The sequence below is a fragment of the Acinetobacter sp. YQ_14 genome (genome assembly GCF_043102985.1).
Taxonomy (GTDB): Bacteria; Pseudomonadota; Gammaproteobacteria; order Pseudomonadales; family Moraxellaceae; genus Acinetobacter; species Acinetobacter venetianus.
On record NZ_JBICJJ010000011.1, the window covers coordinates 1 to 115,343 of the forward strand.

Here is a 115,343-nt window from a genome sequence, read left to right on the forward strand (position 1 = left end):
CCTATCATGATGGTTGAGCCATCTTGGATTTGGGAGAGTGCTTCAACGAGTGAAGTTTGGGATTTATCAATCATAATAATTCCATCCTAAAAAATTTGGTCTACTCATCCTGTTTGGGATGAGGACGGCTGAGCAGGAGAGGTTATTTTTTCTGGTTTATTCAGGAGAAGTTGGGCAATTACACCGATGCAAATTCCCCAGAAAACTGAACTCAGTCCGAGAAAATGCATACCTGAAACCGTTGCTAAAAAAGTAATTAATGCAGCGTCGCGTTGTTGTTCATCTTGCATGGCAATCATGACATTTGTACCAATTGCACCAAGCAATGCAAGGCCAGCCAAAGCCGCAATCAGTTCTTTAGGAAGCAAACTAAATAACATGACAATACTGCCTGCAAATAAGCCACCTAAAATATAGAAAATACCGTTGGCAACACCTGCGATATAACGTTTTTCTTTCAGTTCATGGGCATCTTTACCCATACATAAAGCAGCGGTAATTGCTGCTAAAACAATTGTGATGCCACCCACACAAGCAACTGCAAGTGAAGCAATACTTGATACTGTGATAATCGGTTTAGCAGGGGTGTCATAACCACTTAATTTCATAATGGCCATACCCGGTAAAAATTGCCCTGTAAGACTCACAATGATTAAAGGTAAAGCCAAATTAAATGTAGAGAGCCAAGTCCATTCAGGCAGAATGAGCTGTGGAGCAGCAAAACTAAAATGCATTGCTACGGGATTCATTTTTCCCAAAAATAAACTGAGTGAAACACCACATAACAATACCCAAAGCATGGTGTAACGCGGCGAGTATCGTTTTGCTAATAAATAGCAAATCAACATACTAAATACGATCAAAGGCATGGTATCTGTCGCAACAAATAATCCTAAACCAAACTGAAATAGGATTCCTGCCATCATGCCAGCTGCGATTCCTTGAGGAATCCACTTTAATAATTTATCGAAATAACCTGTAGCACCCACGATGAAAATCACGATTGCGGAGGTTATATAAGCCGCAACAACTTCATTCAAAGTAATGTGAGGAAATAACGCGACAAGTAGAGCAGTCCCCGGAGCCGACCATGCTGTGATAACGGGCGTTCTATATCGAATTGAAAGATAAATTCCAGCAACAGCAGCACCTATTGAAATTCCCCAAATCCATGAAATCATCATAGAAGTCGAGACATTGGCTTTCTGCGCAGCCTGAAAAAAAATGATCAATGGACCAGAATAGGAAATCAAAACTGCTAGAAATCCAGCAACTGTTGCCGATATTGACCAATCATCTTTCAGTGTTTTTAACAGGGTCATCATATTGCCTCCGTGCTAGATACCTTGTCTTCATATTTTGGAGATCAACCTTGATCTCCACCGCCTACGGCAATCACACTGCCAGTCATATATGACGACTCATCCGATGCAAGAAATACAATCGCATTGACTTGTTCATCAATCGTGCCATAACGCCCCATCAAACTTCTGTCCTTAGTTTGCTCTACGACTTGTTGCATCCAGATTTTTTCATCATCAGTTAGAGGATTGGCATTTCGAGGAACTTTTCTTGGCGGTGCATCTGTACCACCTGTCGCAATTGCATTAACGCGAATCCCATCTTTAGCATGTTCAAAGGCGAGGGAGGCTGTAAGAGCATTCACACCACCTTTTGCAGCAGAATAAGGAATTCGATTGATACCACGCGTCGCAATAGAAGAAACATTGACGATGACACCGCTTTTTTGTTTCAACATTTCAGGCAAAACAGCACGACAACACCATAAAGTTGGGAACAATGATCGATTGATTTCTTTAATGATTTCATCCTCACTAAAGGCATCATAGGGTTTCATCCAAATTGCACCACCGACATTATTAATCAGCACATCAACACGACCAAAATGTTCAATCGCGGCATTTACAACTGTTTGTGCACCTGCATAACTTTCCAAGTCTGTTTTGACTGTGATTGCTGTACCACCTGCATGAATAATTTCATTGGCAACCTCATCGACCAACTCAGAACGATCAGCCAAGATCACCTGCCCATTTTCAGCGGCAACTCGAAGTGCAACACCACGACCAATCCCTTGTGCTGCACCTGTAACTATGACGATTTTGTCTTTGAATCTATCGTGAAAAATCATGCTCATCTCCAATTCAATTAATTCGCTGAGAATTTTTCAAATAGGAAATTGGCAGGTTTAATACCTTGGTGATCCAACCAACCGCGAACAGCTTCAACCATTGGTACTGGGCCGCATAAGTAAATATCGACATCACCATTATTCAACCAGTCATTTTCAATATGACCTGTCACATAACCTTTACGTTCATGTTGGCTATCTGGGTTTGCAACGACAGTTCGATATTCAAACCAAGAATACTTATTTTGCAATTCTTCTAACTTTTCAATTGCTACCAAATCAAAATCATTGGTTACACCAAAAACCAGACGAATAGGGTATTCAAAAGCTTTTTCTTCAAGGATTTGTAACATCGACATAAATGGCGCAATACCTGTACCACCAGCAAGCATTAAGACTGGACGGGTCACATTACGTAGATAAAAACTACCAAATGGACCAGTAAAACTCATCTTGTCACCTGCTTTCGCATTTTTACTAAGGAACTCGCTCATCTGTCCATTTGGAACATTACGAACGACGAAGCCTGTTAAGCGATTTCCAGGTTTAGAACTAAAAGAATAAGAGCGGGTTTCCGTCGTATTAGGAATACCTACATTGACATACTGGCCTGCCAAAAAGTGAATATCTGGCTGGCCTTCATCAAGTTGAATATCGAAGGTAATGGTTGAGTCCGAAAGGTTTTCTACGCGTGATAGCGTACCTTGGAAGCTATGAATTTCTGTTTTACATACATCAGAAGACGCTTGAATTTGAAATACAGCATCTGAGGTTGGGCGACACTGACAGGCGAGAATATAGCCTTGCTCAGCTTCTTCAGGAGTTAAAGCATCTTCAATATAAGTTTCTTCTGGCATGTCATAGCTACCAGATTCACAGAATGCTCGACATGTACCACATGCACCATCTCGGCAATCCAAAGGAATATTAATCTTCTGGCGGTAAGCGGCATCAGATAAAGTTTCATCTTGTGCGACTGTAATGAATCGCGTTACGCCATCTTCAAATTGAAGTGCTAAATTATGGTTAGACATGGCAATCATCCTATTTAAAAATTTTGATCTGGCTAACCCAACCAAAAGTCCTTTTGGCTGGGCGGCTGGTTAGAGATGATAAATATCAATTACTTGGTTGATATAATCGTTCTTTAACACCACATATTTGCTGAGGATTTTTGGTTGCTCTTTTGAGAAATCAATGACATAACGAGACATCCCAAAATAGCTATAGTTGGTTTTGTAGCGGAAACTCAAAGTGTTCCAATTAAAGCGTACAGTGACCTTTTCACCGTCCTGTTCCACAACCTCGATATTTGCGATGTTGTGGCTCGTCCGTGTATCAGGCATGGTTGCTGATGAACGTTCGGTTTTGATACGAAATACTCGATCTTCCAAGCCTTGACGATCAGGGTAATAAATTAAAGAAATTTCAGACTGAGGATCTTCGGTCAGTCTGTCGTCGTCATCCCAAGCTGGCATCCAAAAAGAAGCCTCTGGCGCATAACAATTTAACCAATCATCCCATTGCTCATCATCTAGGAAACGCGCCTCGCGATAGAGAAATTGAGCAATATTTTCCAAAGTCGCTTTTTCTGTCATGTTATTCATACTGTTTCTTCCTAACCCTGATTGGCTGCCAATTGTTTTTCGGTAGCAATCGCATGTTTCATAGAGGTCAGCCAGTATTGATGCTGAGAAAGATACAAACCTTCATCCTCAGTTTTCACACCACTTAATTTCGGTTTTAAACCAATTTCATTTGCGGCATCATCAGGACCATGAATCCAGTGCTTAGAACCACGACACATATCGTTCCATTCCAGTTCAAGGCCAGCATAACCTGCTTGGCAAGCACGAAATTCTTCTAAGTCGTCTGGGGTTGCCATACCAGAGGCATTGAAGAAATCTTCATATTGACGAATACGACGAGCACGCGCTTCAGCAGATTCGCCAACAGGCGCGATGCAGTAAATCGTGACTTCAGTTCTATTAACACCTAGAGGACGCAATACCCGAATTTGAGAACCAAATTGATCCATCAAATATACGTTTGGATATAAGCAAAGGTTACGTGAGCGCTCGATCATCCATTTAGACATCGCCGCACCGAATTTTTCGGTATATTCTTCTGATTTCGGGAAGTTTGGACGATCTTCAGGATTTGCCCATTGTGTCCAAAGCAGCATGTGACCATGTTCAAAACCATATGAACCGCCACCTTGTTTACCCCATGATCCTGCACTCATCGCACGGATATTATCGCCAGCTTCAGCTTCTTTACGATGTTGAGTGGTCGCAGCATAATTCCAGTGAACCGCTGATACATGGTAGCCATCAGCACCATTTTCAGCTGTGAGTTTCCAATTACCTTCGTATGTATAACTTGATGAACCACGTAGAACTTCTAAGCCTTGTTCTGACTGACCAACGATCATGTCGATGATTTTTGTAGTTTCACCTAAGAATTCTTCCAATGAAGGTACATCTGGATTTAAGCTGCCAAATAAGAAACCTTTATAGTTTTCAAACTTTGCAACTTTCTTTAAATCGTGTGAACCATCTTGGTTAAAACAATCTGAGTATCCGGCATCACTTGGATCTTTTACTTTAAGTAACTTACCTGAATTGTTAAATGTCCAACCATGGAAAGGGCATGTGTACGTTGCTTTATTACCGCGTTTATGACGGCAAAGTTGCGCTCCACGATGTGAACATGCATTAATCATGGCATTTAATTCACCATTACGGTTACGCGCAATAATGATTGGTTGGCGACCGATATAGTTGGTGTAAAAATCATTATTTCTAGGGATTTGGCTTTCGTGTGCCAAATAGACCCAGTTACCTTCAAAGATGTATTTCATCTCTAAATCAAACAATGCTTGATCAGTAAATACAGAGCGATGAAGTTTGTATTCACCTGTATCTTCATTGTCGACTAATAACTCATCGATACGATCAAGATGGCTAGTATTAATTACAGGAATTCGTGGCATGTCCGTTCTCCGACTTTCCAAGGGTGGAAGTCCTGAGCTAACACTTTTCAGGCGCTAACTCAGTTCCAAATAGGCTGAGTTATGCGCTAGCGCGACGACGATCTACTTCAGTAGAAGGTGCTGCATCAACTTCTTTCAAAAGTTCAATATTGAAAGTGATGTGTTTGAATGGTTTATCTAAACCATGACGTTGCATTTCAGCTTGATCAGACACATCTACAGCTGTCGCAACCAAACCATCACGCGTAGCGAAAGCGAAGTCATCCCATAAATATTGATCACCTTCGATGTTGAATTGTGTTGTCAATTTACGGAAGCCAGGTGCAGAAACGAAATAATGAACATGAGATGGGCGATTGCCATGACGACCTAATTTATTGAGTACAAATTGGGTCGTACCCTCTGGTGGGCAGCCATAACCAACAGGCATGGTTGTCAGTGCAACATATTTACCTGCAGCATCAGCTAAAATGGTACGGCGTAAGTTGAAATCAGATTGAGATTTATCAAAGAAAGAGTAGTTACCTAAACTATTGGCATGCCACACTTCAACTTTTGCGCCTTCAATGATATTGCCATCAGTATCAGTGACTTTACCTTCAATAATTAAAGTATCAATTTTGTCTGATTCAGAGCCATCATCCATACGTGCAAAACCTACTGATTCAGGTGCACCAGCAACATAGAGTGGGCCTTCAATCGTACGAGGTGTGCCACCCGTAATACCTGCTTTAGCATCGGCTTCATCAGCACGTAAATCTAAATAATGCTCTAAACCTAAACCTGCTGCGAGTAAGCCTAATTCATTGGCTTGACCAGCATCAGTAAAATATTCAAGACCTTTCCATACTTCTGATGGTTGGATATCCAAGTCTTCAATCGCTTGGAACAAATCACCTAATAAACGAACAACAATACTTTGAACACGTTGATCAACTTCACCAGTCGCAGTATCAACATTCATTTGTTTAACTAGCGCATCGATTTCTTGACGATTCATACTATTTCTCCTTAAGTATGCTTATAGCGTTTGTGGCGGGTAAACGAACTCTTGCTTGCTTTATTGCGTTGCCACATTCCTTGTTTCAGCTAAATTCTGAGAACATTTCACTATGCTTCAGAGTGATTAAATTCATTTGCTCAACTGTCATCTTCACGAATAGATGAGGGATGACGATTCATCGCCATTACTTCAATACTCATGTACGGATACAGTGGTAAACCTTGCAAAATGTTGTGCAGTTCTTCGTTGCTTTCGACATCAAAAATACTGATATTTGAATACTGACCCGTGATACGCCAAATATGACGCCACTTGCCTTGACGCTGTAAATCTTGTGAATACGCCTTTTCTACAGCTTTAATTTCATTAACTTGTTCAACTGGCATATCGAGTGGAATATGTACATCCATGCGAACCTGAAATAACATGTTTTTCTCCTTATGCTTTGCGTCGCAATTGCTCAATTTTGTCTTCATCAATCTCAATACCTAAGCCAGCTGCTTGCGGTACAACCAATTCAAAATTTTCATATTGCAAAGGTGTTTTTAAGATTTCTTCAGTGAGTAGCAAAGGACCAAACAACTCTGTTCCAAACGCAAGGCTTTCAAAAGTGCTAAAAGCATGGGCAGATGCGATCGTTCCGATAGGCCCTTCAAGCATCGTGCCGCCATAGAGGTCAATCCCTGCAAGTTTGGCAATTTTTGCGACTTCACACGCCTCAATCAGACCGCCTGATTGTTCAACTTTTACTGCAAAAACATCAGCTGCATGTTGATGTGCTAGACGATATGCACTATCAGGACCTGTTAATGCTTCATCAGCCATAATTGCAACATCAAAACGTTGTGTTAAACGCGTCAAAACTTCGGTTTGTTCAATCGCACAAGGTTGCTCAATGAGATCAATCCCACCATCTTGCAGTTGTTGAATACCACTAATGCATTCAAGCTCAGACCACGCACGATTTACATCGACACGAATACTAATGTCCGCACCCAATGCTTTTTTAATCGCAATGACGTGATCAACATCATGTTGAAGCGGATTTGAACCGATTTTTAACTTGAAAATATTGTGGCGTTTTAGCTCAATCATTTTCTTAGCTTCAGCAATATCTTTATCTGTATCGCCAGAAGCCAAGGTCCAAAGCACGGGTAAACGATCACGTAAACGACCACCTAAAACTTCACTTAAAGGAAGATTTAATAGCTTTGCTTGAATATCCAAGAGCGCGGTTTGAATGGCACATTTTGCAAATCGGTTACCATTGATACTTTTACGGATCAACTTAAAAGTTTGAGCAAAATTCAACGGTTGTTTGATTGAAAGTAATAATGGAGCGAAATAGGTCTCTATATTCGCCTTAACACTTTCAGGGCTTTCTTCACCATAGTTCAACCCACCAATTGTTGTGGCTTCACCCCAACCCACCACGCCATTTTCAGTAGTAACTTTGACCAAAACTAATGTTTGAGTTTGCATTGTTGTTACTGAAAGCTTGTGTGGACGAATCGTTGGAATATCAACTAATATGGTTTCGACAGATTTATACATTTCACACCATCACTGGTTCTTTATGTCCTTCCTATACCTTAAAAGAATAATTAAACTGTGTCTAAGACTGAATATGTATTTTTTTATACCTATTAGGTATGGAGATAAAGAATGGAACTCAGATATCTACGTTATTTTGTCGCAGTGGTGGAAGAACAAAGCTTTACCAAAGCGGCTGAAAGGCTGTTCATTGCTCAGCCACCATTGAGTAGACAAATTCAAAACCTTGAAAATGAACTCGGTGTGCAACTTTTCGAAAGAGGGAGTCGGCCACTACAAACTACGACAGCAGGGCAGTTTCTCTATCAACATGCCCTCAAACTTTTGTCTAATGCGGAAGAAGTCAAAAGTATGACCAAGCGGATTGGTCTCATTGAACGAACCTTGACGATTGGATTTGTCGGATCATTATTGTTTGGTTTATTGCCTCGGATTATTTATTTATATAGACAGCAAAACCCAAATTTAAATATTCAACTCATTGAGCTGAGTACAACCGAGCAAATCCAAGCTTTAAAAGAAGGGCGGATTGATGTTGGTTTTGGTCGACTCAGAATCAGTGATCCTGCCGTAAAGCGTGTCTTATTACGAAAGGAAAGATTAGTTGTTGCTGCGCATTCTAGTCATCCAATTGCCCAACGTGTTGAAGGTGTTCATTTGGCTGATCTGGTAGATGAAAAATTATTTGTTTATCCGAATACGCCTAAACCAAATTTTTCGAGTCAACTTTTAAATATCTTCGCTGAACATAGTCTATCTCCACAAAATATTCGTGAGCTTAGAGAAATACAGCTTGCTTTAGGTTTAGTTGCAGCAGGTGAAGGGCTTTGCGTGATTCCTGCAAGCGCAGATACAATCCGTTTTCCACATTTGGTCTATATTCCTATCTTAGATAGTGGCGCTGTTAGTCCCATATTCATCACAGCTAGAGCAATGGATAATAGTGAGGATGTACAGGCAATATACGATGCTGTTTTCCAAGTTTATGATTTGGAAGGTATTGAATATAAAAAAGCACCTTTTCAATGGGGGCAAGCAGAAGACTAAAGCTTGAGCATCTAAACATCTATCGCCAAACAATTGATTACTTTTGATTTGTTTGGCGATATAGCTTTCACGCATGAATAAACTTCATAGCCAACAATTACTATAAATCATTTTGTAAATATGAAGCACTTCAGTAAGCTTTTTCAAACAATCAAATTTGCAAGATATAAAATTTGAAAAATGGATTTTTAAATTAAGAGAATAACGATGCAAAGACTCAATTTTCCAATCATTGATCCGCATATTCATCAATGGGATCCTTACCACACGCCACATTCTGCTGCTTTATTAGTAAAAGCGTTTGGTCGTTCTCCGTACCTTATGGATAAGATCGTTAGGATTGTTAAACCTAAAGATTTAATAGATACATTAGGTATCACAAAGTATGCCTTAACACCTTACTTACCTCATGATTTTAAAGCAGATAATGATGTTTATAAGGTTGAAAGTGTCGTTCATATCGAAGCGAGTTGGCATCATCAAAAAGGTTTTGGCGTTGTAGAGGAAACTGATTGGATCAACCAGCTACCTTTTGAAGAACAAGGTATAAAATTAGGTGCAATCATCGGCACTGCTGATCCAAGACACAAAAAATTTAAAGACATATTGAAAGCTCATGTCGATGCTAGTCCAGTATTTCGCGGAATACGAAAAATGGCAGCGTGGCATTCTGATTCAGGTGTGCATCGTTGGACTGATAAAGCAGAGCTTTATCGCTCAAAAAAATTTTTAAAGGGTTTCGAAAGTTTAGCCTCGATGAACTTATCTTTTGATGCTTGGGTTTATTCAAATCAAATTAAAGATGTCGCGCATTTAGCTAAACAATTTCCTGATACCCCGATTATGCTTGATCACTTAGCAACACCAGTTGGCATGTTTGGAAAAGTAGGGAAACGCACTGGGCGAACTGAAGTAGAAAGAAGAAAGATTTTTGAGCAATGGAAATCAGATATTTCTGAATTAGCGCAACAGAAAAATGTGCATACAAAAATTTCAGGTCTTATGATGCCTGTATTAGGGCACTGCTTTTATCAGGCAAATAGAACAGCTTCTGTGAATGAATTAGTGCATTTATTGTCACCACTCATTCATCATGCCGTAGATTGTTTTGGAACAAATAGAATTTTATATGCTTCAAATTTTCCAATGGATAAGCCAAATGCAAAACTAGGCGATCTAATCAGCGCATATACTCAAATGCTTCAGCCTTATGGCATACAGGCACTGCAAGAAATTTTTAGAGACAATGCAAAAATCTTCTATCGTATCGATATATAACTCATCACTTCGACAAAATATAGATTATGAATAAATAATATTAGTCTATTTACAGAACTGTATTTTGTCGGAATTCTCAATAAACCTTATTATAAGATGAGCAGCTTTCATTAAATAAGTGAATATATTTCATCTGAAAAAACTAATTATATGCATATTAAAAAGTTGATTTAAAACCTATTTAAATAGTATTATTCATTACAAATGTTTTACAAAATAAAAACATATATGTAATAAAGCACGCAAAGATTTTCTAATAAAAATGTATGCATTGTTCAGAAAAGTTTAACTTTAATAAGTATTTATGTTTTCCATACATTATCTAGTAATGATAAGTTTATAAAAAAGCACGCGTTATATAATTATTTTAAATTATTTTTATGATTGAAATTTAATTGACACAAAATAAAGCTAAGTTAAAAAAATGGTCAATGACAACTTATTTCAACTGGAATGATAATCCACGCCAATTATTACTTTGTAACTTTTTATTCATATAAAACAAGATGAAAAGTTATGTGAAATAAAAGCCTAAATCTTATTAGGTCAAAACAAAAAACTGTGCATTACAATTAAGCGGAAAAAATATGGATAACGTGGCTCAGCTTGAAACTGATACAGATTTCCAAGGTCGAAAGAAAATAACGTGGGCTGTATTTGCTGCACTGTTATTATTTCTCTTGATTGGTATTTTGTATTATTTCTTCGTATACAGATTTTACCAATCTACTGATAATGCTTATGTTCAGGCTGATGTCACTTGGGTGATGCCTAAGATATCAGGCGAAGTTGTTGATTTAATCATTCAAGACAACCAAGTGGTAAAAAAAGGTCAAGCCTTAGCGATACTTGACCATCGTGATTATCAAGCTCGTTATGATCAAGCACAATCTGTTGTGACCTTAAAAAAAGCAGCGCTTGATGTTCAACAACAAAATGAAAGGTCTGCTAAATCAACAATTAGCGAAGCGAATAGTGGTGTTATTGCTGCACAAGCAGACTTATCTCGCTTAAAGAAAGATTATGCTCGTTACCAAGATTTACTTAAAGATGGTGTGATTACACGACAGAATTTTGACAATATTCAGTCTCAATACTTATCAGCTCAAGCACAACTAACCAAAGCTCAAGCAACTGTAAATTCTGCTGAAGCTCAGTTAGGAAGTTTGCAGGCGGGTAGAGCACAGTTATTAGCAGATATTCAAAGCGCAAATGCCACATTAGATCTTTATCGTATCGATTTAGATTCCTCTAAAGTAATCAGTCCAGTATCTGGAAAAGTAGGCAGCCTTGCAATTCAGAAAGGATCACGAGTTTCACCTCAAACACGTCTAATGGCAATCATTCCTGAGGGGAGTTTGTATGTAGAAGCGAACTTCAAAGAAACCCAGATTGAAAAAATGCATATTGGGCAGAAAGTTAAGTTAAAAATTGATGCTTATCCGAGCCTCACATACACAGGCAAGATTGAGAGTTTTTCACCAGCATCAGGTGCAACGTTTTCAATGATGCCACCTGATAATGCAACAGGAAACTTCAATAAAGTTGTCCAGCGAATCCCTGTCCGAATTGCCATAGATTCAAGTCCACATATCGATCTTATAAAACCTGGAATGTCGGTTAATGCAACCGTCGATTTAAAAACCTAATAATAAAAATTCTAGGTAGAAAATAATGGATAAGCATTTTGACGGTGAGTGGAAGTTTGCACCAAAAACAGCTTGGGTCATCTTCATCGCAATGATCTTTGGCAACTTCATGGCGATTTTAGATATCCAAATTGTTGCCAGTTCTTTAAATGAAGTTCAAGCAGGAATGAGTGCAAGTCGCTATGAAGTGACGTGGGTACAAACGGTCTATTTGGTCGCTGAAATTATTGCTATTCCAATGTCTAGTATTGTATGCCGCGTCTTATCTACACGGGTTTATTACACCTTATGTGCGATCGGATTTACCATCAGCTCATTACTTTGTGCGTTGGCATGGAATTTAGAAAGCTTATTGGTCTTTCGTGCCATTCAAGGTTTTATGGGCGGCGGTATGATTCCAACGTCGATGACCGCGCTTTATATTCTATTTCCTGAAGCTAAACGCTCTTTGCCTTTGGTGTTATTTGGGATGATCAGCACCCTTGGACCTGCGATTGGCCCGACGATTGGTGGATGGCTTACCAATAACTTTTCATGGCACTGGATGTTTTTGATCAACATTGTGCCAGGAATCATCATTGCAACCATCATATATTCAGGGCCAAGTATTGATCGTGCGAATTACTCACTGATTAGAACAATGGACTGGCTGAGCTTAATTGGTATGGCGATGTTCTTAGGCGGTTTAGAGTATTTCCTTGATGAAGGCGCACGACATGATTGGTTTGCTGATTCAGGCGTACGAAATGCGTTCATCATCTGCGTTGTTGGTGGTTTGATCTTCTTTTCTCGAAGTTTTACGCAACCCAAGCCATTACTCGATTTAAGTGTATTTAAAAACAAAAACTTTACCTTGAGTTCTATCACCACTTTTGTGATCGGAATGGCACTCTATGGATTGGGTTATATGATCCCTGTTTTCCTTGGGCAAGTCCGTGAAATGAATAGCAGTCAGATCGGTCACATTATGATGGTGACTGGGGTTGTAATGTTTTGCTTTGCGCCATTTTTGGCTTGGCTTATTCCAAATTTTGATACCCGAAAAACAGTTTTTGTCGGCATGATTCTAGCGGGATTTGGCGTTTGGCTGAACTCACACCTAAGTATTCATAGCGATTATGACTTTATGTTTTGGCCACAAATTTATCGTGGTATTGGACTCATGATCTGTTTGATCGTTGTTTCCCATCTTGCAATGAGCACCTTACCACTGAGTAAAGTAGCGGATGCCAGCGGTATTTATAACCTCATGCGAAATATTGGCGGTGCAGTGGGATTAGCTCTGATTAACTCATCACTCGATTGGTTAACCGCTCTGCACGTGACTCAATTAAATCAATACATGACACCACAGAATTGGCTTTTCATCGAACGTTTAGATCAGCTCACAGCGCAGTATCAAGAAATCGGGGCCAATGCTCAACAGATCGCACTCAGCATTATTTATCGAGATATTCATTATCAAGCATTAACGTCCAGTTTTAATGATTTATTGCGCATGCTCTCAATCATTATGTTCGTTACTGCATTCTTAACATTCTTTATGGATAGGGGGAAAAAGATGGATATGTAGCGTTTAGTTAGAGGGTAATTTTCAAAAAATGAAAAATCAAAAAGGCGTAATTATACAAATACTGCCTTTATAAAAATAACGGTTATATGAGTTTTAAATATTTCATATGAGATAGAGGCTAACTCATGTCTAAAATTAGAGGTTAGAGTCATGATTAATACAACGTACAAGCTAATTTCAATATTCAATAGTAAGGAAACAACTTATGGTCAGTATATTGAAAAGGAGCAAATCGATATTGATCGATTGAAAGCAATGTATTCTATTTATGAGCAATATTATGAGAATACAAAGTTTTCAATTTTTGCGGATGATTTTAAAAAGAAAAGCGGAGCAATTTTAATTTTCAACTCAGAAACAGATGAAATCGTTGGTTTTTCTACTGTTGCTGTACAACATTTTTATTTAAATGGAAAAGACTATACCGTCTTATTTAGTGGTGACACTGTCATTCTAAAAGCATATTGGGGAACGCGTACACTACAAAGCTCAATGCTAAAACTGATGATTAAGCTTCGAGTGAAATATCCATTTAATGAGTTGTATTGGTTACTTATTTCTAAGGGCTATAAAACCTATTTGTTATTGGCAAATAACTACTACGTTTATTACCCAAATATCAAAGATGAAAACCAGCATTTGTCTACAGTGATCGAACATTACTGTGAGAACTTCTTTGGGGAATATTACGACAAAGAAATTGGCTTATTGAACTTTGGTGATGACTACCAGCCATTGAAAGGGGAAGTTGCTCCAATTACAGAGGAAATGCGCGTCAAAAATCCTAATATTCATTTCTTTGAGCAAAAGAATCCAACCTGGGTAACTGGAACAGAACTCCCTTGTATCGGACGATTAGGCTGGAAAGATCTTGCTCGTTTTCCAGTAAAGCTGATGAGAAAACCTGTGAGTAAAGGTAAGTACGAAGCGATCGTGAATCAACAAGCACATCGCCAAGGAGTCTTACAATGAAATATGTCGACTGGCTAACATCTGGATCACATATTATTTTAAAGCAATGGTGTGATAGTTCTGATCGAAAATTTAAAAAGAGTTTTTCTGCTTTGGAAGTAACTCAAAGAGAAATTCTAAGTGCAATTTTAGCAACATCAAGCTTAGCAAACAGTAAAGGTGTTCAAAATTACGAGCAATTTGTACAAGCCTTTCCATCAACGCGTTATGCGGCTTGGAGAGAAGAAATCAATTTGTATAGAGATCAGAAATTAGCACTTTCCAGTAGCAAACTTGTACGCTTTCAGCCAACCAGCGGCTCAAGCGAGCAAATCAAATTTATCCCATACACCAAGCAGTTTTTAGATGAACTTGATCATGCCATCGCACCTTGGCTGGCTAGTCTGTATCGTAAATGTCCTGAGCTACAGTCTGGAACGCATTATTGGTCTGTCTCATGGTTACCTGAGAGTCAAAGGGAAGTACTGAAAGATAAAAATCTAAATGATGATAGTGCGTTATTGGGTATAGGCAAACGTGTTTTATCTAAATTTACACAAGCTGTTCCCAGCAATATCGCCTTTGCAGCAAATGCTGATGATGCGCTATTTGCAACTATTTGTTATTTAGTTGCCAATCGTAATCTAGCCATGATTTCGGTTTGGAGTCCAACCTTCGCTTTGCAATTACTAGATCGTTTAGAAGCGATGCAACAGGAAGTTGCCGAAGTATTACAACGAGGAACATGGGGAATAAGACAGCTTTCTCTTAAGCAAATCGATGCGCCACATTGTCCAAAAAGTGCAGATTGTCTCATCAACAGTTCAAATGGACATGAGATTGATTTCAAAAAGCTTTGGCCAAAATTAAGTTTGGTTTCTAGCTGGGATACGGCTGGATCAAAAGCATGGGCAAATAAATTACAACAACGTTTGCCACATGTTCAGTTTGAAGGTAAGGGCTTATGGGCAACTGAAGGTGTGGTCACAATTCCTTATGATCAATACTATCCACTTGCTTATCAAAGTCATTTCTATGAGTTTGAATATCTCGAAGGTGAAAAACAGGGGCAAATCATTCCTTCATGGAAGCTGAAAAAAGGAGATGTTGTCAGTCCTATCATTACCTCAGGCAATGGTTTACTTCGTTACTGCTTAGATGATTGTCTACGCGTAACAGATTTCTTAGAACAAATTCCGTGTTTTGAGTTCCAAGGTCGTCGTTTTGGTGTAGACCTGGTTGGTGAAAAGTTAGCACCTGAAACTGCGCAACAGCTGTTATCTCAACTTAACCAGATAGAATCTAAAGCAATTTCTTTACTGGCAATTGATACAGAACAACAAGTTAAACCTTTTTATTGTGTGCTATTTGAGGGAGACATTCACCACTCAATTGATAGTTCATATATCGATGAGTTGTTACGGGAAAACTTTCATTATGAACTTGCGCGTAACCTTGGACAGCTTGATCAGCCTCAGATTAGACAAGCAAATAACGGTTGGAATGCTTATAAAAAACTAGTCATGTTTGATGGCATTATTGAAGGGAACATAAAGCCAGAGCCTTTAAAGAAAGTCAGTTTGAATAGTTTGGAACAGCTATGAAAAAAGGGATCAATGTGTTCAGAAAGCTTGTTTTAAAATATCGGTCTTTTCTATGCTTAGGTGCTTTCAGTATTTGCTTTCCCATTCATGCGATGACGCTAGATGATGCTTTATCTGCGAGTTTAAGGCATGAAAGTCAGTTGGAGTTAAGTCGCTTAAATGTTGGTCAGTCTGTGGCAACACTTGAGCAAGCGAAGCAACGTGATGGTCTGAAAGTAAATTTAGTGGGGCAACTAGATTACGAAAAAATAGAGACGCCTTCCGATGTGTTCTTTCCAACAGAGGGTAATCGAAAAGGGAGAAGTCTACAGTTGCAATTAGACTATCCTGTTTATACTTCTGGTCGACATCGTTTAGGAATCGATGTTGCGAAAAACCAGCTTTCTGCACGTTCCCAAGGTCTATCCGATCAGCGATCAGAAACCATTTTAAATACTGTGATGGTATATACCGATGTTTTAAAGAAAAAAGCAATTTTAGAGCTTAGAAAGAAAACCATGTCTAACTTACAGCGTTCGTTGTACGAATCACAACGACGTTTTGACGTAGGCATGATTACACGTGCAGATTTGGCGCAAGTTTTGGCTCAAGTTGCACAAGGGCAGGCTGATGTCACTCAAGCTCAGTCAAATTTGACCATTAGCGAAGCACAATTTTATCAAGTCACAGGACTTAGTGCTGAGCAATTAGTACCTATCTCACATTTACCTCAAATTTCGAATAATTTAGATGAAATCTTGTCGCAAACAAAAACTCATCCCGCGTTAATGCAAGCAAAATATGAAAAACAGGCAGCTGAAAAACAATTTGCCTTAACAAAGCGAGAGTTGTGGCCAACGGTGATGCTTACCAGTCGTGCAGGTAAACAACATGAAGCAAGTTATATCGGTTCAGAAAGTAATAACTATATGGTTGGCGTACAACTGAATGTTCCGCTATATGATGATGGTCTAAATCGGGCAAACATCAAAAAAGCGCGAGCAGATATAGACCTTGCCGAGCAAAAAATTAAAACTCTTGAATTGGATTTAAATCAACGTACACGTACAACTTTCGCTCAACTACAAACAATCCGTCAAAATAAAGACGCACTTCAAAATGCAATTGATGCGGCTTCGATTGCATTTGTATATACCCGCAAAGAATTCGATTTAGGTACAAAAACTACTTTTGATCTATTGAACACGGAACAAAAGCTACTCGATGTTCAAACACAAAAAACAGTCAATGAACAAGATGAAATTGTTTTTGTTTACCAGCTATTAGATCAAATGGGACGATTGAATGATCTCGTACCAAATGCAAACCAACAGGTAAATTAAAAATGAACAATAATAATTCAGTGGAAAAGATTGAGAGTAACCTTGTTACTAGAGAAGCCACACATGCTGATGATGCAGCATTGCGTGCATTAATCGCAGTTCCAATGACCACCAAAGGCGTGCAAATTAGTTTCCAGCGTGAACCCAGTTACTTCAAAGCATCTGACATTTTGTACCGCAATAAATTGCATGTTGTAATTGAAGATACCACCACATCGGAAAAAGTGGCTTGTTATAGCAATGGTTATCGCCCTTGTTTTGTAAATCAAAAAATAAGTAACCTTCGTTATGCCAGTGATTTACGTGTTGATCCTAACTATCGTGGCAAATCACTAGTAAAAAAATTAGGGGCACATGTTAGACAAACAATGTTTGAACCTAATTACAGTCAAATGATTATTTTCGATGATAATCATGCAGCACGCGCTGCCATGCAAACCTCAAAAACAGGTATGCCAGATTATTATGATGAAGGATTAATTGAAACGCTGACATTGACCGATTTAGGCAACACAAAGAATGTCAGTTCATTTTTAAATAAGAACAACCGAGAACAAGCTTCAAATCAACTTCACTCATGCACTGCGCAAGTCGAACATATTCAGCAAATGAATAATTTTATTGCAGAAATGTCAGCTTACTATAATTTTATTCCAGCATACAATTTCAATGAGTTAGCAGAAGATCATACCTATTTTTCAGGAATCAAATTGTCAGATTTTCAACTCTATTTTCAAAATGATAAATTAGTTGGAATGTTTGGTTTATGGGATCAACACTCAGTCAAACAGACCAAGATTTTGCACTACAGTTCACTGATCGGTTTTTTTAGACCGATTTATAACTTGTCTACGCGAATGACCAAGATGATGCCATTACCAAAACTAGGGGATTCTCTGAAATATCATGTTTTACATACTTTGCTATGTAACCCCAACAAACTTCATTTACATCATCAAATGCTGAAAGATGCACATCAAAAATCTAAGGCTTTAGGTGTAGGAGTAATTAGCTTCACGTTATCGCATAAAGATCCACGTCATCAACTGAACAAATTTTATAAAGGTGAACGTTTAACAGGAATGCACGGATTTATTAGTTTTGAAGGAGATCCTCGCCCTAATTTTGATCAAAATTTAATTCCATACTTTGAAGTTGGGCGAATTTAGTTTGAACGTTAAATAAAATTCCTCAAAGCAAACTCAAAAACTCTGAGGAATTTAATCATAACAATTAAATCACATGAATTTTTTAAGTTTTATACGTCGAAAGTAAAATGCTGGTTTCACTATTATAAATCCCTGAAATATTGCGGATGCGTTCAAGAGCCTTGTCGAAATTTTCTAAACTATCAGACTGTAACTCGACCAAAATATCCCACTTACCATTCGTTGTATGAAGTCGCTCAACCGCTGTTTCAAGACGGAGCTGGCGGATTACGGCCTGAGCTTTTGTGCCTTCAACCATGATATTCATCCATGCGCGGATAATATTTTTCTCAGTGTTTGGACGAAAACGTACCGTATAACCCGTGATAGTCCCTGTAGATTCCATATACTCAATTCGCTTTTGGACAGTCGCTCGAGACACTTTAGCTTTTGCTGCCAAGTCTGTTATTGACATCCGTGCATTGTCTTTGAGTAATCCTAATATTATATGATCAACATTGTTCATTTTGATACTTACTATTAGCAAATTGATAAAAATTAATTCATTTTAATCATAATAAAGAATTTTGTGAATCATTTTGATTCTTAATAATAGTGTCCATACAAAGCCCCAAACATTTTAACTCAAGTAAATGATGCGAAATGTACCTATGGATGGCGGGGTAGATAGCAGCCCTGAAAAGGGAATCTATAAGAAACAGGGACAATTGATTAATTAAGGAATAGATGATGTCTTTATCATATGCGGCTCAAAATAATGGTGCTTGGCAAACATATCTCACTCAAATTGATCGAGTGACACCATATTTAGATGCTGATCTAGGCAATTTTGTTAATACTTTAAAAAGTCCAAAGCGTACATTGATCGTCGATGTACCAATTGTTATGGACGACGGAACAATTCGCCACTTTGAAGGATACCGTGTTCAACACAACCTATCACGTGGTCCAGGTAAAGGCGGTATTCGCTATCACCAAGATGTTGAACTCAATGAAGTGATGGCTTTGTCAGCTTGGATGACGATTAAAACTGCTGTTCTGAATCTACCTTTTGGCGGTGCTAAAGGTGGTATTCGCGTAAATCCTAAAGAACTTTCGCCGCGTGAATTAGAACGTTTGACACGTCGTTTCACCAGTGAAATCAGTTCAATCATTGGCCCACAAATTGATATTCCTGCACCTGATGTTGGTACAAATCCAAACATCATGGGCTGGATGATGGACACTTATTCAAGCATCAAAGGTCATACCGTAACTGGTGTTGTAACTGGTAAACCTGTTCATCTCGGTGGTTCACTTGGTCGTGTACGTGCTACGGGTCGCGGTGTATTTGTGACAGGTATGCAAGTTGCAGAACGCATCAAATTACCAGTTGAGGGCAGTAAAGTTGCTGTTCAAGGTTTTGGTAACGTTGGTAATGAAGCTGCATACCTATTTAACCATGCTGGCGCAAAGATCGTAGCTGTGCAAGACCATACGGGCACAATCTTTAATGCTGAAGGTCTTAACGTTAAAGCATTACAAAAATATGTTGCTGAACACGGCGGTGTAATGGGCTTTGAAGATGCAACGGTTATTTCAGACGAAGAGTTCTGGACGATCGACATGGATATCCTCATCCCAGCAGCATTGGAAGGTCAGATTACAGTTGAGCGTGCGAAAAACCTAAAAGCGAAAATCGTACTTGAAGGTGCAAATGGTCCAACTTATCCAGAAGCTGATGATGTTTTCGTAAGCCGTGACATTACGGTTGTACCTGACGTGATCTGTAACGCTGGTGGTGTGACTGTAAGTTATTTTGAATGGGTTCAAGATATGGCGAGCTACTTCTGGAGCGAAGACGAAATCAATGAACGTCTCGATAAGTTGATGATCCAAGCCATTGCGGATGTTTGGAATACCGCAGCACAGAAAGAATGCAGCTTGCGTACAGCAGCCTACATCTTGGCTTGTGAGCGTATTTTAAAAGCACGTAAAGAACGCGGTATTTTCCCAGGTTAATTTTCAAATTTCAAACTATGGCTTGTTGAACATTCAGCAAGCCTGAATATCAAAAACAGGAAGTGAGTAAATAAAATGAGTGATGTAGCAATTACACGTAGCAACTTTAATGATTGGATGGTTCCAGTTTTTGCTCCAGCAAATTTCATTTTAGTTCGTGGCGAAGGTTCTCGTATTTGGGATCAAGACGATAAAGAATATATCGATTTTGCAGGTGGAATTGCAGTTAACGCTTTAGGTCATGCACATCCTGTTGTAGTAAATGCATTAACAGAACAAGCGCAAAAACTTTGGCATATTGGTAATGGTTATACCAATGAACCAGTGTTACGCCTTGCAAAACAATTAGTTGAAAACACGTTCGCGGATAAAGTCTTTTTCTGTAACTCAGGTGCAGAAGCAAACGAAGCAGCATTAAAACTTGCGCGTAAAGTTGGCTTACTCAGCGGCAATCCTCACAAGAATCATATTGTTGCATTTAAAAATGCATTCCACGGTCGTACTTTATTTACAGTAACTGCTGGCGGACAGCCTAAATATTCACAAGATTTTGCACCATTACCAGGTGGCATTGAGCATACAGCATTCAATGATTTAGAAGCTGCAAAAGCTGTCATTACAGATGAAACTTGTGCGGTTATCGTAGAGCCAATCCAAGGTGAAGGCGGTGTTCTACCTGCTGATATCGAATTTTTAAAAGGTCTACGTGCGCTGTGTGATGAAAAAGGTGCTGTACTGATTTTTGATGAAGTACAAACGGGTGTTGGTCGTACAGGCTCACTTTATGCCTACATGAATACAGGCGTAACCCCTGATATTTTAACCACAGCAAAAGCACTTGGTGGTGGTTTTCCTATCGGTGCAATGATTACTACTGATAAATACGCAAACATGTATGTCGTTGGTGATCATGGTACAACCTATGGCGGTAATCCATTGGCTTGTGCGGTCGCGGGTGCGGTATTTGAGTTTATTAATACTCCTGAAGTTTTGGATGGCGTAAAGCAACGTCACCAATATTTCGTTGATGCATTAAATAAATTGAATGCTGAATACGGTTTATTTAAAGAAATCCGTGGGCAAGGTTTATTGATTGGTTGCGTACTAAAAGATGAACATACAGGTAAAGCAAAAAATATCGTGACATTAGCAGGTGAGGAAGGGCTGTTAGCACTTGTCGCAGGTGGTGATGTTGTTCGTTTTACGCCTTCACTTATCATTCCACAAAAGGATATTGATGAAGGTTTAACGCGTTTTGCTCGTGCATTAGCACGTTTCTAAATCTGTTGTGAGCATCTAACCATGATGATTGTTAGACATGCCGCGCATCGGGACTTAGATGATATTTATCGTTTAGCGCAAAGAGCAGGAGAGTCAGGCATCGGCTTGACCTCTCTTCCACAAAACAAAGAAATTTTAGCCGAACGTATTACACGTACAACCAATACATTGGCTGGGCTTGCTGAGAAAGAAGATGCAAGTTATTTATTTGTACTTGAAGATACCGCGGTTCAAAAAATTGTTGGAGTCAGTGCAATCGAAGTTGCAGTTGGCTTAAGAGAGCCTTTCTATAATTTTCGAATTGCAAAACAAGTACATGCGTCAAAAGCATTGGACGTTTATAAAACTTTAGACACGTTATATCTAAGTAATGATCATACAGGTTGTAGCGAACTATGTACCTTGTTCCTCGATCCTGAATATCGTGTGAATCAAAACGGAAAATTTCTGTCTAAAGTACGTTTTTTATTTATCGCCGCTTTTCGTCGATATTTTGAAGAAAGACTAATCGCAGAAATGCGTGGATTCTCAGACGCAAATGGCTTTTCGCCATTCTGGGATGCGCTAGGCAATCATTTTTTTAATATGGATTTTGCTGCTGCGGATTACTTGAGTGGCGTAGGGCAAAAAGCATTTATTGCTGAATTAATGCCGAGATTTCCATTGTACGTCGATTTGCTACCCAACGAAGCAAGGGCCGTGATTGCAGAGGTTCATCCTCAGACAAAACCTGCGGCGAAAGTGCTGATGTCAGAAGGTCTGAAGTATCAAGGCTATGTCGATATTTTTGATGCAGGTCCAACCTTAGAAGCGAACACAGCCGATCTTCGTGCAGTGAAAGAAAGTCGACTGTTGAAAGTCAACATTGCAGAACAGATTGAACGCGCAGAAGTTCAATACTTAGTTGCAAATGATGAATACCAAGATTATTGCGTCCTGCTCATCAATAACAAGTTGCAAGATAACGATAATTTGTTGATGACAGCAGAACAAGCTCAAGCACTTAACGTTGCTGAGGGCGATGAAGTCCGAGTTTTAGCATTAGAAAAAATGGAGAATCACTAATGTCACAAGGTGCATTATTAATCAATGGTGCGTGGGTACAAGGACAAGGTACTGCGTTTACCAAAACAAATCCTGTGACCAATCAAACGATTTGGTCAGGTCATGAAGCGAGCAAAACTGATGTAGATCATGCTTGCTTAGTTGCACGCCAAGCATTTCCAGCATGGGCACGTTTAGATTTAGAAGATCGTGTCGCTATTATTGAGCGTTTTGTGGCATTACTTGAGCAAAATAAAAGTCAATTAGCAGAAGTCATTAGCCAAGAAACCTCAAAGCCGTTCTGGGAAACTTTAACGGAAGTTCAAGCGATGATTGGCAAAATCGCAATTTCAATTCGAGCTTATCATCAGCGGACAGGCTTCAGTAAAACAGAAATGCCTGATGGAGTTGCTTCTTTACGTCATCGTCCTCATGGTGTGCTTGCTGTATTTGGCCCTTATAATTTTCCAGGTCATCTGCCCAATGGTCATATCGTACCCGCACTAATTGCTGGTAATACCATTGTATTCAAACCAAGTGAATTAACGCCTTGGACTGCAGAAGAAACGGCAAAATTATGGCAACAAGCAGGTCTGCCAAATGGCGTACTCAACATCGTTCAAGGTGGCCGTAGCACTGGAGAAGCACTGGCAACAGCAGAGCAAATTGATGGTTTACTTTTCACAGGCAGTGCTAATACGGGTTATCACTTACATAAGCAAATGGCAGGTGCACCAGAGAAGATTCTTGCTTTAGAAATGGGTGGAAATAACGCACTCATTATCGATGAAGCAACTGATATTGATGCAGTGGTAAATATTGCAATCCAATCTGCATTTGTCTCAGCAGGACAGCGTTGTACCTGTGCACGCCGCATTATCGTAAAACATGGTGCCAATGGTGATGCCTTCATTCAACGTTTTGTAGAAGTTGCTAAAAACCTTGTGATTGGTAAATGGAATGCAGATCCGCAACCATTTATGGGGGGGGTGATTTCATCTCATGCAGCAGAACAAATGCTAATTGCTCAACGCAAATTGATTGAATTAGGCGCGAAACCTTTACTCGAAATGACACGTCCTCAAGCGGAGAGTTCTTTGCTGACCGCAGGGATTTTAGAAGTCAGCCAAATGACGGATATTCCTGACGAAGAATATTTTGGACCTTTAACCACAATTTATCGTTACCACGATTTTGATGAGGCACTCAACATTGCCAATAACACACGTTTTGGTTTAGCAGTTGGTTTAGTTTCACCTGATCGAGATCTGTTTGATCGTGTCCTGATTGAAGCTCGAGCAGGCATTGTGAACTGGAATAAGCCACTCACGGGTGCATCAAGTGCAGCACCATTTGGTGGTGTTGGTGCGTCGGGTAATCATCGTGCCAGTGCATTTTATGCCGCTGATTATAGTGCGTGGCCAATGGCTTCACTTGAAAGTGATAGCGTGAGCTTACCTGCAAAACTATCACCAGGCATCGTGCTGTAAATCGGTTGGAGAGAAAAAATGTCAGGTTATGAAATTAATTTTGATGGTTTAGTTGGCCCTACGCATCATTATGCAGGCTTATCTTTTGGTAATGTTGCTTCAACGAAAAACCGTAATAACACGTCGAATCCACGATTAGCAGCAAAACAAGGCCTCATGAAAATGAAAGCACTTGCTGATCTTGGACTCAAACAAGGGGTATTTGCTCCGCAAGAACGACCACATGTACCAACATTACGTCGTTTAGGTTTTACAGGCAGTGATATTGATGTGATCGCTCAAGCAATGCGTACTGCTCCAGCATTGTTGTCATCGCTCAGTTCTGCGTCATCTATGTGGACAGCAAACTCATGTACGGTTTCGCCATCAGCTGATAGTGCGGATGGACGTGTACATTTTACCGCCGCAAACTTAAATAATAAGTTCCATCGATCAATTGAGCATCATACGACAACCCGTATCCTTCAAGCGATGTTCAATAATGATGTATATTTCGCGCATCATGAAGCATTGCCTGAAGCAGCACTGTTTGGTGATGAAGGTGCAGCAAACCATAACCGTTTAGGTGGTGCATACGATCAAGCAGGTGTACAAGTTTTTGTTTACGGTCAACAACAGCTTGGCGGCAAGGTTGCGCCACAGAAATTCCCTGCACGTCAAACACGTGAAGCGAGTGAAGCTGTTGCACGTTTACATCGTTTAGATGCAAAGCGCACAGCATTTATTCAGCAAAATCCTGATGTGATTGATAAGGGCGTTTTTCATAACGATGTGATTGCAGTCAGCAATCAACAAGTTTTATTTCATCATCAGCAAGCTTTCTTAAATCAAGCTGATGCATTGAGTGAAATTCGTCAAAAAATGGCTGGCATTGAGCAAGAATTTATTTCAATCGAAGTGCCAGAAAACAGAGTAAGTGTTGAAGATGCTGTCTCAACATACTTATTCAATAGCCAAATTTTGACGCGTACTGATGGTGGTATGAGCATCATTGTTCCAGAAGAATCTCGTCAAAACCAAGCTGTGTGGAGCTATTTGAACGATATGATTCAAATGGGGACACCAATTGATGACATCAAGGTTTTTGATCTGCGTGAAAGTATGCGAAATGGTGGTGGGCCTGCTTGTTTACGCTTACGTGTTGCAGTCAATGACGCTGAACTTACTGCGGTCAATCCAAACTTATTTATGAATGATGATTTATTCAAAACCTTAAATCAGTGGGTGGATCAACATTATCGTGATGAGCTTTCTCAAGATGATTTAGCTGATCCAAACTTACTCATTGAGAGCCGTACCGCACTTGATGAACTCACCAAAATTTTAGCTTTAGGTTCGGTTTATCATTTCCAAAGATAAGTACTAAACAACTGCTTTTAAGGATGAAAGTACATGGTTGATCTATTAACGTTGACGTTAGAACAACAAGCGCCTAAGCACAATCATGGTGAAATGGCTGGCTTTACATGGCAATGGCTAGGTGAAGGGCTATTGCAATGTACGCCAAAAGCACATTATAGAAAAACCATCGTACTTTCTGCTGGTATTCATGGCAATGAAACTGCCCCGATTGAATTACTCGCAAATATTATAAAAGATCTCTTTGCAGAACGCTTAGCTTTATCTACACGTATCCTTGTCGTCTTAGGCAATCCTCAAGCCATTCGACAAGGTATTCGTTATCTTGAAAATGATATGAATCGTATGTTCTGTGGAGCGTACAAAACTTTATTACAAGATCAAGAAACGCAACGTGCAGCACAATTAGAAAAAGTCACAGCACAATTTTTTGAACAAAGTGATAAAGATGCGCAACGTTATCACTATGATTTACATACCGCGATTCGAGCTTCTTTATTACCCGTATTTGCATTATTTCCTTACCAAACTCGCGCTTATGATGACTTCTTAATTGAAAGTCTGAAAGCTGCAAATTTAGATGCATTGGTCTATCACAATTCAGTAGGGAAAACATTTACCCATTTTAGCAGTGAAATGTTGCACGCTGAAAGCAGCACCTTGGAATTGGGGAAAGCAAAAGCTTTTGGTCAAAATGATCTCTCAGAATTTGCAGATATTGATCAAGTTTTACGTGCTGTCATTTCTGAGCAAACTTTGCCTCAACGGAAAAAAACCAAAATTCGTCAATTTAAGGTTGCAGATTCAATCTTAAAACAAAGTGAAGATTTTCAACTCAAATTAAGCGCAGATGCACCTAACTTTTCAACTTTTCAGAAAGGTGAGGTCATTGCTACACAATCAATAGGTAATTATACGGCTCAAGATACTCAAGTTTGGATTTTGTTTCCAAACCCAAAGGTCAAAATCGGGTTAAGAGCTGGATTAGTTTTAAAAGAAATTGAATAAGAGAACAGCCAAAACGATCGGTTGAATCTTTCAAGGATAGATGGAGTTTGAATATGGATATTCAGTAAAAAATAAAATGCAGAAAAAATATCTACGTATAGATATTAATTTTTTATGAAAGTGAAACAGCAAGGACAGGTTGTCATAAAAATATCGTTGGAGTGATCGTGAATGAGCAACAATAATGACAAGACATTTCTCTCAGGTGAATGCTTGAGTGAGCAATATGTATCCCAAGGTAGCTCAAATACTATTTCTACCTCAGAAATAGAAGTTGGTAAGCCATTGAAACGTGCCATGACCAAACGTCATTTGGTTATGATTTCACTTGGTGGCGCGATCGGAACAGGTTTATTTCTCGGTTCAGGAGATGTAATTTCTCAAGCAGGCCCTGTAGGTGCAATTTTATCGTATCTACTTGGTGGTGTAATTGCCTACATGGTGATGTTGTGCTTGGGGGAGTTGGCAGTACAAATGCCAGTTTCGGGTTCTTTTGGTGAATATGCGCGTACTTATATTGGCGCTGGAACTGGCTATATGATTACATGGCTATATTGGCTAACTTGGACGGCGACTCTTGGTACGGAATTTACTGCTGCTGCTCTATTGATGCAGGAATGGTTTCCTTCAATTTCCATGTGGACATGGACATTAGTATTTGCCGGTTTGGTCTTTACACTCAATGTCAGTTCAACACGGTTCTTTGCGGAGTCTGAGTTTTGGCTTTCTTTGGTTAAAGTACTGACGATTATTTGCTTTATTGCACTTGGTTTAGCTGCAATTTTTGGCTTTATCCCATATCACGGTCACGAATCTGCACCTTTATTCAGTAAATTGACTGAACATGGTTGGTTCCCAAATGGCATCTTCCCCATTTTTGCAACGATGTTAATTGTAAACTTTGCATTTTCAGGTACAGAGTTAATTGGTGTTGCAGCAGGTGAAGCAGAGAATCCTGCGAAAACTGTTCCAAAAGCAATCAACGCAGCGATTTGGCGTTTGTTGATTTTCTTCGTGGGTACAATTGTGGTGATTTGTGCATTACTACCGTATGAAATGGCAGGCTTAAATGCAAACTCAGTAAGTAACAGTCCATTCGTAACCGTATTTAACTATATTGGTATTCCTTATGCCGAAGACATTATTCGGTTTGTTATCATTACGGCGTTATTGTCAGCAGCAAACTCAGGTTTATTTGCAGCATCACGCATGATGTGGTCTTTGTCTGCAAAAAAACAATTACCAAAAGTATTCTCAAAACTGACTCGTTCAGGCACACCTATTGTTGCAATTATTGTCACAATGTTTGGTGCGATTCCGGGCCTATTGTCTGAACATTTTGCTCCAGAAACAATTTTCAAAAACTTGTTAGGTGTTGCTGCATTCACGATGGTTGTTGTTTGGATTTCGATCTGCGTATCTCAGTTTAACTTCCGCAGACAGTGGATTAAATCAGGTAAAACAGTCAAAGATCTTAAATTTGCTGCACCATTATTCCCACTAACACCCATCTTAGGTGGCGTATTCTGTGTGATCACCTGTATTAGTATGGTGACTGATCCTTCGATGCAAGTTGGTTTTGTCTGCTGTATCTTATTTATGATCGCATGTTATGTAAGTTACGCTATTTTTTACAAAAACAAAGAAGTTTAAATATTAAACTGACACGAAAAGTTGAAGTTAATCTTCAACTTTTTTTGTTTTTAATTCTTTCAATATTATCTCTATAAGTAAAAATATGCTTTAAAACGTATACATTTACATTCTCACATTTTATTCACGTTAGACTTTTTATAGTTGAAAAGTATTGTATTAATAAGATTGAGGATTAAATGAACATTAAAGTGTTATGCAGTAGCGCAGTATTATCAATTTCTCTCACGGCATTGAGTGTGCCAGCTTTGGCTGATGTAGGGAGACCTACCGCTGTCGATAAAATTGATATTAAACAATATGCAGGGAAATGGTATGAAATTGCACATTTACCTATGTATTTTCAGCGTCAATGCGTGAGTGATACCACTGCAAAATATTCATTGAATTCGAATAATACAATCCAAGTTATCAATAGTTGCCGCAATAAATCAGATCAAATGGATCAATCCGTTGGAATCGCTTATCCAGACAATGCAGGCATGAGTAAATTAAAAGTAAGTTTTATGCCAAAAGCACTACGCTGGATTCCTTTTACTAAAGGGGACTATTGGGTACTCAGAGTTGATCCAGACTATAAAGTTGCGTTGGTTGGTGGGCCATCAAATAAATATTTGTGGCTACTTTCAAGAACGCCGACAATTGATGAAGCAACCTATCAATCCTATCTTGAAACTGCAAAACAACAAGGTTATGACTTATCTGAGTTAATTAAAACACCACATACGAGCCAATAATGATTATTGTCAGATGCGAAAATTTGCATCTGACATTTTTAATGCTAATCATTTTTATATTATGAATTGTTCATAAATAAGCTGGAAGAACAGACAAAAGTTATCAATTCAACAAAATCACACTATAATACTGCCATCCATTCGAGTTTCAGTTGTACAGTGAGTTCATTGCACGACCGACATCGTTCATTTAAGTCAATTTCATATCCATAATTCGACTTTTTATCAATATTTTTCAATCTCTTGTGTAATCTTCACATCAGACCCATTTAGGTGCCAGCATGGAAATCAAGGTTAATTACCTCGACAACCTTCGACAAGAAGCCAAATTCGACGATTTTACAGTGATCGCCGATCAACCTATTCGCTATAAAGGGGATGGCTCAGCACCCGGTCCATTTGATTATTTCTTGGCTTCATCAGCCCTCTGTGCTGCTTACTTTGTCAAAGTCTATTGTGCCGCGCGTGATATTCCAACGGATAATATTCGCTTATCTCAAAACAATATTGTTGATCCTGAAAATCGCTATAAGCAAATTTTTAAAATTCAGGTTGAACTTCCAGCTGATATTTCTGAAAAAGATCGTCAAGGGATTTTACGTTCGATTGATCGCTGTACCGTAAAGAAAGTGATTCAAACTGGCCCTGAATTTGTTATTGAAGAAGTAGAAAGTATTGATGCTGATGCTCAGGCATTATTAATGCCAAGCCTGACATCTGAAAATAGTACCTTTATTCAGGGTAAAGATCTGCCACTTGAAGAAACAATTGCCAATATGTCAGGTATTTTGGCTGGCTTGGGCATGAAGATTGAAATCGCTTCATGGCGCAATATCGTACCTAACGTATGGTCGCTGCATATTCGTGATGCTCAATCACCTATGTGTTTTACCAATGGTAAAGGCTCAACCAAAGAAAGCGCACTCGCATCAGCGCTCGGTGAATTTATTGAGCGTTTGAACTGTAATTTCTTTTACAACGATCAATTTTGGGGTGAGGACATTGCAAATGCTGAATTTGTGCATTATCCAGATGAAAAATGGTTTAAGCCGGGTCCAAATGGTGAATTACCGAAAGAAATTTTGGATGAATATTGCTTAGAGATTTATAATCCTGAAGATGAATTACTAGGTACACATCTCTATGACACAAACTCAGGCAATATTGAGCGTGGTATTTGTTCACTACCTTTTGTTCGTCAATCAGATCAAGAAGTAGTTTATTTTCCATCAAATTTGATCGAAAACTTATATCTCAGTAATGGGATGAGTGCAGGTAATACTCTAGCTGAAGCTCAAGTGCAATGTTTATCTGAAATTTTTGAGCGTGCTGTTAAGCGTGAAATTATTGAAGGTGAGATTGCATTACCTGATGTACCTGAAGATGTTTTAGCAAAATACCCAAGTATTGTGGCAGGCATCAAAGGTTTAGAGGAACAAGGTTTTCCAGTCCTCGTGAAAGATGCATCTTTAGGTGGTCAATTCCCAGTGATGTGTGTGACCTTAATGAACCCACGTACTGGCGGGGTATTTGCTTCATTTGGTGCGCATCCAAGTTTTGAGGTCGCTTTAGAACGCAGTCTGACAGAGTTATTACAAGGTCGTAGTTTTGAAGGCCTAAATGACTTACCACAGCCAACTTTTCAAAGTGAAGCAGTAACCGAACCGAATAATTTTGTGGAACACTTTATTGATTCGAGTGGTTTAGTGTCTTGGCGTTTCTTCAGTGCAAAATCTGACTATGATTTTGTCGAGTGGGATTTCACCAATGAGGGTGAAAATTCAAATGCAGATGAAGCTGCTGAACTATTTGGCATCTTAGAAGAAATGGGCAAAGAAGTTTATATGGCAGTCTATGAGCATTTAGGTGCAACTGCTTGCCGTATCTTAGTACCAGATTATTCTGAAATTTATTTGGTTGAAGATTTAATTTGGGATAATACCAACAAAGCCTTGGCTTTCCGCGAAGATATTCTTAATATTCACCGACTAGACAACTCTCAATTAGAAGCACTTGTTGAACGCTTAGAAGAATGTGAACTAGATGACTATACAGAAATCACCACGCTGATTGGAATCGAGTTTGATGACAATACCGTGTGGGGACAGCTTACTCTCCTAGAACTTAAACTTCTCATTTATCTAGCTTTGCAACAATTTGAAGAAGCAAAAGACCTTGTTGAGCAATTCTTACAGTACAACACCAACACTGTAGAACGTGGTTTGTTCTATCAATGCATGAATGTGGTACTTGAAGTTGTCTTAGATGATGAAATGGAACTGGAAGACTACGATGTGAATTTCCGTCGTATGTTCGGTCAAGAACGTATGGATGCAGTTGTGGGTTCAGTTGAAGGCAATGTTCGATTCTATGGTTTAACACCTACCAGTATGAAACTTGAAGGACTGGATCGCCACTTACGCTTAATCGAAAGCTATAAGAAACTACATGCTGCAAGAGCTAAAGCAGTTGCTGTAGCTTAATAAATAATTTTATAAAAAAGTGCATGTCTATCGTGCACTTTTTTTATGCTTCTAAGAAAATGGAATACTTTTTAAAATTTTAACAGCACAACCTGTATACATTTATTTGATCTAAGCGGCGATAAAATGCATGCTATTGGGTCAAAATCAAACAAAAATACATCTATAAAATAAAGCATTTGATGCTAAACCATAGATCAATATTTCTACTGATCATAGGAAGGTGATATGAACTTAAATGGAAAAACAATCATACTGACAGGGGGATCGAGTGGAATAGGAGAACAAGCAGCTATTCAGCTTGCATCCTTAGGCGCTAAAGTTTGCATCGTTGCGCGTCGTAGTGATGAGTTAGAGCGTGTACAAAACACTATTCAGCAACAGGGTGGTCAAGCTTGGATTTATCCTGTTGATATTACTAAAGATGATGATGCTCAACAGTGTATAGAAAAAATCCTGAGTGAACATAAAACCGTTGATGTTCTAATTAATAATGCAGCTCGGTCAATTCGCCGACCGATCATGGAAGCATTAGACAGACTGCATGATTATGAACGCACAATGCAAATAAACTATTTTGCAGCGGTACGTCTAACCTTAGCACTTTTGCCACATTTTTTAGCCAATGGTCATGGGCATGTCGTCAATGTATCAACTATGTCTACACAAGTCCCAATTCCATTATTTTCGGCATACTTAGCCAGTAAATCTGCACTTGAATCATTTTCGCGATCATTAAAAATGGAACTAGGAGATCAAGGGATTAATGTGAGTATCGTGTATTTTCCGATGGTGAGAACCCCAATGTCTTCTAAGACTAAGATTTATAAACATATGCGTATGTTGGATACAGAGACAGCGGCTGGTTGGTTAGTCAAAGCTGTACAAGAAAAACCCTATCGAGTGACCAGTACAAGCGGGGCAATTGCCAATGCCTTATTAAACGCCGCACCCAATACCGTCATGAATCTAACTCGTCCTTTATTTAAGTTAATGGATCGGCGTTTAGAGAAGAAGCTATAACATACAAAGTGTCTTCCATATTTTAAAAAAGGATTCCTAAGTCTAAAGTAGAAATCCTTTTCTATTTTATTTTTTCACAATCAGAACCAACTTGCCGACATGTTCACCGTGAGTCAGAAATTCATGTGCTAGATGTGCGTCCTCAAGGTCAAATGATTTAAATAACAAAGGTTTTAATTGTCCTTTTGAAATTAAGGGCCAAACTTGTTCTTGGAGGGCAGCCATGACTTGCGCTTTTGCTTCAGAGCTTTGGGAACGTAGGGTTGCTCCCGTATGCGTGAGACGTTTAGCAAGCATCGGGAAGATATTTACTTTTTCAGCGTGTCCTTTTAGCACGCCGATCTGTACAATTGTTCCGTTCATTGCTGCAACTTCATAATTTTTCTGAATATAATCACCAGCGATAATATCCAAAACGAAATCTACGCCTTTACCATCCGTATGCTTTTTAACTTCCTCAACAAAATCTTGTTCTTTATAATTAATCGCCACATCTGCACCAAGTTCTAAACTAGCTTTCTGATGTGCTGCACTCGATACCGTCGTAAAAATTTGGGTTGCACCAAATGCTTTTACGAGCATCGTTGCAGTTGTTCCGATCCCAGACGTACCGCCATGAATTAAGATTGAGCTATTTGGACGGAACTTAGCATGTTGAAATAAATGCGACCAAACTGTCATAAAGGTTTCAAGTAAAATTCCACCTTCAATAAGGGTTAATCCCTCTGGAATAAAAAGTACATTGTCTTGCTGTGCAACGACATACTCAGCGTAGCCACCCCCTTGCACCAAAGCACAAACTTCATCACCAGCTTTAAACTTACTGACAAATTTACCTACTTGCTTAACGATACCTGAAACTTCAAGACCGGGAATATCGGTAACACCGGCAGGTGGAGCATATAAGCCTTGGCGTTGCATCGCATCTGGACCATTAATACCTGCAGCAACGACTTCAATTAACACACCATTATCACTTAACTTAGGTATGGCTCGTTCGCTCAAAGTAATAACTTCAGGTCCGCCAGCACCGTTAAAAGTAATGCATTTCATAAAATTTTCCTTTTGAATACTAAGTGATTTTATTAGATTTTTTTGAAATAAGGGATGAGTAGATAATGGGGTTCTAGTCAGGCTGAACCCCATAAATATTTGATTACTTCGAGGTCTTTTTCTGACCTAAAGTCATGACTAAGGCAAGCTCCATGAGTTTTCCGAAAGGGGCTTGAAGTAGACTTGGTAAATTCCAACGACCTTGATCAAACACACCTTTGGCATGACTCATAGAGCGGAAACCTTCAATACCGTGATAAGCACCCATACCACTCGCACCTACACCACCAAAAGGTAGATCATCTTGGGCAACATGAATGATGGTGTTGTTAATGCCAACATTGCCTGAAGTGGTGCGTCTGAGTAATTTTCTACAATCCGCATCTTTTTCACCGAAATAGTAGAGTGCAAGTGGGCGAGGACGATCATTGATATAAGTAATCACTTCATCAATATCACGATATGTTTTGATTGGAAGAATTGGGCCAAAGATTTCTTCTTGCATGATTGAATCATCGTCTTTTGCGCCAATAACAAGGGTAGGTGCAAGGGTACGAACCCGATTGGTTGCAGATTCTGATTGAGCACCCATTTCAATGACTCGAGCGCCTTTCTCTCTTGCATCATCAAGTAAACCTTGCAAACGAGCATAATGTCTGTCACTTACAATCGATGTATAGTCTGCACAATCAGGCCCATTCGGATAGAAACGAGTCACTGTTTCATTGTACTGTTGTATAAAATCTTCTAAATCCTCTTCATGCACCAGTGCATAATCTGGCGCAACACAAGTTTGACCACCATTGGATAATTTACCATAAGCAATGCTACTCAATGTTCTTGGATTGATATTGCCGCGTGCAACAATTACAGGGCTTTTCCCACCCAGCTCAAGTGTCAAAGGAACGAGATTATCGCTAGCAGCTTTCATTACTTTACGACCAACAGGCGTACTTCCTGTAAACAGTAAATGGTCAAATGGAAGGGCGCTAAATGCTGCACCGACTTCAGGGCCGCCCAATATGACAGCGACTTCATCGCTCGAAAATGTTGTTGAAAGCATACGATGAAGAACGTCACTGGTACGAGGCGTTAGTTCAGAAGGTTTAAGCATAGCGCGATTGCCAGCTGCCAAAGCCGTTGCTAATGGGATTAAAGTTAATGAAATTGGATAATTCCATGGTGCCATCACACCAATAATCCCTTTGGGTTGATATTCCACATGTGCCTTCGCAGATCGATAAAACAAACTCACATGACGACGCTCTGGTTTCATAAAACGTCGAAGCTTTTTGCTGAGATAATCAATCGATTGAACAATACCGACCAGTTCCATCACATCTGTTTCATGATGAGAGCGATGCCCAAAATCCTCACTGACTGCATTTTGTAACTCACTACGATATGCAATGACCGCATCACGCAGTTTTTTCAGATTCGCTTTTCGTTGGGTAAGCGTCGGAGGTTCTGCATTTAAAAAAGCTCGACGCTGTTGCTGAAGTATCTCAGACGCGGCTAGTTGATTAATTTGATGCGAAGCGTTCATTTCTTACCTCATGGAGCTTATTTATGAAAGTTTTATTCAGATTTCTTCGAAAACTAAACCTGCATGGTTTGTTAATCGCTGAATAAATCGCTCATCAAACATGGTCGCTGGTGTCCAGAAACCACCACCACGACCAACCTTGTCTCCATCTTTCACATGATCAAGTGCAAGACTAATGGCTGCTTGACCAAGCATTTTCCCTGTAGAGCCATAACCAGGATCACGATCACCAGTCACTTTGATTCTTAGACTCTGACCAGCATTTGTTTTGCCAAAAAACCGTAAATCAAAACGTCCTGAAAGCTGTTGTTCTGGCGTAGGGCCTTCACCAGGTTTTGGTAATAGATGACGTTCCATCAATTGGCTAATTGGTTTATTTACCGCCCCTAACATGAATGCACCTAGACCAGCGACGATACTAACTGCCTTTAAACGCCCCTGAATACCACTACCAGTTAAAATTGCTTCGTTATAACTAAAGTTCGATCCATATGCATTGCCAGATAATGCATTTGAACGATGTACAACTCGCTCATTGACCGCAGCCATCACAAAAGGCGCAATCCAAGCATTAAAATCAGAATCAAGTTTTGCTGTTTTAATAAAATCTTGTTTCTGCGTAAACGTATGGTCTTGAGGACAAATAGAATAAGCATTGATGAGCTGTTTTCTTAACACAGGATCTGCTGCCGCTTCTTGAATCACATTAATTAGGCTTGCAACCGTCCCTCCTGAAGCACCACCTTTTAAAGTCTTGACGCGCATTTTGACTTGGGTTGCTGGTGCACCAAACTGTTTTAATGCTTGCTGTTGCAGATAGTAAACACCCATATCAGATGGAACCGAGTCAAAGCCACAACAGTGAACGATTCGAGCACCTGATTGCTGCGCTTGCGGTTCATATGTTTCGATCATTTTCTTGATCCACTGAGTTTCACCAGTGAGATCACAATAATCCGTACCATTTTCAACACAAGCTTTGATCAGCGGTTCACCATAAAGTGCATAAGGCCCAACAGTAGACACTACCACACGCGTGTTCGCACAGAGTGCTTTTAAATCTGAATCGTTCCCAGCATCGGCGATCAAGATTGGTAAATTTTTACCTAAAGAACCCAAGGAGTTTTTTACTTCTTCTAGTTTGTTTTTTGAACGTCCAGCAATAGCCCAGTTCAACTTTTCACCTTGCTGCGAAAAGTATTCAGACAGATACTTTGTTAAAATCTGCCCAACAAAACTGGTTGCACCAAACACTACAAGATCATATTTTGTATTCTTCATCACTGATTATCCTTTATTAATCTTTAAAAATTACAAAGCTTTCGGTAAGTTAAGTACAACCTGAGCATCTTGCACAACATCTAAACGTAAAATTTTTGATGCACCAAGTTCATCCAAGAGTTGGCTCACGGGGCCACCATGACGAACTAATTTTACATTTCTTGGTAATAGCTTCTGTGCAAAAGCCAAGGTATTGGATTGAACGAGTGTTTGGTGCCACTTGTTATCGACCTGATGCAACATAGTTGCTTCATTCATACTTGACTCAGATTTCACATGCTTCAGTTCAGGTGTCTGGGTGCTTAAACTCAAATCTAACTGACCAGATGTGTCTTTCAAATCTGCATAGATATTTATTGGATTTATATCTACATTAATCTCAGTCAACCATTTTGGTAGCTGATAGCCATACACACCACGTACACGTGCAATTTCAGTATCAACAGGTAAAGCCAAAACATGCGCATAAAAATGACGCTGACGAATTGAATTTAACAACTCTAGAGCATTTAATCCTTTTTCATTGGGCTTCCGTACAACAATTGCCACCGAGGCTTCGTTATAAGGATCATTATCACAAACTGCATAAGTGAAGAATGTCACTGCAACTAAGCCAAAACCCGGGAATGCTTGTAAAGGTTCTAATGGCGCAGGGAGCTTTTTTCTTAATTGTTTAAGAGGAGCTAACATCAGTACCTGTACATTACTGGTACGATAATAAAAATTCGGCGCCCAAACAGGGCCAACGCGAGATTCGACCATTTGCTTTGGAATCTTACGAAAAAAATCAATATTTCCCGCAGCTGGATCTTGAGCGACTTCATCTAGGTTCGGATTCATTCTAAAGCGATCGTAGTAACCGCCTTTTGGTACTTTGACTTTCTGTTGTCCAAATTCAACTTCAGTAAACTGTTTTTTTGTATTCATATCCGTCAACCTTTACATTGATAAATCACCCAAGAGACCGAATTAAACATTTTGCCTATGAGTTGGTTGAATCACTATAAGTTTAAAGTCAACTTTAATGTCAAGCAGCAAACACGATAATTATCAAATCTGATGCTGTTTTCGTTTATGGAATGTAAATAAATGGGACAATTCAGCATCATTCTAAAATTTTAAAACTATTTATTTACATGCATCTAAGCCAAATTATTCATTTTTTAAGGCTTTCTTATTTTACATTTTTACTATCAAGGTATGACTAAAAGCATTGACCTTAAAGCTAACTTTAATCTTAGTATAGTGTGGCTATTGATAAAGATAGTATTTAAATAACTGACATTGATTAGAACATATATAACCCCTCTAACGTGTAAATCTTACACAGGAGAAACAAACATGGCATACGTTACAACGCAAGATGGTGTCGATATTTTTTATAAAGATTGGGGGCCGAAAGACGCCCAAGTTCTGTTCTTTCATCATGGATGGCCACTCAGCTCAGATGACTGGGATACACAGCTATTATTCTTTTTAAATGAAGGTTTTCGTGTCGTTGCATATGATCGTCGTGGACATGGCCGTTCTAGTCAAGTTTGGGATGGTCATGATATGGATCATTATGCCGATGACGTTGCTGCTGTTGTTCAGCATTTAGGATTAAAAAATGCAATTCACATTGGCCATTCAACAGGTGGAGGAGAGGTCGCTCATTACATCGCTCGTCATGGTGAAGAAAATGTTGCAAAGGCAGTATTGGTAAGTGCGGTTCCACCGATTATGGTCAAAACAGAAAATAATCCTGATGGTTTACCAAAAGAAGTGTTTGATGATTTACAAAATCAGCTCTTTAAAAATCGCTCTGAATTTTACTATAACTTACCCGCTGGCCCATTCTATGGCTTTAATAGAGCGGGTGTTGAACCGTCTGAACCTATTATTTGGAATTGGTGGCGTCAAGGTATGATGGGTGGGGCAAAAGCACATTACGATGGTATTGTGGCATTTTCCCAGACTGATTTTACTGAGGATCTTAAAAAAATCTCAGTTCCCGTTTTGGTCATGCATGGTGATGATGATCAGGTTGTACCTTATGAAAACTCTGGTGCTTTATCAGCAAAACTTGTGCAAAACGGAACGCTTAAAACATATAAAGGTTTTTCTCATGGCATGTTAACGGTCAATGCTGATGTGATTAACCCAGATTTATTGGCATTTATTCGATCATAATCATGATCTAAGCTTAAAAATATAATTGAAAAATAGAAGCTTTAGGGCTTCTATTTTTCATTTATATAAAAAATTGAAAAGATGAGATAAAACCTATTGACATTAAAGTAAGCTTTAATCTTAAAGTAAACTCATACTCAATGAGGACACAAAAATGAAAGTGTTTGAAAGATTAGTTTTCCCAAATGGTTCACGTATTCCTAACCGTATTGCCAAAGCAGCAATGGAAGAAAACATGGCAGATTTAAACCATGCTCCCTCAGAAGAATTAATGCGTTTATACCAAGCTTGGGCCGAAGGTGGTGTAGGACTGATCATTACAGGTAATGTGATGGTTGATCGTCGTGCTATGACAGGGCCGGGTGGCGTAGTGCTCGAAGATGAAAAACACTTGGAAACATTTAAACGTTGGGCTCAAATTGGTCGCTCTAAAGGTGCACAAGTTTGGTTGCAAATCAATCATCCGGGACGCCAAATGCAATCGAACTTAGGACAAGAAACATGGGCACCATCTGCTATTCCACTTGATTTAGGGAAAATGTCTGATCGCTTTAATACGCCAATTGAAATGACGCAAGCAATGATCGAAGAGATCATTCAACGTTTTGCCAATACAGCACAGTTAGGTGAAAAAGCTGGATTTACAGGTGTTGAAATTCATGCTGCACATGGTTATCTATTAAGCCAGTTTTTATCGCCACTAAGCAATAAACGCCAAGATCAATGGGGTGGGTCATTAGAGAACCGTGCACGAATTTTAATTGAAATTGTAAAAGCTGTTCGTGCTGTGGTTTCAGCTAAATTTAGCGTTGCCGTTAAGTTAAATTCAGCTGACTTTCAACGTGGTGGTTTCAGTGCAGAAGATGCTCAGCAAGTAGTCGAAATGTTAAATGAATTTGCTGTGGACTTAGTTGAGTTGTCTGGTGGGAGCTATGAAGCACCAGCAATGCAAGGTCAAGCACGCGATGGAAGAACACTTGCTCGCGAGGCATATTTCTTAGAGTTTGCTCAAGAAATACGTAAAGTAGCGAAAATGCCAGTGATGGTGACAGGAGGAATTCGTCGTAAGCAAGTTGCTGAACAAGTGATTGAAAGCGGTGTTGATATGGTTGGAATTGCAACTGCATTGGCGATTGATCCGAATTTACCAAACGAATGGAAACAAGGTCAAAATGTTGCACCTGAGCTTAAACCGATTACTTGGGAAAATAAAACATTGGCTTCGCTTGCCAACATGGCAACCGTTAAATTTCAATTGCGTAAACTAAGTCTTGGGAAAACACCAAATCCTAAAGTCTCACCGTTGTGGGCATTGATCTTACAACAAGCAGCGATGGCACGTCGGACTCGCCAATATAAAAATCGTATGCGTGATTATGCATTAGCATCTTAAAACAGGGGGCTAGTATGACTGCAAAAGATAAAAGTTGGATGATTTACGGTGCAAATGGCTATACGGGTGAGCTGATCGCCCGCGAAGCTGTGCGTAAAGGTTTAAAACCAATATTAGCTGGACGTAATGGAGCAAAAGTACAGGAACTCGCACAAGAGTTAGGACTTGAGTTTAAAACTTTTGGATTAGATGCTGTTGAACAGGTGATTGAGCACCTTGAAGGTATTGATCTTGTGATGCACTGTGCAGGTCCATTTTCTGCAACCTCAAAACCGATGATGCAAGCCTGCCTAAAAGCAGGCACGCACTATCTCGATATTACGGGAGAAATCGCAGTATTTGAACTCGCTCAATCTTTAAATGATAAAGCACAACAAGCCAATATCGTACTTTGTCCGGGTGTTGGCTTTGATGTTATTCCGACAGATTGTGTCGCATTAACACTCAAACAAGCGATGCCTGATGCGACACATTTAGCATTAGGCTTTGACTCAAAATCAGGCTTTTCACCGGGTACAGCAAAAACCAGTACTGAGGGAATGGCTGAGGGCGGAAAGATCCGTAAAAACGGTAAGATTACCAACGTAGCACTCGCTCATCACGTACGAAAAATTAATTTCGGAGATGGTGAAAAAAGCGCGATGAGTATCCCTTGGGGAGATGTCTCAACTGCATTCTACACAACAGGTATTCCAAATATTGAAGTGTTTGTACCAGCGCCACCTAAAATGATTTGTGGTGCAAAAATGTTGAACTGTATGCGTCCAATATTGAAGCTTAAATTCATACAAAATATGATTAAAGCGCAGATTAGTAAATCTGTTCACGGTCCTGATGAATCTGTGCGTGCCACACTGCCAACTTATGTTTGGGGTGAGGTAAGAAATGCCCAAGGACAAATAAAAACGGCAAGAATACAAACAGACAATACTTATAGTTTAACGATTAGTGGCTCACTTATCGTCATTCAATATTTACTGGAAAATACCGTACAGGGCGGAGCATATACACCTGCGAAACTCATGGGTGCTGATTTAGTCACTAAAATTCCGGGTTCAGGTTCATTTACGATTTCATAAAGGTCTTTCTGAACATTTAAAACCCAACGGTTGATTTTCAGTTGTTGGGTTTTTATATAATTTTGCTTATTTATTTTGAGTTTTATGATTTGTTCTATTTATAAATTTTAAATTAATACTAGATTTAATAAAAAAGCCTCTTAAAATTAAGAGGCTTTTTTTATTTTCAGCGCTAATTATTTTTCTTATGTAGCATCACATTATCTAAAGCTTTATATGGAATTGGCATATTCAATGCTAATTGCGCATCTTTAACAACATCAAAGCGTAAAATCTTAGATGCACCCAGTTCATCCATTAATTTGCTTAAAGGACCGCCATTTTTAGTAAGCTCCACATGCTTTGGAAATAGTTTTTGTCCATATGTAAGCGTGTTAGACTCGACAGAAGTACTATGCCATTGACCATCAACAAGTTGATACATGGTTTTAGTTTCGATCCGCGATTGAGGTTTTACGGTTTTAAGCTTTGGTAATGGCGCTGTAAAACCTAAGTCAGGTGTTCCATTCGTATTGAAAATACGAGCTTGAACCTGCTTTTCACCGATATTTAGGTCAATTGCAGTCAACCATTTTGGTAATTGATAGCCATAAACACCTCGCACACGGGCGATTTCCGTATCTACAGGCAATGCAAGTACATGACCATAATACTGATGTTTACGCATCGAACTGAGTAATTCAGTACTGTTAAAGTGATGTACTCCTGATTGGCGAACAACGATCGCTACAGAAACCTCATCATAAGGATCGACATCTCCAACGGCGTATGAGAAGAATGTAAGTGAAACTAATCCATAGCCCGGCAAAGCGTGTAATGGCTCAAGTGGTGCTGGCAGTTTTGCTTTTAATTTATCAATAGGTGCTAACATTAATAATTGAACATTACTGGTACGGTAATAAAAATTTGGCGACCAAACTTTGCCAACTCGAGTATCAACCAGTTTTTTAGGAATTTTACGAAAATAATCAATATTTCCAGCAGCGGGGTCTTTTGCAACTTCATCAAGATCAGGATTCATACGGAAACGGTCATAATAGCCACCTTTAGGCACTTGTACCTTGTAAGGTCCGAATTCAACAGTAGTCGTTTCCAAAGCGTTCTGAGTGGCATTTACTTTATTCGTCGTAACGCCAAAATGTGTTTCCTCAGCTTGAGCCGATAAACTGATGAGCAAGCCTACAGATATTGCTGAAACTGTACGACGTAAATTTAGATTTTTGAACATTATCATGTTACTCCTATTAACCTTAATTAAATGCTAAGATTAAAGGTAACTTTAATGTCAAGTGATTTTAATAAATAAAATAAATCATATAAATAGCAAAAGGATACTAAAACTAGATAGCGAATAAAAAGGCCAGAATATTTTAAATCTGACCTTTCTGAGTAAATAATATTTAATTAATGCTTTTTAATCGTACGACAACAGCTTTAGCAATTTCTTTGCTTGATTGAGGATTTTGACCTGTAATAATTCGATCGTCTGAAATAACATAAGAGGTAAACGGTAAAAATGCGCGTTTATATTTTGCACCTTTCTCAACAAGTCCATCCTGAAGTGAAAAGGGTACTTGTGACTTGATTCCAGATAAAGTTTCCTCAATATTGGCAAAGCCCGTAACCGTTCTTCCAGCAATTAAAGCTTTACCTTGGGCATCTTGTAAGGGTAACAAACCACCCACACCGTGACACACTGCAGATATCAAGCCACCTTGCTGATAAATTTTTTCACTAATATTCTTCAACTCAAGGTTTTTTGGAAAATCCCACATTGTGCCGTGACCACCCGTATAGTAAATCGCTTTATAACGAGCTGGCTCAACTGCACTCGGCGCTAACGTGGTTCTTAAACGCTGCATAAATTGTAGATCTGCGAGATGTGCTTTTGCAGATTTATCAACATATATGGATTTCAAACTGCGCTCATCTAAAGGTACAGCGCCGCCTTTTGGACTAACAAAGTCCATTTCATATCCCGCAGCTTTGGCGACATCATAGAAATGAGTTAGCTCCGTCAGCCATAGTCCTGTTGTATCAGTACGTGTTGGATAGGCTGAATGGTTGGTCATAACCACAAGGATTTTTCCAAGTGCTTTGTTATTTTCGACTTGAGTAGCCTCGGTAGCATAAACTGAATGGCTCATCGCAAATAGCGTTAAAACCGAGATTAACCACGTTTGAACATTCCAACTTTTAAACATGACAGGTTCCTATATTACACCTGTTTGTTATGCTATGCTTAAAGCCTACTTTAAGGTCAATCTATTTTTTCTAGAAAAAATTAACCTTTGTCATTCGCGTAATACAGATTCAATAAACGCTGCGCATTTTCCTCACAGGTCATCTCATCAGGTTTATTGTTAATCGCAAAAACCATCATCCGTAGGTTCTGCTTACTGATTGCCAATTTTTCCTCAAGATCTTCAATATCTTTAATTTTGCTCTTAAGGATATTGATGAGGATATCATGATCCCAATTGCTGACATTGGAAGGTAGAAAAGCCTTAATTTCAGTGAGTGAGAACCCAACTTGTTGTGCTTGTTGGATCAAAAAAAGTTGTTTGAGATCATCTTCACTGTATTCCCGATAACCATTCGATTTACGTTTTGCCTTTGGCAATAGCTTGATTTGCTCATAATAACGAATCGTAGGTGTACTCAAGCCACTTTGTTTTGATAGTTCACTAATGTTCATCGTTACTGATTTCCTCTTGACATTAAAGTTGACTTTAGACTTATAGTGAATCAAAAGCAAGACTAAAAATAAATCGACAGCTTGAGGTGAAAAATGTCAAAACGTATCTTACATGTGGTGACCAATGTCGCTCAATATGAGGATGATGATCGACCAACTGGCTTATGGTTAGGTGAGTTGACACATGCTTATGATGAATTTGAAAAACAAAATTATATTCAAGATATTGTCAGTCCACAGGGTGGTGTTTCACCCTTGGAGCCTAAAGCCTTAGGTCGTTTTGTCGCTGATGCATCTGTGATTAAACGAAAAAATGATGCTTCATTTATGAAGCTTCTCGAAAATACAAAAAAGCCCTCAGAAATTAATTGGCAAGATTATGATGTGATTTATTACACAGGTGGTCATGGCGTTATGTGGGATTTTCTTGATAATCCTGAATTGCAAGAAATCACCAAGAATATCTATGAAAATGGCGGGATCGTTTCTAGTGTTTGTCATGGTTATTGCGGTTTATTGAATGTGCGACTATCAAATGGTAATTACCTGATTAAAGATAAAAAAATCACGGGTTTTGCTTGGTGTGAAGAAGTATTGGCAGGTTTAGCAAAGAAAGTGCCTTACAATGCTGAGCAAATATCAAAAGAGCGCGGTGCACATTATGAGAAAAAATTAATTCCATTTGCACCAAATGTTGTTCGAGACGGTAATCTGATTACGGGACAAAATCCATTTTCGGCACGCATCACTGCTGAAGCCGTTATCGAAGCATTGAATAGTAAGTAATTGGCATATCTAGTCAGATCACTAATAGATAAATATAAATCAAATAGATATATTTTAAAATCTATCCCAATCTCCATTTAAAACGGCAGGAACATCACAAATTCAATGACACTTAAAATTTTAGGATGAATCCCCCTTTATCAAAGAGGGATTTAGGAGGAGATTCTGTAGTTTTAAACCCATTCAAAGTTGAGATTAGCGTTTAAATTGCCTTTATTAATGCTATTTACGAAGACTCAATGAAAGTTCATCCCAACGTTGTATTGCGGTTTCCATCGATTGCATTTTGACATGACCAAATCCACGGACATCGGCAGGTAATTTAGCAATTTGTGCAGCTACAGATAAATCATAGCGGTCAGGGGCTGAACTAATCGCTTTCACAAATGTAATATAACGATCACGCCAAGCATGTTCTTTTTGACGCTCAAGCTGTAAAGCAAATGGATCAAGGAAAGTTTCTCTAAGCCATTGTAGACGAGCAAGAATCATCATTGGAATACGCATCCAGTATCCAAAAGCGCGTTTTCGTACCTTATCATGTGCACCCAAAGCAGGTGGTGCAAGGTGATAAGTCAAACGTAAACCTTTACCAAACTGCGACTCAATTGATTGTTTAAAACTTTTTCCTGTAAGTAAACGCGCTACCTCGTATTCATCTTTATAAGCCATCACTCTATAGAGTTGCGTCGCAATTATTCCTGTTAATTCTTCTGGCAATACTTTGGCTGCATGTTCCACAAGTGTTCGATACTGCGTTGCATAATCTTGATTCCAATATTCAACCAAGCGTGTAGAACGATCTTCAATCAGTTCGGCTAAAGTCGTTGGTTTAGCAGTTGCAGGAATCGTTGCAATAATGCGTTTTGCCAAATCAGGTTCACTAATCAGGTGGCAACCGATACGGAACGCTTCAAGATTTTTCTCAGCGGCTGTACCATTTAAATGAATTGCTTTTTCAATACTTTCACGTTTCAAAGGAATTTGACCTGATTGCCAAGCCATGCCAAGTAGAATTTGATTGGCAAAAATCGCATCGCCTAATACTTGTGTAGCAATACTTGTTGCACGTAAAGAGACCAATTTTCCTTGCGTAGTTCGGCCACGAAGTCGATCAATCAAATCAGAAATTGGTGCATACCAATCACGAGACTCTAGAAAATCAGAAGTAGGGGAACCATCTTCATTGACGATGACCATAGCATCCATTTTTAACCGAGAAAGTGCTGCATTACTTCCTGCTACAATTGCATCTGCACCGATTAAAACATCACATTTACCAGCAGGAATTTTAGTTGCCGAGATTTGATCATCGTCTGTAGCGAGTTGTACATATGAATAGACCGTACCACCTTTCTGAGCAAGTCCTGCCATATCCATAATGCGCGCAGCTTTACCTTCCAAATGAGCTGCCATACCAAGCAGAGCACCTGCGGTTACGACACCTGTACCACCAACACCACCGACCATAATCCGAATAGGTTGTTGATCAAGTTCAGGAATGATTGGCTTTTCTGGCCAGCCAGCTTCAATTCCTTGAAATACTTCTGGTCGTTTCATGTCACGAGTATGCACAGTCACGAAACTTGGACAGAAACCCTCCACACAAGAAAAGTCTTTGTTACAACTACTTTGATTAATTTGCCGTTTAGTACCTAATGCTGTTTCTACAGGCTCGATAGATAAACAGTTCGATTGTTTAGAACAATCACCACAACCTTCACAAATCTCACTATTGATAAAGACACGCTCTGCTACATCAGGATAAGCATTACGTTTACGACGACGGCGCTTTTCACTGGCACAGGTTTGAACATAAATTAAAGCCGTAACACCTGAAATCTCACGTAATTTGCGTTGTACATCATCCAGTTCATTTCTGTGGTAAATCTCTACGTGAGGGGCGATACCTTCTTCTGCATGAATCAATTCAGGCTCATCAGTGACAATGACTTGTTTTTTAATGCCTTCAGCATCAAGTTGTCGAGTTAACTGTGCCACGCTGAGATGACCATCAACATGTTGACCACCCGTCATTGCAACAGCATCGTTATAAAGAATTTTGTAGGTAATATTGAGTTTTGCTGCGATCGCTTGGCGTATTGCGAGATAGCCTGAATGAAAATATGTTCCATCACCTAGATTGGCAAAAATATGCTTTTCGTTGGTGAAATGAGAAGCACCAGCCCAACTCACACCTTCGCCACCCATTTGTGAGAAAGTTTCAGTACCGCGATCAAGTGATACAGCAATAAAATGACAACCAATTCCCCCTAATGCACGGCTTCCTTCGGGTAATGCCGTTGATGAATTGTGCGGACAGCCACTACAAAAGAAAGGTTTGCGCTCTGCAATATCAAGCACACGTTGTGACTCTTGCTCGGCTTTTTGTAGTAGCTCAACTCTATTTTGAATTTGCGTTTTTAAAGCTTCTGGAATGTCTAATTTTAAGAAGCGATCCGCCAGCATTTTTGCAATAGGTTCAGGTTGGAATTCATAGTGACCAATTAAAGGGGCTTCATCAATAGAAGTACTCCATTCACCTTTACCATCGCATGCTTTACCAATGACGCGAGGGCGTTTGTCATCTGGAAGAGCATAGAGTTCATCTTTAATTTGTGATTCAAGAATCGGGCGTTTTTCTTCTACAACAATTAATTCTTCTAAACCTTCGGCAAATTCGCGCAGACCGTGAGGCTCTAAAGGCCAAATTAAAGCAACTTGATAGACTCGCAGTCCAAGCTGCTGAGCCGTTTCACTTTCGATACCTAAAATACGTAATGCTTCAATGATATCCAAATAACCTTTACCACTTGCGGCAATGCCAATACGCGCATTAGGACAATGCCATGTTACCTGATTCAGTTCATTTTCACGGGCATAGGCCAATACAGCGGGTAAGCGATATTTATATAGACGCTCTTCTTGTTGAATGCCGTGATCAGGCCATCGAATATTGACACCATCTTCAGGCATTTGAACATTTTTAGGCAAAGCAGGTGTGACGCGATCTAAATCAACATGCACAGAAGCAGAGGTTTCAACAATTTCACTTACCAACTTCATTGAAGTCCATACACCAGCAAAACGTGACATTGCGACTGCGTGAGCACCTAAATCAAGAATTTGTTGAATTGAGGTTGGGTAAAAAATTGGAATACCGCAACCCATCATCACATGTTCTGACTGATGTGGAATACTCGAAGATTTACAAGAATGATCATCACCAAAAAAGGCGACTACACCGCCATGTTCAGCCGTGCCTGCAAGATTGGCATGACGTAGAACATCTCCAGAACGATCTACACCTGGGCCTTTGCCATACCACCAAGAGGTCACACCATCATATTTACCTTGACCTGCGAGATTGGCTTGTTGGGTACCCCAAATTGCAGTAGCAGCTAGATCTTCATTTACACCTGGTTGAAAAACAACATGATGGTCTTTGAGTATGCCTTCAACTTGCCAGAGAAAATTATCATAATTTCCAACAGGAGAACCACGATAACCAGAAATAAAACCAGCAGTATGATAACCGTTTAAAGTATCCCGACGTGTTTGTGCAAGTGGTAAACGCACCAATGCCTGAATACCTGTCATGTAAGCAGTACCGTCATCACTTAGATATTTATCTTCAAGTGACACATCCTTTGTTGGAATCTTATTTGGAGTAAATTTTGTAGCTATATTCATTTATGTCTCCTTAGAATTTTGTAGTTCGAGCTACTTTCTTTTTTCAACTTCCAGTTGAATATTTGGAGTAAATGACATACTTAGAAAAAGATTGATCAGTTCTTTTAGAACCGTAGAACTGTTCAATGTATGTACATTAATGTCATTGTGATTGATCCAGACTGGTGCAACAATGCGTAATTAAACAAAAGATATTTACGTTATGCGCAAAAATCTTGATGGTGGACTACTTCATGCAATGCATGCTTTTCTGAAAGTCATTGATAGTGGAAGCTTTACAGCCGCCGCAGAGCAGATGGAACTAACTACAGCGCAAGTATCTCGACTGATTAGCGAGTTAGAAGGGCGTTTAGGAACAAAACTACTACAACGAACAACGAGACAACACGCATTGACCGATATTGGTGCAACTTATGCAGAGCAATGTCGTCAAGTGCTTGCAATGGTCGACGAAGCTGAAACTCAAGCCATGGGTAGGGCAACTAAACCTCAAGGAAAGTTACGTGTTTTGAGTATGGCGAGTTTTGGCCATCACTATGTGTCACCAATGATGGCAGAGTTTTGTCAAACCTATCCCGAACTCACGGTTGAATATCGTACTTCACAGAATGTCCCAGACCTTTTAGGTAAAGGCATTGACGTCAGTTTATATCTTGCAGAATCGTTGGCTGATTCCAGATTTGTTGCTCGCCAAATTGGGACGATCTTTTCAGTACTTTGTGCTTCTCCCGCATATTTAGAAAAATATGGTGAACCAAAATCATTGGATGATCTACAAGAACATGCGTGTCTCAGACTAGTGAATCCGTCAATTACACCGCAATGGCATCTGGTCAGTGAAAAAAGTTGCTCTTATCAAATTGATATTACAGGGCCATTAATTGCAGATTCACCTGAGCTTTTACTCGACATGGTACAACAAGATATGGGCATTGCATTACTGCCGACTTTTGCAGTCATAGAGGCTGTTCGTACTGGACGATTGCACCGTATATTATCTGACTGGAGATCACCAAATATTGGTGTTTATACCTTATTACCATCCCGACATTTTATTGATGCCAAAACACGGGCATGGTTAACGTGGGTAGAGCAGCATATCTCTCCAAAAATTCAGAGTGATACAGAGTATTTTTTATAATCAAAACTCGACATCAATACTTTAAGGAAAAATAAAAAGGGAATACATCTGGTAAGTCAATAATCAACCAGATGTATCAATTAATGATTAAGCGCAACGTGACTTTAGATAAGAATTTGTATAATTAGATAGACTTTTTCGACCCAATGCCTGACTGATATTTTGACTCGCTGTCATCAATTTCTCTAAATCAATTCCTGTTTCAAAACCCATATGTGAAAGCAAATAAAAGAGATCTTCTGTCGCGACATTGCCAGAAGCACCTTTTGCGTAAGGACAGCCGCCAAGACCTGCTAATGATGAATCAAAAACACGAATACCTTGTTGTAAAGACTGATAAATATTGGCAATTGCCATGCCATAAGTATTATGAAAATGCCCAGCCAAAACTTTGCTATCAAGTTCAGCTAAACATGCTTGCCACACCTTTTGAACTCGATCTGGCGTAGCTGTTCCAATGGTTTCACCCAACGAAATTTCATAGCATCCCATCTCATAAAGCTGCTTAACCACTTTTACGACTTGCTGTGGCTCAATTGCGCCTTCATAGGGGCAATCAACGATACAAGAGACATAGCCTCTTACACGGATATTGTGTTGTTTGGCTGCTTGCATGATTTCGGAAAACTTTTCTAAGCTTTCATCAATAGAGCAATTAATATTTTTACGAACAAAGCTTTCAGAAGCAGCCGTAAATACAGCAACTTCTTTGCAGCCAACAGCAAGTGCTGTTTCAAAACCTTTAATATTTGGTGTGAGCAAACTCAAATTAAGATCAGCTCGATGTGGCAATTGTTTAAATAACTCATCACTTTGAGCCATTTGAGGAACCCATTTGGCTGAAACGCATGAACCAACCTCGATCGACTTTAAGCCAGCATCGATCAAATCAGTAATGAAATTTAAACGCTGCTCTAATGTGAGCGTCTGTTTCTCATTTTGAAGCCCATCACGAGGGCCAACCTCTACAATTTTGACAAACTCATTCATGCAACTTCTTCCTGATCAGGTTGAAATTCTACGAGTTCGTCTCCCGCTTTCACTTGATCACCGACCTGAAAATAAGCATCTAAAATAATGCCATCCTTCGGTGCTCGAATGGTGTATTCCATTTTCATCGCTTCAAGTGTCAACAGCACATCATCTTTTTTCACCGTATGGTTCGCACCGACTAGTAGTTGAGTCACGACACCCGGCATCGGGGCTTTAAGATGTCCTTGCTCATTTTGTCCTTCAGTTTGATTGAAATTTTGGCGGATATAATCAAATTTATAACTCTGGCCAGAGTGGAATAGAGTGATGCCTTGCTGACTTTGATTAAAAGCTAATTTATGTTGATTACCGTTAATCAGAATCTTGGCTGTATTCGCATCAAGCAACTCACCTGTGATCTGATAATGCTGACCATTAAATTCTGCGTTAAATCCTTGCTCAGCAGCTGAAAATTTAATCTGAATGCTGTTATCTAAATAATTTAATTTAATGCTGTGCTGGTAGGCAACATTACTCCGCCATAATGGCTGTGCCAACCAGAGTTGTTTTTGAGCTGATTTGTTATTTTGCATTTGGTTTAAAAACTCAATAAATGCAGTCGCAACAATAAACTCAGGTTTTATATTCGCAGGGCTAAACAAAAATTGTTCTTCACGCTGAATCAAATTTGTATCTAATTTGGCTTGTTTAAAAGAGTCACAACGAACAATCTTTTCAAGGAACGCAATATTGTTGCCTAAGCCATCCACATGAAATTGGCTAAGTGCGTGTTGCATTTGAATTAAAGCAGCTTCACGGTTTTTGCCCCATACAATCAATTTTGCAATCATTGGGTCGTAGAATGTAGTGATTTCATCGCCCTCGACAATTCCACTATCTACGCGGACGTATTGGTTTTGAGGTGGGTAGCGCAGATAGTCAATTTTGCCAATTGCAGGCAAAAAGCCTTTTTCTGGTTCTTCTGCATAAATTCGTGCTTCTAAGGCATGTCCATGTATCTGCAATTCATCCTGCAACTTTGGCAACGGTTCACCATAAGCAACACGCAACTGCCATTCCACCAAGTCTTCACCTGTAATCATTTCGGTCACAGGATGTTCGACTTGTAGACGCGTATTCATTTCCATGAAATAAGCAGTACCGTCTTGTTCTACAATAAACTCAACTGTTCCTGCACCCACATAATCTACGGCACGAGCGGCATCAATTGCAGCCTGTCGCATAGCATCCAGTTTTTCACTTGGCATTTGTGGTGCTGGTGCTTCTTCTAGCACTTTTTGATGGCGACGTTGTACCGAACAATCACGCTCAAATAAATGAACATAATTCCCATGTGTATCACCAAACACTTGTACTTCAATATGACGTGGTTGAATCACATAACGTTCAATCAAAACATCATCATTGCCAAAGCTCGATTTCGCTTCGCGTTTACAAGAAGCAAGGGCATGTAAAAAGTCTTCGCTACGTTCAACGAGACTCATACCTTTACCACCACCGCCAGCACTCGCTTTAATTAAGATAGGATAACCAATACGATCTGCTTGCTGTTTTAAAAATTCAGCATCTTGATTCGTTCCGTGGTAACCCGGTGTTAATGGCACACCAGCTTTTTCCATCAATGCTTTGGAGGTCGCTTTCAAACCCATGGCTAAGATGGCTTCTACAGGTGGGCCAATGAAGCAAATATTGTGTTGCTGACAAGCGAGCGCAAACTGGTCATTCTCAGAAAGAAAACCATAACCAGGGTGGATTGCCTGACTTCCAGTATCTACCGCCGCCTGAATAATACGATCAACCTGAAGATAGCTCTGAGTTGCAGGAGACTGTCCAATATAAATTGCCTCATCGGCGAGTTTTACGTGCTGTGCATTTGCATCTGCATCTGAATAAACAGCAACCGTCGCAATACCTAATTTTTTCGCTGTGCGAATTACGCGGCAAGCAATTTCGCCACGGTTCGCAATCAAAATCTTCTCAAACATGTTGATTGTCCTTAATTGTTGTTATTCGAGTTAGAAATCCAAGCAGGCTGCTGCTTATTTAAAAAGGCATTTAAACCTTCTTTCGCTTCAGCACCCTGACGGACTTGTGCAATATGTTGTGCAGTTTGTTGTAGCATTACATCACTCATCGGTTGCTTACTCACCATTTGAATCAACTGTTTAGATGCTGCTTGGGCATGTGGGCCACCGAGCAATAACGCATCAATCACATCTTGAACTTTCTGGTCTAAATGTTCAGCATCCGTTACTTCATGTGCTAAGCCAATTTGTTTGGCTTCGATTGCAGAAATACGCTCAGCAGTTAGAAAGTAGCGCGAAGCTTGTCGTTCTCCAATTGCACGAATCACGTAAGGACTAATAGTCGATGGAGCTAAACCCAGTCGAACTTCAGACGTTGCAAATTTTGCTTCATGACTCGCAATACAAATATCACATGCTGATGCCAAACCCATTCCACCACCAAAGGCAACACCATGTACACGAGCGATTGTGGGCTGCTTTAAAGTGGCCAATGCATGAAGCATCTCTGCTAATTTCAACGCATCAGCTTCATTTTCTACTGAAGAAGCTTGACCAGCTTGCTTCATCCAATTCAAGTCAGCGCCTGCGGAAAAACTTTTACCACGACCAGCTAAAACCACGACACGAATATCATCACGGTTATTTAATGTGTTAAAGCAAGCATGAAGCTCCTCTATCACGATTGTATTAAAAGCATTGTGTAGTTCTGGTCGATTAAGCCAGATATAGGCAACCTGATCCTGTTGTTCGAGTTGTAAAAATTGATAGCTCATACAGACCTCTTACATACGGAACACGCCGAATTTTGTTGGTTGAATAGGTGCATTCAATGCAGCTGCAAGACTTAAACCCAAAACATGACGAGTTTGAGCAGGATCGATTACACCATCATCCCATAAACGTGCAGATGCATAATAAGGATGACCTTGTTGTTCGTACTGATCACGGATTGGCTGTTTGAACTGATCTTCTTCCAGTGCAGACCATTCTGCACCTTTTTGTTCGATCTGATCACGTTTCAAAGTTGAAAGCACACTAGCGGCTTGTTCACCACCCATCACTGAAATACGAGAGTTTGGCCACGTCCATAAGAAGCGTGGTGAATAAGCACGTCCACACATTCCATAGTTACCTGCACCAAAAGAACCACCAATAATCAGCGTTAATTTTGGAACATTGGCTGTTGCAACAGCCATCACTAACTTCGCGCCATGTTTGGCAATGCCTTCATTTTCATACTGACGACCCACCATAAAACCAGTGATATTTTGGATAAATAGCAAAGGAATATTGCGCTGAGTACAAAGTTCAATAAAGTGAGCGCCTTTCTGCGCGGATTCAGAAAATAGAATGCCATTATTGGCAATAATTCCAACAGGCATACCATACAGGGATGCAAAACCCGTGACCAATGTTGACCCAAAACGCGCCTTAAATTCATCAAAACGAGAACCATCAACGATACGAGCAATCACTTCACGAACATCAAAAGGTTTTCGTGCATCACTTGGAACAACGCCATATAACTCTTTGGCATCGAATAATGGCTCATCAATTTGTTTACTTAGATCATTCGGCTTTTTATTTAGATTCGCAACGATGTTACGAGCAATTGCAATTGCATGTTCATCATTTTCAGCAAGATGATCAGCGACCCCTGAAAGGCGAGTATGAACATCACCACCACCTAAGTCTTCACTGCTCACGACTTCGCCCGTCGCAGCTTTAACGAGAGGAGGACCACCTAAGAAAATCGTACCTTGGTTTCGAACAATAATGGTTTCATCTGACATAGCAGGCACATAAGCACCACCAGCAGTACAACTTCCCATGACCACTGCAATTTGTGCAATCCCTTGACTCGACATACGGGCTTGGTTGTAAAAAATGCGTCCGAAATGATCACGATCAGGGAAAACTTGATCTTGCATAGGTAAATATGCGCCACCAGAATCCACCAGATAAATACAAGTTAAGTGGTTTTGTTCAGCAATCTCTTGGGCACGCAAATGCTTTTTAACTGTCAGTGGATAATACGTTCCACCTTTGACCGTTGCATCATTGGCAACGATCATGCAAGTTACTCCATTGACTTGACCAATCCCTGCAACAACACCCGCAGCAGGAATATCATCTTCATAAACCTTATACGCCGCTAACTGACCAATTTCTAAAAAGGCAGTACCTACATCTATAAGTTGGTCAATACGATCACGAGGTAACAGTTTGCCACGCGCCAAATGTTTCTGACGTGCATTTTCACCACCACCAAGGGAAATGGATTGCGCAACCTGTTTTAAATCTGAAACCAAGGCGTTCATGGTTTGTTGATTTACTTTGAAGTCTTCGCTTCTTACATTAATTTTGCTTTGTAATTGGTTCATCAGATGCATCCTTATTTGTCGTTATTATTTGGTTTCATTAAACAGCTCACGACCGATTAACATACGGCGAATTTCAGATGTTCCCGCACCAATTTCATAAAGTTTTGCATCACGCCATAAACGACCCGTAGGAAATTCATTGATATAACCATTTCCACCTAAGGTCTGAATTGCTTCACCTGCCATCCATGTTGCTTTTTCAGCAGCGTATAAAATGGCACTTGCAGCATCTTTACGCAGACTGCGATCATGATCGGCCTTATCACAGGCTGCACCGACAGCATATACAAGTGCTTTACAAGCTAACCAAGTTGAGTACATATCGGCAAGCTTTCCTTGCATCAGCTGGAACTCACCTAAAGCCTGACCAAACTGTTCTCGTTGATGAATGTAGGGGATAACAACATCTAAACAGGCATCCATAATGCCTAAAGGGCCAGCACTTAATACGGCACGCTCATAATCCAACCCACTCATTAAAACTTTTGCACCGTTGCCGACGCCACCAAGTACATTCTCAATTGGTACTTCAACATTATCGAAAAATAGAGGGAAGGTATTTGAACCGCGCATACCAAGCTTGTCTAAATGCTTACCATGATTAAAACCTTTCATATCTTTTTCAATTAAGAAAGCCGTCATACCTTTAGCGCCAGCATGAGGGTCAGTTTTGGCATACACCACCAAAACATCGGCATCACCGCCGTTGGTAATCCACATCTTTGAACCATTAAGAACAAAATGATCACCTTTTTGTTCAGCGCGTAATTTCATACTCACCACATCTGAACCCGCATTTGGTTCAGACATAGCCAACGCGCCGACAAAATCACCTGAAACTAACTTAGGTAAATATTTTTGTTTTTGCTGTTCACTACCATTACGGTTAATTTGGTTGATACATAAGTTTGAGTGTGCACCGTAGGATAGACCGATTGCTGCTGAAGCACGAGAGATTTCTTGCAAAACAATAATATGCGCAAGATAACCTAAATTTGTACCACCATATTCTTCAGAAACCGTTAGACCTAATAAGCCCATATCTCCAAACTTTTTCCACAGATGTGCAGGAAAGTGATTATCTTGATCAACTTGTTGAGCAATCGGTGCAATTTCTTTTGCACAAAATGCCGCAACTGAATCTTGAAGGGCAATTAGTGTTTCATCCAGACCAAAATTCAAGCTACGTAGGTTCATTGTGTTCATCCCATTGGTTATATTTGTTGTTCCATAAGCATTCTTGTGTGTGCTTATGAAGTACCATACAATGAATTTTTAAAAAAGTGAATAGAGATTCATAAATTGATTTACAATTCACTTTATTTGTTAGAGAATAAATTTCATGAGCTATAAACGATCATCTTTAATGCAAGAAAGAATGGAACAGAATCGTAAGGCGATTTTAAGTTCTGCTCGAAATCTAATTTCAGAAGGAGGGTTTAAAGACGCACAAATTCAAACGATTGCTGAGCAAGCAGGTGTTTCGAGTGGGTTGGTTTATCGCTACTTTGACAATAAAAGTCAGGTACTGATCGAAGTTCTATCCGAAGCCATCAATACCGAACTACTGGTAATTGATGCGATTACGGAAAGCGATCTATCAGCCGAACAGAAATTGCATAAAGCGGTAGCAACTTTTGTAAAACGGGCACTGAATAGTCCCCAGCTTGCATATTCACTGATGTTTGAACCCGTTGATTCAACGGTCGAGCATGAGCGTTTTCGTGTTAAGCAGTTGATTAAACAGAGTGTTATTAAAATACTTGCTGATGGAAATGCAAGTGGTGAGTTTGTTTTAGAGGATTTGAACACTACAGCGCTATGTGTAGTTGGTGCCATGACTTTCGTTGTGGTTGAACCTTTAGACCCAGCTCAAAACACAAAGTTTGATCAGCAACATAAAGACTATTTTTCAAAACAGATTGCTGATTTTTGTGTAGATGCCGTAAGGAGAAAGCAGGCATAAGCAACAATTAAAACCACAGAATAGGCAGTTTGAAGAGTAGTTGCAGTTACAACAATTAGATGATGTAAGAACAGAATTAAAAAGAATCAAGGAGAATGATTCAATGCAACACGTACGGTTAAGCTATGCCTCTGGAACAAGTTCGCAGCCCTTATTAGGGATGACGATTGGAGAAAAATTTGATCAGGCTTGTCAGCAATATGCTGATCAAGAAGCGATTGTAAGTTCACATCAGAACAGACGGTTAACATATAGAGAATTACAGCAGGAAGTTGAGGCATTTGCCTGTAGTCTGCTGAAACTCGGCCTCAAAAAGGGTGATCGGCTGGCAATTTGGTCCCCAAACTGTGTAGAGTGGACAGTCACCCAATTTGCAGCATTTAAAGCAGGGATTGTTTTAGTTAATCTCAATCCAGCCTATAAAAGCCATGAACTTGAGTATGTGCTCAATAAAGTCTCTTGTAAGGGCTTAATTATCGCATCTCAATTCAAAACAACAAATTATCAGGAACTTCTCACTAGAATTGCGCCAGAAATCAGCTTTTGTACGGATAAGATCATTCATACTGAGCGTCTGCCATTCTTAAAATTTGTTATCAAAATTGATGAACAACAACATACAGGGATTCATCGTTTTAGTGATCTGGTCACACCACCAACTGCCGATCAACTTGATCAACTCGATCTTGCAAGCCAACAACTACAATTCGATGAAACCATTAATATCCAATTCACTTCTGGTACAACTGGCAATCCGAAAGGAACCATGTTGACGCATCATAATATTCTAAATAATGGATATTTTGTCGGTGAGGGCATTCGCCTAACGTCTAAAGATAAAGTCTGTATTTCTGTGCCATTATTTCATTGCTTTGGCATGGTGATGGGGAATCTAGCATGTATTACGCATGGCGCGACAATGGTATATCCTTCAGCCGTGTTTAATCCATTAGATACATTAAAAACCATTCACGAAGAACGTTGTACAGCTGCTTACGGCGTACCGACGATGTTTATCGCAACGTTAGAACATGAACAGTTTAATGAGTTTGACCTGTCAAGTTTAAGAACGGGCATTATGGCAGGTAGTCCTTGTCCACGTGAAATCATGCAACGTGTGATCGAGCGTATGCATATGTCTGAAATTACAATTTGTTATGGAATGACAGAAACTTCGCCTGTTAGTGCTCAAAGCTCTGTCAACGATACCATTGATAAGCGCGTAAGTACTGTCGGTCGTGTACACCCACATGTTGAAGTCAAAATTGTTGACCTTGAAGGGCAAATTGTTCCGACAGGTACTTTAGGTGAATTATGTGTACGTGGTTATTCAGTTATGGCTGGATATTGGGGCGAAGAAGAAAAGACACGTGAAGTGATAGACGCAGCGGGTTGGATGCACACGGGTGATATTGCAGAAATGGATGCTGAAGGCTTTGTTAAAATTAAAGGACGAATCAAAGATGTCGTGATTCGTGGTGGTGAAAACCTCTTTCCAAAGGAAATCGAGGATTTCTTATATACCCATCCGGATATTAGCGATGTTCAAGTGATCGGACTACCTGATCTTCGTTATGGTGAAGAATTATGTGCTTGCATTATTTTGCATGAGCATCATCAGTGTGATGAAGAGAGTATTCGTAGCTTCTGTAAAGACCACATTTCACATAATAAAGTGCCACGTTACGTTAAGTTTTTTAGCGAGTTTCCAATGACTGCTTCTGGCAAAGCACAAAAGTTTAAGTTACAAGAAATCATGCGTGCTGAACTGAACTTAACGGCGACCGTGTTTGACTAGGAAAACAAATAAACTATTGAAAGAACGTATTGAAATAGCTTGAACACAGGTAGATAAAAATGGCAAAAGATTTTAATAGCTCGAAAGTAGTCGATGAATATGATCAGCATATCCGTAAATTAATTCCGGGTTATGAAATGCTCCATCAACAAGTGGATGCGATTTTACAGTCAGTTTTACCTCCAAAAGCACATATCTTAATTGTGGGCTGTGGTACAGGTTACGAACTGGAATATCTACTTAAGAAACACCCTGATTGGATGTTCACTGCAGTCGATCCATCAGCACCCATGCTACAAAAAGCGCAAAAACTTGTTTCAGACATAGGAAAATCTGATCAAGTCTCATTTGTACATGGTGAAACCTCAGCTTTAGCCGATCAAGCTTGTTTTGATGCAGCACTTTCAATTCTTGTCGCACATTTTATTGCTGATGGCTCAAAAAAGGCTTTCTTTCAAGAGATTTATAATCGTCTGAAAGACAGCGGACTTTTAATGACCTATGACTTGATGACTTGTACCGATTCTCAACAATTTCAGGCACTACAACATTTGTGTCAGCACAATGGACTGACATCAACCCAGTGCCAGAAAATGATTGAGCGTCTACATCAAGATTTTTCAACCGTTAGTTTTGATGAATATCAGCAATTATTACTCAAAACAGGCTTTGAGCATGTGTATTCCTATAGTCAGATTTTGATGTATCAAGGATTGATCGCACACAAAAAGCAATCGGATGCTTTAGTGATGCAAGATTCTAAAAATGTGGCTTTAACCCATCATGGAATAAAACATTAATACTAAAATTTAACTTGTAACTTTTTACCAAGCGTTTGATTGACAGTGGCTCATATTTGCCACTGCGTACTTCTTTTGCCTGTGAAAAGTGAAATTCAAATTAAATAGGAGGTGAATCACAGATAAATCAATGTGTTGAGATTAAAAACAAGAAATGCAATGCGGTTAGGTATGACTGCAAAGGATACAAAGCAAACAAATAACGATCTTAAAAGAACTTAATGATCAGGAAAGAAGGAAGTTTATTTAAATGAAAAATTTCATTTTAACGGTACAGAAAAGTGTTTTGGCTCTATCCGTAGTGACTGTCATGTCACCTACATATGCAGCTTCTGAAAGTGCTGAAATCGAACAGCTACGCCAAGAGGTGAAAGAGCTAAGAGCGATGTTGCAACAGTATGTACAACAATCTACGCCTGTACAGACAGCGGCAGCACCCTCAACACCAAGTACGACTATGCCACAAACGGTTCAACCATTTACGCCTAAACTCAGTACAAAATCAGGTGCTGAAGTCAATTTGTATGGTTACATTCGTGCCGATGCCTCATATCAAGCTCAAGGTGCATCGAGTATGTATAACAATATCAGTGGTGTTCCACTAGAGGGTACACCTGAAGAGTCTCAGCAAAAAGACCGCTTGCACACTACAGTGAGTGTGACACGTTTTGGTTTGAATTTTAAAACGCCATCTGCTCTAGGGGACGTAGTTGGAAAATTAGAAATGGATTTCTTCGGTGGGTCATCCCGTGATCAATTTCGTATTCGCCATGCATATTTGACCTTAGATAAATGGTTAATTGGTCAAACATGGTCAACGTTTATTGCACCTGAATACTATCCTGAAACCATTGATGCAGCGACTTATGTGGGTGGTGCTTTACAACGTTCGCCATTGGTTCGTTATAGCGATAAGCTCTCAGAAAATACCAGTTTTGCACTAGCGGTTGAAGATCCAAAATATACAGCAACATCTGACCCCGACAATGAAATACGCTTACCCGCATTTGTTGGACGCGTGAATCACAAATTTGACAATGGCTCGATGCTATCGGGACGTAGTTTTGTTGCTGAGAAAAAAACCAGTAATGACAATGAATGGGCATGGGGTGTAGGTTTAGGAGGTAAATATCAGCTCAATCCAAACACATTCTTAAAAGCAGACTACTACCACGTCAAAGGTGATGGACGTTTCCTAATGTGGACCAATAGTGGCTATGCCATTGATGACAAAAATAATATTCAAACCAATGAGTTTGACTCAATTTCAACGGGTATTACACATCAATTTAACTCTCAGCTTCGCTCAACATTGGGCTACGGCTATATGAAAGCTAAAGACAATAACGACTTTGCCCGTATCCAAAAAGATAATCCAAACCAAAACAAAGAGCTTTGGCAAGGTTGGATTAATGCCATGTACAACCCGTATAAGCCAATTACGCTGGGTATGGAATATGTCTACGGCGAACGCGAAACATTTGATGGCCGCTCAGGGACAGATAACCGCATCAATATGATGGCGAGCTATGATTTTTAATATAAATAAAGCCTTGAATAATATGTTTTTTCTTTAAGGTGCATTATGTCGTTTTAAATAATGATTAGGAAATTATCTCATTGAGGAGATGAAGAATGACAACAGTTAATGTAAATGCAGTAATTGATCAAGCAAAATTTACCCCATTTCACTGGACGATTTTACTCTGGTGCTTATTAATTATTATTTTTGATGGTTACGATCTCGTCATTTACGGTGTGGTATTACCGTTATTGATGCAAGAGTGGTCATTAACCTCGGTTCAAGCGGGAATGTTGGCCAGTACCGCACTCTGTGGGATGATGTTCGGTGCCATGCTTTTTGGTGCATTGGCAGATAAAATTGGCCGAAAAAATGTCATACTAATTTGCGTGACATTCTTTAGCGGTTTTACATTTTTAGGTGCATTTGCATCAAGTCCTTTCGAATTTGGCATTTTACGGTTTTTAGCAGGTTTAGGTATTGGGGGCGTGATGCCAAACCTTGTTGCGCTGACTTCTGAATACGCACCCAAACGCATACGCAGCACTTTGGTGGGCACAATGTTTAGTGGCTATGCAATTGGTGGGATTCTTTCTGCACTTATCGGTAGTTATCTAGTCGAAAGTCAAGGATGGCAAATCATGTTTTTGATTGCAGGTATTCCTTTACTTTTATTACCAGTGATTTGGAAATTTCTTCCTGAATCTTTGACCTTCTTGGTTAAAACAGGAAAGACTGAACAAGCACATCGAATTATTCAAAAAATTTCACCAGAACAAACTATTACCAGCAGCACTCGCTTAACTTTAAATGACGATAACGTCCCAACAGGCAGCTCAGTCAAAGGTTTGTTCCAGCAAGGACGTGCATTCAATACACTGATGTTCTGGGTATTGTTCTTTATGTGCTTATTGATGGTTTACGCATTAAGTAGTTGGTTGCCAAAACTGATGCTTGCGGCAGGCTATTCACTTGGCAAAAGTATTTTGTTCTTACTAGCTCTCAATGTCGGAGCAATGATCGGTTCAATTGGTGGCGGTATTCTTTCTGATAAATTCCATTTAAAACCCGTCATTATGGGAATGCTAATGGCAGGCGTTGTGGCGCTCGTTGGCTTAGGATTTAACTCACCAGCTTATGTTTTATATGGTTTAGTTACTGTGGCTGGTGCTGCAACTATCGGTACTTCAATTCTACTTTATAGTTATGTTGCTCAGTTTTATCCACTTAGCGTCCGCTCAACAGGCATTGGTTGTGCTTCAGGTGTTGGACGGATCGGTGCAATTGTCGGGCCAATTTTAACAGGCATGTTACTGACCTTAAACCTTCCACATACAATGAATTTTGTGATGATTGCTATTCCAGCCATGATTGCAATCTTTGCGATTTTAAGCTTAAAGCGTCATAAGTTTGATGAACCAGAACATCAAGTGGAACAAATAAAAGTAAGCCTAAGTGAGTCGAGTAATGCTTAATCTAATTAGCAAAATTTAGTTCTTTAAAAGAAGAATAAAAAGCCCATTAAATATTTGATGGGCTTTTTAGCTATATAAGCAATAATACAATATAGATATGATTTTATTATTCAATTTTAAATTCCAACTCAGCAAAACAAAAAAAAGCATTCATAAATGAATGCTTTTTCTAATTTCAGATTTTAAATATTTAAATTTCAATCGCAACAGCCGTTGCTTCACCGCCGCCGATACACAACGCAGCAACACCTTTCTTCTTGCCTAAACGTTTTAATGCATAGATCAATGAAAGAATAATTCTGGAACCTGTCGCACCGATTGGATGACCTAAAGCACATGCGCCACCGTGAATATTGACTTTCGCTTCGTCAATTCCTAGTTCATAAATAGGCGCCATTGCAACCATCGCAAAGGCTTCATTAATTTCCCAAAGATCGACCTCATCCACAGACCAGCCAGCATGATCAAGTACTTTTTGAATTGCACTGATCGGAGCAATGGTAAATTCACTAGGATGTTGTGAATGACTTGATGTTGCTACGATTTTTGCAAGAACACCCAAACCATTTGCTTGAGCATAATCTTCTGTAGAAAGCACTAAAGCTGCTGCACCATCCGAAATCGAACTCGAATTGGCTGCTGTAATCGTACCATCTTTGCTAAAAGCAGGTCGTAAGGTTGGTATCTTGTCGAGATTCGCTTTTAATGGCTGCTCATCTTGATCAATAACTTCAGTACCTTTACGCGTTTTGATTTCAACTGGAACGATTTCGTCTTTAAAATATCCTTCCGTAATTGCAGCCTGAGCCTTTTTGAGCGAAGAAATTGCAAAATTATCCATTTGTTCACGAGTGAAACCTTTGGTATTTGCCATATCCTGTGCAAAAGAACCCATTAGACGGCCTGTTTCAGCATCCTCAAGACCATCTAAAAACATATGATCTTTGATCTCACCATGCCCCATACGATAACCACCGCGTGCTTTGGGTAAGATATACGGCGCATTGGTCATAGATTCCATGCCACCCGCAACCACAATATTTGCGCTGCCAGCTTTTAATGTATCAGATGCCATCAATACCGCTTTCATTGCAGAACCACAAAGTTTATTGATCGTTACAGCACCAACATGATCTGGCAATCCAACTTTACGCATTGCTTGACGAGCAGGGCCTTGTCCAATCCCTGCACTCAATACACAACCGAAAATGACTTCATTCACTTGATCGGGTGTAATACCTGCTCTCTGAACAGATTCTCGAATCACAGCTGCACCTAACTCAGGCGCAGTTAAAGATGACAAGCTCCCTTGAAAACCGCCCATTGCAGTACGGCTACCAGATACAATCACAATTGAACTCATGTTTATATTCTCTTTAAATAACTTATAGACTTAAAAAAGCTCTAGAAAAACTAGAGCAATGTCATAACAAAACTAAGCAACTAATGATTTATTAAAAATTAATGGCACACCTGTAGCGGCTTTTATTTGCTCTAAGCTGACATCTTTGGCAAGTTCAATCAGTTCAACACCTTGTGCCGTAATATCCATCACGCCTAAATCACTAATAATTCGATGGACTACTGCTTGACCAGTAAGCGGTAAACTGCAATTTTTCACAATTTTAGCTGTTCCATCCTTAGCGCAGTGTTCCATCAACACCACAACTTTTTGCACGCCAACAACTAAATCCATTGCGCCGCCCATACCTTTTACTTTTTTGCCTGGAATCATCCAATTGGCCAAATCGCCTTGTTCAGAGACTTCCATTGCACCCAAAATTGCAATATTCACATGACCGCCACGAATCATGGCAAAAGATTCAGAGCTAGAGAAGAATGCAGCGCCTGCACGCGCAGTAATGGTCTGTTTTCCAGCATTGATGAGATCAGCATCTAATGTTGCTTCAGTTGGAAACTCTCCGATACCTAACAAGCCATTCTCTGATTGAAGCCAAACATTCATATCTTTTGGAATATAGTTAGCAACAAGGGTAGGTAACCCAATTCCAAGATTGACATAAAAACCATCTTCGAGTTCTTGTGCGGCACGTTGTGCCATTTCATTACGAGACCAAGCCATTTATACCGCCTCCATGCTTAATGTTTTTTGTTCAATACGTTTTTTTGGGGTTGCATTCAAAATAATGCGATTGACATAAATTCCTGGCAAATGAATTTCATCTGGATCTAGCTCACCGATTTCAACAATTTGTTCAACTTCAACGATGGTGATCTTGCCAGCCATAGCACATTCAGGATTGAAATTTTTGGCCGTTTTTCGGAAAATCAAATTACCAGCTTTATCTGCTTTGTAAGCTTTAACCAATGCCACATCAGCTGTGAGTGATTCTTCTAAAATATAATTTTTGCCATGAAAAGATCGCTGTTCTTTGCCTTCAGCAATCAAGGTACCAACACCTGTTTGAGTATAAAAAGCAGGAATACCCGCACCGCCAGCGCGTAGCTTTTCAGCCAAAGTTCCTTGTGGAGTAAGTTCAACTTCTAGCTCACCATTGAGATACTGGCGTTCAAACTCTTTGTTTTCACCAACATAAGAGGAGATCATTTTTTTGATCTGTCTAGTTTGTAGTAAAATACCTAAACCGAAATCATCAACGCCAGCATTGTTAGAAATACATGTAAGTCCTTTGACACCACTTTGCTTTACTGCGGTTATCAGTTTTTCTGGTATTCCACACAATCCAAAACCGCCAACAGCAAGTGTCTGATGATCGAAAACAATCCCTTTGAGGGCATCCTCTGCATTGCTATAAACTTTATTCATTCTGTTGTTTTCCTTTTATCCCTTAGCATTTTTATTATTAGCACTTCGCTTTTTGATGTAGAAGTTGATTTTTTTAAAGGATTAATGAGGAAAATTAATAAATGATAGTTTTAAATGAAATACCATGTAGAAAACAATTAAATAAAAATTTGATTTATATAGATAAAAATTAAATTAGACTGGGTGCCCTAAAAATCATCGGAAAAATAATTTAATTTTTAAAATTTATGCTGTAGTAAGGCATCTATGAATTGCTCTGAAATATTCGACATTTCAAAATTCTTTTTATAAACAATACCCACTGTTTTATGGATCGTTTCTGATTCAAGCTCAAGCAGAACATTCTGCTGTTGATCGATGTGTTTGGCAAAATGTCGAGGGATCGCACTTACCCCGATACCATGTGCCACAAAACTCGATAAAGAAGAGATTTGATGACATTCTACTTTCAAATCAAGTGTCATTTCATTTCTCAGGCAGTTTTGCTCAATCAAATAGCGAACAATCGAGGGCTTTTGTAAGGTAACAAATGGATTTGAAAAAAGCTGTTGCCAAGTAATAGCGCTCGAACTAGCGAGAGGATGCGACTTCGGTAACAACGCTAAGAAGTCTTCTTCAAATAGCGCTTTAAACTCTAAACCCTCACTCAAATCAGGCTCAAAACAAATACCTATTTCAAAAATACCATCCTGAACTTTTTCAATGATTGTTTCATTTGGAATGTCGTGAATAGAAAAGTTTAGATTAGGATGTTGTATCAAAAAAGCATGGATAACTTCTGGTAAAATCGCATGGGTTACGAAAGGCATTGATGCAATACTGAGAGTGCCACGATTCAACTTGAAACGTTGTTTAACGTCATTTTCCATCTCATCCCAATTTGCCAACAACTTCTTAGCATAAGGAATGAGTGATTTACCTTCTTGTGTGAGTTCTACACGGCGTGTATTACGATTAAAGAGCTTTCCGCCCAATTCATCTTCTAGACTTTTTATACTTAAGCTCAAAGCGGACTGACTCAAGTGCAGTTCAAGCGAAGCATTGGCGTAATTTAAAGTACGTGCGAGTGCTAGAAATGCTTTTAACTGCTTCAGTGTCATCCTTTTCCCTAAATAAAATCATTCTATTATGCTAATTTATCGTAAAAATGAACTAAATGTTATTGTTGACAACCATTTTCAAAGAAAAGTTAACCAAGACTGCAAACAAAAACTCCCACAATAAAAATCGTGGAAGTTAGCTTTAAAGATTAGAGAAATTTATATTTCTTTAAAACTTACACTTTTAGTTTTTTAAGTCCACGGCTCACACCATTTTGTAATGCCAATTTGATAATTGGACCAATAAATGGCACACGACCTTTAAAGCTAATCGTATAGTCCAAACGACTACGATTATTTCCAAGATCACTAAATTTCATTACACCGCGATGTGCTTTGATTGGTGAAATACCACTCGTAATAGCATATTCGATCAGTTCATTTTCTTTATAAACTAAGTTCGTTTCAACAAATGAGGGGGCTAAAGGAATAGACAGTTTACGTGCAGAGCCAACGCCATTTCGAGCATCTTTACCATCACTCAAGCGCGTTACTTTTGCTGGTGCGAAAAGCTTATTTAAGTTTTCATGTTCGCTAAGCACCGCAAAAACTTTCTCTACAGGTGCATTAAATTCTTGGGTGATTTTAATTTGTTGCATTTTTAGCATAACCAATACCTTTTATTTTTTGACATGATGGATTGTCAGTTTGAAAATATTAGCATGCTTTGTAATTGTCAGACTATTGCTTTATCGGAAAAATATTAATCACAGCCGAGGTACTTGCAGATCGTTTTGACTGTGAAATAGGCATGAGCGAGAGTATCAAATGACAGGAAGCCTATGAAAAATCAGTTATATACAAAACAGAAATATAGAATCCTTCATTGATTAAGCAAAAAATCTTCAATATATGGCTAAATTCATGGCGAGATTGAAGATCTACATCGCTGAAATATGTCATAGAAGATGCTTGTTCAAATAACAAAAATTGTGAATACTCATGCCCGAAAAATTCAAGCTATATGATTTTCTTTTGGGGTTAGGCGACTACTGTGAATATATATCCATTTTCATTTTCTCATTTACAAAAAGCACTGTTGGCTGTTGGTTCATTTTCTTGCTTGGGACTTAGCTCAATTGCGGCACATGCTGAAGCTGAAAATGATATTCAACAGCTCGAAACCATCAAACTCACTGCTCAAGCCTCACAATCCGCTTATTATGCACCCACAGTGAATTTATCAGGATTTACTCAACAAAATCTTGCTGAAATTCCGGCATCAATCAACACAATTACAGCAACACAAATTGCTGATCAACATGCCAAAACATTAACTGACATCGTGAAAAATGATGCTGCGGTAGGTGATGGCTATGCACCGATTGGCTACTATTCAAATTTCATGATGCGTGGGTTTGCCTTAAATGCGGGTTCAAGCTATTTATTAAATGGAAACTTAGTTCGTGGCGAACAAAACATCGCTCTTGAAAATAAAGAACAAGTTGAAATTTTGAAAGGGATTAGCGCGATCCAGAGTGGCATGTCTACACCAGCTGGTGTTGTAAACTATGTTACTAAACGTCCTAAAGATGTTCGTGCTCTCACTTTGGAAACAGATAGTCAGGGTGGTTATCGTGTCGCGACAGATCTAGGCAGCTTATTCGGACAAAATCAACAGTTTGGTTATCGTGTAAATATCGCGAAAGAAGAAATCCATCCATATGTAGAACATGCAAATGGGCAACGTTTATTCGGCTCGATTGCTTTTGATTGGAATCTTTCTGATCGCTCTAAATTAGAGTTTGATATTGAGTCACAACGCCAACGTCAGCGATCAGTTCCGGGTTATCAACTACTTGATGGGAAAACGGTTCCTACTGGTGTCGAATGGGATCGCTTACTTGGTCACCAAAGTTGGAGTAAACCAGTTACCAATGAAAGTTTAAATGCTAACCTGAAATATCTTTATAAAATCAATGATAGCTGGACGGCAAACTTATCAGCTTCACAAAGCCGTGTTGTCGTAGACGATTATTCTGCATTTCCTTGGGGATGCTACAGTGATATTTGCGAGTTCACAGGTCTAGGCAATACCTTTGATAAAAATGGTAACTATGATATTTACGATTTCCGTAGCCCAGATGATAGCTATCGCACTAATCAGTTCAAGGCGGGTTTAAACGGTAAATTTAATACAGGCACTGTGCAGCATACACTCAGTCTCGATTTAACGAATAGCTATAAGCGTCATGCACAACATGATCCGATCAATGAACTGGTTGGCACAGGAAATATTTATACCAATACGGTGAATTACAGTCCTACTGATGTTGCTTTAGGTAATCGCTATAAATCATTAGATAGTCAACAAACTGCTTTGAACCTACTTGATCAAATCGACTTTAATCGCGAATGGTCTATGCTAGTAGGTGGAAAACTGTTGCATTTAAATGAAAAAGCATTTGATGCAGAGGGTAGTACTATTCGTGACACGGATTTAAATCGCTTCTTACCACAGTTCGCCGTGATGTATCAGCCTTGGGAACACACTCATCTATATGCTTCCTACGCCAAAGGTTTAAGTGATGGCGCCCAAGCGCCGTGGTTTGCAAATAATGCATACGCAACCTTAGCACCACTCCGCTCTAAACAATTTGAATTAGGCGTAAAACAAGAATGGCAGTCTTTGCTCTTCACTGCGGCATTATTTGACCTAAGACAAGATCATCAATATACCAATACGATGGGTGATTTTGTCTCAGAAGGGAAGCAAAATAATCTTGGTTTAGAATTAGGTCTACAACGGCGCGTAGGTCAAAACTTAGATATCAGCTCGACGCTCGCACTGACACGTTCTCGCTTAAAAGACTTAGAAGTAACAGACTATCAAGGTCATCAAACACAAAATGTACCTAAAGTACGCTTTGCCACGCATCTTTCTTATCAAGTTCCGCAGTTTGAAGGCTTACGTCTATTAGCGGGGATGCGATACAGTAGTAGTAAATATGCCAATAAGACAGGAACAGTAAAAGTTTCTGGTTATAGTGTCTTTGATGCTGGTGCAGCTTACAACTTCAATGCTTATGGCTATGAAAATACGTTAAGACTCAATGTAGATAATCTTTTTAATAAAAAATACTGGCGTGATGCAGGTAGTTTCTTTGGCGATGATTATTTATTCCTCGGCGCACCGAGAACAGCTCAACTATCTTGGACTGTTAACTTCTAAAAAACTCAACTTTAATCTGTTTAAAACTGTCTGAGTGTTTCGCACAGACAGTTTTTTTGTATCCATAAGAAACTTAAAAAAACCCTTAAAGTAAGATATTCATTATTTATGAGTGAAGGGATGTTAAAATCAAATCGCGCAAAGCAAATAACATAATCAATTTAAAAAGATCACATCACAAATAACTCTAAAAGGTATCTATACAATGAAGAAAATTATCTTAACAACGTCTATCGGTTTAACTACGTTATGCATGATAAATCCAGCCTATGCAATTGATGCGAAATACAGAGCTAAACTTGAGCGCTCTGGATGTACACAAGTTTCTGAGATGCAGGGTTGTGACATCAATAAATCTAAAGCAGAAAATGCAAAAGCTGGATTTTTAAATAATACAATAATAAATACAAACTCTTATACTGGAATTTGGACTGCAAAAAATTCAAATACAGGCCAAACAGTAGCAAAAATTCACGTTGATCATAATCAAAAGGTTTGGGTCAACGGGCAGGAGGTAAAAGCCAAAACGAGTGATGGTGGATTAATATTTAAACAAGGCTTTATTACTTTCAAGCTAGAAGGAGATCCTAAACACCAAAATGAAAGTGTTTGGCATGATTCCGATGCACAGACATCTGGACCAATTCTAAAGACCAACTAAACTAGAAAATTAAGCCGTTAAAATAAAATGAGTTTTAATGGCTTTAAAAACTATCTCATTCACAATAAAAAATTCTAGTTATAAATCGTCGTAGAAAATAATCATTCTTTGCTCATAACTTATCTTCCATAAATCAATTAAAAAAATGCTCCACTTTTCACGCTCTATTAATAAATTTCACACCATGAATTTCATTCATCTTTGACTGAGACAATATCATTTTTATTCATGTATTGATTCGGGTATAAATTACAACAAGAAATTTAAGTTATCTCTCAAACATTAGGTAGTAGATCAAAATGAGTAAAGAATTTGCATTTACGATAAAAAGCATTTGTTTCGATGAAAACTATCATCCGTCAAACAATACGCGTATCACAACAAACTTCGCGAATTTAGCGAGAGGGGCAAGTCGTCAAGAAAACTTGCGTAATACACTACAAATGATTAATAACCGTTTCAATTCGTTAGCACATTGGGACAACCCAAATGCTGATCGTTATGCACTTGAGCTTGAAATTATTTCAGTAGATATAGATGTAGAAGGCAAGGGAGAGACATTCCCGACAATCGAAATTTTAAAAACAAATATTCTTGATCGAAAAACCAATAAACGCATCGATGGTATCGTTGGCAATAATTTTTCATCTTATGTTCGTGATTATGATTTTAGCGTATTACTGCTAGAGCATAACAAAGATCAAGCGACATTTAGCACGCCTGAAAACTATGGCGAGCTACACGGTAAGATTTTCCAGTCATTTGTAAATTCAGAAACCTACAGCAATAACTTTAATAAAGCACCTGTTATTTGTCTCAGCGTTTCAACGACGAAGACATATCACCGAACTGCAAACCAGCACCCAATACTCGGTGTTGAGTATGAGCAAGATGCATATTCATTAACAGATGAGTATTTTGCAAAAATGGGTTTAGAAGTGCGTTATTTCATGCCTGCAAATAGCGTTGCACCTTTAGCATTTTATTTCCGTGGTGATTTGCTCAATGATTACACCGCTCTTGAATTGATCAGCACCATTAGCACAATGGAAAGCTTCCAGAAGATTTACCGTCCAGAGATCTACAATGCAAATTCTCCAGCAGGTAAATGTTATCAACCAAGCTTGAAACATCAAGATTACTCATTAACACGAATTGTTTACGACCGCGAAGAGCGTAGCCAATTGGCTGTGAAGCAAGGCAAATTTACAGAAGAGCAGTTCATCAAACGGTATCAAAATATCCTTGATCAATGGGCTGCAAATTACGCTGTTGTATAACTTAGTATAGACAAGATTTTTATTATGAAACGATTATTACCGACTTCAACTGCTGGCAGCTTACCAAAACCATCTTGGTTAGCTGAACCTGAAAAACTTTGGTCTCCTTGGAAATTAGAAGGAGAGCAGTTGATTGAAGGCAAACAAGATGCACTACGTTTGTCATTACAAGAGCAATTACATGCTGGTATTGATATTGTCAGCGATGGTGAGCAAACCCGTCAGCATTTTGTTACGACCTTTATTGAACATCTCAATGGTGTAGACTTTGAAAAGCGCGAAACTGTAAGAATCCGTAATCGTTATGATGCTAGCGTTCCATCAGTTGTAGGTGATGTATCTCGCCAAAAGCCTGTTTTTGTTGAAGATGCTAAGTTTTTACGTCAACAAACCAATCAACCGATTAAATGGGCGCTTCCTGGGCCTATGACTATGATTGACACGCTTTATGATGGTCACTATAAGAGTCGTGAAAAATTGGCATGGGAATTTGCAAAAATCTTGAATCAAGAGGCACGCGAATTAGAAGCTGCTGGTGTCGATATTATCCAGTTTGATGAGCCAGCATTTAATGTGTTCTTTGATGAAGTGAACGATTGGGGGATCGCAACTTTAGAAAGAGCGATTGAAGGCCTAAAGTGTGAAACTGCGGTTCATATTTGCTATGGTTATGGTATCAAAGCTAATACAGATTGGAAGAAAACTCTTGGTTCTGAATGGCGTCAATATGAAGAAGCTTTTCCGAAGCTACAACAATCTAATATCGACCTGATCTCGTTAGAATGTCACAATTCACGCGTGCCAATCGATCTACTTGAACTCATCCGAGGTAAAAAGGTGATGGTTGGGGCGATTGATGTAGCAACCAATACTATTGAAACACCAGAAGAAGTTGCAAATACTTTGAGAAAAGCACTTCAATTTGTAGATGCGGATAAGCTTTATCCTTGTACAAACTGTGGCATGGCGCCGTTGTCTCGTGACGTTGCGAGGGGTAAATTAAATGCCTTGAGTGCTGGTGCAGAGATTGTCCGTAAAGAGCTATTGGGCAATTAACTTAATCTCTAAGTGTGTAAAGAGTTAAGTATTTGATACATATAGTCAAATTCTTAACTCTATGCGTAACTTAGACAAAATAAGCTTTAATAGTACTTATTTAAACGATGTAACATGAAGTAATCGTATCGCTAAATTCGAAAAAGATACGATTCAATTTAGGAACAATGTGATGATTGAAGCAACTGACTTTAGAAATGCTATGTCTTTGTTAACAAGTGCAGTAAGTGTCGTGACTACTGCAGGCATGTCTGGTCGTTACGGTTTCACTGCATCCGCTGTGTGCAGCGTGACAGATACACCTCCAACATTATTGGTGTGTATGAATCTTGCTTCTAGCTCACATGTTCACTTTGTCGATAATAAAATACTCACCGTTAATGTGTTAGCCGCTCACCATGAACATATGTCTAAAGTATTTTCTTCAAGATTAAGCCCAGAAGAACGATTTAAACATGGTATTTGGACTGAATTAGAAACTGGTGCGCCAGTTTTAGATGATGCTTTAGTAAGTTTTGATTGTGAAATTGATCAAATTCAAGAAATTGGAACACATAGTATTTTTATGTGTCGGATTGTAGCGATAAAACAGAGTCTTCATGATCAAAGCCTAGTTTACTTTAATCGTGCTTATCATCAAGTTGGGCAGACAGAAGTTGTTTAAACAATTGTTTATATTGCTAAAATCATTAACAATACATCAATAAGCAATCTTTGACTTATCATCAGCATTTAACAAATCAGTAGTAGCCTATATTCACCGTTATTTTCCATTGGTGCTCTATGAACACAAGGTAATACGTGTTGAGTAGGATGATCAACAGCCAACCGCCAAAGATTTCCTAGACCTAAATTTATCGGTTTTGCATTTGGTTTAGGTTGATAATGCAAATCAAAAAAATTTTCCTCTAGGAAGTTTTCAAATTCAGCTTCAGGACCATCATATAACGCCTTAAGTTTATTTCTAATCTCTGGTATACAAACTTTTTGTTGAACCTGACTATTAGGAATAATATCGCTGGCAGCACCGTAATAGGTGCATAAAAAAGTGTCTGTTTCTATTGGTGATCGATCAATATGGTATGAATATACATCAGTAGAAATGAAATCTAACTCGTTATCACGTTCGTAACATTTGAGTAAATTTAAAGAAGGAGAAGCTCCAAAATCGGTAAGATAATGTATATCTTTTAAAATAATTTCTCTCGCTAAAATACCATCTTCTGAAAGCTGTAATTCTAAAAGATCTTCTTCAGAAACTTCAGTAATATCTTCTTTTAAATCAAGTTTATTAACAATTTCTTGAAAATCACCAATCAAGTATCTTGACCAGCAAATAGCATTCATATCTCCATGAAAACTTGTTTCTATAAGCTCGGAAAAAGAAGATACTGTGCCAACTTGAGTATTCCCAGACAGCGGATTTGACATACTTGAGTGAATTAAATGATAGATCTTGTCTCATAATACACTGAAACTGATACAAATCCTGCATATGTGAAGGTTTTTAAAAACTAGAAACTTTATTTTTCTAAATACTAGGCTGATAAAGGAATGAAGTACGTAGTTGTAGATGTGAAGCTACAAATGCCAGTTGAGTTACATTATTTCGCATAATGTATATTATGTTAAATAAGATATCTAAAGACTGTAGCCTACACAACACTGTAGCTAGCTTATGACCTAATCTTTGTTCCTTAACTTTCAGAATTTATATTAGGAACATCTAAAGATACTTTTACCCGATCCAATACAACCGTTGTCTTAAACCATTCGACATTAGAATTATTGTGAAATAATTCATCACAAACCTCCTGAAAGCGCTTCATACTTGGGACTAATAAAACAAGCATAAAATCTGCTTCACCAGTGACGTAATAACATTGTTGTATCTCCGAACTAGAAAAACTTTCTTTAATTACATCAAGATCTGTATTGTGCGTTTTATTAAGCCTAACTTCGACGATAACTGTGATCACTTGATTAAGTTGATCTGGATCAAGTACGGCAACATTTCCAACGATATAACTATTTTCACGCAACTTTTGAATACGCCGTTGCACCGAAGCCGTTGATAAATGCACAGCTTCTGCTAATTCACGTAATGGAATCAAGCAATCCTTTTGAAGCAGTTTCAGCAATGAATAATCGAATTTATCTAAAACCATATTACTCAGCACCATGAGAAATTTTCTCATTTATCTTAAGAAATTAGAGCCTAATTATCAATCAAACTGAAATAAAATATCGTTTAAATAATTCAATTAGTACAGATCTATGCATACTCAATCAAATACAGTTCTTGGCATAACATTTAATGTAATTGCCTCTTTATTATTTGCATTAATGTTTGCATATACCACCCTACTCCATTCATTACAAGGAAATGAAATCTACGGTTGGCGTATATTACTCACATTACCATGTCTGACACTTTTCATTATTGTTCAAGGAAATTGGTCGCAAGTCATCACTATTTACAAACGCCTACACAACGAACGCTACTTATTTTTAACTCGTTTTTTATCGTCTTTTTTGATTGGAATACAGCTTTGGTTATTTATGTGGGCACCTAGCAATGGCTATGGGCTTGATGTTTCCTTAGGCTATTTTATCATGCCAATTACTATGGTGATTTTGGGTCGTATAGCATTTAAAGACAAAATGTCACGTTTACAAAAATTATCCTGCATTTTTGCAATACTTGGCATTATTAATATGCTGGTTATATCAAAAACATTAACATGGCCAACTTTACTCATTTGCTTAGGCTATCCAGTTTACTTTTGGTTAAGGCAAAAGACCAATACCAATAATATTGGTGGCGTTTGGTTTGATATGGTGTTCAGCCTGCCAATCAGTCTCTTTTTCATATTACAAGGTGGAGTTTTTTTAGGTGAATTAGGCTCTATTTTTGACACGCTTTGGCTGGTTTTAGGTCTAGGACTCATCAGTGCACTAGCTTTAGGATTCCAATCTCTTTCGGCTCCTCATCTCAATCTTAGCCTTTTTGGTCTTCTAGTATATGTTGAGCCAATATTATTATTGATGGTTTCTATCTTGCTTGGCGAAACAATCAAGCCAGCAGAATGGCCGACTTATATCGGAATTTGGTTAGCGGTTTGTGCACTCGTAGCTGAAGGCATTATAAGTTTAAGAAAAAAGCGTTTTGTCTAATTTTCAGAACAGATAGCATTCAAAATAAAGGGCTAATCTGTTCTTTTAACAGAGAAAATTTAACTGAATCAAAATTAAAGCTTATGCTTTTCTATAGATTGTAGGTGTTAAACCTACCCACTTCTTAAATGCTCTTGTGAAATGAGAAATATCTGCATAACCTAAAATATTAGATATTTCTTGGATAGATAACCTTGTACTTTTTAACAATTTCTCAGCGTACTCTCTACGAGCCTCAGCTAACACAATCTGAAATGAGGTTTCTTCAGATGCAAGCTGACGCTGCAAACTTCTAACAGATGTTTTTAGTTCTAGAGCTACTTGGTTCAAATTAACACTATAATCTTGAGAACCGTGAAGTAACTCTTTAACTAAAATCTTCGTGCTGTTTAGCTTCTCTTTTTTTATGATTTGTCGTTTTACATCACGCTCACATTGTTCCTTTAGCAACCTAAAAACCATTTCATCTGCTGTTGGCAACTGATTGGTTAAAAATGCTTTATCGAATATCAAGCAATTACTTTCTTGACTAAAGTGAGACTCAAAACCTAACAATTGATTGATATTACTAGAGTAAAATACATCAACCTGTGTGAAATTGGCTTGAATTTTAATATCAGTTTTAAGCAAATCTTTAATTAAACTAGCAAATCCTAAAATGGAAAATAATAATCCATTGTTACTTAGATTTTCTGAAATGAATGATTGATCAAAATAAATGTAGGCTTTGTTCTCTTTGATTTTTAAAACAGGCTTGAATACCGAGCAATGTAGTCCTATAAATTTTTCAAGTATTTTGATTGCTTGCAACAAATTTTCAGCAGCTACAGCCGCAACCCCAACATGACCATAGCAAGAAGCTTTCATAGACTTCGCCATATGAATAATCAGCAACTGATCCTCAGTGAAAATGATCGAACTATCAATTAATTCATTGAAAACATTTAGATTTACATACCAAAATGGGGCTTCTATATCTTTCATTTCAATATCGAAGTCACTCAATAATTGCTCTACTGAAAGATTTCTGGCCCTTAACGCATCAACTAACAGATTGACATAAGTACCAGGCAATTTAGCAGACATTTTTCTTCCTTGGAATTTAAATTGGCGTAAAATGGTAAAAACTGGCGGTTCATGAACTATGCCAGTTTTTACGACTACGGCATAGTATTAGGAGTCAAATAAATTAATTACGACGGTATTCTATCTATGAATATTCTTATTGTTCATGCTCATCCTGAATCAAAATCCTTCACTACTGCATTAAAAGATAAAGCTCAGCATGTATTTGAAGAACAAGGCCATACAGTTGAAGTTTCAGACTTATATGCGATGAACTTTAATCCAATCGCCTCACAGAATGACTTTGCAAACCTTAACCAACCTGAATATTTTAACTATGCCTTAGAACAAAGACATGCTTACAAGCAAAATTCCCTAGCACCAGATATTCAAGTTGAAATCGAAAAAATTAAACGTGCCGACCTACTCATCTTTAGTTTTCCACTTTATTGGACATCTGTACCTGCTATCCTAAAAGGCTGGATTGATCGTGTTTTTGTTTCTGGTCTGTTTTATGGTGGAAAACGTTTTTACAATCATGGTGGTATGGCTGGTAAGAAAGCGATGCTATGTTTCACTTTAGGTGGACGCGATTATATGTTTGGCGAAAATGCGATACATGGTTCAATTGCAGAATATCTATCTCCCATTCAACGCGGAACACTTGCCTATGCTGGTTTTGAGGTACTACCGCCCTTTATTGCTTACCATGTTCCTTACATTTCAAATGAAGATCGACAAAATATACTTATAAATTTTGAAGCCTATTTAAATGATCTACAGAACTTAGAACCATTAACATTTCCTTTAATAGAAAATTTTGATGAAAAAATGCGACCATTGCCTTGATGAGTAAGCATAAAAAACTGTCACATAGCCCCCAACTATGTGACAGTTTTATTCTTTTAATTCTTATGCTGTAGTTTATAGCAATCATCCAAAGCCAATTCATAATATGCCAGACCATCTTGAGCTGCTCTAAACGCTTTTTTCTGCAAGACAGGATCTTTGTCACACAATCTTTTGATAAGTTCCATCGCTTCGTATGGATGTAAATCATCATAATGTGCATGAGCTCGCAACCAAGCTAAAGATCTTTTATTAATATTGACTTCAGGGTGCTCTGTATATGTCTGTATACCTTTATATACTTGAATTGTCCAGTCACCTGTCGCCCATTCAATTGCGAGATTTGTAGCTGCGATACTTTCCGCTAAAGTGCCACGAAAATTCATATCCCATAGAAAGTGATTTACTGCATTCATGGCTGCTGGAGGTCTTACTTCATTCAGCATTTCGACTGTTAAACCGAATCCCCCAGCCCAATCCTGATACCAGTTCAAGTGACGCTCTTCCACTTTAATATTTTGAATGAGCCAATCTCTAGTCTCAGTTACGCCATCTAACGAAAATGCTGTCGCTTTTGCTAAAGCCCCAGCCATATACGACGGAAAATGAGCGACCAAAGGATAAAAATTTAAAAGTGCTGAACGGAAACACTCAAGGCTTAAAGTACCATTTGCCATGTCTAAGAATAGAGGGTGTTTACTTACCCTTTCTTTAGCTGGCACAAGATCATCCCAAAAACGCTGGGACCATTCTGAATGAGTCGTAATTTCTAGTTTTGTTCCATATTGATTCATAGCAGTCATTGCGATGCATCCTATTTCGTATGACTTAATTCAATCACGTTCCATGATTGTTGCTTTTTTATAAATTGTATCCTAATACAGCAAATATACAAACAATGTTATTTAATTTGTAACAGTTTTTATTCGATTCACCTTTATCAGGTTGAATAATTATATTATTTAGATGTAAAGTCTAGGTATATATTCGAAAAGTATATAAATTTCTAATAATAAAAAGTTGATTTGGGTAGTAAATAAATATTTTTTTATTATCTAATACACATTTTATTTAATTGGGTGTAACGTAGTAAAAAGTAATCCCTATTTTACATTTATAAAAACATTGGGAGTGGTGAGAGATAAGATGAAGTTGAAAGCTTCCAATATATTGGGACAAGAACAAATCGACTTACTAATTTCTCGCGGGCTAAATTTAGTTTGGTTTCCTAAAGAATTAGAAGTAATTTATCGAGATCAGTACAGAAATGAAGCTGCACATGAGTTTCGCTATCGTGCGCCAATTATCTTAGGTTTATATTTATATCTTAGCTTTGGTACCTATCAAGTTTTACCCGAAGACCTCCGACTTACTTGGGTTGCCTTTTATGGTTGGGTTGGGGTCATCATCTCAATCGCTTGGGTCATCGCCTTCGTTCCAAAACTCAATAAATGGTTTGATCATTATGTGGGTTTAGGGTCTATGGGTGCTGTAGCTATTACGTTCACCCTTATTAACGTTTTAGAGCAAGGTCAGAACAATGTTCTATTCCATGCAGCTATGATGTATGCAGTTGTCATCATTTACGGTTTTGTTGGAATGAGATTCTATACTGCGATTATCGCGGGTTGGTGTGGTGGCTTAATTGGTGTGATTGCAAGTACAGCACTAAGTGGTTCTATTGATTGGACTTTCTTGAACAGAACTTATACATTTAGTAGTTTTCTCGGCATGGCACTGGCCTATGCCACAGATCGTCAACATCGAGAAAATTATCTACAAAACTGCATGCTTGAATTAAACCGTCTAGAATTAATGCGTCAAGCTCAACAGCTTTCAATCCTATCTCAACAAGATGCATTAACGGGTTTAGCAAATCGTCGATATTTGGATGAAGTGCTTGAAAATGAATGGAAACGTGCCATTCGCCATGAAGTTCCGATTACTATCATGATGATTGATATCGACTTTTTTAAACTTTACAACGATACGTTAGGACATATTCAAGGCGATCAATGCCTTCGCAGAATTGCAATCCTGCTCGGCTCAATCGCATCAAGAAGTGGTGATCTTGCTGCGCGTTATGGCGGTGAAGAGTTTTTGTTACTGTTCTCCATGACAGATAAAGAACAAGCAATTATCCAAGTTCAACGTTTAATGGAACTTGTCCGAACGATTGCGATTAACCACCCGAAAAGCAGTGTATCCAAGCATGTTACGATCAGCGTTGGCGTAGCTACGATGACTCCACATTTAAATGATAGTCTTTCGGAGTTTGTATCACAGGCAGATCATGCATTATACATCGCGAAAAGTAATGGTCGAAATCAATACCATATTGCAACTTCAGATAATGTCATTTCTGAGGCACTATAATATTTTAATTATTATTTAAAAATATTTAATAATTTTTTTATTTAAATTAATTTATTATTAAAAAGACCCACTGATAATATTTTACCAATGGGTCTATTATATTAAGGCTCGATTGGTTTAAATGGTGACAATACGTCAGCATTTTGTGCACGATTTCTCATAAAATGATCCATCAGAACAATTGCTAACATCGCCTCAGCAATTGGTGTTGCTCGCACACCCACACACGGATCATGACGACCTTTGGTGAGTACATCAGTATTTTCACGGTCGATTGTAATCGTCTTGCCCGGTGTGGTAATGCTTGCCGTTGGTTTTAATGCAATCGCAACACGAATTGTCTGTCCACTTGAAATTCCGCCAAGTATTCCACCAGCATGATTTGCAAGAAAGCCATCAGTGGTGAGCTCATCACGCGTTTCATGCCCAAACTGACCAGCAACAGCAAAACCATCACCAATTTCAACACCTTTTACGGCGTTAATGCTCATCATGGCATGTGCAATGTCTGCATCTAAACGATCAAAGACTGGTTCACCCCAGCCAACAGGTACTTTTTCAGCAATAATTTCTAATTTTGCACCACAACTTGTACCTTGCTCACGCAAAGAAGTGACGAGTTGCTCAAAACGAGGAACTGCATCTACATCACCACAGAAAAAAGGATTATTCGGCACTTCTGCCCAATCTAATTTCTCTGCGACTTCATTACCGATTTGTGTCACATGTCCACGAATATCAATACCAAACTTTTCAGCTAAATATTTCTTAGCAATCGCGCCTGCTGCAACACGCATTGCAGTTTCACGAGCACTAGAGCGACCACCACCACGATAATCACGGAAACCGTATTTATGCGTATAAGTATAGTCTGCATGGCCTGGACGGAAAGTTTGAGCAATATTGCCATAATCTTTAGATTTTTGATCTGTATTACGTATCAATAAACCAATCGATGTACCTGTCGTTTTACCTTCAAAAACACCTGAGATAATTTCGACTTGATCAGGCTCTTTACGTTGTGTCGCAAACTTTGATGTACCCGGTTTACGGCGATCTAAATCTTTTTGCAAATCTTCTTCACAAAGTTCAAGACCCGGCGGCACACCATCGACAATTGCCATCAAACCAACACCATGTGATTCACCACATGTTGTTACTCGAAAGAGTTGCCCAATACTATTCCCTGCCATGTTTTAGCCCCTTACTTAATTTTGAACTGATTGCTGAAATATTTCTTTATAACGGCGGCATTGTTCAGCAGTTAACGCAAAAATACCTGAACCACCTTTCTGGAAAGTTAACCAATGGAAGTCAACTGTATTGAAGTTCTGACGCATTGCCCATTCAGAATTACCCACTTCAATTACAATGAGACCGTCTTCAGTTAAATAATCAGCTGCTTGAGCTAACATTTTGCGAACTAAGTCCAAACCATCTTGACCTGCTGCAAGTGCAAGTTCAGGTTCATGTAAAAACTCTTCTGGTAAATCAGCCATATCTTCAGCATCCACATACGGTGGATTGCTCACAATCAAGTCATATTGATTTTCAGCTGGAATCTTTGCAAACAAATCAGATTCAAGTAATGCAACTTGATATTGTTTATCATGATGTTCTGCATTGATTGAAGCAACTTCCAATGCTTCTTTTGAAATATCTGTCGCATCAACTTCAGCATCTGGATAAGCATAAGCAAGCGCAATTGCGATACAGCCCGAACCCGTACACATATCAAGAATACGTTGAGGTGTTTTAGGATTTTGGTTTTCTGGTAAGCTATTTAAGGCTTCCAACATTTGACCATTTTCATCTAAGCAATATGGTGCAAAACGTTGTTCAATCAATTCTGCTATTGGAGAACGCGGAATAAGCACACGCTCATCCACATAAAATGGCTTACTAAAGAAATAAGCAAGGTTTAATAAATAAGACGTTGGAACACGCTCATTGATACGGCGTTCTAATAAGCTGAGGAATTCGGCTTTTTCACTTGGTAAAAGCTTCGCATCTAAGATTTCAGCATCAGCGTTCCACTCAAGTGAAAGCGTTTGCAAGACAAGCGCCGAACTTTCTGCAAAATAATCTTCTGTACCTTGACCTAAGTGTGCATCGTATTGGCGAAGTGCTGTCACACCGAAACGGATGAAATCTCGAATGCTGACTAGGTTTTCAGCCGCTTCTTGTAAATGTTCAGGGCTGATTGTAGGTCGCTCCACTTAGGCGTCTCCAAAATGCGAATTGCAAAAACGCTTTATTCTAACGGGATTCAGCCTTATTTAACAGTAAAAAAACCGCCGATGATTAAGGCGGTTTTCGAGTTAATATCGTGGAATATTAGACTTACAAGCCTAATTTTTCAGCAACATAATCTGAGTCTTTATCGCCACGCCCAGATAAATTGACTACGATCTTGATATTTTTATCTAACTTTGGCGCTTCACGTAAAGCCCAAGCAACTGCATGTGAACTTTCTAAAGCAGGAACAATCCCTTCAACACGAGAAAGTGTCATAAATGCATCTAAACATTCTTGGTCAGTCGCTGTTTCATACTGTACACGACCAAGTTCTTTAAGATAACTATGCTGTGGCCCAACACCGGGATAATCCAATCCTGAAGCAATTGAATGCACAGGCAGTGGTTCACCTTTTTCATCTTCAAGCACGTAACAAGCCATACCATGAATCTGACCGGGTTTACCTAAAGTTAGCGTTGCAGAGTGTTTATCTGTATCCAAACCATGTCCAGCAGGTTCAACACCTACCAGTTTTACTTCTGGCGTATTCAAAAAGGCAGTAAAAGCGCCAATTGCATTTGAACCACCACCAACACAAGCCACTACATAATCAGGATGTTGACCAAAACGTTCATTTGCCTGAGTTTTAATTTCATTACCAATGATTGATTGGAAATCACGAACCATTTTTGGAAATGGATGTGGTCCAACCACCGAACCTATCGCATAAATATAGTTTTTAGGATCTTTTAAATATTCTTCGAAAGCACTGTCTACCGCATCTTTTAGTGTTGCAGTTCCCTGTGTGACTGAAACAAGCTTAGCACCCAAAATTTTCATTTTCACAACGTTTGGATGTTCTTTTTCAATATCAACTTGCCCCATATGAATCTCACATGGGATACCAACCAATGCACAAGCCGTTGCCAACGCTACACCATGTTGACCAGCACCTGTTTCTGCAATGACTTTGCTTTTACCCATATATTTAGCAAGTAAAGCCTCACCAAGACAGTGGTTAATTTTATGTGCGCCTGTATGATTCAGGTCTTCACGCTTTAAATAAATTTGCGCGCCACCAAGTTGTTCAGATAAGCGTTTTGCATGGAATAATGGACTTGGGCGTCCTACATAATTTTTGAACAGATCATTTAACTCATTTTGAAATTCAGCTGTATGACGAATTTCTTCATAAGCTGTATTGATCTCGTCCATCGCCTCTTTTAAATGAGGTGGAATAAATTGACCGCCGAACTCGCCAAAAAAGCCCGCTTCATTTGGTAAAGCTATCCCGTTAATATGATGTTCCATTCCAATTCCTGTTTTTATAAAGTATTAATATAAATTTTAGCGAGATAAGTATCGCGTCATATCCTCAATGCCTTTTAAAGTCATCGGATACATATGATCTTCAAAAGTTTCTTTAATCCATTGAATCGTTTGCGTGTAATGCCAATAGCCTTCCATCTCAGGATTAAGCCATGCTGTTTTATCAAAATGCTGACGCAAACGTCTCAACCATACTTCCCCAGATTCTTCATTCATATATTCAACTGAGCCACCCGCAGACTTTAATTCATAGGGAGCCATACTGGCATCGCCAACTACGATGACCCGATAATCACGTCCATAAGTATGGAACAGATCCCATGTATTCATACGGGTTGAACTACGGCGATGATTATCTTTCCAAACATAGTCATACAAACAATTATGGAAGTAGAAATATTCTAAGGTTTTAAACTCCGACTTTGCAGCACTGAATAGTTTTTCACATTCAGCAATATAGGCATCCATCGAACCGCCCACATCAAACAACATCAAAATTTTGATACGGTTACGACGTTCAGGCACGAGCTGTACATCTAAGATGCCTTGTTTAGCAGTCTCACGAATCGTACCGTCAACATCTAATTCTTCTGCTGCCCCCTGACGTGCAAACTTACGCAAACGACGCAATGCAATTTGCATCTGACGTGTACCTAAGACCTGATCATCATCAAGATTTTGGTATTTACGTTGTTCCCATACTTTTACAGCTGAACGTTTACGCCCTGGCCCACCAATTCGCACACCTTCTGGATGATCACCAAAAGCACCAAAAGGTGACGTTCCACCTGTACCAATCATACGATTGCCACCCTGATGTTTTTTATGTTGTTCGCGCAAACGCTCTTCCAACATTTTCATCAGTTCTTCAAGCGAACCTGCTTTCTGTAGTTCGGCACGTTGTTCAGGTGTTAGATGTTTCTCCAGTAATTCAAGATCAAACCAGTCTTTTGGTAACTTATGAACTTGTTTCAGCAATTCGTCTAAATCAAAAGTATCAATGCCATCAAAGTAATCTTTCATAGCACGGTCAAACTTATCAAAGAAACGTTCATCTTTGACTAAAACTGTTTTAGCCAATTGATAGAATTCTTCCTGATCAGCAAATACAAGACCTGAAGCAACCGCCTGATTGAGATCAATGAGTTCCCGAGTTGTTACAGGTACACCATATTTACGTAAGGTGTAAAACAATCGCACAAACATTGGCAAACACTCTTAACGGCGTGACATAAATGCTAAACGTTCAAGCAACTGTACATCTTGTTCATTTTTAATCAGCGCACCGTATAGTGGTGGAATCGCCTTTGATTTATCGTGATTACGTAATACATCTTCAGGCATATCATCAGCCATCAACAAACTTAACCAATCAATCAATTCAGACGTTGATGGTGGTTTTTTCAGATTCGGAATTTCACGCAACTTAAAGAAGACTTGTAAAGCTTCACTGACCAAGGTATTTGAAATACTTGGGAAATGTACAGCAATGATGTCACGCATCGTTGCTTCATCAGGGAACTCAATATAATGAAAGAAACAACGGCGCAAGAATGCATCTGGCAGTTCTTTTTCATTATTCGATGTGATGATCACAATTGGGCGCTGTGTCGCTGTAATTGTTTCACCTGTCTCGTAAACATAAAATGACATTTTGTCGAGTTCATGCAGTAAGTCATTTGGGAACTCAATATCAGCTTTGTCGATTTCATCAATCAACAAGACACAGCGTTCTTCACTGGTAAATGCTTCCCACAATTTACCCGGTTTAATATAGTTTTTAATGTCGTAGACACGATCATCACCTAACTGACTATCACGTAACCGTGAAACAGCATCGTACTCATATAACCCTTGCTGCGCCTTAGTCGTTGACTTGATATGCCAAGTAATGAGCTTTAAGCCAAGACTTGTCGCAACTTGCTCAGCAAGCAAAGTTTTACCTGTGCCTGGCTCACCTTTAACCAAGAGCGGTTTCTGTAAGGCGCGCGCAGCCTTAACTGCGAGTTTTAGGCTATCGGTAGCAATATATTGATCTGTACCAGTGAAGTGTTGTGTATCAGCAGACATTTAAAAACCTTATTTTTCTATATTTAAACTTTGTATCTAAACTGTACTTGCAGTTTTATTGACAGTGTATTTTGACCAACAGAAACCTATGAGCAACCCGACACCAATAACAAATAGAATTAATGATGCGTTCGACCAAATAAGTGAATGTTCTTTAGTTAACACGCCAAACAGCAAACCAAATATCGCAGGAGCTAACTCTGAATTTGGACCTTCAGAAACCGTTGGGGTAACTAAAATCGCAAACACAATAATCCATAAAACCCCACCAATAGGATTTGGAAGACGTGTCATCAAACGATACCAGCACCACAATGCGATGAGTGTTCCTGTCACATAAACAATGATCGCAACGTTTTCTTCAGGAAACTGATCCAGTACTGAAAGAATATGCGACCATATTGCTGTTAATGTCTCAAGCACCACGCAGACCCTCTGGTTCTACCGCATTTGGATTAATCAACCCTTCAGGCGGCATTTGAATGAAAAAGCCCTTCGTTTGCAAAGAATCTAAAACATGGAGAACATTTACACGAGCGAGCTTACGTTCTGTGTGGAGTTCCAAATGCATGACAAAAGTCGCTTTACCAAATGCGGTTAAGACAGTCTCAGGAATAATTTCAAATGGGTTTTCCTGTTCTTTGTCATCAGGATAGTTTGGACGAGCAATATACATATACATTTCATCTTTTTTGCTCGATCTATAAATATCGCAGTGCATGTTTACTCACATCTATTAACAATCAAAGACAGCATACATCAAAATAAAAATGGATACATTAAGGATTGTTAACGCTTTAGTCGCCTTTTTCTCTTCTATAGAGAAAACGTAGCCTATAAAGTGAAAACAAAAGCATACAACGCTCTTTTATGACAAATGTGATAATTATCAAGCGATTTTAATTTGAATCTCTGATATGCAGCAAAATAAATACGACGATCCAAACTTCTTCACTGAATATGCAAAAATGCCCCGTTCTGTAGACGGTTTAAAAGCGGCTGGCGAATGGAGCACATTTCAAACACATATGCCTGATTTGAAAGATAAGCGTGTGCTTGATTTAGGCTGTGGTTACGGTTGGCATTGTCAATATGCGGCAGAACAAGGTGCGTTATCCGTGATTGGTATAGATCTCTCTGCAAAGATGCTAGAAAAAGCTAAACGAATCACTACATCAGATCGTGTCACCTACCAGCAGACAGCAATTGAAACATTCCAAGCAGATACAGCATCATTTGATACGATTATCAGCTCATTAACACTTCATTATATTCAAGATATCGATGCGGTATTTCAAAAAGCTGCCGATCTATTGAAGCCATTAGGAGAGTTTTACTACTCGGTTGAGCATCCTATATTTACAGCACGTGCTCAACAAGATTGGTTCTATGATGCTGAAAGCGCAGCTTTACATTGGCCAGTAGATCATTACTTCGAAGAAGGTCAGCGAAATACTCACTTCCTGGGTGCTGATGTCGTGAAATATCACAGAACTATTGAGACACATATTACAGGCTTATTAAAAGCGAGATTTGAGATCACTGCACTCATTGAACCAACACCACCAAAAGAAATGATTGAGCAAATGGGTTGGCAAAATGAGCTAAGGCGCCCAATGATGCTGATTATTAAAGCAAAAAAAAGAGCTAGTTAATTAGCTCTTTTTTATACTACCTAGAAACCTTCATTTGCATCGCTAGATAATCAATGTCTTGCTGAAGTAATTCGATCATTGGTTTGGTTAAAATATCGTATCGCCAACCCAGTAAATAAGGTGGTAGGTCTTGCTCATCTAAATGAAATACAACGTGTTCATAAATTGCATTCAACCACTTCTTACGTAGCAACACTTCTTTAGGAATAGATGTTTGAGCAACTATCTGCTCTATCAATGCATCAATTTTAGGAGCAATTTCTTTTGAATTGCTTTTCACTGGACGCGCTATTCTTAATGGCCACTCAGCTTCAGGGGGTAAAAACTTGAGTAGATCTAGAATCATTTTACCATGCTCACGCACAACATTCGGGCGAATATCTTTCACTTGAGCAAGTTGGAAGTTATTGCGAGGGTTCTTTTCAACCAAATCAATCATAGTTGAATTTCTAAGAATAAAACTACGTGGTTGATTTAATGCTTTTGTAATTTGTTCACGCCAGATACTCAGTTGTTGTAACTGCATTAACTCACGGCGAGAGTGGCGGTAATTTCCAATATCTGTATACAGCTCAGGAAGTGGCGTTTCCATTGCGATATCTTTAGTTAAATTTTGGCAATCTTCCAACACATACTGATACAAACCTTTTGTTTGCAGATCATTTTTAACGGCATCAGCAAGTTTTACCAAATATAAAACATCATTCGCGGCATAACTCATTTGCTCTTGGCTCAATGGACGAGCAAGCCAATCTGAACGCGTTTGATCTTTTTCAATATCTATATTTAAATACGTTTTAAGCGCATTCTGATAACTTACCTGCAAACCATGCCCAAGAAATGCCATGGCAACTTGAGTATCAAATACATTTTTGAGCGGCTTTTGATCTGCGTAATGATAAATCAAATCAATATCTTCGCCACATGCATGAAAAATATTTTGTTGAGCAGCAAATAACTTTTGCCAGAAATGCTCGAGGTTTAAAGATGTTCCATCTAACAATACAACCTGACCATTCAAATTAATCTGACATACCCCTAATTTTGGGTAAAGGGTATCAACCTTAATAAACTCAGTATCAAGTGCATATGTGGAACATTGTTCCATCTGAGTGAGGAGAACAGCTAAATCTTTTTGCTGCTGGATAAACTGAAACATATTTGCTCAAGTAAAAAATAAAAGAACTACTCGCAATAGAACTGTAGAATTGCAGTTATTGCTCAACACAAGATCAAATGCAAAAAATTTAATCAGTATTCCACATGCAAAACATAAAAGTACTCCTAAATCCATTTAACAAAAGCGAAAGTCCTTTTCGCTCGCCAATAGTGCCATATTTTAAAGTAAATATATCTACGATAATGTAAGACAAAATGTAAAATTTAATTATTTGTTTAAATTAACAGCATGAATTTAATGTAAATAAATAAAATATCCGACAAAAGTATTATTTCATACGCATGCGGTTATGAACCGCCTGACTCAAGGTATGGCTGTCCACATATTCCAATTCACCACCTTGTGGTACACCTTGTGCAATTCGAGTCATATGAATCGGTAAATGCTTGGTTGCTTCAACCAAATAATGTGCAGTCGCTTGACCTTCAACAGTCGCATTTGTTGCAAGAATGACTTCTTCAATCGTTCCTTCGCTTAGACGCTGAATTAAATATGGAATACCAATTTCTTCAGGACCAATACCATCTAAAGGTGATAAATGCCCACCTAACACATGATATTTTCCACGAAAACTACCACTTTGCTCGATTGCCATAACATCTGCTGGAGATTCAACCACACAAAGTAATTGTTCATCACGCTCAACAGAAGCACAGATATCACAAATCTCATTCTCAGTTAGAGAATGACAAATACGGCACTCATGGATATGACTCGATGCTTCATGCAAAGCATGTGACAAAGCAAAAGCACCTTCACGATTTTTCATCAGTAAATGCAAAGCCATACGCTGTGCTGATTTTGGGCCAACACTCGGTAAAATACGTAATGCTTGAACTAATTGTTCAAATCGTTCACTAAACACAATTAGATTACTCTGTAAATTCTCCCCGCAGTTGTAAATCCCTCTTGATTCAAGAGGGATTTAGGGGGATTTAAAAATTAAAAAATGATGAATTAGAATAAACCAGATAAACCCGGTGGTAAGCCCATACCAGAATTTGCACCTTGTAACTTCTCTTCAGAAATTGCTTCAGCTTGACGTGCAGCATCATTCATCGCCGCTGCAATCAAATCTTCAATCATGTCCGCTTCGTCTTGTAATAAGTCTGGGCTAATTTCAATACGCTTAACGACATTACGGCAAGTCATAGTGACTTTAACCAAACCACCGCCAGCTTCAGCATGAACTTCTGTATTCGCAAGCTCTTCTTTGGCTTTTTTAAGGTTTGATTCCATATCTTTTTGCATGCGCTGAGCTTGCTGCATGAGCATATTAATATTCATAAGTCTCTCTCGTTAAACTAAATCTAGACCGCGTGATAAGTCGCGAATAATATCATTAATATCTTCTAAACCAACAGACACACGAATCAATCCTTCTTCGATTCCTGCTGCCTGCTTGGCTTCTGCGGACATTCTACCATGTGAGGTTGTTGCTGGATGAGTAATCGTTGACTTCACATCACCCAAATTACTTGTAATTGACAAGAAACGAGTATTATCAATCACTGTCCAAGCACCTTCACGCGCATTCTTTACCACGAAGGATACAACACCACCGAAACCTTTCTGCTGTTTTTTAGCAAGTTCATGTCCCGGATGATTTGGTAAGCCAGCGTAATATACTTTCTCAACTTTTTCATGCTGAGCAAGCCATTCTGCAAGCTTTTGAGCACTTTCACAATGCGCTTTCATACGTAGGCTGAGAGTTTCTAAGCCTTTCAAGAAAATCCAAGCATTGAATGGGCTCATTGAATTACCCAAAGTACGGATAACGCCATTCACTTCTTCAAGTAAATCATGTTTACCAACAACGGCACCCCCTAAGGCACGACCTTGACCATCAATATATTTAGTCGCAGAGTACAATACCAAGTCAGCACCAAATTTAATCGGTTGCTGTAAAGCCGGTGTACAGAAACAGTTATCTACAGCAAATAAAGCGCCATGTGCGTGAGCAATATCCGCAATCGCTTGCATATCACCTACTTGAGCCAAAGGATTTGATGGTGTTTCAATGAAAAGAATGCGCGTATTTGGGCGAATCGCATTTTTCCAGCCATCAAGATCATCTAAATCAACGAAAGTGACTTCTACAGCAAACTTAGCAACGTATTTTTCAAATAAAGCGATGATTGAACCAAATACAGCACGAGAACAGATCACATGATCGCCAGCTTTTAAGTAAGCCATACACATTGCATGAACAGCCGCCATACCAGAACTGGTTGCAACCGCACGTTCCGCCCCATCCAATACCGCTAGGCGCTTTTCAAAAGCCTGAACTGTAGGGTTGGTATAGCGAGAGTAAGTATTACCAGCAACTTGTCCAGAAAACTTAGCAGCAGCATCAGCAGCACTTTCACAAACAAAAGATGATGTTAAAAAAATTGGTTCACTATGCTCACCCTCAAAAGTACGGTCATGTCCCGTACGAATTGCAAGGGTATCTAGTTGATATTCTAAATCATCGCTTGGATTCATCGTTTTGTATGCCTTATGATCATCGTGGTCGAATATGCCAACATTTTGAGCGCCTAAGGTATTTAAGGTCAAGGCATAAGATATAATTATCGCTTAGACTTCGTGCAATCTTGACTCATGATGAGACTATTAAAGATGAAATCGCTTGTGGAACAGCAAAAAATAAATTTTAAACATCTCGCGATGCGTGTTTTTGAATCGGACAAACTCATATTGTCACAATCAACACCATACCAAGTGATTGCTCAGTTTAAACAAACTCGTGTTCGTTTTTATGCTTCTGAGAATAAACGCTATAAAGAGCCTTTGGTTTTCGTAGCACCGCTTGCAATCAATATGGATATCTACGACTTATATCCGTATCGTTCTCTAGTTAAACACTTCCAAGAAAGTGGTTATGACGTTTATCTTATTGATTGGGGCAAATTGACCTACAAGAATTATCAAATTAACTTTCTATCTTTTATTGATAAATTTATTCCACGCTGTATAGAAGCCATTCAACAACATTCGAAATCACAAAAAATATCTCTACACGGCTGGAGTATGGCAGGCATCTTTGTGACTTTATATACGGCTCGTCATCAACCAAATGCTATTAAAAACCTGATTGTTCTGGGCAGCCCGATTGATAGCTATGCGTCTGGCTATATTGGCAAGCTATACAAAACGCTTGCCTACGTTACCTCTCGCAATCCAACTGTTAAAGATTATATTTATAATCGCTTACCAAAGTTGATGATTCATTCCCCAGGTTTCTTAAACTCATTAGGATTTAAATTACTAGACCCCAAAGGATGGCTGGATGGCAACATTCAACTATTAAAGAACTTAGATAATTTAAAATTAGTACAAGAAGACGCAACACTCAGTCATTTCTTAAACAATATGATTGATTATCCTGGGGGTATTAATCAAGACATGCTATTTAATGTCTGGATGCAAAACCCGCTGAAAAACGGCGCAATCACCTTAAAAAATAAAACCATTGAGCTAAAAAATATTGATTGTTCGTTATTTGTCGGTGCAGGTAAAGGTGATCAAATGGTTACAGCAGATGCTGCATTTCCATTAACTCAGTTGACAAGTAGCCGAGATGTCACGTTTACTCTTATACCTGGCGGGCACTTAGGTTTAATGTCCAGTCAAAAAAGTTCAATCGAGTTCTGGCCAACACTCACTGATTGGTTAGCGGAACGTTCAACTCCAATAAAAAGGTAAACTATGACTCAATCTGTTGCATTTATCGGTTTAGGCGCTATGGGCTATCGCATGGCAGCTCATTTACCAAAGTATTTCGAAAAGGTTTTTGTTTGGAATCGAAACTTTAGTAAAGCAGAACAACATGCAACGGAATATGGAACAACTGCTGTCGAACTTGCACAAGCAGTACAGGCTGACATCATTTTCTCGTGTCTACCAACAAGCGATGATGTTGAAGCGTTAATCAGTACTGTACAGTTGAAAGCAGGTTCGATTTGGATTGACTGTACGAGCGGCGTACCTGACTCAGCTCGACGCTTGACAGAAAAGCTAAAACCGCAAGATGTGGACTTCTTAGATGCGCCTGTGAGTGGTCAAACCATTGGTGCAGAGAATGCAACACTCACTGTCATGGTCGGTGGCGATGTACAAGCATTTGAACGTGCTTATCCTGCGATGGCGGCTATTGGTAAACTCATTCAGCATGTTGGCGAGTCTGGTGCTGGATTTGCAGTTAAAGCGATCAATAATATGCTGCTTGCGGTTAACTTATGGTCTGTTGCAGAAGGCTTTAGTACATTAAAAGCACACGGCGTTAACCTTGATGCAGCATTGAATTGTATAAATGCGTCTAGTGGTAAAAGTATGGTCACGGAGACCATTTTTCCACAACGCGTACTCAGCCGTGAATTTCCAGTAACCTTTGCTCTACCATTATTGGCTAAAGATACAGGTATTGCTTTAGATTTGGTGCATGATGCTAAGCTTCCTACCCCGATTCTTTCTCTAACACAAAGTTTAATTCAAGCTGCGAATCTAACTTCAGAGCCAAATAGTGACTTCTCAGCAGCAGTGAAAATGTATGAATCGTGGAGTAAAATCACGCTTAAATAAAGCTGCATATGCTTTAGATTCTTTTGATTTAGATAAACTTTTAATTAGCACAAGTGCAATACTCAAACAGAATATTGCACATGCTTTTAGTTCATATTCATTACGCTTAATACAAATTTTTAAACATATTCTATTCATTTTCCTACTTACTCAAACTTTCCGATAATCAACCTTATTGAATATCTAATAAGTTAGTAGAATTAATTACAATGAAAACAATTAGCTAGATCAACATTATGAAGAAAGTAAATCTTTTGCTTCTTTTCACTCTAATTTTAATGCCTTTTGCATTTCAAAATTTGTATGCAAAGCAATATGTATTTATTGGATATGATAGTTTTTGCGGCTTACCAATCTTTAGGGGGCAAAACCCACAAATTGCCACAGCTGAAAAAGACAGCTATGGTCGACCAATTATTCACATTGATCCTACAGCATTAGCCAATCTAACAAGTTCTCGAATTTTTACACTTGCCCATGAATGCGCACATCATAAGTTAGGACATACCTCAAGATTAGGAGAAATGGAGCGCTATCATGGAGGAACACGCAAACAAGAACTAGAGGCTGACTGCTGGGCAGCAAAACAATTAAGCCGATATGGACAATTTACCGACCTGCAATTCCAAACTTTAAAAAATTTAGCTGAGGGTCATTTTATAGCAAATGGCTATCCTTCTGGAGTTGAGCGAGCACAAAACATATATTCATGTGCTACAGGAACAATTGTAAGACATGATGCCTCACCGCGTTGCTCCAAAAAATTAGTACCTCAAACCGTTGTCGTTACTACTTACCAGATAATCCCCACTCAAGTACCTTGTTCACATGTGAGAATGGGACCTTACGGCCCTTTCGCTATACATCAATTTGATCTTATTCCCAGAAAAGTACCTGTTCAAACACCTACAACAAGGATGATAGAAGTGACTCACTGCGAATAAATCAATATACCGTAATATTCGGAGATATCACTTAAGATATTAAAAATACTACGTTTCTAATTTAATTCAAGAGGAAATTTCGTACTAAAATTACATACTGACTATAGAGTTTCATTGAAATTTCATTAAGAAACCTTATATTGGTATATACGTAGCGACCAAGCGCCATATGAAAATACTGTCATAAAGCTTTGGTTTATACCTTTTTGATTAGAGGAACACCTCATGAATAAGTTTACGGTTGCAGTTTGTACTGGATTAATTACCCTCACAGGATTTAATCTTCAAGCAGCTACACCAGAACAAGAATGTAAAAAGTTGCAAGATGATTACAACTTAATCTACGCTTCTAAAGGATTCTGTTTCAAAGACGCAGACGCTAAAGCTAAATATGGCAATGAAAACTGCCATACAACAAAGCCAAAATTTTCTGACAAAGAACAACAGCGTCTTGATCAAATTAAAGAACGTCAGAAAGAACTTAACTGCAAATAATCTTTTCTCTTAGCTTTTCATTTAATTAATCTCTAAATGAAAAGCTAAATTGTTTTATACCCTATTAAAGGACTAATCATGGCGTACGATGACCAAAATATTTTCGCAAGAATCCTTCGTGGTGAATTACCTGCAATCAAAATTTATGAAGATGATCAGGTGCTTGCATTTATGGATATCATGCCACAAGCTGATGGTCATGCTTTAGTTATTCCAAAAACTCCTGCGATTAGCTTACTGGACTTACCTGCCGATGCAGCAGCCTATACCATTCAGATCGTTCAAAAGATTGCGAAAGCGATTGAGACAGGTCTTGATGCAAAAGGTATTGTTCTTATGCAACTCTCTGGAACAGCAGCAGGTCAAACAGTTCCCCATGTACATTTCCATCTGATTCCAAGTTCAGTACATGAATTAGGCCGACATGCGGCACAAATGGGTGATCAAGAAAAGATTAAAGTGTTAGCAGAAAAGATTAAAGCAGCACTGTAATATTTCACTGATATAATGCGAGGTTCTTACCTCGATTTTTATTTAATGGTAAATAAATCAATAATTAATCAAATTATTACCAAATATAAATCGTAATAAAACTGTCATTTTTCCTTCACTTCGTTGTAACAAAGTTTGCCGATACTGCATACAAGTCAGTGAGCTGTGTAACTTTTTGTACATAAGCAAGCTTATAACAGTAACTAAGGCATATGCCATTTACAAAAAAGTGTTTTGGAGAAATCTCAATGAAAAAATTGCTTCTTGCTGCTACTGTAGCAACTTTAGCCATAAATGCAGCGCAAGCAGCACCAACATTGTATGGTAAGCTCAGTGTGACTTTGGACAATATTGACAACAATGGCTTTAAAGATGAAAGCGTAACAAAAGTAAATTCAAATGCTTCACGTATTGGTGTTAAAGGCGAAGAAAAATTAACTGACAAATTATCAGCTGTTTACTTAGCTGAATGGCAAGTAAATACTGATGGTGACGGTACTGATCTTGGTATGCGTAACCGTTACATCGGTATCAAATCTGATGGTATTGCAACATTAAAAGTTGGTCGTTTTGATTCATACTTCAAAACAGCTGCTGGTAGCAACCAAGATATCTTCAACGATCACAACGAACTTGATATGACAGCTGTTCTAGTTGGTGAGGATCGTTTGAACAACGTTATTGGTTTTGAGACTGATAAAAAATTATTAGGTGGCTTAGCGTTCAACATCATGTTCCAACAAGGTGAAGAATCTTCTGCTGCTGATAGCGCATCTAAAGGTAAAGAAGGCAGCCGTGATGGTTTCGGTGATGGCGTTTCAACATCTCTTACATACGAAAATAAAGACATCGGTTTAGCAGCAGCAGTTGCTGGAAACTTCGGTGTAGCTTCTAAATACAATGCTTACAGCCTATCTGGTATCTATACTGATGCAGTACGTGTAACAGGTTCTTTAGACTTAACTCCAGCTGGTGTTGATGGTTTAGTATTCGGTGCTTTATGGCAAACTGCTCAACCAACTGACGATACAGTATCAACTACAGATGGTACGACTGTAACTTCTTATAAAGGTTTACAAGAAGATGCTTATGGCGTAACTGCTGCTTATAAGATCCCTTCTACACCAATCAAGTTAAAAGCTGAATATATCTCTGCTACAACTGAATCAAATGGTCGTGATGATCGTAAACAAGATATGTATGGTGTTGGTGCTGACTACCAAATCAACAAACAAGCACGTTTCTACGGTGTTGTTGGTCAACAAAAACGTGATTGGTTAGCTAAAAACGATACTAAGACTGTTATCGGTTTAGGTATGGAATATAACTTCTAATTTGAAGTTATAGGCTAAAACCAAAAAATAAAAGGGCAAATGCCCTTTTATTTTCATTTCTATTTTTAAAAACAACTAAATTCAGAAGTTAAAAAATTATTTTAAGAAGCCACTCACCATATTCAAAACATTTTGAATATCATTATTTGCTTCTTGTTGGCTGGTATTGCTACCTTGCGGCGTCAAAGAATCAATAACTTGTGGAAGAACTGAAGCAATTGCACCATAAATTGCTTGCTTAGGGGCTTGTGCTTGTTGAGCAACTTGCTCAACATCTTGATCGTCAAATAGGCTTTGAATATTTTGTGTTGGAACATCCTGTGCATTCTGTTGCTGTGGATCTACCCAACTTTGCACTTGATTGGCTAAGCCTGCATTTTTTAGTTTATCTAGCGCTCCTTGGAGGCCGCCTTGCTTTTGAATCCATGCCAGAACCAAAGGTAAAACAGCAATTAATAATGTTTGAGCCGTATTTCCACTTGTTGCATTAGTCTGTGTAGAAGAACTTCCACCACCTAATTGACCCAACACAGAGCCAAGTATCCCGCCTAATCCACCTTGTTGATTTTGAGTATTTTGCTGACCACCCATTTGACCGAGAACAGAACCTAAAATTCCACCTAAACCACCACCCTGATTAGATTGCTGACCGCCTAAAGCTTGCTTTGCTAAAATTTCAACAATATTTGTTAAATCTGTCATGACCCATATGTTCCTATTGGAATTATTTATTCCAAAAGAATACGCTGCTTTATAAGCTCACAACAAAGATGAATTGTTAAATTTTGCAAGAACTAGCAACAATCTAGCGCAACTTCTATCTGGATAAATTTAAAAGCGTTTAATCTCCTACCAGCGGAATTTATCCCAGTTTTCAGGGTTTGCCCAAAACTTAGAGTTAAACCAGTCAGGTACATGCTTATAGGTCAAAATATTAAATTGCCACAGTGCAAAATCACTGTCGTGTGCTGTTTTATCGATTAACTGCGTAAACCCAAGCGAACGAAGTAGTTTTTCATCACTTAATTTACTGACAACAACAATTCGCTTTGCCATCAAATCACGCAATTTCACCAGTAACTGTGCTTTTTGCGTGTCATTGATAGTTTGCATTTCATCTGTATCAAATAATACAAAACCTAAATCATAACGCTGCGTAAATGGCAGACTTAAAAAGTCAGTTACGTTAAAATGATGCCATTGAATTGAAGCATTCTGGTCAATCTGTTGACCTATACAAAGTGCAGTATGAATGGGCTGTTCTTGAGATAAATCGTCTAGCATAGAAGTGATGACATTCTGTTCAGCCATAACTGCAACCCTTGATTGAAAAAGATGAGAGTTTATTAATGGAACTACAAGGCATTTGTCACAAAATGCATGCAGCGCTCAAAACGCATAGTGTAACTGATCAATCAACAAGCAAGGCAAATGTTGAATATAAATTTATATTAGATCGCTCAGAAACTGACCTACCTTTTGTTTTAGGTCAAGAAATTGAGATCGAATGGACAGGTAATATTTATTGTACCTCATGTGGCGCAAAGACACCGAAGTCCTATTCACAAGGACATTGTTTTAAATGTTTTAAAACAAAGGCTGAATGTGACCTATGTATTATGAAGCCTGAAACTTGCCATTATCATTTAGGGACTTGCCGCGAAGATCAGTTCGCACATGATGTCTGTTTCCAACCGCATATTGTTTATTTAGCCAATTCAAGCGCTTTAAAAATCGGTATTACCCGTATCGTAAATATGCCAACTCGTTGGTTAGATCAAGGCGCTACGCAAGCATTACCGATCTTAAAAGTTGGCTCACGTCGTTTATCTGGTCATTTAGAAACTATGTTTGGTACGCAAATTGCCGATAAAACAGATTGGCGTAAATTACTTAAAGGCGAAGCTGAACCCTTAAACCTCGTTGAACAACGTGATCAAATTATTGAAGAGTTTGCTCCAAAAATTCAAAGTATTCGAGATGAATTTAGTCAGAACCTTGAATTCAATGAAGGTCTTGAGTTTCTCGAAAATGAAACTCCGCGAGAGTTCATTTATCCAGTAGAACAATATCCTGAAAAGATTAAATCCCTCAACTTGGATAAAACGCCTAAAATCCGAGGTGTTCTACAAGGGATTAAAGGTCAATACTTATTACTAGATATTGGTGTCATCAATATCCGTAAATACACAGGTTATGAACTAATCCTGCGCGCCTAAACAAAAAAGGTGGCAATTGAGCCACCTTTTTTTATTCCGATGATAAACAATTCAAAATGGCATGTACTGGATCTTCAGTATTCCCTGAGATCAGTTGTTTATGCATACTCAAATGCTGCATCATTTGAATATGTGCTGTTTCATGATCCATCAACTTTTCTATTTCTGTCGCCAAATGTTGTGGCGTAGCATCCGCTTGGATCAACTCCTCGATGACTTTTTTACCCGCAATGATATTCGGTAAAGAGTAATACGGAATCTTCACTAAGAACTTCGCAATAATATAAGTTAACCAGTTCAGTTTATAGAATGTCACCATCGGACGATGCAACAACATTGCCTCCAAAGTCGCCGTACCAGAGGCAAGCGCCACAATATCACTTGCATTCATGACCATACGCCCCACTTTTGACTCTGAATCGGTATTTTCTAATACATGAATTTTGTCTTTTACCGTGATGTCTAAGCTTTGAATACCCTGCTCAATTTGCTCTTTTCTTGCATCATTAATCGCAGGAATCAGAAACTCAAGATCAGGATATTTTCGATGTAAGATTTCAGCAGTACCGGCCAATAAGGGCAATAATCGCTCGATCTCTCCTCTACGACTGCCTGGTAATAATGCAACATGTGTTTTATGAACAGGCAATCCTAATTGTTGTTTAGCCTCAATATTTGGATTCTTAAGTGGCAACTGTTTTGCTAATGGATGACCAACAAATGCTGCTGGCACGCCATGATTTTCATAAAATGTTTTCTCAAATGGGAATAAACATAATACGAGGTCAATCGTCTTCTTGATGCCATGAACACGGCCTTGTCGCCAAGCCCAAACTGAAGGGCTCACATATTGCACTGTTTTAATCGGCAAATTCTTTTCTTTGATGGTCTTAGACAGACGTAAGTTAAAATCAGGCGCATCAATACCAATAAAAATATCAACTGGATGTTCAGTCCATCGTTCGACCAGCCCATCTCTCACCGCAAATAATTTTTTTAAATCTTTGAGAACTTCTACTATTCCCATAACCGATAGAATTTCCATCGGATAATAGCTATGAAAGCCTTCTGTAATCATTTGAGGGCCACCAATTCCCTCAAACTCGGCCTCGATCCCTTGCTCGCGAAAACTTCGCATGAGTTTAACACCTAGAGTATCCCCAGAAACTTCACCCACGACGATTCCAATTTTTAGTTTTTGCTTTACCAAGACCAACGCCCCATTTAGATACTGAGTAATTCTAACAAAATGATTTTACATCGAATCATAGCACAGGAATCAATTTGTTCTTGATTGGTGAAAATGCTCGACTATCTAATTTAACTTTTAAAATTAAAAATAATATCTATATTTACGATAGCTGAGTAATTGCTTGAGTTTTATTTAGATATTAATATTAACAAGAATCATTTTCATATGTGATTTATTTTTATTAATCTCCTAAGACATGTTATGGCTAAATCAACTTCTATTAGCATCACCTATCGAATTAGTGTGTTTTACCGTTTCGCTTTTACATTTGTGCTTGGTTATCTTTGCACGATGTATTTATGTTCAAGCCTAACTACTCTATTCGCAAAAATTTTAGCTAAAGCAGAGGCGATTTATCTTACTGCATTCCTGTCTATTCTGTTCTATGTAGCATTCATCATTATTAGCTTCTGTATCAACTCCTTATGGAAAATCACATTGATCAGTTTGATACTCGTAAGCTGCTTATTTGGTCTATCAGTAGGTGTAAATTAACCATGCAAAACAAAGGCATTCGACAGTCTATGGCTTGGTTACACACATGGACAGGTTTAATTTTTGGATGGCTGTTATTTGCCATTTTTTTGATGGGAACAAGCGCTTACTATCGTCATCACATCAACCTTTGGATGCAACCTCAGCTCGCACAATATCAAGTAAATCAGGATGTCGCGGTTAAAACGGCGGTTGAATATTTAAATAAAAATGCAGCAGATGCTAAATCCTGGTATGTCAGTCTTGCCAATCAAGAAAATCCCGTGAATAAAATGTACTGGGAAAAAGCAACTGGAGGGTACGAAAGCAAAACATTAGACGCCAACACAGGCGAAGAATTAAAGTTATCAAATACTCAAGGTGGTGATTTCTTCTATAATTTTCATTTTCAGCTTTATGGTATGCCCGTATTAATTGGGCGTTTAATTACCAGTCTTGCTGCATTTATTATGTTAATTGCACTTATTTCAGGAATCATAACGCACAAAAAAATTATCACCGATTTCTTTACATTACGAACTTTCAAATCACAGCGCTCATGGCTCGACTTTCATAATGTCTCATCTGTACTAGCACTGCCCTTTTTCCTGACAATCACTTTCACTGGGTTAGCGATTTTCTTTTATCTCTACTTATCATTCGGAATGAAAAAATTATATCCAGATAATCCTTTTCAATATTTCACTGAAATTAGAACAATCAGTGTGAATAATAATCATAATGCTGATCCAATCAAAACTGAAATGCTGCCAATTCAAACGCTCTTGGGAAAAGTAAAACAACAATGGGGCGATCAAGCACTTGCAACAATAGAAGTGAAAAATCCAAATACGGATCAAGCGACGATCAGTTTTAAACAATTAGAGGATCGCTCAATCACCTTAAATCAACCCCAAATCACTTTTGATGCGACAGGTAATATCTTAGGAAATACTAAAAATAACAGTGCTGTAGCGACTTTAAATGCGGGTGTATATGGTTTGCATATGGCAACTTTTGCTCAGCCTTTACTGCGTCTAGCTTTCTTCTGCTCAGGGATTTTAGGATGTTTGATGATTGCATCTGGCTTATTACTTTGGAGCTTAAAACGTCAAATCCAAAATAAATCTAATCAATTCCATTTAGGGCATTATTTGGTTGATCGTTTAAATATCGCGACGTTTATAGGCCTGCCAATTGCCATGCTCGCTTATATGTTTACTAATCGGTTTGTACAAATCACTGAAACTACACCAAATTATGAGATATACAGTTTCTTTGTTGTATGGATGCTGAGTTTAATCATTGCGCTTTTCACCAAGAAACAATATTTATGGCAATCTCAAGTTGCTATTTTAGGCTTAGTCGCGATTGCTCTACCTATCTATGATTTAATTTATCTGCTCAATCATCAACTTGTTACTGATTTTCAAAGTTATTGGGCTTTTTTAAGAGTAGATTTATTCTTTATTTTATCTGCTGGATTTGCTTTATTTGTTTATAGAAATATCCATCCGATCCAACAAAAATCGGCACAAAAAATCAAAACGAAATTGGCACAGACTGAGGCAAGCGCATGATCGTACTCAGCTTTTTACTTATCTTATTCGGTATGTTTGTGCTTTATAAATGTAGTGCCAAACAGATTAGCCAAGCATCGCCCAAACAACAACAACGATTGATTCGTTTTAAAATGCAATTTAGAGGATGTGCATTTATCTGTTTCTTAGTTGCTGGTAGCTTGCTTGCGCTTACGTATGGCCGTTCTATTGGATTTGTCAGTTGGTGGATTCTAGCGACACCTGTTACTTTTCTTATGGTTCTTCGCATAAATAAGGTGATGTCAAAACCGCAGAAGAAACTGAAGAATTAATGTGTTTAAAATTTCTTTAGCTTTTTTTTGCATAAGTAAATCACTATTCATCACAACGAGTTATCTAAAAAAGGCATAAGATATGCTGGTTTTTGCATAATTAGGCATATTGTCGATGTTTGGTCCTATTGAATTTATTATGGCTGGTGTCCTCGTTGGCTTCTGTGTAGGTATTACAGGTGTTGGCGGTGGTTCATTAATGACTCCCATTTTAATTAGCCTTTTTAAGATTGAACCACACATCGCTATCGGTACAGATTTACTTTATGCATCTATCTCTAAATTCTGTGGATCGGTGGTACATGCCAAAAAGCTCAATATTGTTTGGCCAATTGTTCTTTGGCTAGCTTTAGGTAGTATCCCAGCTTCATTTGCAACGTCTTGGGTGCTTGAACACTATCTAAGTCAATCAACTCACTATAAAGCAGTCTTAACTACAGTTTTGGGTTTCATGTTGACTTTGACAGGTATTTCAATTGTCTTCCGCACTCAGATTGAAAAGTTTTTTGACCGTTTCCGTAATCGTGAACAAGCGAATATGGAAAGTGAACAACATGCGTTACAACATAAACGCTTGTATATTTTGATCATGGGCATCGTGCTCGGCATCTTTGTAACACTATCGTCTGTTGGAGCTGGCGCTTTCGGTATCATGGCATTAGTGATCATGTTTCCAAATCTACCAATGATTCGTATCATTGGTTCTGATGTAGTACATGCGGTTTTATTGACAGCTGTTGCTGGTTTAAGTCATATGTCATCAGGTAATGTCGACTTTACATTATTAATGTGGCTACTGGTTGGTTCCATACCTGCGATTGTCGTTGGCACGCTCATCAGCTCTCGTATGCCAGAACGCTTGATCCGCAAGATTCTTGGTATTACCCTATTTGCCTTAGGTGTTAACTTTATAGTGAACCCGATTAAAGCAAAACCAAAACCAGTTGAAACTCATCAGGCTGTTGTAATTCAACAAACAAGCTATTCAACAACAACGGTTTAAGCCAATAAATGTCGATTGTTTCTAAACAAATTATGCGATTCGCTAGTTAATCAGTCGACATTTCGTGCTATATTCGTAGACAAAATAACCTCTTCTTTTAGATTAAATTTGTGACAGCAATGAATACTCTACAGTCAAATCCAGTTTCTCAGCCAGATATCGACGACGTTAATATTAAAAGCATTCAGACTTTGATTACTCCAGCGGAATTGAAAGCTGATCTTCCTTTATCTGAAGCTGCTTCTCAAACTGTATTACAAGGACGTGATACTGTACGTAATATTTTAGACGGCAATGACAAGCGTCTTTTTGTCGTGATTGGCCCTTGTTCAATCCATGATCCTAAAGCTGCGCATGAATATGCTGATCGTTTGAAAGAATTGAGCGAAAAAGTTAAAGATACGCTTTACCTTGTAATGCGTGTTTATTTTGAGAAACCACGTACCACCGTTGGTTGGAAAGGTTTAATCAATGACCCTGACATGAATGACTCTTTCAATATTGAAAAAGGCTTACATATCGGTCGTGGATTATTGATTGATTTAAATGAAAAAGGTTTGCCATGTGCAACTGAAGCACTTGATCCAAACTCACCACAATACTATCAAGACTTGATTTCATGGTCTGCGATAGGTGCGCGTACTACAGAAAGCCAAACTCACCGTGAAATGTCGTCAGGCCTATCATCTCCTGTTGGTTTCAAAAATGGTACAGATGGTGGCTTAACAGTTGCAACCAATGCGATGCAATCTGTTAAACATGGTCATAGCTTTTTGGGCCTAAATGAAAATGGTCAAGTTGCAATTATTAATACTAAAGGCAACCCTTACGCTCACGTCGTATTACGTGGTGGTAATGGTAAGCCAAACTATGATGCAACTTCTGTTGCCGATGCTGAAGCGGCTTTGGCAAAAGCTAAAGTTAGCAACAAGATCATGATTGATACTAGCCATGCCAACTCAAACAAAGATCCGTACTTACAACCTTTAGTTTTGAAAAACATCACTGAACAAATTCTAGATGGTAACAAATCAATCGTTGGGATCATGGTTGAGAGTCACCTTAAAGGTGGTCGTCAGGATATTCCTGAAAACCTATGTGATCTTGAATACGGCAAGTCAGTAACTGATGGCTGTATTGATTGGGATACGACAGAAAAAGCATTACTCGAAATGCATGAAGCATTAAAAAATATTTTGCCAAATCGTTAATCTTTAAATAGATGTAAAGCAGGCTCTCATGAGCCTGTTTTTATTTTTAAATTTTCTATTAGTTGAGGATGGCTTACTAAATCTTGAATGACATTCTCAATGTTTCTCTTATTTACGTTTGGAATGACTATTAAATTTTCTTGTAAAAAATATTGGCTCGAATTTAAATCATCATTTATTGTTTGCATTAAACGAACAGGGTCATAGAAACTTAATTCATAATTTTCATTTTTATACGTGAATACTAAAATGATCCACCCTTTAGATTCTATTATCCATTCTTCATCATCGAAAAAATCTGGAAAATTTATACGGTAATCTTGCATATATCTATATTCCTTAAATATGGGATTTGTTTTGAACTGTAATATTTTTTTAATTATACTGCTGCCACATTTCTACTACGACGCTTTGCTGATATGCAATCCAGTTTCCGTCAACACTTGCTAAAGTGGCGTGCCTCCCTAGGCGCGGTAACTTTGCTTTGTTTACTCTGGCATATCTTCTTGCCCACAATGGTGCATATAGGTGTCGTACCTGCGCTCTATGCAATGCCAAGCCATTGCCAAGTTACAGATATACAAAATAGCTTGATGGCTTCAGAAACACATTCAATTCATCATCACACGATGCATCATATGCAACACGAACAGCATATGCAGCATGCTGAGCATTCACATCTTAGTGAACATGCACAGGCTGTTTTTGCGCTTGCAAGTCAAATCATGAAACATTGTCCTTTATGTTCTCATGGTTTAGATGCTGCTGTGATCATACCATTACTTGCTTCTGTACTTATCTTTCTTTTGGCGTGGTTTAGCCGTGTACGCTGCCTTTGCTATACATGGACGGAAGATTTACATATACACCGTATCTTCTACACACTTCCCTTAAAACAAGCCCCACCACTCACTTTATAAACCGCATTTTTACATAGTGCCCAGTAAACCACTGTGGTACAGCCCTGTTTATTGCTTTTATAGAGTTCAACATGACTACTCAATTCCGTTTGTCAGTATTAACCGCTGCCTGCCTTTCCGCGAGCTATAGTTCAATCATTTTTGCTGAAGCTACACCTTCTGAACAACCGCAAACATTAGCCACAATTGTGATCACCGCAAACCGTGAAGGTGAATCAATCAACAATACACCTGCTGCAATCAGTAAAATTAACGCTCAAGATATCGAAGATAAACATGCAACATTCATTGGACAAGTGCTTAATCAAGCACCTGGCGTCCGTATGAATGATCTGGGTAATGAACAACACATGATGTCCATTCGCCAACCGATTACTACTGCTGCGGTTTATCAATATTTAGAAGATGGCTTATCTATACGTCCTGTGGGCGTGTTTAACCATAATGCGTTATACGAAGTCAATTTGGCTGGGATCGATAATATAGAAATCCTACGTGGCCCAGCGAGTAGCTTATACGGTAGCAATGCGATTGGTGGAACGATTAACTTTTTAACTAAAGCACCAAGTTTAACGCCCACAGCAAATATAGGTTTAAGTGCCAGTTCTGAGGGATACCGCCGTTTAGATGCAGGTGCATCTAATACCTTTGATAGCGAATATGGTGAACATGGCTTAAGGATTTCCGCATACGCGAGTGATCGTGGTAATAGCTGGCAAGATCACGCCGAAAGTAATAAACAAAGTGTGACTTTAAGGCATGATTGGCATATTTCAGATGCAACACAACTGAAAAATATTGTCAGTTATAACCATCTCAAAGCGGATATGACAGGTAGTTTAAATACAGATGACTATAACAAACGTCCGGGTTATAGCTATCAAACATTTACCTATCGTGAAGTTGATGCAACTCGTATCTCCTCGCAACTCAGCCATAGCTGGAGTGACGAACAACAAAGCCAAGCGACCTTGTATTATCGTGATAATACGACTGATCAAAACCCTAGCTATAGCATCCGCACAGATATCAAAAATGGTAAGCCAACTGGCACTTATAGCGGGCAAACAACTTATAATGCATTTCAATCTTATGGTTTGAATTTACAGCACTCGATGAACTTCGACCAAGTAAAGTTGATCGTTGGTGCGATGGCTGATCACTCACCTAACCAAGCCAAAACCAGCGATATAGAAGTGTTCCGTGATCCAAACACGTTAGTTTACACAGGTTATAAACAACGCCAATTACTTCGCGATTTTAATGTCGATGTCAACAACCAAGCTCTTTACAGTCAGATAAATTGGCAGGCAGTAGAAAATCTAAAATTAGTTGCTGGTGCACGTTATGACTGGATCAGTTATGACTATGATAATAAATTAACACCCTCTAAAGTCACTGGTGCGCCTGATGAAAAACGTAACTTTCACAAAGCCAGTCCTCAATTAGGTTTTGTGTGGAATATAACCCCTGATATGGACCTTTATAGCAACTGGTCACAGGGCTTTGTTCCTCCAGAAGTGAGTAGCTTATATGGTGCAAACCTCGTTACACCTGATCTAAAAGAGGCAACATTTAACAATATTGATGCGGGTTTGCGCTTTAAGCTTTTTGATGATCGTCTTGATGGAGAAATCACTTTATATCGCTTAAATGGCAAAGATGAAGTCATTAGCTATACCAAACCTGATAATACACGCGAACCACGTAATGCGGGTAAAACGCTGCACCAAGGTGTTGAAATTGGTGGGACATGGAAAATTAGCGACTTGTATGATCAACGCCTGAAACTTTCTGGTAGTTGGTCAAAACATGAATACAAAGAGTTTCAGCCATCTAGTGTTTTAGATTACAGCGGCAATACCATGCCAAGCGCACCAAAAACCTTTGGTACAGTTGAATATCAAATCAAACCTACGCCTGAACTGTTACTTTCGGCCGAAGGTGTTTATGTCGGTTCATACTGGATTAACGATGCTAATACCGAAAAATATGATGGACATACCATTCTAAATTTACGTGCGAATTACCGTAAAGCTGCATATGAAATTTACGGACAAATTCTAAATGCAACAGATGTTCATTATGCTGAAAGCACTTCGTTTAGTAATAACCAAGTCAGCTATACCCCAGCTGCGCCTCGAACGTACTTAGTAGGTTTAAGCTATCATTTCGGGAAATAAAATATGAATGCCAAGCAACTTAAGAAGCTATTGTCTCTGCACCGTAGTTTTGGAACAGTTCTCGGCATTTTAGTTTTATTGTGGGCTTTAACTGGTGTGTTGCATCCTATTATGAGTGCAACACAACCTCAGCCTGTAAAACGAATGCCACCATCTCAGCAACTTGATTTGCATACTGCAATACCTGCAAATCAAGTATTACAGCTGCAAAACATTCAACAGTTTTCAGCATTACAAACGATTCAACTAACACCTGAGCAAGTTGCCTATCGTATATTGAAACCAAAGCAGAATATTGCTGAATACTACGACAGCCGAACTGGTCAAATCATTAAAAATGCGGAACAATTTAATGTAATTCGATTAGCCAATTGGTACACAGGCTTATCGAAACAGCAGGTTGTTTCAGCACAAATCATTACGAGTTTTAGTGATGATTATCCAAGTGTGAACCGTCTGCTCCCCGTTTGGCGTGTCAATTATGATAATGGACTTAGAGCCTATGTTGATCCGTCGCAATCAAGACTTGCAACATTATCAAATGATCAAAAAATGTGGATGGCGAAATTTTTCCGTTTAGGTCATACATGGACTTGGGGTGATCAACCTTGGAAAGGTCAATCACTGATTATGCAGTTCACCTTGATTGGAATCTTGTGCTTAGTTTTTATGGGGTTTGGATTATTTTTTAAAATTCACAATCGTAAAAACCATCGACTACGTCAAAAACCGATTCGATTTTTACATCGTTATCTTGCGGTTAGCTTAAGTACATTTATCTTGTTATGGGTTATAAGTGGTTTTTATCATATTTGGAATAAAAAGCCTAAAATACCTGTATTTAATCCTATTTTTCATGCACAAGATTTAAGTCCTGACGCGTGGAAACGAGCTACACAACATCCAGTTCAAGCTCTAAGCATTGTACCTATTGCATTTGGTCTAGATCGTAGTCATGCAGCGTGGTTAATCCAATCGGCAGGCAAACCTCAGTTGCAAGGAAGTATGACCGCAGCGAATGAACATGATCATCACCGTCACTCAAAAGATATGACACCCACGATTGAAATGATTGATGCGCAGAGTGCGGAAGATTTAGATGTCCTTGAGCAAAGTAAAAACTTAGCAGCAAGTTACTTAAATCTATCTATTCATCAACTCAAACAAGCAACTTGGATCACAAGTTTTGGTGGTGAGTACGGTTTTATTAATAAACGCTTGCCTGTCGTGAAAGTAGAAACGAGTTTGAGTAATCAACTTAGAGTCTATATCGAGCCAAGTAGCGGTGTGATCGCAGCTCAAGTCACGCAACAAGATGCTTTGGAAGGATTTAGCTTTGCCTATCTACATAAATGGACATGGTTGCCAATAGATAAGACACTAAGAGATATTCTACTAGCAACCATTGCTGGATTGATTGCTTTGCTCGTCATTCTCGGTTTTTTCATTCGAGCTAAACGCTAACACCTATCAGACTGATCTTTCTTTGATAAGGGAGATTAGTCACTAAACTCTCATCTAAATATAGAAAGAACTCATCACCACAGTCATGATCAATCCCGTTTCAACTAATTCAATCGCTGCACCAACGGTATCACCTGTAATTCCACCAATTCTTTTTACAAATAATGATCGAAAAATAATCAGTTGAAAAATCAAGCAGATAAAAGCTGCAAACCCCAACCATTTATACAGACAAAGAAATGACAACGTAATGACAAAAACTATCCAACCAGCTACTTTAGGTAGATAATCGGTCAAAGAGCTGCCCAAACCCTTTTCACGTACATATTGTGTTGTTAAGAAAAGAAATAAAGGAACACAACGCCCTAATACGGGGAATATCAGCAAAAAGTAATTTAAATGCTGTTCTAGTAGCACATATAAAGCTGCAAACTTTAAAAGACAAACAACAATTAAACTGAGTACACCCATCGGGCCACACGTTGGGTCTTTCATTATTTCCAATGTGCGTTCTGGATCACCAAAACCACCCACCCAAGCATCAGCAGTATCCGCTAAACCATCAAGATGTAAACCGCCCGTTAGCCAAATCCATAATACAAGAATGATACTTGCAATGAGTAAGGTTGGAAGTTTGACCAAGAGAATTGAACAAGCAAATAAAATAAGACCGATAAGTAGACCAATAACAGGATAAAAAAGAATGGCTTGGCCATTTTGTTTTGCACTTGGCATCGTTTTTAGTTCAACTGGTAGAACCGTCAAAAATTGCAAGGCAATCCAAAAAGGCATCATATTTAATCAGCTTCATTCAATAATTTTTTAATAGACAGATTATGAAGAAATAAAATTGGGAATAGCAAGCCTATTCCCAATCAAACAAGATCAGTTGGTTATTGCATTTGATAGCATTGTTTTAATTTCAAATAGTCATAGTAGAAACTATTTGAGTTGGTACGCGCATAATCACATGATGGCTTAAATGAGGTTTCTTTCTCGTTGTAGAACATTTTGACCAAGGTGTTCCCCTGAGCATTTTGGTAAATATCCCACTGTAAATTTGCTGCCATAGGAGAAACCATTTCACCTCGCCATGCACTGTTGTCATAGCTATAGGTCTGACGTAACGGCAACGGTTGCATCATGTTATTTAATTCCAAACTTGTCGCCAATGGAATAACGATTTCAGCATGAGCGAATCTCAAGACTGCACGATGCGACTGTTTTCTTTCAATAACTGCATCAACTTGACTAAAAAAATCCTGTTTTAATCCTTGCGCCATCACACTTGTAACACCATTTGATTCGGTAAAACTTGGGCCTTTAGAATAAAAATCATCGGCATCGTTGAACTCTGCATAAAATTTTGCGGCATCCACTGGCATGTATTTATCAAAACTCACGCCTTTAAGCTCAGACTGCATTCCACCTGAGATCGAATACAACTCATAAATATAAGCAGCCGCATTTACAGCATTAGCAATCTTATTCTTTCCTTTACCATTTTCAGTCACGGTTTCACCTGATGGAGCAGTAACGGTGTATGAGCCAGTGTTCGAAAAAGTATATCCGCTTGTACCTAATTTTTTAATAAATTCAGGTTTAAAAATCGGTATTAATACACGCATTGCAACCTGTTCAGCACGCGTATTTTCAGCCAGTTCATCTAATTTATTAGCTAAATCAGCATCATCTTCTTCAAACTGTTGATAAGCCTGACTTGCATCATAAATCGCTTGTTGCTGTACAGATAAAGGCTGTGTTAAATCTTGTTCTTGGTTCAAGCTGTGAAAGTAAAGTTTAAAACGGTCTACACCACCATCTTCAATCGTTGGAACACTACTACTGGCTAAACTGGTATACGAAAGCGGTGTAATTTGGTTTTTAAGTTCAGGCTGTTGTTGAATCAATTCATTTGTAAAGAATTTAGCACTATCTATTGCGCGATCTACACCAGAACTTTGTACTAAAATAGACGCTGGTTGAGCAGCTGCGGTTTTAAATAATGTGGGTAAACGTTGTAATAAACGATCCGCAATACCGCGATGTTCTTGAATCCCAACCATTGTTTCATTGCCATAACCAAACTGACGAATACCATCAATACCATAACCCAGCAAAATATTTGCTTTCATCATTGCTTCAATATCTGCACCCAGTTGCTCACCTAACGGCGTTAATGCATTCTCGGCTTTGGCTTGTTTCCATAAATTATAAAGCGCTAAATCATATTTAATACTTGATAAACCTCTAGAGCCATGACGAGCAACTAATTCAGTGAATACTGCTTGATAACCTTCAGGAATTTGCTGATAGGTCTTTATTTCTTGCTGTGGTTGGTAAGGTGTTTTGGTTTGATAAAATTTAGATGAGCTATCTGTATCAGGAGTTCTTTGCGAATTTTGAGAATCATCACTATTACAAGCCGTCAATAAAATACTGAGACATAACACACTGCTTTTAAATAATATCTTCATAATTAATTTACTTATAGATAAAGAAATGTCATGTATCTTAGGCAGTGACAATTACATTTCTATTACATCATTAAAATAAAAAATATTAAAGAAAAGTGCTTAAACTCGTTCAATAAACGTCAATTGATCTAATGATTTTAATAATTCAATTTGATATAGATTGCCTAATTCAGCTGGCATTTTTAACAAATCATTGAGGTGTTGCTCTCTAGCGAGGCAGGTTAATAACTTGATGACACCACCATGCGTCACAACTAATGCATTTTTCCAATCTTCGGTTTGCATTTGAATTGAAATTTCTTCAAAACCTATCATCACGCGTTGCTTAAACTGGGCTAAAGACTCGCCATTTGGCGCGTGATACTGTGTTGGAAACTGCCAAAAATTTGCCAATTGCTCTGGAAAGTTTTCATAAATATGCTGAGTGGCTAATCCTTCCCAGTCACCAAAGTTCATTTCCTTGATGTTCGAATTAACGATGAGAGGTCGTTGTATTTTTACAGCTAATCGTTCTGCAAACAACTGACAACGGCGTAATGGCGAAGTAAAAATGACATCCCAAGACGAACCATTGTCTATATTGTTCTGAATGGTTGATTGCATCTGCAACCAACCTTGTTCTGTCAGCTCATCATCGGTGTGGCCACGCAAGGTATGACTTAAAGTCGTTTCTCCGTGCCGAAGTAAATCAATCAGCAACCTTATCACCTGATACAGCTGCTTCAGCAAAAGTTGCCATTTGATTATGTAAAACGCAAGCAAGTTGAATCATTGAAAGTGCTGAACCTGCACCACTGCCTTCACCTAATCGCAAGTTCATTTTTAAAATCGGTTGCGCGTCTAATTCTTTTAAAATGCGTTGATGACCATACTCAGCAGATTGATGTCCAAACAACATCCACGCCCGCGTCTGAGGCTGGATTCGAACAGTACATAATGCAGCAACAGAACTGATGAAACCATCAACCACGATTGGCATTCCAATCTGTGCACAACGGAGATATGCACCTGTCATTGCTGCGATTTCTAAACCACCTACAGCCGCAAGTATTTTCAAAGCATCATCAGCAACATGTGCTGCATGTAACTTGACTGCTTGATTAATGACAGAAACTTTATGTGCAAGCTGCTGATTATTAATTCCAGTGCCAACACCTGTTAGTTGCTCAGCACTTTCATTCAATAACAGACTAGCTAATGCTGATGCAGAACAGGTATTCCCAATACCCATCTCACCAGCAATAAAGATATCCGCCGCTTTAGCTCGAGCAAGATCAACACTCTCTTTCCCTAATTGCATGGCTGCAATGCATTCTTGCTCAGTCATTGCAACTTGCTGTACAAAGTTCGCTGTTCCAGAACGAATACAATGACGCTCAACGCCGGTATATTGGTAAGGCTCACCTACCGTTCCGCAGTCAATCACTTGTAACTGAGCTTGATGATGTTTCGCAATTACACTAATTGCAGCGCCACCTGCAGCAAAGTTTTGCAGCATTTGACGTGTGACAGCTTGTGGATAGGCTGAAATATTTTCCTCTACAACACCATGATCGCCTGCAAAAATCGTAATCCAAGGTTGTTGAATCTGTGGATGAACAGTTCCTTGTAAACTCGCAAGCTGAATCGCAATTTGCTCTAAATCACCCAATGCACCTGTAGGCTTAGTCAATTGTAGTTGACGTTGCTCAGCTTGTGATTGTGCCGCGATATCAGGCTGTTGAATAGACGCTAACCACCAAGAAGCTTGTTCAGACATGTTATTTCTCATCTTTTAAAATCATCGGAAAACCTGCGACACAAAACATCACTTTATTTGCGATTTGGCCTAAAGCTTGGTGTAAACGCCCTGCTTCGTCGACAAAACGACGGCTTATTTCACCCATTGGGACAACACCCAATCCTGTCTCATTACTGACTAAAATAATGTGTGATTTTAATTTCGGTAGCACATTTAATAATTTTTCTGTTTCTATCTGCTGTAAAGCGATATCTTCTGATAGTAATAGATTGGTTAACCATAACGTCAAACAATCAACCAAAATAACATGGTTTTCTTGATCTAGCAGTTGAAGCTGATCAGCGAGTAATATGGGTTCTTCACATAAATGCCAATCTGCTGGGCGTTGTTGTTGGTGATGTTGAATACGTTGTTGCATTTCCCCATCTAAGGCTTGTGCCGTAGCAACATAAGTAACTGTCAAACCAGTATCTTTTGCAATTTGCTCCGCCAAACGGCTTTTTCCAGAGCGAGCACCGCCTAAAATCAGTTGTAACATATTTAACCTAATCTAATTTGGTGATAAGGATAAAGTAATCCTTGTAAAATCTGAGCTTTATAATAGCCGAAAGTTAAATATTTCACCTGAATTTTAAATGGTTTTATTGCAATACTTTGAATACGATCCAGCACTAAATCACTTTGCCAAGCATCGTTATACAAACCTAAAGTAATATGCGGGCAATACTCAAGTGCAGCTATTTCATCTGAATATTGAGCGAGTTGCTGGCGAATCTTAGCTAAAATTTTATTGTTATCTTCAACTTGTAGAAATAATGCACTGCTGAAGCTATCCAAACCGTTAATTTCAAGTTCGAAAGTTTCTATTTCCAGCGAGTTTAATGCCTGAATCTGCTGCTTTAATGTATCAATTTCAAAGTCATCATCATAATGTGAAGATTTTGGCGTTAGAAATCCACAAACGAATAAAGTGATGTGGTACTGCCGTTGATTGGAATCGATCAACAAGTCTGAAAATTTTATTTTAATATTATCTAAATACTGAATAACTTCTGCTTGATCTATTTCGATATACCACACAGCAAAATCTGAACGACCATGATGCCATTCAGGATAATCACGGCGTTCAGTTGAAATGAGCTGAGTAGATGCTTGTAATAACACAACTTTAAATACTTATAGAAAGTTGTGTTATTCAAACATAAATGACTTTAAGAATTAAAGTGCTTTTCGTGTATCGCTTTAGGCATATTCAGGATTAAGTTCTAAACTCAAAAAATCGAATTGAATACCTGTTTCTTTCACTTCATTTTGGATGCCTTGCACGACCAAACCCGACAAAACCTTCTTCTGGCTATCCGTAATATCCATCTGAGCAATGTTTTTTTGAAGATGTTGTGCAACCTCTTCACCATCAAGATTTAAATTTTTAAGTGCATAGACATAACCATACACCGCACCTTTCAATAAATTTTGATAAGGAAGTGCTTGATGAATATGATTTTCAATGCTTCCAAACACACGCTCATTAAAGTTAAGCTTTCGCAGCGGATCACGCGCGACACGTTCACATGGATCTTTATAAGCTGATCGACACGAGTTCAAGAAACTTTCAGCCATACGATCTAGTTCTTTGGCTTGATTCGGCACAATATTAACCAAACCTAGTTTCACTTCATCGACAACCTGTTCCGCATATTTCTTGATCTTTGAATCAGCCATTGCAATACCAATCATTTCATGACCGATGGTACTTGCATACCACGCTAGCATTGCATGACAACCATTCCATAAACGGTTCTTAATGATCTGAATGTCTGAAATTTGATCAACCAAAATCATTTGGCGCATCTTACTCAATAATGGACTGCGATTTTCAACATAAATCGGCATATCCGTTTCACTATGGAACAAGATTAAGTCCATATTTTGTAAGAACTGACCTGCTTGGAATTGTCCACGCATATCTTCCAGACAGTTAGTAATTTGCTGTTCTTGCTTTTCCGTTAAAGCAGTTTCATCCGAAAGCTCGATGGTTTCATCATTAAGATCAGACTGATACTGCTTAAACAGACGATGCTTAATATTTAACTGGCGATATAAAGCTTGATCGGTGAGTTTTGAAACCATTCTGTTCACGACGGTGTCACAGAAATAATGTTCACTTAAAATGTGCTCAGCAATATCTTCATCTGTAATTTCAAGCAAAGCTTCACGAATATTTTTTAAGACCAAATACTTGGCACATACTTTATTGAGAATAATCAGGAACGTGATCGGCTCATTGTTCTGCATATCCTGAGACATAAAACGCGCTAAAAGCCCTTTAGCAATAATTTTTGCTTCAGATGCAATCGCCTGTTCAGGGAGACAAAGTGCGATCAAACTCGATTGCATATACATCTCGAGCATTTGTTGTTCATTATCAGCGTCAATCACGCTTAGATTTTCAATACGCTCATCATAAGAAGACTGACCATATCGAATACTATAACTGC

The 115,343-nt window shown here is 38.7% G+C and carries 105 protein-coding genes and 1 pseudogene (1 of these 106 running past the window's edge); 52 read left to right on the forward strand and 54 right to left on the reverse strand.

What is annotated here, in order from left to right; translation table 11 throughout:
* The 9 genes and pseudogenes from ACF8D3_RS05120 to ACF8D3_RS05160 all read right to left on the reverse strand — a co-directional run.
* A pseudogene (locus ACF8D3_RS05120) lies at positions 1–74 on the reverse strand (3-oxoadipate CoA-transferase); the annotation flags it as partial.
* Positions 75–104: 30 nt separating this feature from the next.
* Positions 105–1,325 carry a benzoate/H(+) symporter BenE gene (gene benE / locus ACF8D3_RS05125; RefSeq protein ID WP_392470530.1) on the reverse strand — a complete coding sequence of 407 codons (1,221 nt, stop codon included), beginning with the start codon at positions 1,323–1,325 and terminating at the stop codon, positions 105–107.
* A gap of 41 nt (positions 1,326–1,366) precedes the next feature.
* Entirely contained in the window at positions 1,367–2,152 is a 786-nt protein-coding gene (locus tag ACF8D3_RS05130) for a 1,6-dihydroxycyclohexa-2,4-diene-1-carboxylate dehydrogenase (RefSeq protein WP_392470531.1), read from the reverse strand.
* Between the two features lie 17 nt (positions 2,153–2,169).
* Complete coding sequence (gene benC, locus ACF8D3_RS05135; protein ID WP_392470533.1) at positions 2,170–3,186, reverse strand: benzoate 1,2-dioxygenase electron transfer component BenC; 1,017 nt, start codon at positions 3,184–3,186, stop codon at positions 2,170–2,172.
* A 69-nt stretch (positions 3,187–3,255) separates the two neighbouring features.
* Positions 3,256–3,759, reverse strand: a complete 504-nt coding sequence (benB, locus tag ACF8D3_RS05140) for a benzoate 1,2-dioxygenase small subunit (RefSeq protein WP_061519844.1) — start codon at positions 3,757–3,759, stop codon at positions 3,256–3,258.
* 11 nt (positions 3,760–3,770) lie between these two features.
* Positions 3,771–5,147 carry a benzoate 1,2-dioxygenase large subunit gene (gene benA, locus ACF8D3_RS05145; protein WP_392470534.1) on the reverse strand — a complete coding sequence of 459 codons (1,377 nt, stop codon included), beginning with the start codon at positions 5,145–5,147 and terminating at the stop codon, positions 3,771–3,773.
* 79 nt (positions 5,148–5,226) lie between these two features.
* Complete coding sequence (gene catA / locus ACF8D3_RS05150) at positions 5,227–6,147, reverse strand: catechol 1,2-dioxygenase (protein ID WP_392470535.1); 921 nt, start codon at positions 6,145–6,147, stop codon at positions 5,227–5,229.
* Positions 6,148–6,287: 140 nt separating this feature from the next.
* Entirely contained in the window at positions 6,288–6,578 is a 291-nt protein-coding gene (gene catC / locus ACF8D3_RS05155) for a muconolactone Delta-isomerase (protein WP_392470536.1), read from the reverse strand.
* 10 nt (positions 6,579–6,588) lie between these two features.
* Positions 6,589–7,704: a muconate/chloromuconate family cycloisomerase gene (locus ACF8D3_RS05160; protein WP_019384566.1), complete on the reverse strand. Its 1,116-nt coding sequence runs from the start codon at positions 7,702–7,704 to the stop codon at positions 6,589–6,591.
* Positions 7,705–7,815: 111 nt separating this feature from the next.
* Here ACF8D3_RS05160 and ACF8D3_RS05165 point away from each other — a divergent pair, with 111 nt between their 5' ends.
* From ACF8D3_RS05165 to ACF8D3_RS05200, 8 genes are all read left to right on the forward strand, one after another.
* On the forward strand, positions 7,816–8,751 hold the full coding sequence (locus ACF8D3_RS05165) for a LysR family transcriptional regulator (protein WP_007483160.1): 936 nt from the start codon (positions 7,816–7,818) through the stop codon (positions 8,749–8,751).
* 207 nt (positions 8,752–8,958) lie between these two features.
* Positions 8,959–10,029: an amidohydrolase family protein gene (locus ACF8D3_RS05170; RefSeq protein ID WP_392470538.1), complete on the forward strand. Its 1,071-nt coding sequence runs from the start codon at positions 8,959–8,961 to the stop codon at positions 10,027–10,029.
* Between the two features lie 587 nt (positions 10,030–10,616).
* Positions 10,617–11,678 carry an HlyD family secretion protein gene (locus ACF8D3_RS05175; RefSeq protein WP_392470539.1) on the forward strand — a complete coding sequence of 354 codons (1,062 nt, stop codon included), beginning with the start codon at positions 10,617–10,619 and terminating at the stop codon, positions 11,676–11,678.
* Positions 11,679–11,703: 25 nt separating this feature from the next.
* The gene (locus ACF8D3_RS05180) at positions 11,704–13,251 is read left to right on the forward strand and encodes a DHA2 family efflux MFS transporter permease subunit (RefSeq protein ID WP_023013318.1); all 1,548 of its coding nucleotides are present in this window, start codon (positions 11,704–11,706) and stop codon (positions 13,249–13,251) included.
* 150 nt (positions 13,252–13,401) lie between these two features.
* Entirely contained in the window at positions 13,402–14,223 is an 822-nt protein-coding gene (locus tag ACF8D3_RS05185) for a hypothetical protein (RefSeq protein WP_007483169.1), read from the forward strand.
* Complete coding sequence (locus ACF8D3_RS05190; RefSeq protein WP_392470540.1) at positions 14,220–15,806, forward strand: GH3 auxin-responsive promoter family protein; 1,587 nt, start codon at positions 14,220–14,222, stop codon at positions 15,804–15,806. Before ACF8D3_RS05185 ends, ACF8D3_RS05190 begins: the two co-directional genes overlap by 4 nt.
* The gene (locus ACF8D3_RS05195; protein WP_392470542.1) at positions 15,803–17,128 is read left to right on the forward strand and encodes a TolC family protein; all 1,326 of its coding nucleotides are present in this window, start codon (positions 15,803–15,805) and stop codon (positions 17,126–17,128) included. The genes ACF8D3_RS05190 and ACF8D3_RS05195 overlap by 4 nt, the downstream gene beginning before the upstream one ends.
* 2 nt (positions 17,129–17,130) lie before the next feature.
* Complete coding sequence (locus tag ACF8D3_RS05200; RefSeq protein WP_392470544.1) at positions 17,131–18,297, forward strand: hypothetical protein; 1,167 nt, start codon at positions 17,131–17,133, stop codon at positions 18,295–18,297.
* Positions 18,298–18,379: 82 nt separating this feature from the next.
* Here the strand turns inward: ACF8D3_RS05200 and ACF8D3_RS05205 are convergent, their stop codons facing one another.
* Positions 18,380–18,802 carry an Lrp/AsnC family transcriptional regulator gene (locus tag ACF8D3_RS05205; protein WP_392470805.1) on the reverse strand — a complete coding sequence of 141 codons (423 nt, stop codon included), beginning with the start codon at positions 18,800–18,802 and terminating at the stop codon, positions 18,380–18,382.
* A 221-nt stretch (positions 18,803–19,023) separates the two neighbouring features.
* Between ACF8D3_RS05205 and ACF8D3_RS05210 the strand changes: the two genes are divergently transcribed.
* The 10 genes from ACF8D3_RS05210 to ACF8D3_RS05255 all read left to right on the forward strand — a co-directional run bounded on the left by ACF8D3_RS05210 (position 19,024) and on the right by ACF8D3_RS05255 (position 32,376).
* On the forward strand, positions 19,024–20,298 hold the full coding sequence (locus tag ACF8D3_RS05210) for a Glu/Leu/Phe/Val dehydrogenase (RefSeq protein ID WP_026094104.1): 1,275 nt from the start codon (positions 19,024–19,026) through the stop codon (positions 20,296–20,298).
* A 75-nt stretch (positions 20,299–20,373) separates the two neighbouring features.
* Entirely contained in the window at positions 20,374–21,579 is a 1,206-nt protein-coding gene (locus ACF8D3_RS05215) for an aspartate aminotransferase family protein (RefSeq protein WP_392470545.1), read from the forward strand.
* Positions 21,580–21,600: 21 nt separating this feature from the next.
* Positions 21,601–22,644 carry an arginine N-succinyltransferase gene (gene astA, locus ACF8D3_RS05220; protein ID WP_392470547.1) on the forward strand — a complete coding sequence of 348 codons (1,044 nt, stop codon included), beginning with the start codon at positions 21,601–21,603 and terminating at the stop codon, positions 22,642–22,644.
* Positions 22,644–24,113 carry a succinylglutamate-semialdehyde dehydrogenase gene (gene astD, locus ACF8D3_RS05225; RefSeq protein ID WP_392470550.1) on the forward strand — a complete coding sequence of 490 codons (1,470 nt, stop codon included), beginning with the start codon at positions 22,644–22,646 and terminating at the stop codon, positions 24,111–24,113. Before astA ends, astD begins: the two co-directional genes overlap by 1 nt.
* Positions 24,114–24,131: 18 nt before the next feature.
* On the forward strand, positions 24,132–25,472 hold the full coding sequence (astB, locus tag ACF8D3_RS05230; protein WP_392470552.1) for an N-succinylarginine dihydrolase: 1,341 nt from the start codon (positions 24,132–24,134) through the stop codon (positions 25,470–25,472).
* 33 nt (positions 25,473–25,505) lie between these two features.
* Positions 25,506–26,480, forward strand: coding sequence for a succinylglutamate desuccinylase (gene astE, locus ACF8D3_RS05235; protein WP_392470553.1), 975 nt, complete (start codon positions 25,506–25,508; stop codon positions 26,478–26,480).
* A gap of 171 nt (positions 26,481–26,651) precedes the next feature.
* Entirely contained in the window at positions 26,652–28,133 is a 1,482-nt protein-coding gene (locus tag ACF8D3_RS05240) for an amino acid permease (RefSeq protein WP_392470555.1), read from the forward strand.
* A gap of 179 nt (positions 28,134–28,312) precedes the next feature.
* Positions 28,313–28,870, forward strand: coding sequence for a lipocalin family protein (locus ACF8D3_RS05245; RefSeq protein WP_392470557.1), 558 nt, complete (start codon positions 28,313–28,315; stop codon positions 28,868–28,870).
* Positions 28,871–29,151: 281 nt separating this feature from the next.
* Positions 29,152–31,353: an OsmC domain/YcaO domain-containing protein gene (locus ACF8D3_RS05250; protein ID WP_392470559.1), complete on the forward strand. Its 2,202-nt coding sequence runs from the start codon at positions 29,152–29,154 to the stop codon at positions 31,351–31,353.
* Positions 31,354–31,581: 228 nt separating this feature from the next.
* Positions 31,582–32,376: an SDR family NAD(P)-dependent oxidoreductase gene (locus tag ACF8D3_RS05255; protein WP_392470561.1), complete on the forward strand. Its 795-nt coding sequence runs from the start codon at positions 31,582–31,584 to the stop codon at positions 32,374–32,376.
* A 66-nt stretch (positions 32,377–32,442) separates the two neighbouring features.
* On the opposite strand, the gene ACF8D3_RS05260 is transcribed toward ACF8D3_RS05255, so the two are convergent.
* From ACF8D3_RS05260 to ACF8D3_RS05275, 4 genes are all read right to left on the reverse strand, one after another.
* Positions 32,443–33,429: an NAD(P)H-quinone oxidoreductase gene (locus ACF8D3_RS05260; protein WP_392470564.1), complete on the reverse strand. Its 987-nt coding sequence runs from the start codon at positions 33,427–33,429 to the stop codon at positions 32,443–32,445.
* 103 nt (positions 33,430–33,532) lie between these two features.
* Positions 33,533–34,975 (reverse strand): coniferyl aldehyde dehydrogenase, encoded by a 1,443-nt coding sequence (locus tag ACF8D3_RS05265; protein WP_392470566.1) that lies wholly within the window; start codon positions 34,973–34,975, stop codon positions 33,533–33,535.
* Positions 34,976–35,011: 36 nt separating this feature from the next.
* Entirely contained in the window at positions 35,012–36,256 is a 1,245-nt protein-coding gene (locus ACF8D3_RS05270) for a saccharopine dehydrogenase family protein (protein ID WP_392470567.1), read from the reverse strand.
* Positions 36,257–36,286: 30 nt separating this feature from the next.
* Entirely contained in the window at positions 36,287–37,183 is an 897-nt protein-coding gene (locus ACF8D3_RS05275) for an acetoacetate decarboxylase family protein (protein ID WP_392470569.1), read from the reverse strand.
* Positions 37,184–37,597: 414 nt separating this feature from the next.
* Here ACF8D3_RS05275 and ACF8D3_RS05280 point away from each other — a divergent pair, with 414 nt between their 5' ends.
* From ACF8D3_RS05280 to ACF8D3_RS05290, 3 genes are all read left to right on the forward strand, one after another.
* Positions 37,598–38,428 carry an alpha/beta fold hydrolase gene (locus tag ACF8D3_RS05280; RefSeq protein ID WP_392470571.1) on the forward strand — a complete coding sequence of 277 codons (831 nt, stop codon included), beginning with the start codon at positions 37,598–37,600 and terminating at the stop codon, positions 38,426–38,428.
* A 154-nt stretch (positions 38,429–38,582) separates the two neighbouring features.
* Positions 38,583–39,821 carry an NADH:flavin oxidoreductase/NADH oxidase family protein gene (locus tag ACF8D3_RS05285; RefSeq protein ID WP_061391892.1) on the forward strand — a complete coding sequence of 413 codons (1,239 nt, stop codon included), beginning with the start codon at positions 38,583–38,585 and terminating at the stop codon, positions 39,819–39,821.
* A 14-nt stretch (positions 39,822–39,835) separates the two neighbouring features.
* Entirely contained in the window at positions 39,836–40,900 is a 1,065-nt protein-coding gene (locus ACF8D3_RS05290; RefSeq protein ID WP_061391891.1) for a trans-acting enoyl reductase family protein, read from the forward strand.
* A gap of 172 nt (positions 40,901–41,072) precedes the next feature.
* Here ACF8D3_RS05290 and ACF8D3_RS05295 read toward each other — a convergent pair whose 3' ends face one another.
* The 3 genes from ACF8D3_RS05295 to ACF8D3_RS05305 all read right to left on the reverse strand — a co-directional run bounded on the left by ACF8D3_RS05295 (position 41,073) and on the right by ACF8D3_RS05305 (position 43,598).
* Positions 41,073–42,128, reverse strand: coding sequence for an acetoacetate decarboxylase (locus tag ACF8D3_RS05295; protein ID WP_392470806.1), 1,056 nt, complete (start codon positions 42,126–42,128; stop codon positions 41,073–41,075).
* A 172-nt stretch (positions 42,129–42,300) separates the two neighbouring features.
* A complete protein-coding gene (locus ACF8D3_RS05300) occupies positions 42,301–43,104 on the reverse strand; it encodes a type 1 glutamine amidotransferase domain-containing protein (RefSeq protein WP_392470572.1) in 804 nt (267 codons plus the stop codon).
* An 80-nt stretch (positions 43,105–43,184) separates the two neighbouring features.
* The gene (locus ACF8D3_RS05305; protein ID WP_392470573.1) at positions 43,185–43,598 is read right to left on the reverse strand and encodes a MerR family transcriptional regulator; all 414 of its coding nucleotides are present in this window, start codon (positions 43,596–43,598) and stop codon (positions 43,185–43,187) included.
* A gap of 93 nt (positions 43,599–43,691) precedes the next feature.
* On the opposite strand from ACF8D3_RS05305, the gene ACF8D3_RS05310 reads away from it, so the two are divergent.
* Positions 43,692–44,384, forward strand: coding sequence for a type 1 glutamine amidotransferase domain-containing protein (locus ACF8D3_RS05310; RefSeq protein WP_392470574.1), 693 nt, complete (start codon positions 43,692–43,694; stop codon positions 44,382–44,384).
* Between the two features lie 222 nt (positions 44,385–44,606).
* Here the strand turns inward: ACF8D3_RS05310 and ACF8D3_RS05315 are convergent, their stop codons facing one another.
* Positions 44,607–48,077 (reverse strand): indolepyruvate ferredoxin oxidoreductase family protein, encoded by a 3,471-nt coding sequence (locus ACF8D3_RS05315; RefSeq protein WP_392470576.1) that lies wholly within the window; start codon positions 48,075–48,077, stop codon positions 44,607–44,609.
* 202 nt (positions 48,078–48,279) lie between these two features.
* On the opposite strand from ACF8D3_RS05315, the gene ACF8D3_RS05320 reads away from it, so the two are divergent.
* Positions 48,280–49,218: a LysR family transcriptional regulator gene (locus ACF8D3_RS05320; protein WP_023013304.1), complete on the forward strand. Its 939-nt coding sequence runs from the start codon at positions 48,280–48,282 to the stop codon at positions 49,216–49,218.
* A gap of 87 nt (positions 49,219–49,305) precedes the next feature.
* On the opposite strand, the gene ACF8D3_RS05325 is transcribed toward ACF8D3_RS05320, so the two are convergent.
* The 5 genes from ACF8D3_RS05325 to ACF8D3_RS05345 are packed head-to-tail and all read right to left on the reverse strand — an operon-like array spanning position 49,306 to position 55,819.
* Entirely contained in the window at positions 49,306–50,208 is a 903-nt protein-coding gene (locus ACF8D3_RS05325) for a hydroxymethylglutaryl-CoA lyase (protein WP_392470578.1), read from the reverse strand.
* Complete coding sequence (locus tag ACF8D3_RS05330; RefSeq protein ID WP_392470579.1) at positions 50,205–52,196, reverse strand: acetyl/propionyl/methylcrotonyl-CoA carboxylase subunit alpha; 1,992 nt, start codon at positions 52,194–52,196, stop codon at positions 50,205–50,207. Before ACF8D3_RS05330 ends, ACF8D3_RS05325 begins: the two co-directional genes overlap by 4 nt.
* A gap of 11 nt (positions 52,197–52,207) precedes the next feature.
* Positions 52,208–53,011, reverse strand: a complete 804-nt coding sequence (locus ACF8D3_RS05335) for an enoyl-CoA hydratase/isomerase family protein (protein ID WP_392470580.1) — start codon at positions 53,009–53,011, stop codon at positions 52,208–52,210.
* A gap of 9 nt (positions 53,012–53,020) precedes the next feature.
* Positions 53,021–54,622 (reverse strand): carboxyl transferase domain-containing protein, encoded by a 1,602-nt coding sequence (locus ACF8D3_RS05340; protein ID WP_392470582.1) that lies wholly within the window; start codon positions 54,620–54,622, stop codon positions 53,021–53,023.
* Positions 54,623–54,646: 24 nt separating this feature from the next.
* Entirely contained in the window at positions 54,647–55,819 is a 1,173-nt protein-coding gene (locus tag ACF8D3_RS05345; RefSeq protein ID WP_392470584.1) for an isovaleryl-CoA dehydrogenase, read from the reverse strand.
* Between the two features lie 145 nt (positions 55,820–55,964).
* Here ACF8D3_RS05345 and ACF8D3_RS05350 point away from each other — a divergent pair, with 145 nt between their 5' ends.
* From ACF8D3_RS05350 to ACF8D3_RS05370, 5 genes are all read left to right on the forward strand, one after another.
* Positions 55,965–56,588, forward strand: a complete 624-nt coding sequence (locus ACF8D3_RS05350) for a TetR/AcrR family transcriptional regulator (RefSeq protein ID WP_392470585.1) — start codon at positions 55,965–55,967, stop codon at positions 56,586–56,588.
* 103 nt (positions 56,589–56,691) lie between these two features.
* Positions 56,692–58,386 (forward strand): AMP-binding protein, encoded by a 1,695-nt coding sequence (locus ACF8D3_RS05355; protein ID WP_392470586.1) that lies wholly within the window; start codon positions 56,692–56,694, stop codon positions 58,384–58,386.
* A gap of 59 nt (positions 58,387–58,445) precedes the next feature.
* Positions 58,446–59,186 (forward strand): class I SAM-dependent methyltransferase, encoded by a 741-nt coding sequence (locus ACF8D3_RS05360; protein ID WP_392470589.1) that lies wholly within the window; start codon positions 58,446–58,448, stop codon positions 59,184–59,186.
* A gap of 250 nt (positions 59,187–59,436) precedes the next feature.
* Positions 59,437–60,726: a DcaP family trimeric outer membrane transporter gene (locus ACF8D3_RS05365; protein WP_392470590.1), complete on the forward strand. Its 1,290-nt coding sequence runs from the start codon at positions 59,437–59,439 to the stop codon at positions 60,724–60,726.
* Positions 60,727–60,821: 95 nt separating this feature from the next.
* Positions 60,822–62,183, forward strand: a complete 1,362-nt coding sequence (locus ACF8D3_RS05370) for an MFS transporter (protein ID WP_392470591.1) — start codon at positions 60,822–60,824, stop codon at positions 62,181–62,183.
* A gap of 190 nt (positions 62,184–62,373) precedes the next feature.
* Here the strand turns inward: ACF8D3_RS05370 and ACF8D3_RS05375 are convergent, their stop codons facing one another.
* The 5 genes from ACF8D3_RS05375 to ACF8D3_RS05395 all read right to left on the reverse strand — a co-directional run bounded on the left by ACF8D3_RS05375 (position 62,374) and on the right by ACF8D3_RS05395 (position 66,679).
* On the reverse strand, positions 62,374–63,546 hold the full coding sequence (locus tag ACF8D3_RS05375) for a thiolase family protein (RefSeq protein ID WP_392470593.1): 1,173 nt from the start codon (positions 63,544–63,546) through the stop codon (positions 62,374–62,376).
* A 72-nt stretch (positions 63,547–63,618) separates the two neighbouring features.
* Positions 63,619–64,266: a 3-oxoacid CoA-transferase subunit B gene (locus tag ACF8D3_RS05380; protein WP_004879489.1), complete on the reverse strand. Its 648-nt coding sequence runs from the start codon at positions 64,264–64,266 to the stop codon at positions 63,619–63,621.
* On the reverse strand, positions 64,267–64,971 hold the full coding sequence (locus tag ACF8D3_RS05385; protein ID WP_392470594.1) for a CoA transferase subunit A: 705 nt from the start codon (positions 64,969–64,971) through the stop codon (positions 64,267–64,269).
* Between the two features lie 218 nt (positions 64,972–65,189).
* Complete coding sequence (locus ACF8D3_RS05390; RefSeq protein WP_004879487.1) at positions 65,190–66,071, reverse strand: LysR family transcriptional regulator; 882 nt, start codon at positions 66,069–66,071, stop codon at positions 65,190–65,192.
* 176 nt (positions 66,072–66,247) lie between these two features.
* Positions 66,248–66,679, reverse strand: coding sequence for an SRPBCC family protein (locus ACF8D3_RS05395; protein WP_004879486.1), 432 nt, complete (start codon positions 66,677–66,679; stop codon positions 66,248–66,250).
* Positions 66,680–67,065: 386 nt separating this feature from the next.
* Between ACF8D3_RS05395 and ACF8D3_RS05400 the strand changes: the two genes are divergently transcribed.
* The 5 genes from ACF8D3_RS05400 to ACF8D3_RS05420 all read left to right on the forward strand — a co-directional run bounded on the left by ACF8D3_RS05400 (position 67,066) and on the right by ACF8D3_RS05420 (position 72,904).
* On the forward strand, positions 67,066–69,243 hold the full coding sequence (locus tag ACF8D3_RS05400) for a TonB-dependent siderophore receptor (protein ID WP_392470595.1): 2,178 nt from the start codon (positions 67,066–67,068) through the stop codon (positions 69,241–69,243).
* A gap of 205 nt (positions 69,244–69,448) precedes the next feature.
* The gene (locus ACF8D3_RS05405; RefSeq protein ID WP_392470596.1) at positions 69,449–69,904 is read left to right on the forward strand and encodes a hypothetical protein; all 456 of its coding nucleotides are present in this window, start codon (positions 69,449–69,451) and stop codon (positions 69,902–69,904) included.
* A 299-nt stretch (positions 69,905–70,203) separates the two neighbouring features.
* Complete coding sequence (locus tag ACF8D3_RS05410) at positions 70,204–71,184, forward strand: DUF1852 domain-containing protein (RefSeq protein ID WP_392470597.1); 981 nt, start codon at positions 70,204–70,206, stop codon at positions 71,182–71,184.
* Between the two features lie 24 nt (positions 71,185–71,208).
* Positions 71,209–72,240 (forward strand): methionine synthase, encoded by a 1,032-nt coding sequence (locus ACF8D3_RS05415; RefSeq protein WP_004879480.1) that lies wholly within the window; start codon positions 71,209–71,211, stop codon positions 72,238–72,240.
* Between the two features lie 172 nt (positions 72,241–72,412).
* Entirely contained in the window at positions 72,413–72,904 is a 492-nt protein-coding gene (locus ACF8D3_RS05420) for a flavin reductase (RefSeq protein WP_004879477.1), read from the forward strand.
* Between the two features lie 68 nt (positions 72,905–72,972).
* Here the strand turns inward: ACF8D3_RS05420 and ACF8D3_RS05425 are convergent, their stop codons facing one another.
* Together ACF8D3_RS05425 and ACF8D3_RS05430 are read right to left on the reverse strand one after the other, a co-directional pair.
* A complete protein-coding gene (locus ACF8D3_RS05425) occupies positions 72,973–73,671 on the reverse strand; it encodes a DUF1826 domain-containing protein (protein WP_392470600.1) in 699 nt (232 codons plus the stop codon).
* Between the two features lie 266 nt (positions 73,672–73,937).
* A complete protein-coding gene (locus tag ACF8D3_RS05430; protein WP_026094107.1) occupies positions 73,938–74,408 on the reverse strand; it encodes an Lrp/AsnC family transcriptional regulator in 471 nt (156 codons plus the stop codon).
* A gap of 109 nt (positions 74,409–74,517) precedes the next feature.
* Between ACF8D3_RS05430 and rarD the strand changes: the two genes are divergently transcribed.
* Positions 74,518–75,417, forward strand: a complete 900-nt coding sequence (gene rarD, locus ACF8D3_RS05435; protein ID WP_392470601.1) for an EamA family transporter RarD — start codon at positions 74,518–74,520, stop codon at positions 75,415–75,417.
* 81 nt (positions 75,418–75,498) lie between these two features.
* Here the strand turns inward: rarD and ACF8D3_RS05440 are convergent, their stop codons facing one another.
* Positions 75,499–76,503 carry a helix-turn-helix domain-containing protein gene (locus ACF8D3_RS05440; RefSeq protein ID WP_392470603.1) on the reverse strand — a complete coding sequence of 335 codons (1,005 nt, stop codon included), beginning with the start codon at positions 76,501–76,503 and terminating at the stop codon, positions 75,499–75,501.
* Positions 76,504–76,629: 126 nt separating this feature from the next.
* Between ACF8D3_RS05440 and ACF8D3_RS05445 the strand changes: the two genes are divergently transcribed.
* A complete protein-coding gene (locus ACF8D3_RS05445; protein ID WP_392470604.1) occupies positions 76,630–77,331 on the forward strand; it encodes an NAD(P)H-dependent oxidoreductase in 702 nt (233 codons plus the stop codon).
* Between the two features lie 56 nt (positions 77,332–77,387).
* On the opposite strand, the gene ACF8D3_RS05450 is transcribed toward ACF8D3_RS05445, so the two are convergent.
* A complete protein-coding gene (locus ACF8D3_RS05450) occupies positions 77,388–78,134 on the reverse strand; it encodes a TenA family transcriptional regulator (protein WP_392470606.1) in 747 nt (248 codons plus the stop codon).
* 343 nt (positions 78,135–78,477) lie between these two features.
* Between ACF8D3_RS05450 and ACF8D3_RS05455 the strand changes: the two genes are divergently transcribed.
* Complete coding sequence (locus ACF8D3_RS05455; RefSeq protein ID WP_061391838.1) at positions 78,478–79,707, forward strand: GGDEF domain-containing protein; 1,230 nt, start codon at positions 78,478–78,480, stop codon at positions 79,705–79,707.
* Between the two features lie 101 nt (positions 79,708–79,808).
* On the opposite strand, the gene aroC is transcribed toward ACF8D3_RS05455, so the two are convergent.
* The 7 genes from aroC to ACF8D3_RS05490 form a co-directional block, all read right to left on the reverse strand.
* Entirely contained in the window at positions 79,809–80,900 is a 1,092-nt protein-coding gene (aroC, locus tag ACF8D3_RS05460; protein ID WP_061391837.1) for a chorismate synthase, read from the reverse strand.
* A gap of 15 nt (positions 80,901–80,915) precedes the next feature.
* Complete coding sequence (gene prmB, locus ACF8D3_RS05465) at positions 80,916–81,926, reverse strand: 50S ribosomal protein L3 N(5)-glutamine methyltransferase (RefSeq protein WP_392470607.1); 1,011 nt, start codon at positions 81,924–81,926, stop codon at positions 80,916–80,918.
* Between the two features lie 124 nt (positions 81,927–82,050).
* On the reverse strand, positions 82,051–83,256 hold the full coding sequence (trpB, locus tag ACF8D3_RS05470) for a tryptophan synthase subunit beta (protein WP_019384427.1): 1,206 nt from the start codon (positions 83,254–83,256) through the stop codon (positions 82,051–82,053).
* Positions 83,257–83,292: 36 nt separating this feature from the next.
* Entirely contained in the window at positions 83,293–84,480 is a 1,188-nt protein-coding gene (locus tag ACF8D3_RS05475) for a VWA domain-containing protein (RefSeq protein WP_007483280.1), read from the reverse strand.
* Positions 84,481–84,492: 12 nt separating this feature from the next.
* On the reverse strand, positions 84,493–85,344 hold the full coding sequence (locus tag ACF8D3_RS05480) for a MoxR family ATPase (protein WP_007483281.1): 852 nt from the start codon (positions 85,342–85,344) through the stop codon (positions 84,493–84,495).
* A gap of 36 nt (positions 85,345–85,380) precedes the next feature.
* Positions 85,381–85,767, reverse strand: a complete 387-nt coding sequence (locus ACF8D3_RS05485; protein ID WP_278396592.1) for a hypothetical protein — start codon at positions 85,765–85,767, stop codon at positions 85,381–85,383.
* Positions 85,760–86,065 (reverse strand): YcgL domain-containing protein, encoded by a 306-nt coding sequence (locus ACF8D3_RS05490; RefSeq protein ID WP_004879455.1) that lies wholly within the window; start codon positions 86,063–86,065, stop codon positions 85,760–85,762. Before ACF8D3_RS05490 ends, ACF8D3_RS05485 begins: the two co-directional genes overlap by 8 nt.
* Before the next feature lie 196 nt (positions 86,066–86,261).
* Here ACF8D3_RS05490 and ACF8D3_RS05495 point away from each other — a divergent pair, with 196 nt between their 5' ends.
* Positions 86,262–86,999 (forward strand): class I SAM-dependent methyltransferase, encoded by a 738-nt coding sequence (locus ACF8D3_RS05495; RefSeq protein ID WP_392470609.1) that lies wholly within the window; start codon positions 86,262–86,264, stop codon positions 86,997–86,999.
* A gap of 16 nt (positions 87,000–87,015) precedes the next feature.
* Here the strand turns inward: ACF8D3_RS05495 and ACF8D3_RS05500 are convergent, their stop codons facing one another.
* The 4 genes from ACF8D3_RS05500 to ACF8D3_RS05515 all read right to left on the reverse strand — a co-directional run bounded on the left by ACF8D3_RS05500 (position 87,016) and on the right by ACF8D3_RS05515 (position 90,666).
* Positions 87,016–88,158, reverse strand: a complete 1,143-nt coding sequence (locus tag ACF8D3_RS05500) for a ribonuclease D (RefSeq protein WP_392470610.1) — start codon at positions 88,156–88,158, stop codon at positions 87,016–87,018.
* A 289-nt stretch (positions 88,159–88,447) separates the two neighbouring features.
* Positions 88,448–89,044, reverse strand: a complete 597-nt coding sequence (gene recR / locus ACF8D3_RS05505) for a recombination mediator RecR (RefSeq protein WP_004879447.1) — start codon at positions 89,042–89,044, stop codon at positions 88,448–88,450.
* Between the two features lie 92 nt (positions 89,045–89,136).
* Entirely contained in the window at positions 89,137–89,466 is a 330-nt protein-coding gene (locus ACF8D3_RS05510; RefSeq protein ID WP_004662103.1) for a YbaB/EbfC family nucleoid-associated protein, read from the reverse strand.
* Positions 89,467–89,478: 12 nt separating this feature from the next.
* Positions 89,479–90,666 carry an O-succinylhomoserine sulfhydrylase gene (locus ACF8D3_RS05515; RefSeq protein WP_004879445.1) on the reverse strand — a complete coding sequence of 396 codons (1,188 nt, stop codon included), beginning with the start codon at positions 90,664–90,666 and terminating at the stop codon, positions 89,479–89,481.
* Positions 90,667–90,801: 135 nt separating this feature from the next.
* Here ACF8D3_RS05515 and ACF8D3_RS05520 point away from each other — a divergent pair, with 135 nt between their 5' ends.
* From ACF8D3_RS05520 to ACF8D3_RS05545, 6 genes are all read left to right on the forward strand, one after another.
* On the forward strand, positions 90,802–91,887 hold the full coding sequence (locus ACF8D3_RS05520; protein ID WP_392470611.1) for an alpha/beta fold hydrolase: 1,086 nt from the start codon (positions 90,802–90,804) through the stop codon (positions 91,885–91,887).
* A gap of 3 nt (positions 91,888–91,890) precedes the next feature.
* Positions 91,891–92,763: an NAD(P)-dependent oxidoreductase gene (locus ACF8D3_RS05525; RefSeq protein ID WP_392470613.1), complete on the forward strand. Its 873-nt coding sequence runs from the start codon at positions 91,891–91,893 to the stop codon at positions 92,761–92,763.
* 236 nt (positions 92,764–92,999) lie between these two features.
* The gene (locus ACF8D3_RS05530; RefSeq protein ID WP_392470614.1) at positions 93,000–93,707 is read left to right on the forward strand and encodes a hypothetical protein; all 708 of its coding nucleotides are present in this window, start codon (positions 93,000–93,002) and stop codon (positions 93,705–93,707) included.
* A 225-nt stretch (positions 93,708–93,932) separates the two neighbouring features.
* Positions 93,933–94,202: a YARHG domain-containing protein gene (locus tag ACF8D3_RS05535; protein WP_392470615.1), complete on the forward strand. Its 270-nt coding sequence runs from the start codon at positions 93,933–93,935 to the stop codon at positions 94,200–94,202.
* Between the two features lie 78 nt (positions 94,203–94,280).
* On the forward strand, positions 94,281–94,694 hold the full coding sequence (locus ACF8D3_RS05540; RefSeq protein ID WP_004879437.1) for an HIT family protein: 414 nt from the start codon (positions 94,281–94,283) through the stop codon (positions 94,692–94,694).
* A 248-nt stretch (positions 94,695–94,942) separates the two neighbouring features.
* Complete coding sequence (locus ACF8D3_RS05545; RefSeq protein ID WP_392470618.1) at positions 94,943–96,028, forward strand: porin; 1,086 nt, start codon at positions 94,943–94,945, stop codon at positions 96,026–96,028.
* Positions 96,029–96,124: 96 nt separating this feature from the next.
* Here ACF8D3_RS05545 and ACF8D3_RS05550 read toward each other — a convergent pair whose 3' ends face one another.
* Positions 96,125–96,730 (reverse strand): YidB family protein, encoded by a 606-nt coding sequence (locus ACF8D3_RS05550; protein ID WP_019384419.1) that lies wholly within the window; start codon positions 96,728–96,730, stop codon positions 96,125–96,127.
* Between the two features lie 147 nt (positions 96,731–96,877).
* Positions 96,878–97,339: a DUF6231 family protein gene (locus ACF8D3_RS05555; protein WP_004879434.1), complete on the reverse strand. Its 462-nt coding sequence runs from the start codon at positions 97,337–97,339 to the stop codon at positions 96,878–96,880.
* 38 nt (positions 97,340–97,377) lie between these two features.
* Between ACF8D3_RS05555 and ACF8D3_RS05560 the strand changes: the two genes are divergently transcribed.
* Positions 97,378–98,247: a DUF2797 domain-containing protein gene (locus ACF8D3_RS05560; protein ID WP_004879431.1), complete on the forward strand. Its 870-nt coding sequence runs from the start codon at positions 97,378–97,380 to the stop codon at positions 98,245–98,247.
* Positions 98,248–98,278: 31 nt separating this feature from the next.
* Here ACF8D3_RS05560 and lpxB read toward each other — a convergent pair whose 3' ends face one another.
* Positions 98,279–99,457 (reverse strand): lipid-A-disaccharide synthase, encoded by a 1,179-nt coding sequence (lpxB, locus tag ACF8D3_RS05565; RefSeq protein ID WP_392470619.1) that lies wholly within the window; start codon positions 99,455–99,457, stop codon positions 98,279–98,281.
* 243 nt (positions 99,458–99,700) lie between these two features.
* Here lpxB and ACF8D3_RS05570 point away from each other — a divergent pair, with 243 nt between their 5' ends.
* The 5 genes from ACF8D3_RS05570 (at position 99,701) to ACF8D3_RS05590 (ending at position 104,060) form a co-directional block, all read left to right on the forward strand.
* Positions 99,701–99,994: a hypothetical protein gene (locus tag ACF8D3_RS05570; RefSeq protein WP_081104348.1), complete on the forward strand. Its 294-nt coding sequence runs from the start codon at positions 99,701–99,703 to the stop codon at positions 99,992–99,994.
* Positions 99,995–99,996: 2 nt separating this feature from the next.
* Entirely contained in the window at positions 99,997–101,553 is a 1,557-nt protein-coding gene (locus tag ACF8D3_RS05575; RefSeq protein ID WP_392470620.1) for a PepSY-associated TM helix domain-containing protein, read from the forward strand.
* Complete coding sequence (locus ACF8D3_RS05580; protein WP_392470621.1) at positions 101,550–101,846, forward strand: DUF1634 domain-containing protein; 297 nt, start codon at positions 101,550–101,552, stop codon at positions 101,844–101,846. Before ACF8D3_RS05575 ends, ACF8D3_RS05580 begins: the two co-directional genes overlap by 4 nt.
* A gap of 115 nt (positions 101,847–101,961) precedes the next feature.
* The gene (locus ACF8D3_RS05585) at positions 101,962–102,849 is read left to right on the forward strand and encodes a sulfite exporter TauE/SafE family protein (RefSeq protein WP_392470623.1); all 888 of its coding nucleotides are present in this window, start codon (positions 101,962–101,964) and stop codon (positions 102,847–102,849) included.
* Between the two features lie 119 nt (positions 102,850–102,968).
* The gene (locus ACF8D3_RS05590) at positions 102,969–104,060 is read left to right on the forward strand and encodes a 3-deoxy-7-phosphoheptulonate synthase (RefSeq protein ID WP_392470624.1); all 1,092 of its coding nucleotides are present in this window, start codon (positions 102,969–102,971) and stop codon (positions 104,058–104,060) included.
* A gap of 26 nt (positions 104,061–104,086) precedes the next feature.
* Here ACF8D3_RS05590 and ACF8D3_RS05595 read toward each other — a convergent pair whose 3' ends face one another.
* Positions 104,087–104,386 carry a hypothetical protein gene (locus ACF8D3_RS05595; protein WP_023013486.1) on the reverse strand — a complete coding sequence of 100 codons (300 nt, stop codon included), beginning with the start codon at positions 104,384–104,386 and terminating at the stop codon, positions 104,087–104,089.
* A 93-nt stretch (positions 104,387–104,479) separates the two neighbouring features.
* On the opposite strand from ACF8D3_RS05595, the gene ACF8D3_RS05600 reads away from it, so the two are divergent.
* The 3 genes from ACF8D3_RS05600 (at position 104,480) to ACF8D3_RS05610 (ending at position 108,627) form a co-directional block, all read left to right on the forward strand.
* On the forward strand, positions 104,480–104,980 hold the full coding sequence (locus ACF8D3_RS05600) for a hypothetical protein (protein WP_392470626.1): 501 nt from the start codon (positions 104,480–104,482) through the stop codon (positions 104,978–104,980).
* 71 nt (positions 104,981–105,051) lie between these two features.
* Entirely contained in the window at positions 105,052–107,163 is a 2,112-nt protein-coding gene (locus tag ACF8D3_RS05605) for a TonB-dependent receptor (protein WP_392470627.1), read from the forward strand.
* 3 nt (positions 107,164–107,166) lie between these two features.
* Positions 107,167–108,627, forward strand: coding sequence for a PepSY domain-containing protein (locus ACF8D3_RS05610; RefSeq protein ID WP_392470629.1), 1,461 nt, complete (start codon positions 107,167–107,169; stop codon positions 108,625–108,627).
* Between the two features lie 54 nt (positions 108,628–108,681).
* Here the strand turns inward: ACF8D3_RS05610 and ACF8D3_RS05615 are convergent, their stop codons facing one another.
* The 7 genes from ACF8D3_RS05615 to mtlD form a co-directional block, all read right to left on the reverse strand.
* Positions 108,682–109,422: an adenosylcobinamide-GDP ribazoletransferase gene (locus ACF8D3_RS05615; RefSeq protein ID WP_392470630.1), complete on the reverse strand. Its 741-nt coding sequence runs from the start codon at positions 109,420–109,422 to the stop codon at positions 108,682–108,684.
* A 98-nt stretch (positions 109,423–109,520) separates the two neighbouring features.
* The gene (locus tag ACF8D3_RS05620; protein ID WP_392470632.1) at positions 109,521–111,104 is read right to left on the reverse strand and encodes a histidine-type phosphatase; all 1,584 of its coding nucleotides are present in this window, start codon (positions 111,102–111,104) and stop codon (positions 109,521–109,523) included.
* A gap of 99 nt (positions 111,105–111,203) precedes the next feature.
* Positions 111,204–111,803 carry a histidine phosphatase family protein gene (locus ACF8D3_RS05625; protein ID WP_392470634.1) on the reverse strand — a complete coding sequence of 200 codons (600 nt, stop codon included), beginning with the start codon at positions 111,801–111,803 and terminating at the stop codon, positions 111,204–111,206.
* Positions 111,793–112,863 (reverse strand): nicotinate-nucleotide--dimethylbenzimidazole phosphoribosyltransferase, encoded by a 1,071-nt coding sequence (cobT, locus tag ACF8D3_RS05630; RefSeq protein WP_392470635.1) that lies wholly within the window; start codon positions 112,861–112,863, stop codon positions 111,793–111,795. Before cobT ends, ACF8D3_RS05625 begins: the two co-directional genes overlap by 11 nt.
* A gap of 1 nt (position 112,864) precedes the next feature.
* On the reverse strand, positions 112,865–113,383 hold the full coding sequence (cobU, locus tag ACF8D3_RS05635) for a bifunctional adenosylcobinamide kinase/adenosylcobinamide-phosphate guanylyltransferase (protein WP_392470637.1): 519 nt from the start codon (positions 113,381–113,383) through the stop codon (positions 112,865–112,867).
* A gap of 2 nt (positions 113,384–113,385) precedes the next feature.
* Positions 113,386–114,009: a 2'-5' RNA ligase family protein gene (locus ACF8D3_RS05640; RefSeq protein ID WP_392470638.1), complete on the reverse strand. Its 624-nt coding sequence runs from the start codon at positions 114,007–114,009 to the stop codon at positions 113,386–113,388.
* A gap of 78 nt (positions 114,010–114,087) precedes the next feature.
* Positions 114,088–115,343, reverse strand: partial view of a bifunctional mannitol-1-phosphate dehydrogenase/phosphatase gene (gene mtlD / locus ACF8D3_RS05645; RefSeq protein WP_392470640.1) — the 3' portion only. 874 nt of this gene lie beyond the right edge of the window; the window shows 1,256 of its 2,130 coding nt (coding positions 875–2,130); the start codon falls outside the window, past its right edge; it ends in the stop codon at positions 114,088–114,090.

What these genes read in the sequence shown, in the direction of transcription:
- benE (WP_392470530.1), bottom strand. Translation starts at nt 1,325, where the DNA reads ATGATGACCCTGTTAAAAACACTGAAAGATGATTGGTCAATATCGGCA.
- ACF8D3_RS05130 (WP_392470531.1), bottom strand. Translation starts at nt 2,152, where the DNA reads ATGATTTTTCACGATAGATTCAAAGACAAAATCGTCATAGTTACAGGT.
- benC (WP_392470533.1), bottom strand. Translation starts at nt 3,186, where the DNA reads ATGTCTAACCATAATTTAGCACTTCAATTTGAAGATGGCGTAACGCGA.
- benB (WP_061519844.1), bottom strand. Translation starts at nt 3,759, where the DNA reads ATGAATAACATGACAGAAAAAGCGACTTTGGAAAATATTGCTCAATTT.
- benA (WP_392470534.1), bottom strand. Translation starts at nt 5,147, where the DNA reads ATGCCACGAATTCCTGTAATTAATACTAGCCATCTTGATCGTATCGAT.
- catA (WP_392470535.1), bottom strand. Translation starts at nt 6,147, where the DNA reads ATGAATCGTCAAGAAATCGATGCGCTAGTTAAACAAATGAATGTTGAT.
- catC (WP_392470536.1), bottom strand. Translation starts at nt 6,578, where the DNA reads ATGTTATTTCAGGTTCGCATGGATGTACATATTCCACTCGATATGCCA.
- ACF8D3_RS05160 (WP_019384566.1), bottom strand. Translation starts at nt 7,704, where the DNA reads ATGTATAAATCTGTCGAAACCATATTAGTTGATATTCCAACGATTCGT.
- ACF8D3_RS05165 (WP_007483160.1), top strand. Translation starts at nt 7,816, where the DNA reads ATGGAACTCAGATATCTACGTTATTTTGTCGCAGTGGTGGAAGAACAA.
- ACF8D3_RS05170 (WP_392470538.1), top strand. Translation starts at nt 8,959, where the DNA reads ATGCAAAGACTCAATTTTCCAATCATTGATCCGCATATTCATCAATGG.
- ACF8D3_RS05175 (WP_392470539.1), top strand. Translation starts at nt 10,617, where the DNA reads ATGGATAACGTGGCTCAGCTTGAAACTGATACAGATTTCCAAGGTCGA.
- ACF8D3_RS05180 (WP_023013318.1), top strand. Translation starts at nt 11,704, where the DNA reads ATGGATAAGCATTTTGACGGTGAGTGGAAGTTTGCACCAAAAACAGCT.
- ACF8D3_RS05185 (WP_007483169.1), top strand. Translation starts at nt 13,402, where the DNA reads ATGATTAATACAACGTACAAGCTAATTTCAATATTCAATAGTAAGGAA.
- ACF8D3_RS05190 (WP_392470540.1), top strand. Translation starts at nt 14,220, where the DNA reads ATGAAATATGTCGACTGGCTAACATCTGGATCACATATTATTTTAAAG.
- ACF8D3_RS05195 (WP_392470542.1), top strand. Translation starts at nt 15,803, where the DNA reads ATGAAAAAAGGGATCAATGTGTTCAGAAAGCTTGTTTTAAAATATCGG.
- ACF8D3_RS05200 (WP_392470544.1), top strand. Translation starts at nt 17,131, where the DNA reads ATGAACAATAATAATTCAGTGGAAAAGATTGAGAGTAACCTTGTTACT.
- ACF8D3_RS05205 (WP_392470805.1), bottom strand. Translation starts at nt 18,802, where the DNA reads ATGAACAATGTTGATCATATAATATTAGGATTACTCAAAGACAATGCA.
- ACF8D3_RS05210 (WP_026094104.1), top strand. Translation starts at nt 19,024, where the DNA reads ATGATGTCTTTATCATATGCGGCTCAAAATAATGGTGCTTGGCAAACA.
- ACF8D3_RS05215 (WP_392470545.1), top strand. Translation starts at nt 20,374, where the DNA reads ATGAGTGATGTAGCAATTACACGTAGCAACTTTAATGATTGGATGGTT.
- astA (WP_392470547.1), top strand. Translation starts at nt 21,601, where the DNA reads ATGATGATTGTTAGACATGCCGCGCATCGGGACTTAGATGATATTTAT.
- astD (WP_392470550.1), top strand. Translation starts at nt 22,644, where the DNA reads ATGTCACAAGGTGCATTATTAATCAATGGTGCGTGGGTACAAGGACAA.
- astB (WP_392470552.1), top strand. Translation starts at nt 24,132, where the DNA reads ATGTCAGGTTATGAAATTAATTTTGATGGTTTAGTTGGCCCTACGCAT.
- astE (WP_392470553.1), top strand. Translation starts at nt 25,506, where the DNA reads ATGGTTGATCTATTAACGTTGACGTTAGAACAACAAGCGCCTAAGCAC.
- ACF8D3_RS05240 (WP_392470555.1), top strand. Translation starts at nt 26,652, where the DNA reads ATGAGCAACAATAATGACAAGACATTTCTCTCAGGTGAATGCTTGAGT.
- ACF8D3_RS05245 (WP_392470557.1), top strand. Translation starts at nt 28,313, where the DNA reads ATGAACATTAAAGTGTTATGCAGTAGCGCAGTATTATCAATTTCTCTC.
- ACF8D3_RS05250 (WP_392470559.1), top strand. Translation starts at nt 29,152, where the DNA reads ATGGAAATCAAGGTTAATTACCTCGACAACCTTCGACAAGAAGCCAAA.
- ACF8D3_RS05255 (WP_392470561.1), top strand. Translation starts at nt 31,582, where the DNA reads ATGAACTTAAATGGAAAAACAATCATACTGACAGGGGGATCGAGTGGA.
- ACF8D3_RS05260 (WP_392470564.1), bottom strand. Translation starts at nt 33,429, where the DNA reads ATGAAATGCATTACTTTTAACGGTGCTGGCGGACCTGAAGTTATTACT.
- ACF8D3_RS05265 (WP_392470566.1), bottom strand. Translation starts at nt 34,975, where the DNA reads ATGAACGCTTCGCATCAAATTAATCAACTAGCCGCGTCTGAGATACTT.
- ACF8D3_RS05270 (WP_392470567.1), bottom strand. Translation starts at nt 36,256, where the DNA reads ATGAAGAATACAAAATATGATCTTGTAGTGTTTGGTGCAACCAGTTTT.
- ACF8D3_RS05275 (WP_392470569.1), bottom strand. Translation starts at nt 37,183, where the DNA reads ATGAATACAAAAAAACAGTTTACTGAAGTTGAATTTGGACAACAGAAA.
- ACF8D3_RS05280 (WP_392470571.1), top strand. Translation starts at nt 37,598, where the DNA reads ATGGCATACGTTACAACGCAAGATGGTGTCGATATTTTTTATAAAGAT.
- ACF8D3_RS05285 (WP_061391892.1), top strand. Translation starts at nt 38,583, where the DNA reads ATGAAAGTGTTTGAAAGATTAGTTTTCCCAAATGGTTCACGTATTCCT.
- ACF8D3_RS05290 (WP_061391891.1), top strand. Translation starts at nt 39,836, where the DNA reads ATGACTGCAAAAGATAAAAGTTGGATGATTTACGGTGCAAATGGCTAT.
- ACF8D3_RS05295 (WP_392470806.1), bottom strand. Translation starts at nt 42,128, where the DNA reads ATGTTCAAAAATCTAAATTTACGTCGTACAGTTTCAGCAATATCTGTA.
- ACF8D3_RS05300 (WP_392470572.1), bottom strand. Translation starts at nt 43,104, where the DNA reads ATGTTTAAAAGTTGGAATGTTCAAACGTGGTTAATCTCGGTTTTAACG.
- ACF8D3_RS05305 (WP_392470573.1), bottom strand. Translation starts at nt 43,598, where the DNA reads ATGAACATTAGTGAACTATCAAAACAAAGTGGCTTGAGTACACCTACG.
- ACF8D3_RS05310 (WP_392470574.1), top strand. Translation starts at nt 43,692, where the DNA reads ATGTCAAAACGTATCTTACATGTGGTGACCAATGTCGCTCAATATGAG.
- ACF8D3_RS05315 (WP_392470576.1), bottom strand. Translation starts at nt 48,077, where the DNA reads ATGAATATAGCTACAAAATTTACTCCAAATAAGATTCCAACAAAGGAT.
- ACF8D3_RS05320 (WP_023013304.1), top strand. Translation starts at nt 48,280, where the DNA reads ATGCGCAAAAATCTTGATGGTGGACTACTTCATGCAATGCATGCTTTT.
- ACF8D3_RS05325 (WP_392470578.1), bottom strand. Translation starts at nt 50,208, where the DNA reads ATGAATGAGTTTGTCAAAATTGTAGAGGTTGGCCCTCGTGATGGGCTT.
- ACF8D3_RS05330 (WP_392470579.1), bottom strand. Translation starts at nt 52,196, where the DNA reads ATGTTTGAGAAGATTTTGATTGCGAACCGTGGCGAAATTGCTTGCCGC.
- ACF8D3_RS05335 (WP_392470580.1), bottom strand. Translation starts at nt 53,011, where the DNA reads ATGAGCTATCAATTTTTACAACTCGAACAACAGGATCAGGTTGCCTAT.
- ACF8D3_RS05340 (WP_392470582.1), bottom strand. Translation starts at nt 54,622, where the DNA reads ATGAACCAATTACAAAGCAAAATTAATGTAAGAAGCGAAGACTTCAAA.
- ACF8D3_RS05345 (WP_392470584.1), bottom strand. Translation starts at nt 55,819, where the DNA reads ATGAACCTACGTAGCTTGAATTTTGGTCTGGATGAAACACTAATTGCC.
- ACF8D3_RS05350 (WP_392470585.1), top strand. Translation starts at nt 55,965, where the DNA reads ATGAGCTATAAACGATCATCTTTAATGCAAGAAAGAATGGAACAGAAT.
- ACF8D3_RS05355 (WP_392470586.1), top strand. Translation starts at nt 56,692, where the DNA reads ATGCAACACGTACGGTTAAGCTATGCCTCTGGAACAAGTTCGCAGCCC.
- ACF8D3_RS05360 (WP_392470589.1), top strand. Translation starts at nt 58,446, where the DNA reads ATGGCAAAAGATTTTAATAGCTCGAAAGTAGTCGATGAATATGATCAG.
- ACF8D3_RS05365 (WP_392470590.1), top strand. Translation starts at nt 59,437, where the DNA reads ATGAAAAATTTCATTTTAACGGTACAGAAAAGTGTTTTGGCTCTATCC.
- ACF8D3_RS05370 (WP_392470591.1), top strand. Translation starts at nt 60,822, where the DNA reads ATGACAACAGTTAATGTAAATGCAGTAATTGATCAAGCAAAATTTACC.
- ACF8D3_RS05375 (WP_392470593.1), bottom strand. Translation starts at nt 63,546, where the DNA reads ATGAGTTCAATTGTGATTGTATCTGGTAGCCGTACTGCAATGGGCGGT.
- ACF8D3_RS05380 (WP_004879489.1), bottom strand. Translation starts at nt 64,266, where the DNA reads ATGGCTTGGTCTCGTAATGAAATGGCACAACGTGCCGCACAAGAACTC.
- ACF8D3_RS05385 (WP_392470594.1), bottom strand. Translation starts at nt 64,971, where the DNA reads ATGAATAAAGTTTATAGCAATGCAGAGGATGCCCTCAAAGGGATTGTT.
- ACF8D3_RS05390 (WP_004879487.1), bottom strand. Translation starts at nt 66,071, where the DNA reads ATGACACTGAAGCAGTTAAAAGCATTTCTAGCACTCGCACGTACTTTA.
- ACF8D3_RS05395 (WP_004879486.1), bottom strand. Translation starts at nt 66,679, where the DNA reads ATGCTAAAAATGCAACAAATTAAAATCACCCAAGAATTTAATGCACCT.
- ACF8D3_RS05405 (WP_392470596.1), top strand. Translation starts at nt 69,449, where the DNA reads ATGAAGAAAATTATCTTAACAACGTCTATCGGTTTAACTACGTTATGC.
- ACF8D3_RS05410 (WP_392470597.1), top strand. Translation starts at nt 70,204, where the DNA reads ATGAGTAAAGAATTTGCATTTACGATAAAAAGCATTTGTTTCGATGAA.
- ACF8D3_RS05415 (WP_004879480.1), top strand. Translation starts at nt 71,209, where the DNA reads ATGAAACGATTATTACCGACTTCAACTGCTGGCAGCTTACCAAAACCA.
- ACF8D3_RS05420 (WP_004879477.1), top strand. Translation starts at nt 72,413, where the DNA reads ATGATTGAAGCAACTGACTTTAGAAATGCTATGTCTTTGTTAACAAGT.
- ACF8D3_RS05425 (WP_392470600.1), bottom strand. Translation starts at nt 73,671, where the DNA reads ATGTCAAATCCGCTGTCTGGGAATACTCAAGTTGGCACAGTATCTTCT.
- ACF8D3_RS05430 (WP_026094107.1), bottom strand. Translation starts at nt 74,408, where the DNA reads ATGGTTTTAGATAAATTCGATTATTCATTGCTGAAACTGCTTCAAAAG.
- rarD (WP_392470601.1), top strand. Translation starts at nt 74,518, where the DNA reads ATGCATACTCAATCAAATACAGTTCTTGGCATAACATTTAATGTAATT.
- ACF8D3_RS05440 (WP_392470603.1), bottom strand. Translation starts at nt 76,503, where the DNA reads ATGTCTGCTAAATTGCCTGGTACTTATGTCAATCTGTTAGTTGATGCG.
- ACF8D3_RS05445 (WP_392470604.1), top strand. Translation starts at nt 76,630, where the DNA reads ATGAATATTCTTATTGTTCATGCTCATCCTGAATCAAAATCCTTCACT.
- ACF8D3_RS05450 (WP_392470606.1), bottom strand. Translation starts at nt 78,134, where the DNA reads ATGACTGCTATGAATCAATATGGAACAAAACTAGAAATTACGACTCAT.
- ACF8D3_RS05455 (WP_061391838.1), top strand. Translation starts at nt 78,478, where the DNA reads ATGAAGTTGAAAGCTTCCAATATATTGGGACAAGAACAAATCGACTTA.
- aroC (WP_061391837.1), bottom strand. Translation starts at nt 80,900, where the DNA reads ATGGCAGGGAATAGTATTGGGCAACTCTTTCGAGTAACAACATGTGGT.
- trpB (WP_019384427.1), bottom strand. Translation starts at nt 83,256, where the DNA reads ATGGAACATCATATTAACGGGATAGCTTTACCAAATGAAGCGGGCTTT.
- ACF8D3_RS05475 (WP_007483280.1), bottom strand. Translation starts at nt 84,480, where the DNA reads ATGTTTGTGCGATTGTTTTACACCTTACGTAAATATGGTGTACCTGTA.
- ACF8D3_RS05480 (WP_007483281.1), bottom strand. Translation starts at nt 85,344, where the DNA reads ATGTCTGCTGATACACAACACTTCACTGGTACAGATCAATATATTGCT.
- ACF8D3_RS05490 (WP_004879455.1), bottom strand. Translation starts at nt 86,065, where the DNA reads ATGCACTGCGATATTTATAGATCGAGCAAAAAAGATGAAATGTATATG.
- ACF8D3_RS05495 (WP_392470609.1), top strand. Translation starts at nt 86,262, where the DNA reads ATGCAGCAAAATAAATACGACGATCCAAACTTCTTCACTGAATATGCA.
- ACF8D3_RS05500 (WP_392470610.1), bottom strand. Translation starts at nt 88,158, where the DNA reads ATGTTTCAGTTTATCCAGCAGCAAAAAGATTTAGCTGTTCTCCTCACT.
- ACF8D3_RS05510 (WP_004662103.1), bottom strand. Translation starts at nt 89,466, where the DNA reads ATGAATATTAATATGCTCATGCAGCAAGCTCAGCGCATGCAAAAAGAT.
- ACF8D3_RS05515 (WP_004879445.1), bottom strand. Translation starts at nt 90,666, where the DNA reads ATGAATCCAAGCGATGATTTAGAATATCAACTAGATACCCTTGCAATT.
- ACF8D3_RS05520 (WP_392470611.1), top strand. Translation starts at nt 90,802, where the DNA reads ATGAAATCGCTTGTGGAACAGCAAAAAATAAATTTTAAACATCTCGCG.
- ACF8D3_RS05525 (WP_392470613.1), top strand. Translation starts at nt 91,891, where the DNA reads ATGACTCAATCTGTTGCATTTATCGGTTTAGGCGCTATGGGCTATCGC.
- ACF8D3_RS05530 (WP_392470614.1), top strand. Translation starts at nt 93,000, where the DNA reads ATGAAGAAAGTAAATCTTTTGCTTCTTTTCACTCTAATTTTAATGCCT.
- ACF8D3_RS05535 (WP_392470615.1), top strand. Translation starts at nt 93,933, where the DNA reads ATGAATAAGTTTACGGTTGCAGTTTGTACTGGATTAATTACCCTCACA.
- ACF8D3_RS05540 (WP_004879437.1), top strand. Translation starts at nt 94,281, where the DNA reads ATGGCGTACGATGACCAAAATATTTTCGCAAGAATCCTTCGTGGTGAA.
- ACF8D3_RS05545 (WP_392470618.1), top strand. Translation starts at nt 94,943, where the DNA reads ATGAAAAAATTGCTTCTTGCTGCTACTGTAGCAACTTTAGCCATAAAT.
- ACF8D3_RS05550 (WP_019384419.1), bottom strand. Translation starts at nt 96,730, where the DNA reads ATGACAGATTTAACAAATATTGTTGAAATTTTAGCAAAGCAAGCTTTA.
- ACF8D3_RS05555 (WP_004879434.1), bottom strand. Translation starts at nt 97,339, where the DNA reads ATGGCTGAACAGAATGTCATCACTTCTATGCTAGACGATTTATCTCAA.
- ACF8D3_RS05560 (WP_004879431.1), top strand. Translation starts at nt 97,378, where the DNA reads ATGGAACTACAAGGCATTTGTCACAAAATGCATGCAGCGCTCAAAACG.
- ACF8D3_RS05570 (WP_081104348.1), top strand. Translation starts at nt 99,701, where the DNA reads ATGGCTAAATCAACTTCTATTAGCATCACCTATCGAATTAGTGTGTTT.
- ACF8D3_RS05575 (WP_392470620.1), top strand. Translation starts at nt 99,997, where the DNA reads ATGCAAAACAAAGGCATTCGACAGTCTATGGCTTGGTTACACACATGG.
- ACF8D3_RS05580 (WP_392470621.1), top strand. Translation starts at nt 101,550, where the DNA reads ATGATCGTACTCAGCTTTTTACTTATCTTATTCGGTATGTTTGTGCTT.
- ACF8D3_RS05585 (WP_392470623.1), top strand. Translation starts at nt 101,962, where the DNA reads ATGTTTGGTCCTATTGAATTTATTATGGCTGGTGTCCTCGTTGGCTTC.
- ACF8D3_RS05590 (WP_392470624.1), top strand. Translation starts at nt 102,969, where the DNA reads ATGAATACTCTACAGTCAAATCCAGTTTCTCAGCCAGATATCGACGAC.
- ACF8D3_RS05595 (WP_023013486.1), bottom strand. Translation starts at nt 104,386, where the DNA reads ATGCAAGATTACCGTATAAATTTTCCAGATTTTTTCGATGATGAAGAA.
- ACF8D3_RS05600 (WP_392470626.1), top strand. Translation starts at nt 104,480, where the DNA reads ATGCAATCCAGTTTCCGTCAACACTTGCTAAAGTGGCGTGCCTCCCTA.
- ACF8D3_RS05605 (WP_392470627.1), top strand. Translation starts at nt 105,052, where the DNA reads ATGACTACTCAATTCCGTTTGTCAGTATTAACCGCTGCCTGCCTTTCC.
- ACF8D3_RS05610 (WP_392470629.1), top strand. Translation starts at nt 107,167, where the DNA reads ATGAATGCCAAGCAACTTAAGAAGCTATTGTCTCTGCACCGTAGTTTT.
- ACF8D3_RS05615 (WP_392470630.1), bottom strand. Translation starts at nt 109,422, where the DNA reads ATGATGCCTTTTTGGATTGCCTTGCAATTTTTGACGGTTCTACCAGTT.
- ACF8D3_RS05620 (WP_392470632.1), bottom strand. Translation starts at nt 111,104, where the DNA reads ATGAAGATATTATTTAAAAGCAGTGTGTTATGTCTCAGTATTTTATTG.
- cobT (WP_392470635.1), bottom strand. Translation starts at nt 112,863, where the DNA reads ATGTCTGAACAAGCTTCTTGGTGGTTAGCGTCTATTCAACAGCCTGAT.
- cobU (WP_392470637.1), bottom strand. Translation starts at nt 113,383, where the DNA reads ATGTTACAACTGATTTTAGGCGGTGCTCGCTCTGGAAAAAGCCGTTTG.